This window comes from Blastopirellula marina DSM 3645, assembly GCF_000153105.1.
Taxonomy (GTDB): domain Bacteria; phylum Planctomycetota; class Planctomycetia; order Pirellulales; family Pirellulaceae; genus Blastopirellula; species Blastopirellula marina.
The window spans coordinates 1614906-1730248 of the sequence record NZ_CH672377.1; the positions used below are offsets into that span (position 1 = coordinate 1614906).

Below are 115343 nucleotides of genomic sequence, written 5' to 3' on the forward strand. Positions count from 1 at the left end.
AGCGGAACGTATAGTGCGAGCGCTCTGGAATATAAGCGACGTTCGGCGTTTGACCTTGCCACATGTCCCAGTTGAGATTCTTCGGGACCGGCTGCTTGGCGAAGGGTCCGCCGGTTTTGTTCTTACCAAGGACGATATCAACACGTTGCAGATCGCCGACCCATCCTTGCCGCACCATTTCGACCGCGGTGCGAAAGCGGCTATCGCTGCGTTGCCAAGATCCAACTTGAACGACGCGGCCCGTTTCGCGAACGACGTCACGAATTTTCTTGCCTTCGTCAATCGTGAGGGTCAGCGGCTTTTCGCAATAGACGTCTTTGCCGGCGCGACAAGCGTCGATCACCATCTTCGAGTGCCAATGGTCCGGCGTACCGATCATCACCACATCGACGTCGTCGCGGGAGAGTAAATCGCGATAGTCTTCTAGCAGGGCCGATTTGCCGCCAAAGTCGGCGTTCGCTTTTTCGAGGATTTCACGATCGACGTCGGCCAACGCGACGATGTCGCCATGGGCGGCCGACTTTTCGGTGATGACCGAACCTTGATACCGCAACCCAATGGCGCCGATGCCGATACGCGAGTTGGCGTCGCGCGGCTTTTCGTCAGCCGACGCCGAGGAGAGACCGCCAAAGACCAGCGCGGAAGAAGCGGCGGCGGAAACTTGCGTGATCCAGTCACGACGATGGATGTTGGGAGAAGTCATATTTTACTCCAAGAGTGGTGGGTAAAGGTGCGGGGAACTTTTGTCTAGCGACGGCCAGCGGTGGTAGGAACGACGATATCTCGCGAGCGGTCGTCATCGGCGACTTCGATCAAAGTGACATATTCGTCAAACAGCGGATGGCCTAAGAATTCAACTCCCGGCGCATCGGCCGGATCAATTTCAAAAGGTTGGGGCGCTGCGCCGTCATAGCCGGCGATCCGTACGTTGTACTGACCCGGCGCTGGCCCGGCGTCGGCGGGCAACTGGTAGCCGCCGTTTTCAATTTTTGCGCTCACAACGGCGACATGCATGGTGGAACTGCTTGGTTCAAACGAGATTCGCCCTTTAGGAATCGGTTGACCGTCGTAGGTGACCAATCCTTTCACCGCGACACCCGGGGATGCAGGACCGCAACCCGTCAGAAAGATCCCCGCCGCCAAGGCGAGTGAAAGGAAAATTTTGCATTGCATGAGAGGTTCTCTCCAAGGAGATGAATGATCCGAAGAAGACTGCTTATGGCTCGACGACGATGCGATTAGGGAAACGCAACCGCTTGTCCATCTTGACGATCGCCAAGTAGGCGAAAGATGTCGACATTCAACGTTTCGGCGACAAAACGAACCGAGCCATCGGCCAAAGCGACCTGAGCGCCCCCTGGATGACCGCTAAACAGCGTGCGATGCATATAGGCGAGATTCGAAGAGCAGCATTTCGTGTTGATCGAATCGACCGCGGCCAGCAAGATGCCGCCGCTGCCAAAACCATCGCTGCCGCGCGGACCAGAAGACCAACTGTAGGCTGGCGAGACTTCCCAATTTTCGCCAAGCAACAGAGTGTTCGAAGAACCGTCGGAGATGGCTCCAAAAGAAAGCTTTCCATTAACAATAAGCACGCCGTTCGTATAGATCAGACGTTCGTCACTGATGTACTTACATTTGGCGTTGGCGACGACTCCGCCGCCCATGACCCCGGCGTAACTTGTCGAGAAGTCGACTTGCGAGCTATTCGGATTCGAGGGGCACTGAAACGCTTTATTTTGCGTAGTGGACATCGCCAGATTTTTCGGATCGATGGGCCAACCGCGGGACGAAAGCTGGCAAGTCGTACAGCCGATAAGATGGTTGAAGCTGCCGCCAAAATTGAAGAGATCATGCGAGTTCGACTGTTCAAGAAACGGCAAAATCAACACCGACCACGGCGCCCGCGCCGTTCCATACGTGTTGCTGCCGGTAATGCAGGTCTCGGGCATGGAACTGATCTGCACTGCGCCGCAGGGAAAGACAAGATGCGTATCGTGATAGTTGTGGACCGCCAGCGCCATCTGCTTCATTTTGTTGCTGCAATCCATTCGCCGAGCCGCTTCGCGAGCTTGTTGCACAGCCGGCAACAACAGCGCGATTAAGACCCCGATAATGGCGATAACAACCAATAGTTCGACCAGTGTGAACGCGCGATTGGAAAAATAATTACGTTGCATGAGAAGAGCCTATGAGGAGAAGAGATAGGTGCATCAAGCAGAATTTATCCTGCTTCTCAATGATTATTTCCTATCCTCTTCGAGCAGGCCCCCCGCAACAATCCGCAAATACGTAGAATCACTCCGTTATATTGTCAACGACTGCGGGAGAGCTTACGCTTTTCGCCGTTCTCGGCGGTATTGGCCCGGAGGAGTTCTGAAGAGCTCGCGAAATGTTTCGGCCAGATGTTGCGTCCGGCGAAAGCCGCACTTCTCGGCGATGGCCGCAAGGGTGAGGTCGGTATGCGTTAGCAGTTCTTCGGCGCGATTCAGTTTCAGGCGGAGCAGTTCCTGGTTGGGAGAGCGTCCCAGCAGCTTGCGCAGCCCGCGTTCGAGCGAACTACGTGAGATTGCGACGGCGCGCAACACGTCCGAAACCGAAATTCCATCGCAGGCATGTTCGCGCATGAACAGGAGCGCCGCGGCGAGTTCCGGTTCGTCCACCGCTACCACGTCGGACGAAAGCCGGGTCACCACGCCCAGCGGTTCAATCAAGATCGGTTTTTTGGGCGGTTTGCCTCCGCGCATGAGATGCTCCAGAAGTTCGGCGGCGCGATAGCCAATCGCGACTCCGTTCAGCTCGATGCTCGACAGCGGCGTGCTGGCCATGTTGCAGAGCGATGCGTCATTCTCGACGCCGACGACGGCGACTTCTTCCGGCACAATTGCTCCGCACCGCCGGCATGCATCCAAGAGCCAAAAGCCAAGCTGATCGGTGCAGGCCATCACGCCGACCGGCTTCGGAAGTTGATCGACCCAGTCGGCCAGTTCCTGTTGTGCTTGTTCCCATTCGGTCGGTTGCTCACGACGATTGCGGGGATGATAGCGCGACGCTTCATAGCCGTTGTCGGCGACGGTCTGGACAAAGTTTTCGCAGCGCTGTTGAAAATACTCTTCGGCGCCGAGCTGATAGACGGCAAAGTGTCGAAACCCCCGGCTGAGAAAGTGCTCGGCGACCGATTTTCCTAGCGACCGATTGTCGACGCCGACAAACGGAAAGGAGTGCTGGAGTCGTGTCGAACGCAGCTCAACCGTCGGCAACTTGGCGCGACTGACTGCGTCGGCCATCGCTTGCGAACCGCTACGGGTCAGAATGCCGTTCCCTTTCCAGGCTGGCAGCCACGGAGGGGGCGGCGACTCCAGCGAACGGGATTCGACCAACAGCGACCAGGGGCCATGTTCGGCGACGTACTTGCGGACTCCATGCAACAACTCACGCCCGTAGGTGCGCGACGTTTCAATCAACAGCGCGACATGCGGAGAGGAAGCCTTGGACGGCATAAGTCATTGGGGAAAGAAGCGCAGAGAGATGGGTAAGCCCTTGATTCTAGTTTCGCGCTGCGAGAATTGAAATCAGGAAACGCAACGCCTTTACTACGTCCGCTTGGCGAGATCGCCGGACGCAAGGTGAGCCGCATGATAGTGGCTCTCGATCTGCGAGATCAGGTGAACGCGCTGGATCGGCTTGGAAGCGAAGTCATCGCAACCTGCTTCTAAGCACTTGGCCCGTTCTCCCGCCATCGCATGCGCGGTGAGCGCTACGATTCGACCGGTATAGCCGGCGGCCCGCAGGCGGGCGGTCGCTTCGTAACCGTCGACTACCGGCATCTGGATGTCGGTCAGGATAACGTGAAATGGCTCGTTCTGCCGGAGCGCCTCCAACGCGGCGTCGATCGCTAGTTGACCATTTTCGACCATGGTCACGGCGGCGCCTGCTTTTTCGAGGAAATAGCGAATCAGCCGTTGATTGTCAGGACCATCTTCGGCAACCAAAATGCGACAGCCTTGCAAACAATTGGGGGCGTTTGCTTTCGCCGTCGAGACGACGCTGCCGTTGGACTCATCGCAAGCGTCTTGCGGATGGACCATCGCAGGACTCTCCAGCGATCCGACGCCAACGCGAAATCGGAAAGTGCTGCCTGTTCCCGGCGTCGACTGAACAAGCGACACGTCGCCGCCGAGCAAACCGGCTAAACGGAGACTGATCGCCAGCCCCAAGCCGCTCCCCCCAAACCGACGCGACATCGACGAGTCGGCCTGCGAGAAGGGTTGAAATAGATTCTGTTGATGCTCGAGCGTCATGCCGATACCGGTATCGATCACGTCAAACTCCAACATCGGCCATTCAGGCGATTCGATAAATCGAACCGCGAGCGTTACGCTTCCTTCTTCTGTAAACTTGATCGCATTGCCGATCAGATTCATCAAGATCTGTCGCAAGCGCGTCGGGTCGGAAAGGATCTCTTGCGGAGTTTCAGTTTCGTAGCGCAGTTTCAACTCGACCTGACTCTGCTCTGCGCGTACTTGCATCAACGAGAGCACTTCTTTGATGATCGCAGCGGGCCGACATTGGACTTGCTCGACCGCGAGTTTGCCCGCTTCGATTTTGGATACGTCCAGGATGTCATTGATCAGGCCAAGTAGATGGATTCCGTTTCTTTGAATGGTGCGGATCACATCAATGCGACTCTTCGGCGCTTTCTGGATATCGCCATCTTCCAACAGGACGTCGGCGAAACCGAGCATCGCGGTCATCGGCGTCCGGATTTCGTGGCTCATGTTCGCAAGAAACTCGCTTTTCGCCAGATTGCTCGCTTCAGCGCGGCGACGCGATTCTTCCAGTTCATGATTCTTGACTTCCAGTTCCGCGGCGTACTCTTGTACGCGACTGCGCTGTTCGACCAATTCGTCCAGCGTGTCCCACAAACGCTCTTCAGTCGCGAGTCGCGAACGTTCGTTCTTCATTGCTACAATCAATTGAGCAACGGTGGTCAACAGCGGGCGCAGCTCGTCGATCAACGTGTCATCATATCCGCGCGACCGATTGGCGATGCCGATCATACCCACGACCAATTCGCCGCTAATCAACGGCAACCCCAAAAATGAAGACAGCGGCGGATGCCCCGGCGGAAGCTCTCCCAAACGCGAATCGGTCGCCGGCGAATTGGAGGTGATGAATTCGCGACGATGAATCGCCGCGCCGAATAGGTTATTCAATGAATCGGAATCAAAATCCTTTTTCATTTGCGATTCCCGCAGAAGCCGAGTCTCCGAACTCCAGGCCATGTTGATGATGCTGTCGACTCGCAAGTGCGGAAGGCCCGCATCGGTCGGCACGACTTCTCCGACAAAGCCAAATTTGCTTTCGGTGAAGTCCAGGACGAACTGGAGCAGTTGATCAGACAGTTGCAGCGGATTGTCGCCAGAGATATAGGACTTTTGCAGTTGAGCGACGAAGGTCAACAAGACCGATTTTCGTTGACTCTGGCGTTTCGCTGAATTCACCGCTTCGGTCGTCTTGCGCAACGCCGCGATATGCTCTTTTCGACGCTTGCGATCACGTCGTTGCCGTCGCTGCAAGACCGCTAATCGTAACGGGGAAGCGATCGACCAGCGACCTCGATAGGCGATTCCCAGAAGCAGCGAGAGCGCAGCGACTAGCGCAACGAACAGGCATATCAAGTGGAGCGTACTGATTGTGAACGTCATGCTGCGCAACCTTGTCGTGCCGCAGCGCAAGATCGAAGTGATCCGTCGCCGGCAATTCGGTGCAAACGTGCTCGAGTTTCAAGGCCATCGAGAAATTGATTGCGCTGAAGCATAGATTGCGGAATTGCGCGAAAATGCAATCGCACGTAATCCAGTCGAATCGTTCGCGCCAACTGCGCGGTTTCTAACGGTGTTAACGACTGAAAGCTTCGCTGGAAACCGAATTGGGCGGCGCTGACGCAACGAAAAAAGCCGCCCAGAATCTACTCAAGGCGGCTTTGGCGATTGGTCGCTAGGGCTATTTGCTCGTGAGCTGTTTGTCGGCGAAGTCGAGGTAGGCTTCCCAGTCACTCAACGTAACATCGTGTTTGCCGGGACGGATCCGGTAGCCGATACGGCTGTTGACCAACTGGTCAAGCGGCGGCATTTCTTCGACCGCCAGGCCGTCGGTTCCCAGCAAGCGATAAACCGGATCGGCGTAAAGGCCCGCCAGAAATTCACCATGCGGATCGGCCCAACGATCTTCCTCGGCGCTGCAGATCAAAACGGGACGAGGCGCAATCAGTGCGATCAACTCGTGCTGATCGACCGGGCAAGCGTCTTCGTTGTCGTCGTACTTCACGAAGTTGTCGCAGAACCAATGCGGAAACGACTTGTTAATGCGGCGGACCGATTCTCCAAATCGTCGGCGGCTGAGCGCTGCGCCTCCACAGCCGGAGTTGTTCGAGATCACCAACGCAAAACGTTCGTCAGTCGCACCTGCCCATAGCGAAGTCTTGCCGAGACGCGAATGTCCCATGACGATCATGCGATCGTGATCAATTGCGTCTTGTTGCTCGAGGTAGTCGACAATCCGCGACAAGCCAAACGCCCAAGCGGCGATACTGCCCCACTCGTCAGCGGCCGGTTTCGTTTGTCCTTCGGCATAGAACGCAGCATGAACGCCGTTTTGAAATTGGTCGTCAAAGTCGGGATCGATATCGCCGTAGTAGGCGGTCGCCACGGCGTAACCGCGATCGACGATCCGCTCGATCGGCCAACGTGACTTTGCAGCGCCTCGCGACTTTTCTGTCGCGGTATGGTTTTTGATTCCATCGGCGTCGTTGGCTCGCATCCATGACTTGGGCAACAAGATCTCTGGATCATCGCTCGTCGAATGGTTTCCTTTGAAGTTGAGAGCCGCGACAACCGGAACCGGAGAACCGCTTTTGGGCAGATAAAGCAGCAGGTCGGTATGCGGGCCAGCTTCTTCGCCGGTCAAAAAGATCCGGACCTGGCGACGCGTCGCTTTGCCGCCAAACGCATCTCCTTCACTTAAAACGCGACTGCTAATTTTTTGCGGACTTGGCGACTTTCCGTAGACTTCGGCCTCAAACATGGCGAGCAGCTCGGGACGGCGAATTTTTCGCCAGGCTTCGGCCGATGTGATCTTGGTTCCATCGGCGGCGACAAGCGGATCGGGGAGCGTGAACTGGGGGAGTTCGGCCTCGTCATACAAAACTTTGATCTCTTGGCCGAACAAGGGCATGGCGAGCACCAGCGCAAAAAATAGCGAAGTTAGTTGTCGCATCGGTGAGTCTCTGGAAGCTAGGCGGGAAATAATAAGAGCTGCGTGGGAGCGAGAAGATCGCCCCACGCAGCTTCAAGATAGTCGAACGTCGATCCCCAAGCCACCTAACGGGGCCGGAATTTCCCTTGAAAAGTCGACCTACGGTTAGGCGTTTACAGGAGTTCGCTCGCCAGATCGGCAAGATCCGAGCGTTCCCCTTTTTCTAGGCTAATATGCGCGTAAAGAGGTTGCCCAACCATGCGGTTGATCAAATAAGACAGGCCGTTGGAGAGCGAATCCAGGTAAGGATGATCAATCTGTTGAATGTCGCCGGTCAATATGACCTTCGTTCCTTCGCCGGCGCGGGTGATAATCGTTTTCACTTCGTGCGGAGTCAGGTTTTGCGCTTCGTCAACGATCATGTACATCCGTTGCAAACTTCGGCCGCGAATATAGGCCAGCGGCGTGATGACCAGCTTTTCCATTTCGAGCATGCGGTTGATCTTTTGCGCTTGCTTATCATTCTCGCCAAACTGATGTCGAATGACCGAGAGATTGTCGAACAACGGTTGCATGTAAGGATCAAGCTTGGCCGAAATGTCGCCGGGTAAATAACCAAGATCTTTGTTCGACAGCGGCACGACCGGACGAGCCAAAAGTATCTGTCGATAGTTAGAAGAACATTCGAGCGCGGAAGCGAGCGCCAGCAAGGTTTTGCCGGTGCCGGCTTTGCCGGCCAACGTGACCAGTTTTATGTCGTCATCAAGCAGCGCCTTGATTGCGAACAACTGTTCGGCGTTGCGCGGCTTGATCCCGTAGGGGGAGTATTTTTCGACGCGTTGCAAGAGTTGATTGTCGGCGTTAAACGTTGCCAGCACCGATTTGGAGCCGTTGCGGAGCACGAAATTCTCATTGGCGGTCGGTTGTTGCACCTCCGGGAAATCGACGGCGTTGACAACGCCGCCATTTTGGAAGAAGCGATCGATCTGTTCCGTCGAGATGTTTTCGACGATGCGTCGCCCTGTGTAGAGCTTGTCGAAACTCTCTATCTTGTCGTTGATATAGTCTTGAGCTTGCAACCCAAGACTCTTCGCCTTCATGCGAAGGTTGGTGTCCTTCGAGATCAAGATCACGCGCCGCTCGGGCGCGGTGCGCTGCAAAAAGAGGCCGGTGTTAAGAATGCGGTTGTCGGGGGAATCCGAAATAAAGACGCGGTTCAAGCGAGCGTCTTGTTCATGGCAAAAAACGACGCGTAACTTGCCGTGGTCATCGCCGAGCGATGCGCCCGCTTCTGAGAGAATGTCGCCTGTCAGTACGTCGATTTGGCGGAGAAACTCGCGAGCTTGGAAATGAATGTCTTCATTTCCTTTTTTGAATCGGTCCAGCTCTTCTAAGACCGTGATTGGAATGACAACGTCGTTGTCTTCAAAATTGCGGAAACTTTTGGCGTCGTGAAGAAGGACATTGGTGTCCAGCACAAACAGCTTGGGAAGCTGTTGGCCCACGTGATCAATCATGCGGTTTTGATCCTGAGCGAAACTAGATTGACAAATCTCAGACGGTCAAAACTCGGTTTCACCCGGATAATCGAAGGATCGCCATTTCGCCTCCCTTCATCGTCCAAAGACGACGCTACGTCCATGCGGGTCGCCTGTCCAAAGACAGGCCTAATCAGGCGGCTCGGTAAAGCGCCAGCAAAGTCGCAAGCGAACGACGGAAAGCCGTATCCCTTGATGACTTCGGCTGCATGCCTTTGTTCTAAATCGATGCGGCGGCAATTGTCCATACGAACCGTGAAAATTCTTTGTATCTTTTTTAACCATGCTCGTCGTCGGAATCGTCGTATTCGGAACGCAATCTTCCTGAATCTGCCGCTCCACGCCGTTTTTGGCTCATGCAAAAGGTTGCCGCTTGCTTCGACTTGTAACTACAATCACGGTGAACGCTTTGCTCGCGAAACGATTGCAGAATTCTCCTCGGATCAGGTAGGGGCGCTTCGATGGATTACTCCTCGATTCTTTCACGTTATATCGGCAGAGAAGTCTGCGTTTCGACTTTCGGTCACATCAAACTGCGAGGAGAGGTCGCGGCGATCTATGAAGATTGCGTTCGACTGATCAACGCCAGCTCGCAGGGGGACGCCGAAGAAGCCGCCTGGAACATCGATCCCGAGCATCACGGTCAGGAAGCGCTTGTTCATTTTCACCATATTGTCGCGATCAGCTGCGGCGACGAAGATTTACTCGATATTCCAGTCGTCGCCGACCATGGCAAGTCGCCGTGGTACGCCGAGCCAGAAGAGAAAGTCGAAGCGAGCCTGCCCGATTCAACCGAACCATGGCGCTCCTATTTAGCCATGGATCGACTCTCGCTGGAGGTGGGGCAATCGCTGATCTCGATCGTCGCGCCGGAGTCGAAAGACTTTTTCGATCGGATGACGGCCGTGCGTTGTCAGCTGGCCGATTCGCTGGGGATTGTCGTGCCGAACATCCGCATGCGCGACAATCGACAACTGAGCGACAACGAATATCGCATCCTGATCGATGAGAACGAACTTGCCCGCGCTCGCTTTGGCCCCGGCAAATATATCGCGCTCGATATGGGTACCGCGACCGAAACCTTGGACGGTTCGCCAGGCGTCGACCCGACTTTTGGCGGACCTGGAATCTGGATTCGGGCCGATCAACAACACGAAGCCGAAAAAGCAGGGTACCTGGTGATCGAGCCGAGCATGTTGCTGGTCACCCATTTGCAAGAAACCTTGCGTCGCCACTCGCACGAGATGCTGACGTTGGACGACGTGCGTCGATTGATCGAGATGCAGCGCGATGATCAAGCGGCCGAAGTCGAAGAACTGCGGGCCAGCCCGTTGTCGTTGTCGACCATCCACGCCGTGCTCGTGCGTCTGCTGGAAGAAGGGGTCTCGATCAAGAACTTTTCCCGCGTCCTGGAAACGCTCGTGCGACATGGCGCTCGGACCGGCGATGTAGAACTGCTGGTTGCGGCGGTGCGCGTCCGCTTGGGACGCCAAATCTGTCAGCGTTATCTGGATCGCGATGGTCGCGTCCATGCAATTGGTCTAGAGCCTGATCTGGAAGACCGTTTGCTGGAACTCAACGACGCCGGAGCCGGTCGCAAGGCTCGCCCTTGGGTCGAGCGTCTGATCGACAACCTGGCCGACAGTTTTCAGCAACTCGAAGAACAGCAACAGCCAACCGCACTGGTGACGTCGATCGATTTGCGCTGCAACTTGTGGCGGATGATCACGGCGCAGTTGCCGCGGGTTGCGGTGCTGAGCTTTGCCGAAGTCCCGCGCAATACCGAGATTTACTGGGAGATGCGAGTAGCGTCTGACGATATCGGGCTTCCCGAAGGGGGGGCGCGAACCGGCGCCGGCGCCAAGCCGTATACCAAAACAGCTCACTTGATTGAGAAGTTGGGGGAGAAAATGCCGCGTCAGCCTCGCTAATTGCGGCGGCGGAGTATTCTGGATTGCCCTCGAGCAGGTGAATGCGTAGGATTGGATTGTCACGTTTTTCTCGTTTCTATATGTCTGGATCTTGATGATTCGTTTCGCCGCCACTTTGCTGACGATGTTGGGGCTCGCTTTGGGCTCAACAACCAGCGTGGTTTTTTCCGCTCCGCTCTGTGCGGCGCCGGGCGAAACGACTTGTAGCTGTGCGAAAGCGGCGACTTCTCTGGACGGGACGACACAGTCCTGCTGCAGCGTGGCCCAACCTGCATGTTGCGGCGGTTCGCAAGGGAATTGCTGTCAGCAATCCTCCAGCGAGACGAGGATTACGGCTCCTTCCTGCGACGGTTGCTCTTGTTGCATCGAGCCAAGCGAGACGCCGCTTATTCCGGCAACGTCTAGCGAAACGCACACGCCGGTTGATTTGCTCACGTGGTCCGCTCCCCTCGCTCCCGAATATGCTTCTCCCCCGTTGTCTGCGTGTGATCGAGAAGATCTGCGTGCGGCGCGGACGGTTTCTTTGCAAGTTCTCCATTGTCGTTGGCTGAATTAAATCGAACGCTGCTGATATTACTTCGATTTCAATTCAGTTTTTACGATTTCTATTGGAGATTCATCCATGAAAAGTTTATTGGTTTTGGCTGCGCTCTTTTCGTTTTCGCTGGGCATGATTACCTGGGCGTCGGCCGAATCGGCGCCGGTTGACAAGACCGCAGCGAAGACGTGCGAGTGCGTCAACTGCGCTTGCCCTGATTGCGACGGCGAAACGTGCTCGTGCGAAGTTTGCGAGTGCGAGAAGTGCGGTTGCAGCGAGAAAGCCGCCGCGGCCACGGCTTGTGCGGCCGGCACGGCGTCGGAAACCGCTTGTGCATGCGACGCGGGATGTGAGTGCGAAGCTGGGTGCAAATGCTGCACCGGCGACGTTTGCACGTGCCAAGCATGTGAGTGCACCGCTTGCGACTGCGTTCTCTAATTCGCGTGTTGCGATAGCGCAACGATGAATCGACTTTGGCGCCCTTCTCTGCGGACGAGGGCGCCTTTTTTTATGTCGCAGATTCGTCAGTCGACGGCGGAAGCGGATCTTCGAGAAACCGGACGTAAGAGCAGCCGAACAAAATGATCCAGATCGCATAGTAAAGCCAGAGCATGCTGGCGATCAAAAAACCGATCATCCCAAACGTCGACATCTTACCGGTGACCACAAATATGTCGATCGGAATGCGGCAGATCTCCCACATGACGGTGCAAAGGAGCGCTCCGCGGAGGGCATGCCAGAAACTGACATTGGTGCGGGGAACCTGCCAAAAGACGAGCGTGATTAGAAGCCAGTTAAACATCAGACTGGCCGCATATTGGGTCGGCAGAAAAATCGAGAGTCCCCAAGCCGATCCATTGCGGATGAGAAACTGCTTCCAAGCAAAGAGAAAAGCCAACGCGGCGACGCCGACAAAGCCGAGCGCCATCACAAAGACGTAGGCTCTGAGACGGTAGAAGACGATTCGCCAGAGCAGTTGCCGCCAGGTCTCGCTGCTTGGGTACTCGAGATCGAAGATTCGGGAAAAGGCCCTTTCGAGCCAAGCGAAAGCAGTCGCTCCGACCAGCAACAGTCCCAGCAAGCCAAAACCGATGACCGCCGTGTCGCTTTGGGCGCCTTCACGCACAAAATTCATAAAAGCGGCGGCGGTCTCATCCGAACTTTCCGAAGCGATCCAGTTGCGAAGTTCGAGCCGTAAATCTTGTTCCGTAATGGATTCGCGCACTAACGATCTGGCCGTCGCAAAGAAGACGATCCCGGCGAGCAACATCCACATATAAACGTAAAACGCAATGCAGGCAGCAAATACGTCGGCGTCGCGGGTAGTCGAATGCTGGACGGCGTTCCAAAAACGTACTCCCCAGCGAGTAGCAAAACGATGAATCACAAATCACCCGCGTTGCGCGAAGACCTAGTTTGGACGGCTCGCATTATACGTGACGCGGCAAACAGCGTCGTTGTGGGTAAATTTCCAAAAACATGGCGTAACTTCGACAAAAGTGGTGGGTTTAACTAAATCGTCGCGGCCAGCGGTGCGTTCCGGCGTTCACTTGCAGCGCGATCTTTCTGATCAAAATGATCGGCGGTCGCAGTTCACGCGGGCGCCACCCTCCCTTTTCCCTTGCTCTCGATTATTTAGGAACCGAACATGAACGTGTGGAAAAATCAATGGTTGGCCGGTCTGGCCGCGGTTTGCTTGATTGCGGCGATGGCCCAAATCAGCGTTGCTCAAGGTCCCGGCGGACGGGGCGGTCGCGGTGCTGGCGGCTTTGGCGGCGCGAATAGCTCGATGCTGCTGGGGACCGAGCAAGTCCAGACTTTGCTGAAGCTGACGGACGAACAAAAAGCAGAGATCAAGACGATCACGGACGAATCCCGCTCGGCGATGCGTGAAATGTTTCAAGGCGGCGGCGACGATACCGACCGCGCCGCGATGCGTGAGAAAATGACCAAAATGGCCGCCGAAACTTCGGAAAAGGTCGGCGGCGTTTTGACCGCTGCGCAAAAATCGCAGTTGGTCGGAATCCTGCTGAAGACCGATCTCGGTTCCGCGCTCAACGACTCGATGGTCAAATCCGAACTAGGCGTTACCGAAGAGCAATCGAAGAAGATCGCCGCCGCTCGTGAAACGGCCAACGCCGAATTGCGTGGATCGTTCCAGGGGATGCGTGACGCTTCGCCCGAAGAACGCCGCGAAATGATGGCCAAGATGACCGAAGCTCGCACCGCCGCCGCAGGCAAAGTCAAAGAAGAACTGACCGCGGAGCAAATCGCCAAAATCGAAAAGCTGACGGCGATCGACTTCGAACTGGATCGCTCGCAGATGCGCGGCGGACAACGGGGCCAGCAAGGTCAACGCGGTCAGCGTGGACAAGGCGGCCAACGTGGACAGCGCGGGAATAACAATAGCGCCGAAAACGATGACGACGCGATCTAGTCTTCGCTCGCTCGGCTGAAAAAAAGAGAAGAGCCCCTGCTGTCGAATGACGCGGGGGCTTTTTTCGTATTCTAGGGACGCCGAGTTGGGTTAATCTTCTTTGCGAGCTTCGACCACATAAGAATCGAGGATCTCCGTATCAGGAGCCGGCGAAGGGGGCGAATCCGTTGTGAACCCATCGACCGTCGCAGAGGTCGTAAGATGAAAGTGTTTTTTCCCCCACTCGATTAGCCAAGCTTTGATCGGCTTGCGTAAGAAGGGAATCAGCAATGCAAACCCGGTGAGATCGGTCAGAATGCCCGGCGTGATTAACAGCACGCCGGCCAGCGAGATCAAAATCGCGTCAAACAGCGAATCGGTCGGCATCCGGCCTTGGGCGAATTCGCTCTGAATTCGGCGGTAGGTCGCAAATCCTTGATTTCGTGCTAGCATCGATCCGATCACGCCGGTGACCACGACCAGCGCTAACGTAAACAGCGGATCGGTTGCGCCAGCCAGAAACAGCAGCAGCGCCAACTCGGTCGTGGGGATCAAGATAAAAAGTAACAGTAGGATTCCCAGCACTCGTTTTCTCTCAAAAAATTGGAAACGTCGTTTCCGTCCAGTTTTGTCTGACTACTTCTAAGTTTAGAACGTTGTCGGTAAAGGGGAATTTGCGGCAGCGAGTTCACTCTCGCGCCGCGGCCCCCTAGAATGAATTCGCTGCTGACGGCCTGATCTTACGCCCACACCGACGCGACTATCGGATGAATTTGGAACGGACCGAACTGCAAACTGACGGCGACTTAAAAGCATCGGAGGAACTGAGCCTCCGTCGCACGCGCCCTCCCAAGGAAATCCCGGGTTACTCGATCGAACGTTTTCTGGGCGCCGGCGCCTATGGTGAGGTCTGGTATGCCGTCGCCTCCAACACTGGTCGACGCGTTGCGATCAAATTCTACAATCATCGGGCTTCGCTAGAGGACAGTTTGATCGCCCGAGAGGTCGAAAAGCTCGTTTTTCTTTCGGCGGACCGTTATGTGGTGCAACTACTGGACGTTGGTTGGGACTCGGATCCCCCCTACTATGTGATGGAGTACGTCGAGAGCGGGTCGTTAGAAGACCTGCTGAAAGTGAGCGGTCCCCTGCCGGTGGATCGCGCCGTTGAGATCTTCCACGATATCGTTGTCGGCCTGCTGCATGCCCATGCGAAGGGGATTTTGCACTGTGACTTGAAACCGGCGAACATTTTGCTGGATCAAGATGGCAAAGCCCGACTCGCCGATTTTGGACAGTCACGACTTTCGCACGAACAGAAACCAGCGCTCGGGACTTTGTTTTACATGGCGCCCGAACAGGCCGAACTGAGCGCTGTGCCGGACGTCAGTTGGGATGTCTACGCGCTCGGTTCCATATTGTACACGATGCTAACGGGAGATCCCCCGTTTCGCAGCGCCGGTGCGATCGGCGAGATCGACTCTGCGGCAGGACTTACTTCGCGTCTGGATCGTTATCGCCAGATTATCCAACACGCGGATCTACCAGTCGCTCATCGCGACGTGCCGGGCGTCGATCGCGAACTGGTCGACATTATCGATCGGCAATTAGCAGTCAATCCGCGGCGACGCTATCCGAACGTCCAGGCCGTGCTTGATGCGCTGGGCGTTCGCCAGCGAAATCGAGAACGTCGCCCTTTGGTTTGGCTAGGCATGATCGCTCCTGCCGTCTTGTTGGCGATCATGCTGGCGTTTGGTTTTTGGGGCTATTCGGCGGCAGTCAGCGACTCGGCCAAAGCGCTCTCGTCAAAAAGCTGGATCAGCAATCAGTTCGCCGCCGAATTAGCAGCGACCAACGTCGCGCACGATATCGAATCGCTGTTTGATGACGCCGAACGTTTTGCGAAACGCCCTGACGTGCTTGCGACGCTGCAATCGACGCTGGATACACCCGAACTAAAAGAGTTGTTATCGCGGCTGCACGACCCCAATTTAGGCATGAGCGAGCGTGCCCAACTGGTTCGCGAGTTTCAGGATCATGCGGCTCGGGAACCGCTGCAAGACCTTGTCACCGAGCGCTGGGCGGCCGGCGCTGGACGCTACGCCAGCTGGTTTCTGCTCGACAAATATGGCTTCCATATTGCATCGTCGGCCGGCAAATCGGTCGACTCGCCAGTGGGCGGTTACTATGGTTACCGTTCCTACTTTCATGGGGGAGAAGAGGATTTTGCGCACCCGGCGATCGATCCTCGCTTTCATGCTTCGGTTCCGCCGCAGGGAGGAATCTATCCGACTGCTACCGATAAGACGCATCTCTCGGCGGTCTTTTTAAGTACGGCCAGCAATACGTGGAAGTGCGCTATCTCAGCGCCGATACAGGTCGATGGCGAAACGATCGCCGTCGCTTCGCTCACCATTAACGTAGGCAATTTTCCTCGCTTCGAAGGTTCGCCGGAGCAGTTCGCCGTGTTGATCGATGAACGGCCGGGTCCGAATAGCGGGATGATTTTGCAGCATCCGCTTTTTGACGAACTGCTGCAAAACGAGTCTCGGCTGCCGGATCAATTTTGCGAAGACCCGGAACTTCGCGTCGGCGTTGAATCGATCGGCAACCGGGAAATGTATGACTACATCGATCCATTGTCGCATGACCCGGCCGGCGCGGCTTTGGCGGGGCCTTGGATCGCCGCAAGCCAGTCCGTGCGGATTACTCCCGGGGACGAAACCGCTTCGCGATCGACAGGTCTGGTCGTCCTGGTGCAAGAGAAGCAAGCGTCGGCCGTGGGACCGATTCATTCGCTCGGCAAGAAACTGGCGACCGCTGGCGTCACCGCGATGGCGATTATTACCGCGCTCGCCGGAGCGATGTGGGGATTTGTGTTGCGGAGCGGCTCACGCAGTTCCCGCGGCAGTTTTCTCGGCAGCGGGGCCAGCGCAACGCCGATTCATGACCAGGCGACGGTCGTTTTACCCAAAAAGCATTGACAACCGGCAATAGCTTGTCCAGGTTGACATGAATACGGGTTTCTCGTAGTTTGAGCAGTTCTCTACTTGGCTCCCGGGGACTTCCTACTCGCGGAAGACGCATCAACCGGATTGCAGCCGGGCCCCGCCGGCAATTCTTCACCGTCGAAATTGTTTGGAAGGAAAAGTCATGCCACGCGGCAAGTCTTATGACGATGCTTGCTCCGCCATCGGTGATACGCCGATGATCAAGATCAATCGCTTGGTTCCTGAGGGGCACGCGACCGTCTTTGCGAAATGCGAGTTTTTCAATCCGCTCAACAGCGTCAAAGATCGCATTGGTTACGCCATGATTGCAGACGCCGAGAAAAGCGGCAAAATCAACCAATACACGCATATTATTGAGCCGACCAGCGGCAACACCGGCATCGCGCTGGCGTTTGTCTGCGCCGCCAAGGGTTACAAGCTGACGCTGACGATGCCCGAGTCGATGTCGCTCGAACGTCGCGCGCTGCTTCGCGTGATGGGCGCCAATCTGGTGCTCACGCCTGCGGCCGAAGGGATGAAAGGCGCGATCAACACCGCTCACGAAATGGTCGAGAAAGAGTCTGGCGCCTGGCTCGCGGGGCAGTTTGACAACCCGGCCAATCCGGCGATTCACGAAGCGACGACCGGTCCCGAAATCTGGGAAGACTCGGGCGAGAATATCGACGCTATCGTCGCAGGCGTCGGCACCGGCGGCACGATCACCGGCGTCGCACGGTACATCAAATCCAAGAACCCCGATTTCAAAGCAGTCGCGGTCGAACCGACGAGCTCGCCGGTCATCAGCGGCGGAGCGCCGGGCAAGCATCGCATCCAGGGAATCGGCGCCGGGTTCGTGCCCAAGAATCTCGACACGTCGGTCTTGGACGAAGTGATCAAAGTAGATGACGAGGACGCGTTTGAATGGGGACGCCAACTTGCCAAGCAAGAAGGTATCGTCGCCGGCATCAGTAGCGGCGCCACCATGTGGGCAGCCGCCCAATTGGCCGCACGTCCCGAAATGAAAGGGAAACGGATCGCCGTGATTATGGCGAGCCTGGGCGAACGCTATATCTCGACTCCGCTGTTCGGCGGTCTCGACGGCTAATCGCTTTCTCTTCACGCAAGCAGCATCCCAAAAAGAGTCGCGAGTCCACTCGCGGCTCTTTTTTTGTCTTGATCGCTGCGAATGTTGGCCGCGCATAGGTCCCGCTGCGCGGATTCGAACCAGCCCCGGAAGTCGCCGCTATCGCTTTTCTGGCCGGCGGCAGTCTTCTGTAAGCCCTTTCTGTTAAACGTCTTGTGATCAAAGTTGCCGAAATCTGAAATCTCGGCATGCCGACTGCGTTACAGCCCTAACAGGAAAATGAGTGAACGTCGCAGGGAGGCAAATCATGTTTCATTTATGGATGCTGATCGCGTTGGGATTGACGCTGTTGGGCGTGATACCCGGAACGGCGAGTTGGCGAATTCCATCAGGCGTCTTTGGGCTATTGGTTGTCCTGATGGTCGTCATGATTCTTTTGTTTTAACCAGGCGGCTTGTCATGCCCGCAGATCCAAACCAGCCAGTGAAGCCACCGTCGTCGCGGATGCAACGCATGCGACGATTTGTTGACATCATGGAGAATGCGGTTCGCATACCCGGCACGCGATACCGCATTGGCCTCGACGCGTTGTTGGGGCTCGTCCCAGGTGTCGGCGATTTTGTCACCGCGACGGCGGCTTTTGTATTACTGTGGGAGGCGCGACGCCTAGGGATCCCGTTTGGCAAACGGGCCAAAATGGTGGGCTATATCTTCTTTGATATGCTGATCGGCATCGTGCCGTTGGTAGGAGATCTGTTTGATGTCGCCTACAAGTCGAATACGCGGATCCTGAAAATGATCGAAGAGCATATCGCTCAGCATGGCGACGCGACGGTGAATCCGGCGAGCCGAATCAATGTGCCGAAATTCTTACAGCGGCCCCATGCCGCTAAACCGCGACGAGCCGATTAGAAGTCTCGTGCCTGGGGAGCGAGTCGCTCGCATTTTTAGCGAGCGGACAAACCTGTTGCGGTTACGATCAAAGCGCCTTCCGATTGGTGATTTTGACCCGGATCAATCCATCGATTACGATCGGGGGGCGGGACATTGCAGCCAGCAGTCCCGGCGTCGCTTCTCTAACCACTTCCAGGGGCAATGGCAGTGCGCGGCTTTCTCCTAGCTCTACTCGTGCTTGGCTTCGCCGCACCGATTGCGGCTCACGAATGGCATGCTCGCACCGGGGGCTTTTCGGTCAAAGCCCAATTGGTCGAGCTGCGCGGCGGCGCAGTCGTCTTGAAACGAGACGACAACGGTCAGGAGATATCGGTTCCGCTCGACAAGCTGAGTCTCGATGACATCCGCTTTGTGCATGCCGAATTGGCCCGTCGGAACGAGACGATCAACAACGGCGGCCCAGCCAAAATGCCGGCGACGGCGCCAGAGTCGAAGCCAACATCGTCGTTTGCGCCTCCTCGTCGCCCCACGACGCGACCATCTGCGGATCCGTCCGTCTCAACGACCGCGCAGGCTTCCACCGCTCGCCTGGACAGCAACGGCTATCCCATAACGCCGGCCAGCAACGCCGCAGCGCCTCGTGTCGCGATTGCTTCGCAGCAAGGATGGCAAGTTTCCGCCGATCCCAGCCCATTCGAATATGAAATGCCGAAAGACATGCAGGTGCAAGTAACCCTGCCGCAAGATCTCCGTAGCGCTGCACCGGTATACTCCGAACATCTGGGCCATTTCATTTTTTTTAGCGAGTCGTCCAACGCTTACCATGCGTTTCACCTCCCTACGAATAAGTTCACCGGAACGATTCAGTTTGGTACCTATGGACCGCAACAGATCGCTTATAGCGCCGATGGTCGTTATCTGGCGGTTGTGATTCGCAACGATCCGACGGCTGTTCTGACTGCGGAGATTTGGTCCTTTGCGACAGGGCAGTTGGTACGCAGTTTCCCGATGGACGACAATCTGGCGACGATCTCGGCAATTCGTTTCGCGGGCCCAGATCACATCGTCATCGTCAAGAAGCAAATCGATCTGCTGGAATGCTATGACATCGCCACCGGTCGCCTGATCAGCGAAAGCACCGTTCCGGACTTCTACAATAATACTTCAATGGCCGTCAGCCCCAGCGGCGCCTATGCGGCGATCTACGAATCAAAATCGAAGATGGTGCATTTGATTGATTTGCGTTCGGGGGTCGAAGCAGGCGTTGTCGGCGGTGAAGATCAGATCCCGAAAAATGCATCGCTTGTTCGCCTCTGTTTCTCACCAGATGGCGAAGAACTGCTCTTTTATTCGTCCGATCGATTCCGCCGACACCTGATCACTTGGGATATGCGCAGCGGCGAACCATTGGTGGATCTGAATTTTGAGGAAGATCCAAGCAAAAGGGGCATCCGAACCTATTCCTATGGAGGCCGTCCGATCGAATGGCGACCCGATCGAAGCGGTTGGCTGATTGCTGGTCGAGTGCTTGTCGAACGCAATCGGCCAGAAGTCGTTTGGGCTGACGAATCGCCCCATGGCAATTTCGATCTTCGCTCGTCCCGACGTTTCATCGACAACGACCGGCTACTGGTTCATTTCCAGAAAACCTATACCGAGACGACTTTGTCCCTGATGAAACTTCCGATTGAGGAGATCGAAGCGACTCGGTCTCTCATCGCCAAAGGGGGTTCGGCAGTCGACCTTGGCTTGCCGCCGTTGACGCAAATCTTTGTCGGCCAGGCGCGAGAAATTGCCCCCAGTACGCAATGGAGCTATCAGCCCGACGTAGCGCCGCAGGTCGCCACAGCCGACCTGAAGAGCAGCATTGACGTGCAAGCGACCTACCGCCGGTTGAAGAGTCTGAACATCTGCCGTGCGTCCAATCGCGCCGTCGTCGGTTTGGGTGAATTGGACGCCAAACAACGGAAGCAGGGTTTCAATTCAAGCGACGCGCAGTATTTGGAACTGATCGATTTGGCGGAGGGAAAATCGATTCATCGCATGACGCTTCCGTTCGCTGCGCGCTTGATGGCGGTTGCCGGAACCGGCGACTGGGCTGCATTTGCGTCGTCCGGCAAGCGAGATCGCGTCGACCTGTTTGATCTGACGAGCGGCGACTCGGTTGTCGCATTTCGTCCCTTTGGAAACGGCGATGGCCAAATCAAACAAATGGCCTTTGGGTCTGATCGTGCGCTGCTGTGGATCTTGACCGACGAAGGCGAATTGACGCAGTGGCGCTTGCCTGAATGCCGGGCCGTAGCGCGGCGCGATTATGGCAAAGGAGCCAGCATTCAGGCGTCTCCCAGCGGCCGCACTTTGTGCGTCGCTGCGTCAAAATCGTACGAGCTGATTGACGCCGATACCGGAAAAATGCTCGGCACCCTCGCTAGTCCGGATCGCTCGTTTCACCATCATGCAGGTTATGTCGCATTCTCTGAAGATGGTCGCAAATTAGCGATTGCCCGCAAGTCGGGACGCCAACCGCAAGAGGTGATTCTGTGGAATCTGATGACGAACGCCGCTGCGCATAAGTTCAATCTGCCGTACACGCCGTATGGACTTTCGTGGGGTTCCGACCTTGTGTTGCTGATTGACGTCGTTACGCCGATGGACGAAGAGCAGGAACCGCGTCATCTAATAGCGGTCGATCTGCTGTCCAACCGCGTCGCATGGCACTACCGGCTGCTCATGGAAGGACAACATGGTTTTCGTGGATCGGACGGGCGCCATTGGTATATCGCCGGCGATCAGAGGCGTCGAGACTCGGTGTTGCACGCCGTTCAATTGCCGCAGCGGGACGAGCTGGCGAGATTTGGCGGTTTGCAGCCGCTTGCGGCGCTGTTGGGCCCAGGCGATGCGATCAACGTTCGGATCGCTGCGTCAATTCCTTCCGTCGATCCGAAGCGGCCGAATGTGAAGCAGGAACTACTCGAATCGTTGCAAGAGAGAGCGGTCGCACTGGGCTATCGACTTGATCCAGCGGCCGAATATTCATTTGTTCTGGAAGCGAGAGAGTCGGGGACTTCCCAATCGGTGAAAGTACAAGAGGTGGGAAAACGATCCGCCGTGCAGACAATTCCCATCTCCGAGGTGAATGTGTCGGCCAAGATCGTCAATCGCAGCGGCGCCACCGTTTGGACAGAGAAAAGCAGCTTCAAAACCAATGTCGGCTACTTCGCCGCCGTCCCTCAAGGGACGAGTCCGGCCGCCTACTTTCGAAACCAGCAGTGGGAATCGGTGATCGGCTGGATGTTCGGCGCGCCGTTTCCCGGCGTCATTTTGAGCCCGGCCGCGTCGACCGGCGCCGGCGTCTCCTCTCTGTCGGCGTTGGGGGCGCGAATCGAGAGCGTTGCGCCACAATCAAACTAGGGCAGGTGCGACGCGCCCCCTCTTTTGACCCGGCGAGATCGATGGGTTACGATCGGTCACGGGACAACGCCGCCAGCGGTACCCACTTTTCTTAACTTCTCGTTTTAGGGCTTCAGCTGTGCGAACGTTCTTATGTTCTCTGCTTGTTGTTCTTTTCGCCGCGCCGGCGCCGGCTCGCGAATGGCATGCTCGCCAAGGCGGATTCTCGGTCAAAGCGGAGCTTGTCGATTTACGCGATGGATCGGTGTTTTTAAAACGAGACGATAACGGTCAGGAGGTTGTAGTTCCACTCGACAAACTGAGTCTCGAGGATGTCCGGTTTGTCCATGCCGAACTGGCCCGATTGACCAACGCGATCAAAGGAAGCAGTCCCGTCGAGATGAATCGTACCGAGGCGGCGACGCGCTCACCCTTTAAACCGCCGCGTACGCCGACGAAGTCTGCGCCACCCAGTTCTGCTTCGTCCGTTGTCGCCGCACCCGAAAAGGATCTAGACAACTATCCCAGCATGCCGGCCAGCGGCGCTAAAGCGCCCCCGTTGCCGGTCGCAGGGCAACTAAATTGGCAGGCGGCGCCAGATCCGAGCCCTTATGACTATCGCCTGGTCGAGTCCGTTCAGGTCAACGCGGCTGCTCCGAACGAGAGCTATTCGCTGCATCCGAAATTCGCTGAGCATCCCAGCCACTTTGTGTTTTTTGAGGAAAGCTCGAAGAACTTCTCCGCATTTCATCTCCCTACGCAAAGACTCGTCGGCGAACTCAAATTCGATGAATATGGACTTCGAAACGTAGAGTACAGCCCTGACGGCCGCTACCTGGCGGTTTCTGCGCGGAACAAAGACACCCACCAGATGGAAGTGCAGGTCTGGTCGTTCGTCACCGGCAAGCTCGTGCATTCGTTCGCCCCAGACGGCACGACCAGATTGATTACGGCGGTTCGCTTCGCCGGCTCGGATCGCATTGTGATCGCGTGTTCGGGGGATCGATTGATCTCCTGTTTTGATATTGCCACCGGTCGCAAAATCAGTGAAGCGAGCCTGCCTCTATTCACAAACGACGAGTCCTTGGCCATCAGCCCCGGCGGTTCTTACGCGGCGATATTTTCTTCCCTCGACAAGAATGCCCGGCTGATCGATTTGCGCAACGGCGTCGAAGCAGGAGTCGTCGGCGGCAAGAGCGAGTTGCCGGCGTCATCCAGCTTGAAACAAATCAGCTTCTCGCCCGACGGTGAAGAACTGTTGGTCTATTCGACCGCGGGAGGAGGCCGGCATTTGGCGACCTGGGATATGAGCAGCGGGAAGCGACTGCTCGATCTAAATTTCCAAGAAGACCCCAGCAAAAGTCTCTCGCAGAGCTCTTCGTACCGGGATCGGCCGTTGGAATGGCGTCACGATCGTAGCGGCTGGCTCATCACGGGGGGCGCGTTGGTCGAACGCGGTTCCGCCGATATTGTGTGGATTGATCGTTCGCAAGGGGGCCCAGGCTTTTCGCACGAATCCCGCCGATTTGTCGACAATGATCGATTGCTGGTTTTTTCGAATGCGAACGATCGCCGCATGCGGATGTCGCTGCTGACGATATCGGCGGAGGATATCGCAGCGAACAGGGCGCTGCTCGCTAAGGGAGCGACCGCCGCGGACCATGGCTTACCACCGCTCACGCCGATCGCTGACGCAGAAGTGGAAGAAATCGAGACCAGCATCCAGTGGAATTATCAGCCCGACGTCGCGCCGCAGGTCGCCGCTAAATCCATGACATCAAAACTGAGGATCTCGGCGCCTTTGCTGCAACTTGGGCACGTGTATCAATGCCGCTCGTCGAATCGCGTCTTGATCGGATTGCGCGAGCCAGAGGAGAGCCGGCGATTGCACGGGCTCTCCACGATCGAGGAACAATATTTTGATTTGATGGATCTCGCAACAGGCAAACCGATGCAACGGACTTCGATTCCGTTCCCCACTCTGTTGAAGGCCGTGGCGCCAACCGGAGATTGGGCCGCATTTGTGACGAAGGAGAGCAAAGACCGCGTCGATCTTTTTGATCTGACGACCGGCAAGCCGGCGGTAGCGTTTCGCCCTTTTGCCAGCGGCGGCGACAAGATTGGAGCGCTGGCGTTTGGCTCTGATCGGACGATGTTGTGGGTCTTGTCGGAAGCAGGCGAACTAACGCAGTGGAAGCTGCCGGAATGCCGCGCTTTGGCGAGACGAAATTATGGAAGGTCGACCCGGCTTCAGTCGTCTCCCAGCGGCAGCACCTTGTGCGTGATAGCGCCAAGTCAGACCGAATTGCTGGACGCCGATTCGGGCAAAATGCTAGGTACGCTCGCCAGTCCGACCGACGAGCAGGTCAGCGGATACGGCCATGTTGCCTTCTCGGACGATGGGCGGCAATTGGCTTCTTGCCGCTTTTCGACCAGCGGGCCGCAACATGTGGTTCTTTGGAACCTGACGGATAATCGCGTGGAAAAGACGTTTGAGATCCCGTTCAAACCCTCTTTTGTGGCGTGGGGATCCGCTGACGTGCTGTTGATCCGCGTTATGCACGACGGCAAAAGTAAAGTGGTTATCGCCGACCATCTAGCAGCGGTCCACTTGCCGTCGGAGCGCGTCGTCTGGAATTATTTAATGCCCCATGGAGCCTTTGGCTCTCTCGGATCGGACGGGCGACAATGGTACGCAGCCAGCGCTTTGACACGTGCCGATTCGACCCTCGTCGCCGCCGAGATGCCCAGTCAGGCAGAGCAAGAGAGTTTCCGTGATTTGCGCCCCGTCGCTCCGCTGTTGACCCGTGGCGACGCGATCGCAATCAAGGTGGACGCCGAGGTCCCCTCGCTCGATTTGCAACGTAAAGACCTGTCCAAAGATTTGCAGGAAGGATATGTCGCCAAAGCGCTGTTGTCCGGCTATCAGCCGGATCCCGATGCGGAGTATGTTTTGTCCGTGGAAGTGAGCGAAAAGCTGACGCCAGATACGCTCCGCCTGCGCGTGTTGGGGCAACTCTATATTGAGTCCGTTCAAGTCACGGAAGTGACCGGTCGGTTGCGACTAGCCGATCGCAATGGGAATGTTGTCTGGCTCGAGGAGATCCGCGAAAAAACGAACGCCAACTCGGCTCGGCGAGGCTTGCCGCGAGGAATGAAGGCCGCGGACTTCCTGCGTCTGCAGCAGTGGCACAGCGTGGTTGAATGGCTCTTCAAAACTCCGATTCCGGCGACTTTCTTCGAACCTAGTTCTGCCGACGCCGCCGGCATCTCGGTGCTTACGCCTGAGGGGATTGATGTCCGCAAGCCGATGACGAAATCGAACGATAAGCCGGCCGATCAAGCCATCTAGATCGACGGCCTTCGGACCTTTCAGCGGTTGCCGAATCGCAGCGTGATTTCGGAAAGCTCTTCGCTCAGAAACCAGCGGCGGAAACGTGACGACAGAACCCAACGCCGAAACGACGGAACAGCCCAATAAATCGTCGTCAGATCAATCGATATGGCGACGAGTGTGGTCGTATTGCTTCACGCTTGGGCAACATCTGCTGATCTTCTTCCTTGTCTTCACAGTATTGCTGCAAGCGGCGCCCCCTTTTCTCGATTTCTTCGACGACAACGAGGTAGATCTTCCTCCATCGACAATGCTTGTATGGACGATCAGCCGGAGTTGGGCGAACTATTCGCTTTACTACGTTATTATTGGCTTGGGACTGGACGCCAGTTTGTTGGCGATTTTGACCTTCGCTTTGCCGCCGCGGCTTCAACTCAGCTCTTTCTACGCCCAGGGGTGCCTCTGGATGACGATCTTGATGCTAGTTTTTGTGATCCTGTCCCTTTCGCTTCCGTTCCGTTAAAAAACCTCCGCCAACGGCCTCAACTCGGAGATGCCCCCTGCCTCACGGTCGCGTCTGACCTAAACTGTTAGAGATTCCATATCTCTCCGGTTTTCGCTTGTCCTCCACCATGATTCAACTTTCCGCGGTCACTAAATCGTTTGCCGAACAGCAGGTGATCGCCGCTACCGACCTGACGATCGAGCGCGGAGAGTTCGTCTCGCTCGTCGGCCCTTCGGGCTGCGGCAAGTCGACCCTTTTACGGCTGATCGCCGGACTTGAGACCGCCACCAGCGGCGAGGTCACCATCAACCAGCATGTCCCCGCCAACGCCGAAACCGCGTTTGTCTTTCAAGATCCGACGCTACTGCCGTGGCGCACCACATACGACAATATTCGCTTGCCGTTGGAACTGTTGGGCCGAACCGGCGCAGAACCGCTCGCCAAAATTCCGGCGGCGATCGATTTAGTGGGGCTGCGGCACGAAGACGCGCGCAAACTGCCGCGAATGCTTTCTGGCGGAATGCGAATGCGGGTCTCGCTGGCCCGGGCGCTGGTGACCGATCCGCAAGTCTTGCTGTTAGACGAACCATTCGCCGCACTCGATGACATCTTGCGGCAGCAATTGAACGAAGAGCTGTTGGCGATATGGGGCCAACGAAAATGGACCGGCGTCTTTATCACGCACAACGTCGCCGAAGCGGTTTTCCTGAGCCAGCGCGTGTTGGTCATGTCGGCTCGACCGGGCCAAATTGTGGCTGATGTGCCGATCCAGTTCGATCTGCCGCGCGGCGCCGAACTACGCGCTTCTGGCGCGTTCGCCGCTCAATGCGGCGTGGTCTCGCACCACTTGCGTCAAGGAGCCGCCTAATGCGTGAGACCTTGCAGCGCGTTTTGTTGCCAACGGCGACGCTGTTGATCGCACTGGCGATCTGGCAGACTTGCGTGACAAAGGGGAAGATCCCTCCCTATTTGCTCCCGAGCCCGGCGGCGGTCGGTGCGGCGTTTTACCGTAACGGCGCCGATTTGTGGAGCGGGACGCTGCTGACAGGCGTCGCAGCGCTTGCGGGATTTGCAGCGGCGGTCGTGTTGGGCACCCTGGTCGCGCTCCTCTTCTCGCAGTCGCGACTGATTCGACTCAGCGGATATCCCTATGCGATCTTCTTTCAAACCGTGCCGATCGTTGCGATCGCTCCTTGGATCGTCACCCTGACCGGATATGGTTTGCCGAGCGTGATTGTGGTCGCGACAATTATCAGCCTCTTTCCGATCATCACCAGCGCCACCACGGGAATGCTGTCGGTCGATCACAGTTTGGTCGAATTGTTTCGATTGCATCGGGCCTCCCGCTGGCAGACGCTATGGAAGCTGCAGTTTCCGACAGCGATTCGCTACCTGGTGACCGGAATGAAATCGAGTAGCGGGCTGGCGGTGGTCGGAGCGATTGTCGGCGAGTTTTTTGTCGGCTATAGCGGCGCTCAGCATGGGCTGGGATATTACATCCGCAGTTCTAGCGACAACTTAAAAACGGACGAACTGTTCGCAGCGATGATTTGCTGCACGTTGCTGGGGGTGGTCGTCTTCGCCGCGATCAATTTGCTGGAACGGTTTGCGCTGCGACGGTGGACCGAATCGTAGGGGGGGGGAGGGGAACGCCGCCCCATAATCTCCTTCGTTGACAGCCGCCGCTACGAGAACTAAGGTTACAAAGTCGTCTCCGATCAGCGTTTTCGTCGCTTTTCCGCCAAGCACTATGATTCGCATCGTCCACATCACGCTTGTCTGTCTGCTGCTGCTCTCGATGCAGACGCAGCTGCCGTGGGCGCATCGTCATGAATCGCTTGCGCCGCTGGAATTGGCGGCCCATCTACAGCAATTTCATGCAGGGACACCGGCGACGAATATCCCCCATGGTTGGCACGTTCATCGTGCATCGGCAATGCTAGTCGATCCCGCGCTTGAGCGAACCGAGGATTTCGCGGGGCTGGACGCCGGTGCAAACTGCGGCGGCCTCGCCGCATGGCGGCGCCAAATCAGTTCTAGCGCCGATCAGTTGGGTCGAAACGCGGCCCAACAGACGTTCTGTAGGCAATCGACGCCGCTCCCTCTTTTTCAGGTCTATCAGTCGCTACTGATTTAGACGCGCGAACTTCTTGACTGGATGGTTATGGCGCTGGCTGCTGCGCTGGCGCCAATGATTTTTGCTTTTTCTGCTAGGAGAATTCTGCGATGAAATTTCGAATGCACTTGCTGAGCTACGCCGCACTTTCGGTTGTTTTATCCCTGGTGAGCGGCGCTACCGCCGCCGAACCGAAACCGGTGGAAGAGGACATGCACGAGTTTATGGAATATGTCTTTCAACCAACTTACAAACGGTTAAAGCCGGCGATGGCGAGCCAGCCGAAAGACAATGGAGTCTGGAAAGAGATCAAGTCGACGTCGTTGATTATGGCCGAGGGGGGCAACTTGCTTTTGATTCGTGCTCCCGAAAAAGACGTGTCCGCATGGAACGAATACTCGGTCGCTGTGCGCGATCTGGGGGGCGATCTCTATCGCGCCGCCCAGAAAAAAGATTACGCCGCCGCGACGACGCACTACAAAGCGATGCTGACCAAGTGCAATAGCTGTCACGACAAGTTCGCGCATGGTGAACATCAACTCTCGCCGTAACTTTTTTTGCGCCGACCAATCAAGGCCGACGGATGCGAGAAAACCGCTCCGCCGGCCTTTTCTTTTGGCGTGCGCTACGCCACGATAGACGAGCCCCCAATGCGATTCGCAGCCCGGCAGCGCAAGCGAGGAAAGTGTGGCGGACCGAATGCCGAAACTACTTCGCGATAAATCTTTCGCGCTTCGACATTCGTCATTTGCTTGCGGCCGCATTTCCCTTGCTGGCGCAACGGGCTACGAAGAGAAAAATCTCTCGCGCTCGCGCAACATCCCAGGTTACTTGCAAATTGAATAGCTCCTCCGCTTCCTCTCCTGCACATCTTTACCGCAGCGCGACTCGCGCCGCTTGGTTAGGGTTGTTCGTGAACTTGACGCTGGGAATTGTGAAGCTTGCCGGAGGCGTTTTAGGGGGTTCGTTTGCGCTCATCTCTGACGCTATTAATTCTCTCGGCGATTCGTTAACTTCGATCGTCGTTATATTTGGACTCTGGTATGCGCAACGCCCGGCCGATGAAGAGCATCCCTATGGCCATACCCGGGCCGAAGCCGTCGCCGCGTCGAACGTCTCGATGTTGATTATGATATCGGCGGTTTTTGTCGGCTGGGAAGCGATCCGCCGCTTGGGAACCGTGCACGCGACGCCGCCGGTTTGGACGATGTGGATCGCGGCGATCAACATGGTGATTAAAGAATCTCTCTTCTGGTACAAGCTGACGATTAGTCGCCAGACAAAATCGCTGTCGATCGCCGCTAGCGCATGGGATCATCGCAGCGATGCGCTCTGCTCATTAGCGGTGCTGCTGGGTCTGGCGATCGTCCGTTGGGGCGGCCCTTCGTACATGTGGGCCGATGAGACCGCAGCGATCGTCGTCGTGCTGGCGATTTTGATCAACACCAGCCGAATGTTTCGCCAAAGCACCAGTGAGCTGTTGGATCCGCAAGCGGACGAAGAACTGATTCAACAGATTCGCGCCGCCGCTGAGTCCGTTCCCGGCGTCTGCGCCGTTGAGAAACTCTGGGTCCGCAAAACCGGCATCGAGTTTCTGGCCGACATCCATATCGAAGTCGACGCCCAACTCACCGTCGAAGCAGGACATCGGATCGGACATCGCGTCAAAGACAAGCTGATCGAGCAGTTCGCCCAACTACGCGACGTGCTGGTCCACCTAGAACCTTATCCGCACGAACCACCTCCCTCGCCGTAGTCGGCAGGGCGTCTCGAATTTGCTCTATTTCCTTGGTTGGCCGCGATAGCGGAACTATCTGGGCCAACCAGACGCGGTTCGGCAAAATGACGAACGTCGATTGAAGCACGACGATCGCAACGTCATTCCGTCTGCGCCCGCGCATCTGGGTGACAATAGCAACTAGCGACCGGCTTGACGTCGGCTCGCGCCCAGGCGGCTTGAACCTGCTCGTTCATTGCATCGGCTTCTTCGATTCTGCCTTGGCGACCGATCGCTTGTTGCAGGCCCAGCAGCGACCAGGCGTTGTTGGGATGATCTGCGAGATCGGCCTGATAAACCGCTTCCGCTTCCGCCGCTTGCCCATCGGCCAAAAGGAGCGCACCTAACGCATGTCGAACCGGCTGCATCCAGCCAGGCGGTTCGTCGTAGGTCAGGTTTTCTTCCAGTTCGACGGCGGCGCGAAGCTCGGCGAAGGCCTCGTCGGTGCGGCCCTCGCGAAAAGCGAGTTCGCCGACCGCCATTTTCCGCGCGATCGCCAGCACGTCCTTTGCCGGGTTGTTCCCCATGACCCACTCGTCTCCCAGCTTGCTGACGACCTGATCCAGCTGATCAATCTCCTGCTGGGCTTTGTCGGTTCGCCCCAGTGCTGAATAAGCAACCGAGCGGGCGAAGTGTCGTTCAGCGCAGCTGAACATCCGCCAATCTTCGGGCGCCGGCTCGGCGAGAATTTCTTTCCACTTGCCAAACCGAATCATGACATGCAGCGTGGTCGGCATGAACCCGTCCGCCATCGCGACGTAGTTTTTCAAAAACTCCGGCGGGATGACCGCTTCAATTTTCCGCGCGGCGTCGATGGCCGTTTGATAACGGCCATCCATCATCGCCGCGTAGGCGAGAAAGTGCACGTTGTGCATGAAGTACAAGCTGTAGAAATCAGGCTTCGGCGCTTTGGCGAAATAGGCTTCGTCGGCGGCGATCGCTCCAGCGTTAGCGTCGGTCGCTTCGGCGTACATTCCGGTCCGGATGTAGATATGCGACGGCATGTGAACCAGGTGACCCGAGCCTGGGACGAGTTGGCTAAGCCGCTTGGCGGCGTCCAGTCCTTTTTCGGGCCAGGGCGAAGCTTCGATCGCGTGAATGTAAAAGTGATTGGCGCCGGGATGCTGCGGCGCTTTGGAGAGCGTATCTTCGAGGACCGCTAGAATCTCAAAGACGCGTCCTTTGGGCGCCGCATCGGCCGTCCATAGGTCCCACGGTTGCAAGTTCATCAGCGACTCGGCGTAAAGGGCGCCAACGTCAGCGTCGTCGGGAAATTGTCGCCAAACCTTGTTCATCGCTTGCGCGTATGCTTCGTCCAACGGTTTGCGATCTTCCGGGACCGGCATTGCATAGCGCGTACGAACGGCGCGAACCAACGCCTGTTCGACCGGCGATTCTTGATCGAGCGCGGCGATCGCCTTAGCGGCCGCCGCGTCGGCCAGTTTGCTTTGCTCAACTTCCATTTGCGGATTGTTGATATGCAAACCGCGAGCATAGGCTGAGCCCCACCAGGCCATCGCGCACGAAGGGTCCAACTCCGCCGCTTTTTCGAACGATCGAATCGCTTCGTCGTGATTGAAACCGTACAGCAGTTGAATCCCTTGGTTGAACCACTGTTGCGCCTCGGCCGAATCGGTCGTGACGTCGCGCTGGTAACCTTGAAAGCCGTCGTAGAGCTGGAGCGGCGGAACCTGATCTGGCTGCGGTTCGGCTGCCGCGACAAAAGAAAGTGCAGGGGCGAGACTGAACGATAGAACCAACACGAAAATGGAACGGGTCACTTGCGTCTCCAAATTTTCAATTGTCGTCGGCGACCGAGATCGGACAAAAAAGGGCTTGCCCTCAGTATGCGGCGCGAGACAGCGGAGCGTAAAGCGCCTAGCCGATCTTCACCCAAAAATTACCGACTTCAACGCGCGGATTGGTAAGACGAGAGCGAAGTGCGCGCTGCAAGGTTCGCAAATTTTCTTAAATTGTGGAACGACGCGTTATTCAGAGCGTTGTTGCTGCAGACGCAAAAAGTTTGCTGCCAAAGAATCGTTCGCGTATGCCGATTGAAGTGGCGCTATCTCGCAACCCGTCGCCACACTAGTGTCCTGTCATGCGACAAGTATCGGTCGCCAACCCAGTCGCTCGCTAGCGCAGCGGGCTAGTGCGGCGATGTTCGACTTGATTCCAACCGTGCTTTGCCGCTCTTCATCCGCGGCTAGGCCGCGTTCTATTTCTTCGCTTCTTCAAAAAGCGGACGGGCTACGAAGAAGACGCTGGGGTCAACTGCGCCGCTTCGCTGAAGATGCGTTCAAATCGGCGTCGTGTTTCACGGGCCAGTTTGCGACACTCGCGCAGCAACTGGGCGCCGTTCATGTCGCCCAACAGATAGGCGAGTTTCGCGACTTCCAGCCGTTCCTTCGGCAAGTCGTGCCGTGCGGTCGTGTTCATTAAGCGAAGCCGAGCTTCGACGATCCGCAGGAAGATATAGGATTCGTGAAAATGAGCAAAGTCATCGTCCGCCAATCGACCGGTTTCATGCAGTACGTGCAATGCATCGATCGTGTTGGGGACTAATGTTTCTGGATGCTCAGCAACGGTCGACATTTGCAGCATTTGCACGACAAATTCAATGTCGACGGTTCCGCCTGGACCGCGTTTCAAGTTGGCGTTGGTCGCAGTTTCTTCCATGCGCCGGCGCATGTCGCGAATTTCGAGCGCGTACTCAGGCCGCCATGGCTTCGCCAAAATCACGGTGCGGATTAACTGCTCGACGTTCTGACAGGATTCGGTCGTACCGCTGATCGGGCGCGCTTTGCACAGCGATTGCCGTTCCCACAGCTGCCCCATCCCTTCGACATGGTAGCGATAAAACTCGTCATACGAGACGGCCAACGGGCCATGCTTCCCTGTGGGACGTAGTCGAGCATCCGTTTCGTACAGTCGTCCATAGGGGCCCAGTTCGCTGACCGATTTCAAAATCCGCTGCGCCAGCTGACCAAAGAAATGTTGATTGCTGGTGCCGCTGCCGGGACGCCCTTTGCCATTGGCTGGTTGCGTTTGCCCTTCGGCTTCATAAAGAAAGATCAGGTCGAGATCACTGTGATAGTTGGGCTCACGACCGCCTAGCTTGCCAAGGCCGACGATTGTCATATCGCAGCGACGACCGTCCGACAACCAAGGTTCGCCAAAGCGTTGGCTCAGATGATCGTATTCTCGTTCAACGATTCGCTTCAGGCAGATTTCGGCGATGTCGGACAAGGTTTCCAGCCGTGCCTGCAGGTCCTTTTTTCCCAACACGTCGAGCACGCCGACGCGCAGATGCATCAGGTTTTTGAAGCTGTGCAAGATCGGGGTGATGTCTTCGGCGCCGCGACAGAGCTCGGTCAAGATCTCGTCGAGCGTATCCCGCGTCGGCAGTTTGTCGAGCATGAGCGAGTCCATCAACTCGTCGATCATACCGGGATGGCTGATCAGGATGCCCGAGAGATAGGGACTGCCCGCACAAAGCCGGACGTACAGATTGAGCGTCGCCGGATTGACGCTGAACAGTTCCCACAAGATTCCTTTGCCGCCGAGCGAGTCGCTTACTTGCGCCAAATTGATCAGCGTCGAGTCAGGGTCCGGCGTCGTCGAAATCGCTTCTAGCAACTGCGAGCTAATCGCCGCCAAGAAATGACGACAGCGGCGTGTGGAAAGAAAGCGAACCTTTTCGGTCGTCAGCGCCATCAGGTTGTCGTAGGCGTTTTTCGGGTGATGGAATCCGTAGGCGGTTAGCACTTCGTCGATCGTCTCGTCGCCTGGTTCGGGATCAAGCACCAAGTCGACTGTCGGCGCCATGTCGTCGTCCCCCGGGAACGCGTCATGCAGCAGATGGTCGAGGATCTTACGATTGAGGGCCGTTTTTTCAGCGTATTCCTGTTGGAAAGCGGCGAGCGCCGATTGCTCAACGCCATGTTCATACCCCATCCGCAGCGCGACTTTCGTCAGTTCTTTTTCATCACTGGGCATCGTGTGCGTCTGCAAATCAAACATGATTTGCAGGCGATGCTCCAGCTTGCGCAAGAAGGCGTAATTTTCTTCCAGGATCGTACGCTCTTGCTGCGTCAAGCAGCCGGCGCCTTCAAGCGCGGCGATCGCTTCCAACGTGTTGCCGGTGCGAATGCCTGGCAAGTCGCCGCCGTTCAGCAGTTGTAAAAACTGGATGACAAATTCGATATCACGAATACCGCCGCGCCCAGTTTTTACGTTGGTGTCGTCGGTCGTTTCCCGCTCGGCCCGCGTTTCGATCCGCCGCTTCAGCGCCTTGATGCCGGTGATGTCGGCGCGGCTGAGATAGCGACGATAGACCCACGGCTCCAGCTGCGTCAGCAATTCTTCTCCCAGGTCATGATTGCCGGCGACGCTGCGAGCTTTGACAAACGCCTGGCGTTCCCAGGTTCGCCCCATGACGTCATAATAGTGCAGCGCCGACTCAAGACTGACGACCAACGGACCGCGACCTCCCTCGGGACGTAGTCGCATATCGACGCGATACGGCGCGCCCAGCTCGGTCGACTCGGCTAATAGTTTTAAGACCCGCTGCGAGAGACGGTCGAAGAACTCGCCGTTAGTGATTTTTTTCTCGCCATCGGTTTGGCCATTTTCGTCATAGATGAAAATGAGATCGACGTCGCTGGAATAGTTGAGCTCGACGCCGCCCAGTTTGCCCAACGCCAACACCACAAAGCGCGCCGGACGACGACCGCCGGGACCGGTGGCTTTGACCGTGGGTTGACCATAGCGGGGGCGCATCAGGCGAAACGCGGCGGCGACCGCCGCTTCGAGCAGCGCATCGGCCAGATACGAGATCTGCCGCGTGACCACGCTGATCGTTTGTTCGCGGATCACGTCGCCATACGCGATGCGCAGCGTCTCGCGGCGTTTAAAACGGCGCAGCGCCGTCATGATCGCTTTCTCGTCTTGCAGCGCTTTGACTTCGTAGACGACGTCATCGACCAACATTTGCCGCGCAATCGGCTGACCGTCCGTAATCCGCAGCAGCTCAAAACTTTCGGGGTCGTTGATCAGTTGATCGGCCAGCGCCTGGCTCGTCGCGAAGATTCGCAGCAACGTTTCCAGCGAGCGCAGGTCGCGCTCAAACAGCGCGGCCAACGATAACGGACTGCGGCTGGTTTGGAAGAGACGTTCGAGATTGTTGAGCGCCATGTCAGGATCGCTCGAGATCGGCAGCAAACGCTCCAGCTGGGTCAGCAGAAACGTGAGCAGATCCGGCGCAATCGCGTGGCGCGAGAGACTCCGAATATTTTCGCGACCACGCGGAACGTCAGCAACGCGCAGTTGTTGGAGCCAAGATGCCGCGACGGCGTCTTTCTCGAGCAAGTCGGAAAGTTGATCGATTTCCATAGAGTCAGGCGACGACGGCAATTGGAGGCGCAAAACTCTATTCTAGGTGAGAGCCGCCCAGCGTGGTAGTCGCGACGTAAATCTCTATTTAGAAGCGGGTTCCGTCTCTGTGGGGGGCTGTTCCGGGGCCAATTTGGCCTCATCTTTGGGAGAATCGTCACGAGCGTAAAACATCATATGCTGCCACGGCAGATCGTCGAACTGCCGGGCCAGGCGAAATCCATTGGCGGTCAGCTCTTTATTGACCTGGTCTTTGCTCATTTTGTGCAGCGGCTTGATCGGCACATTTTCGTCCTCAGCCCGAAATTCGACCAACACCAAGCGGCCTGTCGGTTTCAGTGACTCGCGCATCGCGGCTAGCATCTGGACGGGATGCGAAAACTCGTGATAGACGTCAATGCACAAGATCAGGTCGACTTGGCCTGCGGGCAGTTTCGGGTCGTGGACATCCCCTAAGATGCGATCGACGTTTTTGATTTCCGCTTCTTCGGCTCGGGCCTGCAACAAGCGAAGCATCTCGGGCTGAATGTCGACCGCGAGCACTCTTCCCTCAGCGCCGACCACTTCGGCCATCTTGAGCGTGTAAAAGCCGTTACCGCACCCCATATCGCAGGCGATCATCCCCGGCTTCAGACCGAGTTGCTTGACCATCGTCGTGCAATCTTCTTCCCGTTCGCGCGATTCGCGAATCAGCCAAGGAGCGCCCTGATAGTGCATCGTTTGGGCGATGGTCCGTCCTTGGTACTCTTTGAGCGCGGGCGGAATCTCTTCGGCCGATAGCGGAGAAATCAAGAGAGCGAAACAGCAGAGCGAAGCGAGTTTGCGATGCGGCATGATAGAGGCTCGGCGGGAAGTGAATGCGATGAGAGCTATTTGCCAAGATAACTCAATCAATCCGTAGAGTCGACAAAACGCTCGAATCTGGCACTCTTGAAATTAAGTGACCAATCACGCAAATCAGCCTTGGAGACGCTAGTTTAGCGGCTTAGAATGGCAGCAATCGAATGCTACAGCAGGATTTTACCACAAATTCCCTTTATTACCATTCAGAGGTCATCCATGACAAAATCAACACGTCATAGTGGTTTTACATTGGTCGAGCTATTAGTCGTGATTGCGATCATCGGCGTCTTAATCGCTTTGCTCTTACCTGCGGTACAGCAAGCCCGAGAAGCGGCGCGGCGGATGTCGTGCTCGAATAAGTTAAAGCAGATCGGTTTAGCGATCCACAACTACCACGATACGCACTTGGCGTTTCCGCCCGGCGTCTCACATTACGCCGGTATGAGCGGTGGTAAAAACCCGATTATCTGGAGCGTCTCGATCTTGCCGTTCCTTGAACAGGATGCGCTATACCAAGAGTTGAAAACGGATACGAGCGGTTTTACCACCGAAGTTCCGACCGGCGCGGCCGGTGAAACGGGCGCAAGAGCGGTGAACGCCTATCTGTGCCCTTCCGATATCTTGGGCTCAGTCAATACCTTTCGAGAGAATCTAGGGACATCCAACTACATGGCTTGCGGCGGCTCGATGGAATACGCCAATACCGGCAACTTCACGCCAGACGCCAATTTCGACACTAAGAACTATAACGGCGTCTTTTGCCATAATGAAGGTCGAAGTTTTCGCGACATGATCGATGGAACGAGCAACACGCTAATGGTAGGCGAACGTGACGGCGGCGATATCGCCAATACGGGCTCGACAGTTGTGCGCCGTGCCGGGACGTGGGCCTGTACCGACTATGTTAATTATCACGATCGCGTTTTTCCCGGAGCAAGCTCCAGCTACCCGATCAACGCAACCTCGAACAGCTTGTACCCGCACCGCTCGTTCGGCAGCTTCCATCCCGGTGGAGCGATGTTCGTCTTTACCGACGCGCATGTCAGTTTTTTGCCAGAAACGATCGATGGCGCCATCTATTCCTCGTTGGCGACCCGAGCTGGTGGTGAGGTGATCGGCGAATACTAGTCGCCACGTTTCACTTAGCGAGCCGACTTGACGTCTTTTGAATCGCCCGTTAGTTGGAGGAATTGATGATTGCCTATTTGTCTCGTGCGACGATCTGCGCGGTCTTGCTCTGTTCACTTGGTTGTTCGGCAGGACATGGTTTGCCGCTGGAAGAAGTCAGCGGCGTCGTGACTCGTGGTGGCGCGCCGATCGAGGGCGTCTCGCTCGAGTTTCGGCCTACTACAGGCCGTGCTTCGTTTGGACGAACCGATATCGACGGAAAGTACGCGTTGCAATACACCGATCAAATCTCCGGTGCGTTGATCGGCGAGCATGCCGTGCAGTTGCGTGTCCCAACGAAAACGCCTGCCGAAATCCCCGGCTTTGCTGATATGGACAAGGAAGCGCGAATGATGGTGATCCAGTACGACGCAATCGCCTATCCCAAGCCGATTAATGTGGTCGAAGGAGAAGCCGCCATTCTAAACTTTGAGCTAAACGATCTAAAGAAATAATTGCAGACGTTGAACTGAGAAGGGACCGCTGCGGCGGTCCCTTTTTGGTTCGAACTTACTCATCCATCGCACGGAGCGTTTCTGTCGAGCCGATCAGATCTAGATAGGCCCCGTCGCATAGATCCGCGGGCCGAATCTCGAATCGCTTCATTAATTCGGCCGCGATTTTCTCCCCTTCTGTTACGGACTGATCGTCGCGCAGGACGACTTCCAATTCCATGAAATCCCCCAAGTCGACAACTTCGTCCAAATGAATCCGCGTCTGTCCAACTAGATAGAGCGTGCGGCGTTTACGGACTTCTCCCAACTCTCCCAGCACGGCTGACAAGACGAAACGGAGACCGCTGGGATCCGCCGTCGGAGTCCGCACATAGGTTGAGGTCTTGGGTCCTGTTTGATCGGCGCGATGGTAGTAAATCAACTCCGACTCTTCGTCATTGATCGTCCGCAGTTTTAGTCGGCCGCTGGCGGTATGAAAAAAGACATCGACCTGATGAAGCGTCCAAGGACCCTCGTTGGCGATCTCCGCCGCCAGATGTCGTAACCGCGACATGTCATTGACGCGGGCCTTGATTTCTACGTTGCGCGCCATGAGATCGTCCTGGGCGGAATTGACTAATTGCTAATCACCAATGCCTGAGAACGAATGCCGAAAAGTCTCGGGCACTAGCCCGTTGCGCGAGCGAGGGAATAGGTGAGGAAGCGTCGAAAACGAAACCCTCCGCGGCAAATCGGAACGAGAAAACTCAGCGCGGTTAAAGTTTGCAGACGGCATTCTCTCGCTGGCGCAACGGGCGAGTGTCCGGGGCGGTCGAACTTCCTTAGACACTTGTCATTACCGCGCAGCGGACTTACCCATTGGCTTTCAGTTCGGCCAGATGAAACGCCGTGCCGACCAGTCGATCCCAATGCTCGTGGATGTATTCGGGCGGACCGCCGATTTGCGAGACCACTTCGTGGCACTTTTCGGTCGGCACCATTTCGATCGCGTCCCACGGACAGACGGTCAGCTCGTAGGGGTTCGTTTTCTTCTGCGGGATGTGGACGCAGACTTCGCACCCAACGCAGCGATCCAGATCGATCTCGCACCAACTTTGCAGTCCGCCCATGGTTGGATATTGCTCGATCTTGACGATGCAGTCGACCGGGCAGACTTCCAGGCATGACTCGCAGCCGGTGCAGTTGTCGGCGTTGATAATCGCGACTTCCTTTGGAAGTTTTTTGCGGGGAGCTTTCTTCGCCACTGGTGACCTCGCTTCGCCGATCAGGACCGTGTCTGCGCTGGAACTTTAGCGTTGTGACATTATACGGTATGATCGTCCGCGTTAAACCGAAATATTGAGCTTTGTCTCCCCCGCAGCCGACAGGTTGCCATTTGCCGCTGGGGCGAGTGAAATAGAGCAACCGCAGGAGCTCTGTTTTTTATTTCTTGAGACTTGGCCGAATGACCCGCAAACGACTGTTAGACCGTTTTCTCCGCTACGTTCAAGTTGATACCACGGCTGGAGTTCCGGGGGCAGAATACCCTAGTTCGAAGGGGCAATTGGCGCTCGGTAAACTGCTGGCGGACGAGATGCGAGCCTTTGGGATCGCCAACGCCGAACAGGACGAATACGGCATCATCTACGCTGAGATTCCCGGCAATGTGGCGGACGCGCCCTCTGTCGCCTTTTGCGCGCATCTAGACACCTCGCCGGAGACAACCGGCGCCGGCGTGAAACCGCAGGTCATCCAGAATTACGAGGGCGGTGATATCGTATTGCCGGGCGACCCCAGCCAGGTAATCCGCGAAAGCGAAAATCCAGAGCTGGCCGACCTGCATGGCTGCACGCTGATCACCACCGACGGCACGACGCTGCTCGGAGGCGATGACAAAGCCGGAATCGCCGTCATTCTGGAATTGGCCGAAAGATTGCTGGCCGATCCGCAGATGCCGCATGGTCCGGTCAAGATCTTGTTGACCTGCGACGAGGAAATCGGGCATGGAGTCGACCACGTCGATCTAAAGCGACTCGCGGCCGATGTTTGCTACACGTTGGACGGGGGAGGCGCGGACGAAATCAACGCCGAGACTTTCTCGGCCGATATGGCGGTCGTCTCGGTCCACGGCGTCAACATCCATCCGTCGATCGCCAAAGGGCGAATGGTGAATGCGCTGAAAGCGGCCGGGATGTTTCTCGATCGCTTGCCGCGCGACATGATGTCGCCAGAGACGACCTCGGGCCGCGATGGTTTCGTCCACCCGGTTCAAGTGAAAGGGGGCGTCGCCGAAGTCGAAATCCAGTTCATCCTCCGTTCGTTCGATATGGCGGAACTCGCAACGCAGGCTGATTTGTTACGCTCGACGGCGCGCAGCGTCGAAGTCGATTTTCCTGGTTGCAAGCTAGCAGTCGTCACCTCGCCGCAGTACCGCAACATGCGCGAAGGCTTGGAAAAAGAACCGCGTGCGCTCGCTTATGCGATCGAGGCCCACCAGCGGCTTTCTCGAACCCCCAAACAGGAAGTCATTCGCGGCGGAACCGATGGTTCGATCCTGACCGAACAGGGATTGCCGTCCCCGAATCTCTCGACGGGTCAGCACAATCCCCACTCGCCGCTGGAATGGGCCTGTCTGGATGAAATGGAGAAAGCAGTGGAACTTTTAATCTCACTTTTAGGGGTTTGGGCCGAGAAGAAGTGATGGCGCCGCTAGCTTGACGCTTCCCGATTCTGGCGCCTCCTGCGTTTTTAGGGGAAACAGGTAAACTCGTGAGCCCTTCGGTTCCGAAGATTCATCACGTAAGCATGCCGGCAATGCTTATGGTCACCCCTGATATGCGGCGCCAGGCGTCGAAGCCGGAAGGAAAGAAAATCTGTGCGACTCTCGATCATCATCCCGGCGCTGCATGACGCGGCGCTGCTTGAAGAGACGATGCTGTCGGTGCTAGAAAATCGCCCCGCCTACGCCGATGTTGTTGTCGTTCACACCGGTTTTTATACCGATCCGTACGAGCTGGCCGGCGAAGTCAAATTCGTCGAAGCCCGCAGTGCCGTCACCGATGCTCAGTGCTGGATGATTGGCGCCGCTGCTTCCAGCGGCGAGATCATTCACCTGCTTGCGTCTGGCGTTGTCGCCACGGCGGGCTGGGCTGACAGCATACGGTCAATGTTCGCCGATCCGGCAGTTGCCGCTGTTTCGCCTGCGCTCCGCTGTGACGACGCGATTGCGTCGATCGGCGTCGCGGCCGACTCGCTCGGCTATCGGCGATTTCTGCGGCTGGAAGAGGGGAAATCGCTGGTCGGGCCAAGTCGCCTGGCGGCGTTTTATCGCCGTAGTTGGCTAGAGCCGCTACTTCCAGCCGCTGCGTCGCTTGGTGATCAAGCCGCCGATCTGGACATCGCCTACTCACTGAAGGCGCAAGGTCTGCTCAGCCGGCCGACCACCGCGTCGCAGTTGATGGTGAAACCTGCCGCACTGCAACAAGATCGCGATTTCGCCGCGGCCGCAGCCGCCGAGCGCCTGCGAGCACGGCATCCGCAACAGTTGGATACGACCAGCTACTGGAACCAGGTGATCGCCCAAACATTGAAGGCGCTGCCTAGCCCCAAAGCGATCGGCGTCTTGCTGGGGCACCTCGGCGGCGCTCGCGGAGAACGTCCGGTCGCGCTGGAACCAGCCGAGATTGACCAGCACGACGCTCCGGCGACGATCCGCATGCCGCAGCGACCAACATCGCAATCCAACACCGACCGCGCCGCCGCCTAACGCGGCCAACCACCCGAGCAATCCTTCGAGACCCACCTGCGACCGCACGCAGGTTTTTTTATGCGCCCAGGGAAGAGCGGCTTGGGTCGCCCGACCAGCCTGTTCCTGACTGGTCGGGTCGCCCAGCAATCCGTTGACTACACGGTCCAGTCGCGCGTTCCCCGCGAACGGAGCAAATTGGCCTCGTCGTCGCCGACAAATTCTTCCTTCACCGGATCCAACGTCAGCTTGCGCTGCAAAATCCAGGCAATCGCCGCGGCATGGCTCGCGATGTGCGAACGTCGCATCACGTCCTGATTGGCGGCGGTCATTTCACGCGTTCGCATGCAGTCGAAGAAGTTGCGAGCGTGGGTCGAAACGTCGAGACCATTTACCCGTTTTTTCGCCTCCGGCAACTGCTTGCGCAGCGACTCCGGCTCGATGGCAATCTCGCCGCTATCGCCGGTTTCGACCCAACCCTGATCACCAATAAAGCGGACCGGACAAGTGCCAAGCCGCGTAATATAGTGCGGTTCGCGTTTGCCGAACGGCTGCGGCAGAAAGTCGAGCACCAGTTTCACGCCGTTGGCGTAATGACACACGATGTTCTCTTGGCTCGGCACATATTCAATCGGCATCGTGTCATCGGACTGATTCGCCCATTGGCACAAGTCGACCGTATGGGCGCCCCAGTCCAACAGCCGCGCACCGGAATCAAAATCCCATTGTCCGCGCCAACCGCCGCCGACATATTTTTTGTTGTAAGGACGCCAAGCGGCCGGGCCAAGCCACATATTCCAATCGCAGACATCTTTGGCCGGCTCCGCTTCAGCTGGCAGCCAACTGTTCTCTAGCACTGGATTGTAGACCGAAGCATGCAACGTATGCAGCTTGCCAAGTTTACCCGAGTGCGCGATTTCGACCGCCTTTTTAAAGTTCGCAACGCTTCGGCGCTGCGTGCCTGCTTGGAAGACGCGCTGCTCGCGGTGCATCGTGTCAGCGAGCTTTTGGCAATCGGCGATCGTGATGCCGCACGGCTTTTCGCTATAAACATCTTTTCCAGCTTCGGCGGCCAGAATCGACGCGGCCGAGTGCCAACGATCGCCGGTCGCGATCAGGACCGCGTCGATGTCTTTACGAGCGAGCAGTTCGCGAAAGTCTTGATACAGCACGCAATCGGCGTTGCCATAGTGCGAGTCAACCAAGGTTTTGCCGGCGTCGCGGCGACTTGCCTGCACGTCAGCGATCGCGACGCATTGCACATCTTGGAACGGCAACATCGCTTTCAGATCGTACGTGCAGCGGGGACCAATTCCGATGACGCCGAGGGTGATCTTATCGTTGGGAGCAACTTGGCCATCGGCGCCATATACGGTCGACGGTACGATGGTCGCCAGCGAAGCGGCCGTGACCGCCGCGGTCGAAGCGACGAGAAAATCTCGTCGCGATGATTGATCAGAAGCAGTCATGAGGCGTTTTCCTTTGCAAAGGGGTGGGTAACTTTGAAGTCGCATCCGTAAGCGTGAAATCGTGGATCAATTCGGTCCGTGGGGGAGCGTTTCTCCGGGATGCTCGAAAAGGTAGCGAATCGCTACCTCGTCTAACGCGCGCCCATAAAGCTGGACGTCATCGAGCTCTCCCCCCAGGAATTGCTCTGCTTGGGCATGATTGGAAGGAACGCGCCCCAAGTAGGCGGATGTAGGGTTCTGTAATTGAATGGGAGCAATTGCCCGCGTGTTGATGACTCCCCCCATTCTTTTGGGTTCGATCAGCGCTCGACCATCCCGGTAAAGAGTGACGCTGCCGCCGCTGACCGAGACGGCGACTTGGTGCCAGCGATCAGGCTGCCAAGGAGCTACGCTCGCCGAAATCCGATCAAACCGATCTCCCTGCTGCCAACCATAGTAGAGCCAATTCTCTTCCAGCTCAAATTGAATACGTTGTTGGGCCGTGCCGTCTGAAACGGAGAAGACGATATCGTCCGCGTTTCGCACCCATGCGGTGAGCGTAAAAGCGCTGGCGCCGGTCAGCGCCGACAAATGCTCGCTAAAGTCGACAAAGCCATCGGCGCCCAGTTCCAAGGCCTGGCCCGCTTTCCCTGGTCGCGAACGCCGGCTGGTCGACATGTTCAACTTGCCATCGAATTGATGAGGGGAACTGTCGACAACGTTGGTGCTGTCGGCGCTGTCGTCCAATCGCCAGTGCGCCAGTAGGCGGGGATCGGCGGCGCCTCCTTGAATCGACGTGATCTCGCCTGACGAATCAATCGCGGCCGATTCTCCGGCGCTCAGCGACTGGATACGATTGGCTCGACCGGCGCTTGACAAATACAAATCGACCAGCCCGTCGACAACGTTGATCTCGGCGGCGCCAGACTGCTGACTGACCGACAAGTCAAACTCGGTCCCTAAGTCAACAACTTCCATCGACGCGGTGCCGACGGCAAAATCACGAGCGCTTTCAGGAGCATGCACTCGCACGGCGCCATAGTTCAAAAATCCCCGCAGCGGCGAGTCAATTGCGAACGACGCGGGGCCATCAATGTTTACCGTCGCGCCGCTGCTAAAGGTCAATTCGATCGTGCCAGCGTCAAGATTGATCCAACCTTTCTCGAGCGCAGCGCCAATCTTTAGGGCGCGACCAAAAGGGTCGCTCCATTTCGTACCGGGGCCGATCGACGTCAAAGTTGCGATGGCGACATCTTGCGTCGAATCGCTTTGGACGCCGAGCCCAAGCGGAAAACCGATGAACAGCCCGACCAACAAAGCGGCGATCGCCAACAGCCAGCCATGCCGCTGGAGAGAACTGGCTCGGCTTGATTTCGGATCGAGCGCGGGAGTTTTATTTTCAGCGGCAGCAATTGCGGCAAGCGGATCGTCTATGCCGGGAGTCGCCGCAAAACGCCAAGCCAAGTGCGCATCGATCGCCTGATGACGGACGAATAGGTCGAGCGCCTCAGCATCGTTTTGCAGCAACGCGTTGAGCTGAGCCTTCTCTGCGGCGGAAAGTTCGGCCTGATCCATTCGCTTCAGCAACTGCGCTAGTTCGTCATTCGGCTGACGCTCACTCATGGTCTCGCTTCCGTCGCTAGTTTACGTTCAATGCAACTCGCCAAACGCAGACGAAGCCGATACAGCAGATCGGCCACCGAGCCGGCTGTCTTCTCGAACTCGTCGGCGATCTGTGCGACCGAAAGTCCATCGGTATAACGACGCCGAAGAATATGAACGCGACTCTCCTCCAGTTCGCCCAAACAACTCTCGAGCGCTCCTAGCGAATCATGACCGGCGCGGGCCGCCGTTTCGGACCTGGCTGCGACCAAACTGACCACCTCGTCGGTCAGCACCAGGCGATCCCGTTGCTGGCGCTTCCGAAACGCCAAAACTTGCAGCCGCGCGAAGCGGCACGCCCAAGGCCAGAAGTCGAGCGTCGAATCGTATTCGCTCCGCTTTTTCCAGAGCGCCAAATTGGTTTCGGATAGGATATCGCGCGCATCCGCCGCATGGGGCGCCAACGTCAGGACAAACGCAAATAGGCCCGGCTGCGCCGCCGTCATCCGCGCGACGAATTGCTCGTTTTGTGCTTCGGTGGGGTCGGGCATGCGGGGATTGGCGAGTAATCGAAAACGTGAACGCGACGACAAGCGGATGTCTCAAATGAGAATTAGTCTTGCTGGGCCGATCCATCAGACGAAAAATCTTGGATCGCAGTGAAATATCGCAGAATTTCGATTTCTCCCCACTTTTTCGCCAGATTAAAGCCCAATGCGGCGCGACTAAGTCAACAATCTGGCTTCCACACGGCAACCAAACAGCTTCGCCAGGTCGACGGCCAGCGGTTGCTCTTCGCTCCAGCGACGAGGGCGACCTTCGTGAAAAAATTCGCCATAGTGAAATTCGATCATCGCCCAGGGATGCCCGACCTTGGCGTCGTAGGTGCGCTCGATCAGCTCGATCGGCTGTGAGAAGAGATGGATATCGAGCGTCGGCGCAACCATTTCATGAGGATCGAGCGACTCGGGAAGTTCACCATCGGGCCAGACATCTTCGTTGGTGACCGGCTGCAACAAGCCTTCGATATCGCGCCGCAAGCAGCGTGGCTCAAAGGCCCAATGCAGCCACTGAAGATTCGGGTCGGCCCAAACGCGCTGATCGCCGCTGTCGGTAAACAACGTCTGCGTCGCGTGCGTCTCTTCCGGAGAATGGATCGGCGGAGCCAGCGGGTGGTGCAGATAACCATGCTCTACAAACGCATCCACGATTTTGTCGGCCGTGGCCGTCAGATCGAGCGTCTCATCAGGTCGCGGCGGACGCGGACGAGGAGTCGCTCCGAACAAGTTGCGCGAGAGCCAACCTGGCTCGTACGGTTCTTCCGTGATAATGACAAAGCTGCCCATGCGGTTGTTCCGAATGAGATGGAAACCAGAAGTTGCAAAACAAGGAGTTCCATCTTATCGCAAATCGCGGTCAGCGCAAAAACAAGGCGAACCCCGCATGGGAGGTTCGCCGATGGAAGGGTGAGAATACTTCGATCGATCCGGTATTACTTCGCCAGGTGAAAATCAAGATCGTCACGATCGGCGTTGACGGTAATCTTCATTGCCGACTTGTCGTTGAACTTTTTGGACAAAAACGACTCGATCTCTTCGACAGGTTCGCCCGGATTTGGTTCGACGATCCTTCCTGTTTTCCGGTAGCCTTTAATCTGTACGAGCTTTTCCCCAGGCGAAGTTTTCAGATCGTATCTGCCGTCCGTAACTACCGAGTGAAAACTGGCGCCGACGCCGTCGGCGTCTTGGAGCAACAGTTCGCCATTTTGCAAGGGAACGCCGTTGTACGAGATCTCCCCTTGCAGGTGATACATGGGCGCCTGGCTGGGACCGCAAGCTGCGCAGGCCAGCAAGATCAAACCGATTGGCAATAATAATTTCATCACAATTCTCCAACGTGGAAGGATCGTAGTGAGAGGACGCGACGCTACTCCGAGATCACCTCGGAACCAGCGCGCGTGCTGAGCGCCTTCCATGTTTGCAGCGAAATCGTATTGCTGAAGAACGCCACCGCGCCGTCAGCCGTGGTCGCCATCACGCCGCCGGGATGATAACTGCGAGCGAAATTTTCCTTTTCATCGGTGGTGCTGATGGAGACGCAAGGCGCGTGCTCAAACGTCGTGGTTTTGCATTCATAGATTCGATCCGGCACGGTGGTATTAGGACCTTGCGCGGTTGTAAAACCGTACGACCCGGTCGGCGCGCCTCCCCAATAGCCTCCGGCGCCGCCCCAGCCGTTGACGCCGGGTCGACAGATTGATTCGCTAAAAACGAGCGTGTTGGAGGTTCCGTCAAGCAGTGACGACATTTTGGTTTTCGATTGGTGATAAAAGGCGCCCTGCATCAATGTCGAGCTGGTGCTGGTAGCGGCGTATTGATAAAGCATGTAGCCGTCGCCGGTGCAGGCGATGTAATTGCCCTGGAATCCCCCGTCGACTTTCGAACCGGCCCCTCCCATCGCATCTTGCTCAGCTTCGGAAGGACAACGAAACGCGGGCAGCTGCTCCGTCTTAAAGCTGCCCGTCATGTTGTGAACATACTGATTCGTGTCGGCTTTATACTGATCGGCCAGGTTGTTCAGTTCCAAAAATGGCAATAGCTGCTGCATCCAGGTATCGCGCCGATGGTACGTGCCGACGTCAAAGTATCCATGCGGAAAGATTTGAAACGTGTCGTGATAGTTGTGCAGCGCCAAGCCAAGCTGTTTTTGCTTGTTGCTGCAGCTCATGCGACGAGCGGCCTCGCGGGCCTGCTGCACCGCCGGAAGTAACAATGCAATCAATACGCCAATGATGGCGATGACCACTAACAATTCGACGAGCGTAAAACCACGATGATTGCGTAGACGCATGCCGATCCCTTTCCGGGGCATGGAGAATAGGAAGAATCGCAATGACTGATGAAACAGCCGATGGCGCCAGCATCGCAAACCGCGACGAACATCAAGAGCCGCTTTTAATGTCACGTAATATCACCCATTATAGAATGACGCGCGCAGGGGGAGCTGCGCATTTGTTATCCACGACTACCCAATTCTGCGCAACTGCCGAGGAAACTTCAATCAATCCTGTGGCAAATTAGCGGCGCCCTGTCGGGAAGAACCGGTCGCTCCCAGTGGGGCCCCTGCTGTCTGCAGCATCTCGCTTTCACGGCAGTGATTGTGGCCAATTCAAATGTTTGTTCAAGAACGCGAACGTTCCCTGGCTATGGATCTCGTGCCCGCCGATGAACCATTCGATCTCGGCACGATCGGTTAGGTGCAGCTTCGCCTGGTAGAGGTTGCGTACTTTGGCGAACTCGTAGGCGATCCACTCGTCGTCGCCGCAGCCGTCGAAGTGCCCGCGTTCGACCATGAATGGTCGCGGGCAAATTAGCGCCGCCATCTCGGCGTAGTTGAATGTGCCCCCCAGATCAAACTCGTAGATCTCGTACTCGCCGGCCCAGACATAACTGAACTTGTGCTGCGTGGTCGCCGTCTTCAGCACCCAGTCGTTGAAATCGCCCGAGCAAATCGAAAGGCAATAGTCGGGCACCAGCGCCGGAATTCGCATCGCGGATTTGCCGCCGTAGCTAAGCCCGTAGAAGGCGATCCGCTGGGGATCGACATTGGGTTGCGCCTTTAGCCAATTGACGATCTGCTGATGCTGCGGCACGATCGTCGAGAACAACGTTTTTCCTAGCGCATTGGACTTGCGCTGCAACGTGCGAAACTGATCCTGGTGGATGTACGGATTTTGCGGAGCAAAGACGATATATCCTTGCTCGCAAAGGGTCGCTGCAAAATTGTCGTACGCAGCTTTCTTTCCATCGAAGAGGTCGGTAGGGCGTCCCTCTAGGCCGTGCTGACAAACGATCACCGGCCGCTGCTCGCCTGGTTGCAAATCCTTCGGCAACATCAGTACGCCATAGGCGAAGACATCGGGAAAGACGTCCAGCGTCACTTCATAGCCGATCCATTTGGCTTCTTCCCAGGTCTTGCGCGACTGCGAGTTGAAAGGGAGCAGAGGCCGATCGAAGCGACCGATCACGTCGTCGTAGAAGATCTCACGGTACTTCTCGACGCTCTCTTCATACGCGTCGACCGACGAGGTTTTCAGATCCTTCAAGAAGTCTTTCCGGCGAAAGTCGTTGGCGCGAATCAGCGTCTGGTCATACGCGTCCATCTCTTCCATTTGCCGCTGCTGGCGAGCGGCGGCGTCAATCATTCGCACTACTTTGACGGCAGAGTCGACGGTGACCAGCTTTGCGCCGGCGGGCAAAAACGAGGCCAGCATTTGGCCGCAGGGATGATTGACTTGATCGCCGTCGACGGGACCCACGATCAGATGATCCGTGCAGGCGGCTCGGGCAATTTCTCGGCGGACCTCTTCGTCGGTGGGAGTCGTAATCTGGCCAGGTGCGCCCCCTTCGCCAGGCAACGTGACGGTCGGATGGGCTGACTGTTCGATCACGCAGGGGCGCGGCCAGATCATGCTCAGCAGTTCGGCGTCCCCATATCGTTCGAGTCGCCCAAAGACGTTGCGCGAAATTGGTTCTTGCCAGATTCGTTCACGCGGCGCAACGTACCCGCTGATGCAAACCCGCTCGATGCGATTGTCGAGCGCCCCGCTATAGAGCGCCAGCATCCCACCTTCGCCATATCCAATGACCCCGATTTCTGCGTCATCCTGCCCTCTGGCGAACCAATCAACGCAGGCCAACACCTTTTGAATTTCGTAGCCGATCACGTGTCGTCCTTGGACGAACGACGAGCGATAGACGTACTCGCGATTCGAGAGATTCGCACGACCGCCGCGCCGCGCCATGTCGCGACTGACCAACGTCGGAATAATCACGCGGCATCCGCTCTCGGCGAGCCGCCGCGCGAACTGCGACTCGGCAGGCAACCCGTCGGCCAGTCCCGCGATCTGCTCCGGCGTCTGATCGGCGTCAGGGAGCGCGATGATGTCCGCGACAATTTTTCGATCGACCGGAACTAACAACAAACCTTCGCCATGCATGCTTTTTAAGACCGGCCAGCGAACGGCGAAGACGTCGTACCCAGCTCCTTGGGCGACCAAGGCCGAAGTCTCGGTTGTCGCCAGCAGGCTAGGAGCGTCAAACGGAATGCGCGGCTCACGCACGCCCAATCGATGGGCCAACCGAGCTTGATTTGCGGCGATCGCTTGCTGATGCAGCTCGGGCGAGGAGAAATCCCACTCCCAATGTTTTGCGCGTTCCAAGATCGAAGCTTCGATCTCGCCTAGCAAAAATCGATCGATCCCGGCGACCATCTGCGCAGCGATGTCGCCGTTCCTGGTCAGCGGCTGCGTCCCGGGAAGCGTTTCGGCGACGACACGCAAATTCGAGCCGATCGCCAGCGTCATGAATACTCCAACTGCAATGCACTTGGTCCACATTTTGACGCCTCTTCTTATAGATTAGTGTCTAGAATCAATGGCCTGTCGACACGCGACCGCCTGAGCATCCGCCGAGAGATTCCTTCACCAACGTGAAAGACCGCGGAAATACCTCGTGATATCTTCGTTATTTTAGTCCACTTTAGACAGCAGGAACTTCGCGTTTTATCCCTCGAATGCGGCAGTTCTGTGCGCTTTATGTTTTGCCGCATTGCAAAGCAGGAGCGATTTGTTCGCTGTTGATCCCTCTCTTTATCGATCTCGCGTCATTGGACCCAGAGTTGAGAGCCATGCTGCGCGATTCCCCGAAAAGCCTTAATTTTCGGCGTCAGGGCCGAAAGTTTTCTCTCCGTCGTAGCCAGCGGCGGGAAACAGCGGGTACCATTCTTGCTAAGTCTTCGCTCCTACCCCGACAGATAGAGTGCGCATGCCCAGTGATGACGATTCGCAATCGCCGCCCCCCGAGCCTTCCAAGGTGGGATCGGCGCTGCACAATCGCAATTTTCGTCTATTCGCCAGCGGACAAGCGATCTCGCAGACCGGCACATGGATGCAATACACCGCAATGGCCTGGCTCACCTACGAGCTAGGCCATTCGACGTTTGTACTGGGCTTGGTCGCGTTTGCCGGGCAGATCCCGACCTTCTTTCTAGCACCGGTCGCAGGCGTGCTGTCGGACCGTTTCAATCGTCGTAGCGCCTTATTGGCTTTGCAATATCTCGCGCTGCTGCAAGCCGCGATGCTTTCGGCGCTAGTGTGGACTCGACAAATCAATCAGTGGGAAATCATCGCGTTCAGCCTGGTGCTGGGGATCATCAACGCATTTGAGGTCCCGCTGCGACATGCTTTTTTGGTCGACATGATCGACGATCGAAAAGAGTTGCCCAGCGCAATTGCCATCAACTCGTCGGTCGTGAATGGGTCTCGGTTGATCGGGCCGTTCGTCGGAGGTCTGCTGCTCGCGACCCTGGGCGAGGCGTTTTGCTTTCTGGTCAACGCGTTTACCTATGTGCCGGTGATCATCGGCCTCTTCATGATGCGCAACTTGGCGAGTCCTGCCCCGACGGCGAACATCGAAATGCGTGATGGGATCCGTGATGGATTTCGATATGTCTGCGGATTTCCACCGATCTACGCGCTGTTGTTGTTTATGTGCCTGGTCAGCGTGATGGGCATGCAGGGCTCGGTCGTCTTGCCGGCGGTGGTCGAAGATCTCGTGCACGCCGGCCCCGATCTCTACGGAGCAATGACCGGCGCGACCGGCGTCGGCGCGATCTTGGCAGGTGTTTATTTGGCCTACCGAAGCTCGATCGCCGGTTTGGGATCGCGGATCGTGCTAGCAGGCGTCGTCTACGGCGGCGGGATGTTGTTGTTTACGTGGGCGACCGCCGCTTGGGGAATGCTGGCGATCTTGGCGGTAACCGGGTTCTCGCTGATGCTAATCAAGGCCGGCGGAAATATCGTGCTGCAAACGATTGTCGACGAAGAAATGCGCGGTCGCGTGATGAGCTTCTACACGATGGCCGTTCTCGGCACCGCGCCTGCCGGCAGTTTGATCGCCGGCACGATCGCCCAGTATTACGGACCAATGGCGTCGATCACGGTCAGCGGCATCTGTTGCTTGGTCGGGAGCGTCGCGTTTGCCTGGATGCTGCCCAACTTGCAAAAGCTTGCTGCTCCGAAGCTCGAACAGAACGGGATGATGCCGCCGCTCGGCGATCCTCTCGAAAGTTTGACCGAACAGCCGTTGCCGCAACGCGAAAAGCAGTAGGGCGAGCTTCCCTTGATAGAGCGTGAGCTCGATGGTAGATGAATGAAAGTTCATCTAGCTGCTCTTGCCTTTAACCCTTTGTACGCGAATTATTTAAGGAATACGCTGCACCGTTAGATCTTTGGGACTCCGCCGCACGCAATGGCTCACAACTTCACCCCGTCGCAGAGCGCCGCTTCAGGACCTGCGGGGATTGTGCGCGCGTTGGCCCATCGCAACTATCGCTTGTTTCTGTTGGGGCAAAGCGTCTCACTGATCGGCACGTGGATGCAGCAAACGGCGCTGGCCTGGTTGGTCTATGAAATGACCAATTCTCCGCTGCTACTGGGAGTTGTCGCATTCGCAGGTCAGATACCGACGTTCTTTCTGGCGCCGGTCGCCGGCGCGTTATCCGATCAGTTCAGTCGACGCCGAACGCTGCTGCTGACTCAAACGATCGCGATGACGCAAGCGGCGACGTTGGCGGTCTTGATGTGGACCGGACATATTCAAGTTTGGCAGATCATCGTGCTCAATTTGATCCTGGGCGTCACCAACGCGTTTGACATGCCGACGCGCCAGGCCTTTCTGGTCGACATGGTTCCGCAGCGCAGTGACTTGCCGAATGCGATCGCTTTGAATTCTTCGATTGTCACTGGATCGCGCCTCGTCGGACCGTTCGCAGCAGGCCTGCTGCTAGCCGCGTTTGGCGCCGTCCCCTGCTTTATGTTCAACGCCGTCAGTTACGTCGCGGTGATCGGCGCCTATCTGTCGATGCGAGATTTACCCCAACTGCACCGTGCGGCTGGGTCGAAATTAGGAGCTGGAATTGCTGAAGGCTTTCGTTACGCGTTTGGGTTCCCGCCGATTTGTGCGCTGCTGTTGTTAATGGCGTTGGTCAGCATGATGGGGATGCCGATGTCCGTCTTGCTGCCGGCGGTCGCCAGCGACGTCTTGCATGGCGGACCTGATCTATTTGGCCTATTGACCGGCGCAACCGGCTTCGGAGCGTTTGGCGCTGCGATCTATCTCGCTTCGCGCCGGACCGTGCTGGGACTCGGAAAACGAATGGCCTTCGCCGGAATGGTCTACGGCGTGGCGATGATCGTCTTCGCGTTTTCGCGGAGCGTGCCGTTATCGCTGGGCTTGTTGATGATCACAGGATTTGCATTGATGATGCAAATGGCCGGCGGCAATACGCTGCTGCAAACGATTGTCGACGAAGACAAACGGGGCCGCGTGATGAGTCTCTACACGATGGCGATTATGGGCACAGCGCCGATCGGCAGTTTGATCGCCGGCGCCATTGCAAGTCGCTACGGCACGTCGACCGCGATCCTGATCAGCGGCGTCTGCTGTTTAGCCGGAAGCATCGGTTTCGCTTTCATCTTGCCGCGACTGCGCAAACATGTTGCGCCAATCTTCCGGCGCATCGGCGTCTTGCCGGCAGTGGCCGATGGTCTGGAGACCACCGCCGATCTGCAATTGCCGCCGGAGCAAGCGGCGTAGCTGAAAGCGCCTTGGGTCTAACGCTTCTTCTATGCGACCACTTGGTTTCCGGCAGGCACGTGGACGCAATCACGGATCTTTCCTACCGCGATCACTCTCTTATCGCAGCGAGCGTCGATCTCAACGTCGCAACGAGTGGTTGCGATCTCATCATCTCCACCAAACAGCCCATCAGGGGTGGCAGCGAAATTATTGTCGGTCGAGTTGTGAAACCGACATTTTCTGATGATTTGTTGCTAATTATTTGTCAAACATATCAACTCTTGGCATAGAAACCCACATACAGCGAGTTAATATCACCAAGAGAAGCAAGAGTTTTTATTTATTCCTTTCTCTTCTTTTTTGGAGACAGACATGATTCAGTACCGGTTGGGCTCAGAGCGACGACGTGGCTTCACCCTCGTCGAGCTGCTAGTGGTTATCGCAATTATCGGTGTCCTGATTGCGCTGCTTTTGCCGGCGGTCCAGCAAGCTCGCGAAGCGGCTCGTCGCATCACTTGCCGCAACAACATGAAGCAACTCGTCCTGGCGCTTCACAACTATCACGACACGTTTCTGGCTTTCCCATCCGGTAATATGAGCCGTACCGGGGTCACCACCGATTGCACGCCTGACGGCGATCAATGCCAAGATGGTCGCGCATCATGGACCGTGCTGGTGCTACCCTTCATTGAGCAGCAAAACCTCCATGATCAATTCGATTTCAGCTTGCCGCTGTATTGGGGCTTCAACGATGACTACACCGGCACGAATCCCAACTGCGGAACCAACAATGCGAACTTTATTCCGCAAACGACTCCGGTAACGGCGTTCCATTGCCCGTCGGATCCGTTGGCCAGCAACATCAGCCTGACCAACAACTACATGGGCGTGATGGGAGGCGACACCTATCCAAGCAATAACAACGGCTCGGCCTACAACTGCCGGATGAACGGCTCGCGGCTGAACTACAACAACGGCATGCTGTATTTGAATTCCCGAACCGGATTTCAAAGCGCGACCGATGGATCCTCGAACGTCTACCTGGTTGGCGAGAGCAAATATCTGTTCCAGCCCAACTTTTGCTGCGAAACGGCCGCATGGAGTTCGTCGGCGCGCATCAACAACGATGACTCGTTGCTGGTGAACATCGCCGCCGCAACTTTCCAGATCAACTCAGGAGATGATCCGCTCGCGAATGAAGTCCACATGTGGGACGAAATGTCAGGCACCTTCGGCAGCCACCATCCAGGCGGATGTCATATGGCGATGGGGGACGGTTCGATCCACTTCATTAGCGAAAACATCAATATCGACATTCATCGCCAACTCAGCAAACGGAGTGACGGACTGCCGACCGGCGGCTTTAGCACTCCCTAGGCGACCGTGTCCTATTTGCAATGTTTTTAAAATTAGCGAGAAGGGTCTTCTCTATGAAATATGTACCTGCTTTGCTGGCGATCATCGCCGCACTCACGACAATCGGCTGCGGGTCGGCCGAGTCATCCGGCCCCCAGCGCTACTCCCTGACGGGAACGGTCACTTATCAGGGCGCGCCGTTGCCGGCTGGCAAGATCTTCTTTGAGCCCGATTCTTCGCAAGGAAATTCGGGCCCCATGACCATGGCTGAAATCAAAGATGGCAAATATGCGACGCCGAAAGGAAAAGGAACTGTCGGCGGGCCGCATCGCATTCGGATCGAAGGCTTTGACGGCAACGTCACGGACGAACACTATCCGCAAGGTGCGACGATCTTCTCCAACTATTTGCTCGAAGAAGATCTGCCCAAGAGCGAATCCGTCGTTGATTTCACCGTGGAAAAGAAAAAGTAGGCGCCCGAAAACGTCTGCGAACGCCCAACAGAAGGGACGAGCCTGCGAAGGCTAGTCCCTTTTCTTTTGGAGCGCACTTCGCGCGGCTCGCTTCGTGCCAATTTTCACAGCCACAACGGTGCGTCGATCGCGTAAAATGGAGCAAGGAGGCCCCCATGATTGTACGCGACGCGTTTGACAAAGCCGGAAAGCCGGTGTATCAACTCATCTTTCAGACGGCGCATGCGCACGTCTCTGGACGACTGGCCGAAGCTTGGGGCGCCGGCCCCTTTATCGAGCTTCCTTGTCGACATAACACGCTGCCGGCGATCTATCATCATGATGACGGCTGGGATCAATGGGATCCGCTGCCGCGCGTCGATCGCCAAACCGGCCGTCCGATGTCGTTTCTCGATATGCCGCACGCCGAGGCCGAATCGATCTGGCGGCATTCGATCGAAGCGGTCGCGCCCTGGGGACCGCTGGCGCAATACATGGTCGCTCGGCATTTTTCGATTCTCCGAGCCGAAAGCGAATCGGCCCGCACGCCGGGCGGAATTATCTTCCTGCGGCATTACGAGCAGAAGTGCGAGTTCTGGCTCGCCCAGTGGATGGTCAGTGATCGTGATCGCACGAAAGAGCGCGCCCAACGCGCGCTGGCCGAACTCCGCTTCTTCGACTGGATCAGCCTTTGGTTCTGCATGGCCGAGCGGACCGAGCCGTACGAGATGGCGACGCCTGACAAAACGCCGCTCCAGATCACGCCGCAGGGGGAAGGGCGATTCCAAATCTCTCCCTGGCCCTGGAAAGTGAACGAAATCGACCTCTCGATCATGGCCCGCGAGATTCCCGCCAAAAAGTACGCCAGCGACGAACAACTGCAGGCCGAACAGGGGCGAATCACCACGCTGCGTTGGGAACTGACGCCCTAGCAGAGAGCTCAACGCAGAAACGAGCGCCGGAAAGACGACCTGTCGACGAAACCGCCCTACTTTCCTTATAATCAGCCCTTTTGCTGGGCGTCTGTGATCAAAGCGGGCGCGATCTTCGCCGTCAGTCTTTCACCGGAAGCAGCTGTTATGCCTTTGCTCGTCGTCGGTTCTATCGCTCTGGATAGCGTTCATACTCCTACCGAAGCCCGCGAAGACGTGCTCGGCGGTTCGGCCGTTTACTTCTCCTATGCGGCCAGCTATTTCACCGGCGTCAAACTGGTCGGCGTGGTCGGCGAAGATTGGCCGAGCGAACATACCGCGATGCTGAAGAGCCGCAACGTCGACACGGCCGGACTCGAAATCGTCAAAGGGGGCGAGACCTTCCGCTGGACCGGCAAGTATCAATCGAACATGAACGACCGCGACACGTTGGAAGTTCATCTGAATGTGCTGGAAGACTTCAGCCCGACCTTGCCTGCAGATTTCACCCGCACGCCGTTTCTGTTTCTGGCCAATGGCGCTCCTTCGACCCAGATAAAAGTGCTGGAGCAAATGACCGGCCCCAAGCTGGTTGTCGCCGATACGATGGACCTCTGGATCGAGATCGCTCGCGATGATCTCGAAGCGATGCTGAAGAAGGTCGACGGGCTAGTCCTCAACGACAGCGAAGCGAAGAAGCTGACCGAAGAAGAGAACCTGGTCAAAGCGGGCCGCAAAGTGTTGGAGATGGGGCCCAAGTTCGTCGTCCTTAAGAAGGGCGAACATGGCGCGATGTTCTTCTCCGAGCATGAAACCTACGTCATGCCCGCCTATCCGACCGAACACGTGATCGATCCGACCGGCGCCGGAGACAGCTTCGCAGGCGGAATGATGGGTTACCTGGCCGAGAAGAACGACTTCTCGCCGGCCACGCTGAAAGAAGCGATGGCCTACGGCACGGTCGTCGCCAGCTTCAACGTCGAAGACTTCAGCCTCGAAAAGATGAAGAAGATCGAGCGCGCCGAAGTCGACGCTCGGTTCAAAGAATATCGCCAGATGCTGAGTTTCTAACGAAGCTCACTTGAGGAGCAGCCGAGAGAACCACTATGAACGTAACGCGCTGCTTTATCGCAATGGCCGTCACCGACGAAGTGAAACGCCGCGCCCAAAATCTGATTGATAAGTTGGCCGCGAGCAACGCCGACGTCAAATGGGTGGAGCCTGATAATATGCATATCACGCTCAGCTTCCTCGGAGACATCACGCCGGAAGAAACGATCGACGTCAGCCGCGCGGCGATGCGCGGCGCCGAGTCGGTCTCGTCGTTCGACTTTATGATCGGCGGCGTCGGCGCTTTTCCCGACATCACGCGTCCTCGCACCATCTGGCTAGGCATGACGCAAGGCCACGACGCGTTTTGCCAGATGCAACACGCAATCGCCGAAGAGTTGGCCACGATCGGCTATCCCGAAACAGCCCGCAAGTATCATCCGCATCTCTCGATCGGCCGCATCAAACGACTTTCGTCGCAGGTAGAGCGACTGACCGAACTGCTGGAAGAACATGCGGAGTTTGAAGCAGGGGTCTCACCCGCGATGGAGGCGAACATCTATGCGAGCCAGCTAGAACGCCGCGGGCCGAAGTACACGCTGATTGGGAGAGCGGAATTGGGGTGATCTCTTCATCGCATCATGTCGAAGGACTCGGTCGATAGTTTGCCCCAATTTGGGCGCATTTCGCTTGGCGATTGTCTATAATATCGCCAGCTTTCGCTCTGCAAGAAATCCCACCCCGCCGATCGAGACCACCCCCATGCCAGCTTCTCGCCTGCTGCTATGCGCACTAATCACGCTCACTTCGTTATCCTACGCCTGTGCCGCAGACAAAGACTTCGCATCGATGACGCCAGAGGAAACGCGCGCGTTCGAAATCAAAGTGTTGGAGAAAGTCGCCGATCTTGCGATGATTCCGCCGACGCTCAATACCAAGCCGCTCCCCAAGTATGGTCTCGATAAGCTCGACTATGGAATGACGATCGGCATCGAGCGGACTCCCAACGGGCGACTCTGGGCTTGTTGGGTTGCCGGCGGCGATAGTCCCAAGGCCTACTTCGTGTTGGCCAGCAGTGACGATGACGGAGAGACGTGGTCGCCGCCGCGGTTGGTGGTTGATGCCCATTCGCCCAACCTGCCGCTCGATCGCAGCGTGTTGGTCGGCAATCTCTGGACCGATCCGCTAGGGCGGCTCTGGCTGATTTTCGATCAGTCGATGGATATGTTCGACGGCAGAGCAGGGGTCTGGGCGACTGTTTGTGAGAACCCCGATGCGGACGAGCCTGCCTGGTCAGCGCCGCGTCGCATCTGGCACGGCGTGACCCTCAACAAGCCGACCGTCCTATCGACCGGCGAGTGGATGTTGCCGATCTCGCTCGATCAGCGCCCCGGTTTCCGACAATTCAAAGGTTGCTTTACCGAGCTGGATCCGCTGCGTGGCGCCAACGTCTTTGTCTCCAGCGATCAAGGGAAGTCATGGGAGCGCCGCGGCGCCGCGACTTTCCCCAATCCTGATTGGCACGAGCATATGATTGTCGAGCGGGAAGATGGCTCGCTCTGGATGTTGGCCCGCACCACCAAAGGGCTTATGCAATCGATCTCAACCGACGGCGGAGAAACCTGGGCCAAGCCGAGCGAACCGGCCGGAATCCAACAACCCAACGCACGGTTCCATGTGCGACGATTGGCCTCGGGCAAGATCTTGCTGATCAAACATGGCGACAAGATCGACTCGCATCATGGACGCGTTCAGTTGTCGGCTTGGCTCTCGGACGACGAAGGCAAGACCTGGACCGGTGGGCTCGTCCTCGATGAGCGAAAAGGAGTCTCCTACCCCGACGGCTTTCAGGCGCCTGACGGTCGCATCTATATCTCCTACGATCGCAACCGCGCGACCGACGGCGAGATCCTGTTGGCCAAATTCACCGAAGCCGATATCGAAGCTGGCAAACTGGTCGACGACGGGTCAAAGCTAAAAATGCTGATCAGCAAACCGCTGGGGACGAAGTCCACCACGAAAAAATGAGCGAGTGAAGCGTAGCGTAAGCCGCGTATCCCAAGGAGCTCCGCTATCAGCGCGGCGCAGCCGCAAGATGCATTGGCGCTAGGCTGGCAGTTCGTAAAGCTTTCGCGAGATCAAACGGTGAAAAGATCGCCGCTTACCAGCTGATCTCGGCCTGATGCTTCTTGGCGACTTCGTCGGCCCCGACAGCGGAGCCATCGCGGCCAACCATTCCATCGCAAACAATTCTGAAATTGTAGGCTACGAAGAAAGCTCCTCTTCCTCCACTTTCGGCTTTCCGCTTTCTGCTTTTCCCTCGTCTCGCTTCTGCGCCTGATAGATGCTCGAACTGCCGCTGAGGAAATACGACAAGAAGCAAGCGATCGCCGCATAGACCACAAACCCAGAGCTCAGCAGCTCTCCATTGCCGGGCCCGAATAGCTCGATCGCCATGATGGTGCAAGCCAGCGGCGTGTTGGTCGCTCCGGCGAAGACCGCGACAAAGCCGAGGCCCGCCATCAAGTCGACCGGAGCGCCCAGCATGACGCCGGTCACGTTGCCGAGCGCCGCGCCGATAAAGAACAACGGGGTCACTTCGCCCCCTTTAAATCCGCTGCCGACGGTGACCGCGGTAAACAGCAGCTTCCACCACCAACTCATCCAATCGGCGCCGCCGGGCTGAAAACAAGACTCGATGCAGATCATGCCGGAATCCGGCGGATGCGGCGTGACGCCCAGCCCCAGATAGTCACGTGTCCCCAATAACCACACGAGCGCGATCACCACGCAACCGCCCACCGCCGGGCGCAGCCAAGGAATCGCGATGAACCTTTTGGCGGTTCCACTGATCGCATGCGTCAGCTCGGCGAACAGCACGCTCGCCAGGCCGAAGAAGATCGCCGCAATCGCCACTTTGCCGGTCAGCGCCCAGTCGAGCGAAACGGCGCTTAGGCTGCTGCTGATCTCAGCCGCAAACCCAATGTGATAATGCGTATGGCCGATTCCCCACGCCGTGTTGACCTGATCGCCGATCACGCTGGCGAGCAGACAGGGAATCAGCGCCTTGTAGCTCATCTTGCCGATCGCGATCACTTCGACTGCAAAGATCGCGCCGGTGAGCGGCGTGCCGAACACAGCGCCAAAGCCCGCCGCGACGCCGGCCGAAAGTAAGATCCGCGTTTCGTCCGGCGTCAGTTTCAACAAGCGACCAAGAACGCCAGCGAGACTTCCCCCCATTTGCACGGCCGTTCCTTCACGACCGGCCGATCCGCCAAACAGATGCGTGATCAACGTTCCGATCAATACCAACGGCGCCATCCGCAGCGGCACGCCGCCGCCGGGCTGATGGATTTGCTCCATGATCAGATTGTTGCCGGCTTCCGCTTCGCGCCCTAAATAGTGGTACATCAGTCCGGACGCGATCCCGGCCAACGGCAATAGATAGAGCAGCCAGGAGTTGTCCCATTGCAGCAGCGTCACCACATGCAACGCCCATAGGAAGATTGCGACCGATGAGCCGACGACAATCCCCAGCGGAAGGCAAATCGCCAACCACTTCAGCACAAACCACGCGAGCGCTGCGTGTTGCTTATAGTCCCAACGAAACGGCATGAAGCGGAATCTCCTGCAGGAATACGCCGCCAGCGAGCAGGCAGCGTTGGATGCAAGAGTAATAGAGCCGCCGACATCCGACAAGGCGAAGCAGCCAGAGATCGGCTACCGCTTCGATTCCACTTTCTCGCGCAGCTGATTAAAATCGGCCTCCAACTTCGATTCGATCGCGCCGCCGATTAACGGCGCCGTGATCCGCGCCCAGCCGAGAAACTTCGCTTCCATATCGATCGAGACGTCCGTTTCGCCGCCGTTGGACTTCAATTGATAGTCGTTGACCAGATCAAACATGTTGTTCTGCAGCCGCACTTTCAACTCTTTGTTGGGCACGGTCTTCAGCACTTCGCTTTCCATTTCAAAGCGATCGCCATTTCGCTCCATCACCGCAACCGCTTTGGCGCCTTCTTGGTGTCCCTGGTCGGTCAGCGGTTTGATTTCGACGACCCCTTCCATCCACTGCATTAGTAGGTCAGGTTCGGTCAGGTAGGGGAAGATTTTCTCAGGCGCCGCGAGAATGCGAACATGCGCCCGATAATGAACCGGCTGTCCTCCGACAATCCACAGCACGCCGACTGCAACGACCAGCAAGATCAACGAGATGACGATCGTTTTCAACCAGCGACCTGCGGCAGTCGATGCGGCGGGAAGATCAACCGGGGCTGCAGTCTCATTCATGATGGCCTCCCAATAAAATGGCAGAGATGGGCGACTTCATCATACACCCAGATCAGCGCTGCGATGTAGCAAATTATCGCAGCGCCGCTGGATCCGCTCGCTGCTAACCAACGTGCGAGTGATTGTCGACGTAACTCTTGACAAACTCGATCAATTCCGGCTTGTCACATTCGAAGCCAAGCTCTTCCGCTTGCTTCAACGTCTCTTCTCCAGACATCCCTTGTTCGCAAGCTAAGTGCATCATCACCATGGCGCCGGCTCGCTTGCCGCTGGCGCAATGAGCGAAGATCGGCTTGGGCAGATACTGGTACTTATCGCGAAACTCATCGACGATCTGCGGTGACATCGTCATCATTGACACCGGCAGATGAAGATATTCCATTTCGGCCGCGACGACCCAGTCTTTCTCGTGCGACGGCGTGATCGGCTGGTCGTCTTCGCCATCTTCGCGAAAATTGACGATCGTCCGAAAGCCCTCTAATTTCAGCTGCCCGATTTCCGCTTCATTCGGTTGCGGCCCCACAGTGATATCGTCGTTGATTTGTATTTCATTTTTCATGATGGTTCTCCTTGAACGATCTTGGCGCAGGTTGGTGGGAGCGCGATCGCAAAAAGCGACGCCACTCACCGCAAAGGCAAGATTGCCGATGCGTATGCCTTAGAATGCAAATCGAATGCCGGAGAACTGAGGCCGACCGGTTTTCGCTGGCTGGACGCGATCGCTACCTGCAGTTCAGCGCCAGCGTTCCCGCTGTAGAAGCGTGCGATCGTTTTGTCGGACCAAAACGAATCCTTTATTCTCCAAAGCTACGTAGCACCAAACGCCGTTCCAGCGGCTGTAACCCGCGAGCATGCTGTTGCGAGCAACGTTTGAACGCGCGGGTTTCGTCGGGATGCACAACCGCTTCGTCCTTCATGACGAACCAACTGACATCTTCCGAATAGGGATAGCTCGTCAGCGACCCCTCGTAGTAATACCAACTGTCGAAGTCGGGCTCGCTGGAACCGCACACTCGCGGAAAGAAGCGAGCCGGCGTCACGCTATGGGTTGGTTTGCCGTCCCCCTTTTCCGTACCGCAGCCTTCCTCGTCTCCGAGGGAAGCGATGATCGCCTCGTCGCCGCAAAGTCGTTCGGCTTCTTCACTTTCTCGATAGAGAACGCCGAGCACCACCTTGGGATCCGAGCCTTCGCCATGCACCGGGATATGCACAAAGTGAACTTCAAATTGACTCGGCGAATCTCCACCCACGACATGCTCGGACAGCTCATGAATATGAATCTTGACCAGCTTGTACTTGCGACCACGAAAGACGATTTTCGGCTTGGTTCCGCCCAATTCAAAATTGCCGTGAGACGACTCCACTCCATCAAACTTGCCGACAAAGCTTTGCGTGGCAGGGTAACGAATCGTCAGCAGATCCTGCGGATTGGCGATTTGCAGCGCGGACTCGGGTTTTAACTTGATCGGCGATTGGCTCGACATAGATATAACTTTCGACGGGGCATTGCTCATGAGGGCGAAGTACTGATCCAAGACTACCCCGCTATCGAGGCATAATCAACTCGCGTTTTTAGCAACGCGAGTAAGTCGGCCAATCTTTTCTTTCACCTCCTGTTGTTGCATACGATAGTAGGCGCCGCTCGATCTTTTCCTTGACCGTCGCGTTGACGAAGAAGACAGCCGGCGTACGCTTCCAACTCAATCGGCGGAATCCGATGGTTGCAGCGCTTCGCGAATCGCTTGTTCGATTCCCATCGGCCGCAGCGCAAATGCCTGCAGCGCGTCGGGATTGCGAACCACGGTTGGATTGCGAAGTCCTTCGATCAGATGCCGTCCCACCTCGGCGCTGGCAGGCGTCACCAGGCCTAGCCACAGACTCGAAAGCCGCGGCGTCAGAATCGGAACCGAGATCAGCCAACGGCGTAATCCGCGTTGCCGAGCGTACTCTTGGATCAAGTTGCCGTAAGTGACAATCTCACTTCCCCCTACCTCAAAGATGCGGCTCTCGCTTGACGGCAAGTCGAGCGCCGCCGTCAGATATCGCAGCATGTCTTCGATCGCGATCGGCTGTGTTGGGGTCGCCAACCAACGAGGACAAATCATCACCGGCAGTCGATTGGTCAAAGATTGAATGAGATCAAACGAAAGACTGCCGCTGCCTACGACGACGGAAGCGCGAAATTCGATCACTTCGACGCCAGACCGCCGAAATATATCTCCCACCTCGTGACGACTGCGCAGATGCGGCGAGAGAGTCGGGTCATCGTCGTCGCCTAGTCCTCCTAGATAGATGATTCGTCGTAGCCCTGCTGCCTTTGCTGCGGCCGCAAAATTCTCCGCCGCTTCTCGATCTTGCTGCTCAAATTGTGGAGACGAGGCCATTAAATGGACCAAATAGTAGGCGGTTTCGACGCCGTCGAGCGCTGCGACGAGCGAAGCTCGATTCAGCACGTCTCCTTGGACTACCTCCGTCGGCTCGTTGTATTTCCCCTGCAATTTGGCGGGATCGCGCACCAGACATCGAATGGACAAGCCGCAGGCTTCCAGCCGAGAAAGCAAGCGACTGCCGACGTACCCAGTCGCCCCCGTCAGGAGGACTCGAGAAGGAGCGTAGCCTTGCGGGGTTATGCTATTATTTTTCATGCATTCGCATTTCACTTGTTTTCAGAACGCTGCGGTTTGCGGTTGATAGGACGTCGCAGCGTTGATTCTCGCCCGGTTCTCTAACACTCTCAACCGAAATGCTGCGGATCCGTCAACCCAAATCAGAAACCGTGCGACAATTCCTGCAAACCCAGGCGTCACGCGACTTCAGCTATCCCATGGTTGGCGCAACGTTAGCGACCCCGCCGTCCGAGTATCAGGTCGATCATACGCGAGTCCGCTTGGGACATGGAGAGGAGTCGCTGGCCCAAGGTCGCATAGCGCTGCAAAAGTGGACGCAGTTTCAACTTGGCTGGGTAACCACCTTCCCACCGGCACTGCCGATTCAAGCCGGCGAGATGGTCGCGATCGTTGCGCGAGCAGGCGGCTTCTGGTGGCTGAACGCCTGCCGAATTGTATGCACGATTGAAGAGCCCAAGCAATTCGGTTTCGCCTACGGCACGTTGCCGGCGCATGCCGAGTCTGGGGAAGAGCGGTTTCTGATTGAAATGGATGACGCCGGCGACGTCTGGTACGACATCCTCGCTTTCTCGCGGCCGAACCGCGTATCGGCGAAGCTGGCCTATCCCTATATGCGGCATTTGCAAAAGCGGTTTGCCCGCGAATCGGCGGCGGCGATGCGGCAAGCGATACGGCCGTAGGCGTGCTTCGCACTAATTCGCCGTACTGGGTCTCATATTGTCGCACACGACCGCCATCTGGATCGGCAACGGATCATCCAGCGACTCAGGCTGAACGGATAGAGGATAGTCTCCCCACCACTCGCCGGCCGCCCAATAGCCGATCGCGCAATTCGCATCACGGATCAGGCGGCAGCCTGACGCCAATAGCTCGTGCCAGCGAGATTCTGATTTCGGCACGCCCACTTCGCCGACATAACCATGCACGCCGTTTCGCCGACACCAACTCAGAAACGGCGTTAAGACCTGCTGCGGACGTTGAGAAAGTTGCGGATCGCGAGCCGCTTCCTGGTCGAATGTCAGTTCGTATTTCCCACTCCGATCCGCATCGAAATAGGCGTGCGCTTCGTAAATCGTTTTGTTAGACGGATCGCGTATCCACGGTTCCGGTCCATTCACCTCTTCAAAGTTTTGCGCTGTCGCCCATTCGTTGCCACAGACGGTGATCCAACGGTCAGGATCCAGCTCACGTATCGCGGCGACGGCTCGATTCGACGCTCGTTTCCAAACGTGCGCCGCGATGTGGTGCGGCTCATTCATCAGGCCGTAGGCGATGACGGTCGGATTGTCCGAAAGCCGTTCCGCGAGTTTGCGCCAAACATCGGCAAGATCGTCTTCTGACAGCAGCAGTGCGCCGTCCGTCGTCTCTCCCAAGACCGCTTCGATCGGGCGACCGCTACGGTAAACGCGGTAGCGACCATAATTATGAAGATCAAGAATTGCCGTTCCTTTCGCTTCTGCGATCCAAGAGAGCAACAACTGAAGATTGCCGCAGTAGTCAGCTTGCAATGGGCCGCGCAATTCAGGCTGCAGGCGTTCCCAACTGATCGGGATGCGAAAAGCGGTCACCCCCCGCTCGCAAAAGTAGCGAACCGTCGCTCGACTATTAAACGTATAGTCTCGATGCAAATCGCCAAGATTATATTGAGAAAAATCTTGAATATTGGTTCCAAACTCGGCTCCAGCCAAATTCAACGTTGTACGAAACGGCAATAGTGAGTCTTGCGAATCATGATTTGTAGAACACCCCCAGCTCACCATTCCCATGGCTGCAATGTTCATTTTCAGAAAATATCGCCGATCCGGTTTCACTCAAACGTTCTCCCAAGTCACCCCCCGATTTCTCTACAGGGGACAAATCGATAGCAAAAGCATGATCTAAGAAATGAAAGCTCTCGTTGCTTCATTCTAGCTCTCCACAGAGCCGGGTCGAACGGACTTTTGCTCCTCCTCCACACGCAACATAAGCCACCTCCATCCTGGGCGGCGAGCATTTCTTGACCTAAAATGCCGGCTTTCGAACAAAAAATGTGCATGCGTTGCTTATTTGCTGCGCTAAAGCGCACGATCACTACATGCTCCCCGGAACCTTTCCCCCCAAACCGAACAGAATAGCGATGACCGCTATGGTTGTTGATCGCGTTATTCCTGGTCAATAAGGGGCTGGTTACGGGGTTTGTAGCGGATACGAACAACTCCACCAAAAGAGTTAGTTCTTGGCCCATCGTTTGCTTTACGCATCTTCTGTTGCGGAAAAGATACCTACTGGAACATTTGAGAGGGCGAAACCATGTCTCGGGCCGGATCTAGGAAACACTCATCGAATCGTATAAGGCAAATAGCGATTGCCTTCGCAGCAATCGCGGCGATTACGTATGTCTTGTACAGAACAACCTTTTCCATAAATATGGAAAGTTATTACTCACTCTCCGCTTCACTTCTACTATTAGGCGCCGAGTGCTGGGGCATTCTCTTAATGTTCCTCTACTTCTTTCAAATTTGGGATTCCTCGGATCCGGATCCCGTCCCCCCGCTGAAGAACCGCACCGTGGACGTCTTTCTGCCGACGTATAACGAAGACGTGCAGTTGCTGCGTGGTTCGATTAACGCGCTCAATCAGCTCGACTATCCCCACACGACGTACGTTCTGGACGATGGCCGCCGCGCAGAAGTGGCGGAATTGTGCCGGGAAATGGGGGTCGAATACATTTCGCGCGAAAACAATATGCACGCCAAAGCGGGCAATTTGAATAACGCGTTGGATCGCACAAGCGGCGAGTTTGTCGTCATTTTCGACGCCGACCATGTTACACGTCCCAACTTCATTTCGCGAACGCTCGGCTATTTTGCGGACGAGAAGCTCGCGTTCGTACAGACGCCCCACGCGTTCTACAACTTCGATAGCTTTCAATCGCATATCGATTACAAACGCGGCATTTATTGGGAAGAAGGCCAGCTCTTCTACAACGTTATCCAGCCTGGCAAGAACAACTGGAACGCCAACGTCTTTTGCGGCAGCGCCGCGATCTTTCGTCGTTCGGCGTTGCAAGACGTGGGACTGATCGCGACCGAGACAATCACCGAAGACATGCACACCGGTCTGCGAATTCACGCCAAGGGCTGGAAATCGCTCTTCGTGAATGAGCGCATGATCTCGGCTCAGGCCGCGCCAGATATCACGACGTTCACTTCGCAGCGACTTCGTTGGGGCGAGGGAAATCTGAGCATTTTCGCCTACGATAATCCGCTAACGATGAAAGGTCTGACGCTCGGCCAACGCTTGAACTACCTGGGTTCGATGCTCGGCTGGACGACGGGCCCCGCCAAAGCGGTGTTGTACGCGACTCCGATCTTGATGCTGTTTACCGGCGTTTCTCCGGTCGGGCAGTTTAGCATCGCGCTTGGTTTGATCACGCTTTTCTATATGCTGACAACCTTGTGCGCGGTCAAAATCGCCAGTGATGGTTATGGCCGACTCTGGGATATTGAAGTTCAGGCCATGACCAACTTTTGGATTCAATGCCGCTGTTTGACGCGCGCTTTGTGGCAACGTGGTCGCGGCAAGTTTGTGGTCACCAGCAAACGGGGTCGCCAAAGCGCCAACATCACCGCGTTGATCGCGCCCCATATTGTCTTGATCGCACTAGGAGTCAGCGCGATCGCTTGGGCGACGGCGAAGATCTTTCTCGGCGTCAGTTCGGACTATTTTGGTCTGATCGTGGGGGGAGCCCTGATTGCGATTCAATCGATGATGGCCTTTCAGGTCATTCGGAAATCGCTGCGCCCGGCCGACAAACGCTTCTCATGGCGCCATCCTACGAATGAAGTCCACGTCCGTTACCAGGCCGATGCCCTTGCGGGACAAGCGGTTAGCCTGGACGTCAACGAAACCGGTCTGGGCGTCGTCGTCTATCAAGCGCTCCCCGTCGGCTCGCACGTCGACCTGACGCTGTCGACCACGCAGCGCACCCTGCGCTGCCAAGGGGAAGTCCGCAGTTGCCAGCAATTCAACGGCGGGCGAACCGGGCTCCAAGCGTATCGGATCGGCTTTAAATTCGTTGATCTGACCGGTCAGGCAATGAGTGACCTTTGGTCGATTTCGGCGGAAACCGCCGTGGAGAGACAATACCAGCGATTGGACGCACGGTTCTCACAACCGCTCGATCCGAAGACTTGCCGTTTGCCGCTGGAACTCGCCTGCGACGCGGCTTCGCCGGTGGTAGCGACCGCCGTGTCGAGCACCGTAGAAGACAACTCGCTCCTATTCGAATCGAAGAGCTTGCTACCGCTGAACGAAGAGCAATATTTCCGGATTGACTCGCCGGCTGGACAACTGACCGGCCGAGGCAAACTGGAGCAGACGCCGAAGCTGCACGAATATCGACTCTTTTTTAACAAGTTCGATGGTCAATCGCGCAGTATTCTGAAAAGCATTCTGACCCTGGGAAGCGAATCAAACGTCGCGAAAGTGGTCAATCCTATCGCTACCAGCACGCGGAGCCCGCTGCTCCGACCGGCGATTGAATCGGGTTGGCTGGCGCTTGCCGCTTCGGTGCTTTGCATCGCTTCGGCCTGGTATCTCTGGAACGACAACTACTTCCTCTCCTATATCGCGCAGAGCGAAACGCTCACAATCGAGGATCAACGACGAGCCGATACCATTCTGACCAAGCTGCTTACTTCCCAAGACACGCTCCACAATCCAACCGTCCTATTCGACGCCCGAGCGGTGTTAGAAATGATGGGCGACTCGGATCGCTTGGCGAAGTTGGAGGAGTTAATCCTGGCGGATTATCCGCGCAATACCGGCTTGAAGCTGGCACGCGCCAACCGTTTGCTAAAGACCAAGCAGACGTCCGCAGCGCTGGCCGAGTTCAAAGCGATTGAAACCGATCTGAACTCCGGCATCTTGTCAGGCACGCCCGAGGAACAGATCAACACTTTCCTAGGAACGGCTCGCAGCGCCAGCGATTTGAACGACATTCCCCTCGCGATCGCCGCCTACCAACAGGCGCTCGATCGGCGGCGCGACCCACAAGCAGCCCTGGAGTTAGCCAATCTGCTTGTCGATCAGGAAGCGTATGACGACGTGCGACGCCTGCTGTCGATTCTTCCGGGTGGATATGAGTCGCGCCTGATTCAGGCTCGTCTCGATTTTGCCGATGGAAATATCGATCAGGCGTTAACTTCCCTGGAGACTTTAACGAATGAGCATCCTACCGACCACCTGACGCGTCGGCTCTATGCCGAATCGTTGGCGCAGACTGGACAGTCCGATCTGGCGATCATTCAGTTCCAAACGCTGGTCCAATCCGACTACGAAACGCAGGCGATTCAAAAACGTGTCGCCGATCTCATGATCGCCGACGGACGTTTCGCAGAAGCGGCGCCGATCCTTGACCAACTGGCGATCGACGCCGTACAGGATGACCAGTTTTGGGCGACCTATGTAACCGCCGTACGTCGGCTGAAAAGGTTAACGCCGACGACCCAAACGACGATCGACGAGATCTATCAACAATTGGTGACGATCGAAGGATCCTCGCTAGATCTGAAAGCGGAGCTTGCCGAATACTTTGCGAACGCCGGCGCCGGCGACAAAGCTTCACGCTTACTAGCGCTCTGCGTAAAGCAGGTTCCAGAGAACTTGGCGATGCGAAAGCGCTACGCCGAAGTGCTGCATGACGCAGGGCAGTTCGTCGCGGCCGATGAGCAATATCAATTGTTGCTCGACGCCTCGAAGGGGGGTCTGCCGGAGCTCAAGCCGGTGAACGGCGAAAAGGTTTCAACTCCGCCGAAACGTCGCCCAGTGATCTCCTTGGCTCACGGCCTGTTGCGATAGTCGCCGCGGGTGAGCTTAGATAACCAACGCAAAGGGTCTCCCTGAAACAGGGAGACCCTTTTTTATTAGGGAAACCACAAAATGAGATAGGCGTAAGCGATGTCATTGTTGTAGACGCCTGATCGAGTCAGGTGCGCCTCGGCGCCAGCCCCCAGACAGCCATAGATATCGCAGTACCCCTTCACGCGGCCGATGTTGTAGAACTGGCCTTGCGAGTCCCACTGGGCGCGATATTCGATCGACGCCCAGCGCTGCGGCGCTCCGTCAAAGTAAAAACGACTGAAGTGATGCTTCCACTCAAACCCTAGGCTGACTTGCGAAAAGCCGGACGGAGCAAAATAAGGATGGACGGTGCCAAAAATGCCTGGCCCGGGACCAAAGATCGAATCTTCGTCAAACGACAGGAAGTCATAGTCGGCCATCATGTTCAATTCGTTCGGCGCTTCGTGCAAACGAATCTTGTTATGAACGAAGAAGTCATGACGGAAGTTGTGATCCGAATAGCCGATGAAGCGGTACTGGGATTCGACATCCCACCGCGAAAGCGGTTTGACGTGACCCGACAAGCGACCGCCGCCCATGTAGATGTCTTGGCGAATCGATTCGCTATTTTCGGCGACGTTCTCTAAAAATCCGCCGATCCCAACCTGAGCGTCGCAGCAGATATCCCAGTTGACGCCGACGTCGAACACCGGCCGCGATTTGAAGCCTTCGTCAAAGGTTTGCACGTCCATTTCGGCGAAGTAGGTGAAATCTTCCAAAAACCGGTCATAGATGCCGGCGCCAAAAGAGTTGCCTAAAACAGTTCCGGTCGTTTTCGGATCATAGACCAGGTGAGAGTACTCAAACCGGAGGTACTCGTCTTCGTCGCCAAACGGGATCTCGGCGCCCCATTCAAAGTTCAAACGATTGATATTGGCCAAACCGTTACGTCCGCTCTGCCCGAAGTAGAGGAAGTCAAAAGTCCCCCGCGGCTCCAACTTGCGTGAAGTCCCTTCCATCGCGATGCCCGCCGCGTAATGGCAAGGATTTACATCTAGCAACTGCGAATAGGCGCCCATCGCCGCACGGGTGCGATTTTTGGTCGAGTATTGCTGTCCCAAGTCAAAGTAGGCGTCTTGATTAGAAGGTTCGATCGAAATCAGACTTTGATATTCGCCGATCGCTTTGGTAGGGCGCCAATCTTTCCAGGCCTTCGCTTGGCGTTCTACCGAAATTGCGCCGGTCAAGTCATGCGACTCGTAACGGCTCGGATCAATTGAAAGCGACGGTCCGATCATCGGCGGGCTATGCGGAATCGGCGAGTGTCGCGGCGCTTGCTCTAGGAGTACGGCGTAAGCGCCGTCCCCTTGGACGCGTCCTTCGGTCGCATACATCAAGCGCGCCGCTTCCCGCTGAGCGGTGACAAAATTCGGCATGTCCCGGCTCAGATTGAAGTAGACCTCTTGCGAGTCGTGATACCGTCCCATTTGGTTGAGCACGCGTCCCAGCCCGATTCGCGCCCTCGCGTTGGTTGGCGACATGGTCAGCACGCTTCGATAAAGATCCGCCGCTAGAACGAACATCTCTTCGTTGTTGGTCGAGACGTAGGCGTCGGCCAGGCGAACGATAAACGCCAGCTGATCGCCGCTCATCGCCCGCGCTTGCTCGAGAATCTCCACGGCCAACTGCGGCATGCAATCCGACAAGGCCTCGTCCGCAACACGGACCGCCGTTCCCAGCGATTCGCTGCAGAGCACCATCAACTTGACCTTGGCGCCTTCGGCGACCATCGTATCGCCAGCGACGCAAGCGGCCTGGTACATCACAAAATAGCCGCGCGGCAATTGCAGTTTCGACGCTGGCTCAAAGTTCCGCAGCAACTCCATCGCTTCGATCGACTGTCCCTTTTTGACCAGCAAGTAGGCATGTTCAATTCGGAGCTGCGACATCAGCAAACTCTCGAAAGGCCGGGTCGCACGCAGTTGATCGATCAGCGCGACGGCTTCGTTGTATCGATGCTGCTTGATCAACATGCGGAGATACGCTTCGTAGCCAAAAAACCACGCCGGGGTTCTTGTTCAGGATCTCGCGATAGAGCGATTCGGCCCGTCCAAATTCTCGTCGATCGACGTGCAATTGCGCCAAGCGAAACTTGGTCCCGAGTTTGTCAGGATAAGCCATCAAGTACGAAGCGAGCACGCTTTCGGCAAAGTCGTATTGCCCTAGCTCTTGGAGAGCGCGGGCTTTGCCATAGACGGCGCGGGCGTTTTCGGAGTCGATCATCAGCGTTTGTTCGAAGTCCGACAACGCTTCCAGATAGTTGCCAGAGCGATACATGATCTCGCCCATCAGCAGCGTACGCTCCCATTCCGGAATGACGCCGCAAAACTCTTCCATCGCCTGCAACGCCACCGGCAGCTGAAACTCGCCCACGCGAGCGCGAATCAGCAGCGTCAAGATCTGGGCTTCTGGTTCGATAAAGCGGGCCGCTTCTTCAAGCAAACACAGGGCCGCTTGAAAACGTTCTTCATCCAACAGCTCTTCGCCCAACTCTAAAATCGTCGGAACGTTCTGCGGATCGAGCTGCACATAGTGGTTCACCATGTTCCGCATCGATTCAAAACCGCCAACTGTCGCATAGCAGCGAAGCGCCAGCTTCAGACCGTCATGCCCCAACACGTCCGTTTCCATTAGCGGAATGAGCAGCTGAATCGCGCCGGCCGGATCATTCAAATCGTATAGTATCGTTGCAGCGGAAACGCGGTTCGCATTCCCGAGATTGGCCGAACGCACATACTCGTTGAAAGTTTCCATCGCCAAAACGCGGTTGCCGGTTTGCAGATAGATGGACGACAATCGCAACGCCGTCGAAATGTCGCTGGGATTTTGCTTGAGCTGTTGCTGCAGCAATTCGGACGCTTCCTCCAACTGATCTTTACCGACCAACAAATCGGCCAGCGCCGAGATCGCTTCGATATTGCCGGGATCGAGTTGACCCACGCGGCGATAGTTGGTGACCGCTTGATCCGTTCGTCCCAAACGGGCCAAGATGCCGGCATACTCCAAGCGACCTTCCACGTCGTTAGGAAAGACCTCCAACAAGGCCTCGAAACGCTCTACCGCTTGCGGAAGATCTCCCAAAGCGACCGAGTTGCGGGCCGACTGAATCAATATCTGACGTTGCGTATCGTCTCCCTCGGGAGCGCGCGGCGTATCGATGCCTTCCATCGGCCGGGGCGGGGGAATCTCGTTGGCAGGCGGATCGACCTGGGCGGCGACCTGGTGCTGTTTGATCAATCCAGGCGCCGACTGGCGCAAGTCCAATTTCAAAGGACGGATTGTCGGACCCGTCGCCTCCGGATCCGATACGCTCTCTCGCTTCTCTTGTTGCGGCGCAACCAGTTCAAATTGCACCGGCTTAACTGGGCGAGATTGTTGAGTCGCGTCCCCGTCCGCATTTTCCTTGTTTAGTTTTCGCAGCGGATTGACCGGTGCATTCGCGGCGGTAGGCCGCGGCAGATTCGTCGCGGCCGCTTTTGACTTGGGGGCGACGTATTGGTAGAGGCCAGTTGATTGGGCCGCATCCCGGGGCGGCGCAGCGACGACAGTCTTCGCTGACCAGAGCGCCCCCAAGCTGACGACGGTCAAGAAACAGCAACCGGCGAAGAGGAATCGGACGCCACGGTTCTCACCGGATCTTTTCGCACAAAGAGTCTGCTCGTGCCGAACTTGTCGATGTGAAGAATCGAAGTTCATTCGTTCACCCCAAAAACCAGTGAGAAAGATGGTTGCGCATTTCAAGTAAAATGACCTCGCTTACCAGCGAAGGGAAATGTGATTTCCACCGGTTGAACGTGATCAATCCAAATAACAGATAGCCACTTGGCGTTCATTCAAGCCCGTCCCAAAACGGGCACAATGCAATTTCCAAGACCATCAGTCTCAGACGATGCAATTCGGACCAAACGCAAAACCGAGCTATCCGTCCTTTGTTTCGACTGTCAATTACCACCAAATAAGGGTTTTTGGGGCGAGATATCAGAGTTCCCTGATTTTTTGGAGATCCGCCGATTGAGGGGATTTTGCGCCCTTTAGGAGGCGATGTACGTGTACTGTTCTTACCGTAGAGGCCTGGCAGAATAATCGGAACGACCAGCCCAGGCTTTTTTATCCACCCATCTCAACACCGATGCTTGCAACCACACCCCGCCAATGCGGCAATCCGCAATACCCACACAGGGGTTTTCGCAGGCGTAAAACCAAAGCGGTGACTCCAGCAAAAACGCGTGGTTAAGAGGAACGCGAAGCCGATGTCTGGGGTCACAAGACGAGGAGCTAGGCGTTGCAGAGCGACTCAGAGAATCGCTAAATCTAGTGACCTATCGGAGCGCGTGAACGGTCGCCGCAAAAGGCAGGGAGAACAGCCTGGGAGGCTTGCGGAGCCCCTTGCACTTAGCTTCGTCGCGCCCACATTTTCCGCAGCAGCCAGATCTCTCCTTTGTGCGACGCTTCGTCCTGAAAGCCATGCAGGATCATATGCCGCGCGGTTCGGTCGGGGCGCTGCGGCAGCGGTTGCGATAGATCCTCTTCACTCAGCTCGGCCAACATGCCGCGGAGCCGCGCATGTTGCGACTGCAATTGTGCAACGACTTCGGCCAACGGGGGAAACGCGTCGGCTGGCGTTTCACCAGGACGGCTGTCCCAGCCAAACAGTTCGATCCAGTCTGGCGGCGCAATCGGCTCGCGGCCAAGCGGCTCCATCGTGAGTCGTTCAACGACGACATAGCAATGTCCGGCATGCCACAAAATCGAGTTCGCCAAAGTTGGTGCGTGCCAGTGCGATTCGGCGTCGGTAACCCCTTCCAATTGTCGCAGCGTCGAGCCGCGCACTTCGTCCAGCATAAGCAGCAGCGACATATCGGACATTTGCCTAGGATCCTTTCGACCGAGAGAACGTTTCCGCCTTCGCTTTGGCCTGACAGCCGGCCAAGCTAGCGGATGTCGACGGCTGCGTTTCTACTGGCCTATACAATCGGCGCCAACTTCGAAACTTTTCCGCAAAGCGCATAAAAAAAGGCCGTCTGCGAATGATCGCAAACGGCCTTGAAGTGGAGGATACAGGGATCGAACCTGCGACCTCTTGCATGCCATGCAAGCGCTCTCCCAGCTGAGCTAATCCCCCGGCTATATTTGTGCTAAGCTCTTTGACCTGAATCATTGGAAGCAACGATTCAGAGCAGCGACTTCGGAAAGTACCTCACGTCGTCCGCAAGTCCAGCGACAAAGAACTAAAATTATCAACCGATCCGGCCAGTGTCAAGGACGCAGTGCGATCCTCATGACCGTCGGCAAATTTGTTTAACTCGTTACGTGGACAGACTTTCCTTGAAGAAGACCCTTCTGACGCTGCTGAAGTTCGCGATTCCGGCAGGAATTTTGACCTATTTGATCCGTGATCTGGTGGTCAACCACGGCGACGAATTGCTGCAGATCCGCGATTCACCCAAAAATTGGGGGTTGCTGACGCTGGCGTTTGCGCTGGCGATGACGGCGCTCATTTGCACGTTTCTACGGTGGCGCATGCTGGTCATCACGCTGCAAATGCCGTTTCGGGTGACCGACGCGTTGCGACTCGGGTTCCTCGGCTTCCTGTTCAACTTTGTCGGCGCCGGCAGTGTGGGGGGAGATTTGTTCAAGGCGATCTTTATTGCCCGCGAGTATCCGCAAAATCGGGCCGCCGCCTTCGCCACGGTAATCGTCGATCGCATGATCGGGCTCTACGCACTGCTGGTCGTAACGTCACTGGCCACGCTCGCAATCGATCGCACCGTCGCTGACACGGCGATGCTGACCGTATTGAACATTATCTATGGCCTAACGATCGTCGGCGGTCTCGGCGTCGGCATGATCTTACTGCCGGGCTTCACGCGGGGGAGCGTTTCCGAGCTGCTCCGCAACCTGCCAAAGGTCGGTTCTAAAATTGGCGAGCTGATCGACGCAGTCCGTCTCTATCGCCGTCAACCGCTGGTCCTCACGGTGATCGCCGTGATGAGTCTGTCGATTCACGTCCTGTTTGCGATGTCGGTCTATTGCATCGCTCACGGCCTGTTTACCGAGGCTCCGACTCTAATAGAGCATCTGGTGATCGTCCCGTTGTCGATGGTCTTCGCCGCGTTACCAATCGCTCCCGGCGGGATGGGAACGTTTGAACTGGCGATGAACTACTTGTACCAACATGTGCCGACTCCGCCGGCCGCCGAAGGAATCGGCACGATCGTGGCCCTCGGCTATCGCGTGATCACCATTTTGATGGCGCTGGTCGGAGTCGTCTACTATTGGTTCTACCGCAAAGAAGTCGGCGTGCTGATGCACGAAGCGGAAGAAGAACAAGAGCACGAGCATGAGCGCGAAGCGTACGTCGATATCTCCACCGAAAGCACGCCGGCCGAGTGACGCGGCGAAACTTCGTCCCCTATTTCGTCGTCACGTCCAAGTGTGACAACACTTTTTCGAGATAGTTGACCGGCATATACGTTTCGATCTCTTCTTCGGCAGACGCCTGCTGCACTTCGGCGGCCGGTTGCGGCTGGTACGGTTTTCCGTCCACTTCCACTTTTCCCCCTTCGCGTTGAATAGAGGGCGCCGTATTGTCGAGCAAGTCGCTTTGCTTGATCGAAACCTGGCAATAGCCTTCGCTCCGCAATTGCGCGACGCCGTTGTTGCCCAGCAGCGCCCCCGTCACGTCAACCCGTGATGCGCCCCCGATCGAGACGCCGCTGCGTCCGTTGCCGCGAGCCGTGATCCGCTTCAAACCGACCTCAAACGCATTGTCGTGCGCGTTGATGCCGTCCAGCTGAAAGCCTTGCACGATCAGGTCGCGAATTTCCAGATACCGGACGTCGTACAGCGTGATGCCGACGGTCAGGCCGGTATAGGTCAGACGATACCCGCCGAGCCCTAGATTCTTCTCGCTCTTGAAATAAATATGGTCGTCAAACAGCGCCCACTCCAACGGCTGCATCGCGGCGAGATCTTCTTTCGTCCGGATCGCAGCTTTCTCAAGCGGCTTGTCATCCATAAACAAAATGTTGAACGCTTTCCGCCAAGGGCTAAAGCGATATAAGTCGTCCCCGACCACTTCCCAAGCGTCAACCGGCACCAGAGCGGCACCGTCCAGCGTCGCGCCGTTCCCTTCCAGCACAAAAGGGCTGCCGGGAAATCCGCTATGATGGGCCGCTTGGAAGGTGATTGATTCGCGATAAGCGACGCCGGTGTTCTTCAGCACGATATGATCCCCTTTTCGCGCCACGCGCAGCGCTTTGGCGATTGAGCGAACCGGGCCGTCGGCGTTGACGCCTAGCTCCGGCATCGTTCCGATGTGATGATCATCACCGCGAATGTTGTCGACATAGATATCACGGGCCGCTGCGACGCTAGCAAGCAGCGCAATTCCCAAGATGGTCAGGCAAAATCGCATATCGACGTTTCTCGTTTCCTGCTGGCGAATCTAGTTCGGATCATCTTTCTCATCGGCAGAAATTTCGCTTCGACCCAATTAAGTCTTAAAATAGACTCAATCAAACCGACCAGCGCAGGAGAAGTTTAATGGAGCGAAGATGGGGAAACCAGCGGATTGAGCTGGCAATCGGCGACATTACCGACCAAAACGTCGACATTGTCGTCAACGCGGCCAATAGTCGGCTCGCCGGCGGCGGGGGTGTTGATGGCGCGATCCACGCAGCCGGGGGGCCAGCGATCATGGAAGAAACGCGGCGGCGATACCCTGACGGATGCCCCACCGGCGAGGCAGTGATCAGTTCGGCCGGCAAGCTTTCGGCGCGCTACGTAATCCATGCGGTCGGCCCCATCTGGCAAGGAGGCGGCGCCGGCGAAGAGAAACAGCTAGAAGCCGCCTACACGCGATGTCTGGAACTTGCCGCCGCGCATGACGCAACCAGTATTGTTTTTCCTGCGCTCAGTTGCGGCGCGTACGGCTATCCGCTCGATTTGGCGGCCCGCATCGCGCTGAAGACGGCGATCCGCTGGATCCCCTATCACTCGCAACCGCGACTGATCCGCTTTGTCCTCTTCAGCGAAGGGCCCTACAGCGTCTTTGCCGCAGCGCTGGAAGAATTGACTGGGGAAAGCGGAAAACCTCGCTGCAACGAAGACGCCTTGTAACGGCGTCGCGCGATTTATTTTGCCGCGGGAATACGCTTTGACCCTGCCGTTCTAGGCGGCTAGGATGAGGGAAACCGGCGCCTGCTCGCTGGTTCCCGCCTCTTCCTGGTGCTCCTTCCTCCCGCCCGACGAGTCGCCGCATGTCGCGTCGAAATATTGCCTTGCTGCTGGTCATGTTGGCCGCGTCGTTGACAACGCGAAGCCAGGCCGCCGATCAACCGCAAGAGTTCCCCCCAGCCGACGTCGAGTTCTTTGAAAAAGAAGTCCGTCCGATCCTGGTGCGGCACTGCTATGAATGTCACAGCGCCGAAGCGGAGGAGCCCGCCGGCAATCTGCGTCTCGACTCGCGCGCTGCGATTTTGGGGGGCGGCGATAGCGGCGCTGCGATCGAAGTTGGACAGCCGGACGAAAGCTTATTGGTCGACGCGATCAACTGGGGCGATCTCTACGAGATGCCGCCAAAGTCCAAGATGTCGGACGCCGAGATCGCGACGCTGACGCGGTGGGTCCAGATCGGCGCTCCCTGGCCTCAAGAAGCAGGTCCCGCGTTTGTCAGAAAAGTATTCGATATCGACGCACGCAAATCACAACACTGGGCCTGGCGCCCGCTCGCTCATCCGCTTCCCCCCAAAGTGTCGCATGCTGATTGGCCGCAGGACAACATCGATCGCTTTGTGTTGGCGAAGCTCGAGCAACACAAGATCACGCCCAACGAGCCGGCCGATCCCCGAACCTGGCTGCGCCGCGTTTACTTTGACCTGATCGGCCTGCCGCCGGCTCCGGCGCAGATCGACGCTTTTCTGGCCGATCCATCTCGAGATGCGAAAACGCAGGTCGTCGATCGTCTGCTCGCTTCGCCCCAGTTTGGCGAGAAATGGGCGCGCCATTGGCTCGACCTAATGCGCTACGGCGAATCGCGCGGCCATGAGTTTGACTATGATATTCCCAACGTCCACGAGTATCGCGACTATGTCATCCGCGCCCTAAACAACGACCTGCCGTACGACCAGTTTGTGATCGAACATCTTGCCGGCGATCTGCTAGAACAGCCGCGTCTGCATCCCGACGAACGATTCAACGAATCGATCCTGGGAACCGGCTTTTGGCATCTGGGCGAATGGGTCCACTCGCCGGTCGACATTCGCAAGGACGAAGCCGATCGCTTTGACAACATGGTCGACGTGATGGGCAAGTCGTTCATGGCGCTGACGATCGCTTGTGCGCGCTGCCATGATCACAAGTTCGACGCGATCTCCCAGGCCGACTACTACCGCCAATTCGGGTTCCTGCAAAGTTCCGAGTATCGCCAGGTCCGTTTTGAAACGATGGAGCACAACGGCCAGGTCGCCGCGCAATTAGCACAACTGGACGAACAAACACGCGCCGCGCTGACCAAAGTGCTCGATGAATCGGCCAGCGCCCGTCAGACGAAGTGGAAGTCGCTTTACTTGGCTGCTCGCACCGTCATCCAAACGCCAAACGCGGATCGCACCGCGATCGCCGAGAAGCACGGCGTCTCGGTCGAGCAGCTTTCCGGCTTGGTTCGTCAACTGCAACAAGCGGCTGGCGAATCACAGCATCCGCTGCATCCGTTCGGAAAATTGGCCGCCATGGCCGACGATCAGCGAACCGAAACGCTGCGTTCGTTCGCAGAAGAGCCCAAGGCGCCAGCGCCAGTGCTCTTTGATTTCGCTCATGCCGACGAAAAACAATGGCGCACCAACGGCTATGCGTTTGGCCTGGCGCCGCAGCGGATCGGCCAGTTGCAACTGTCGACCGATGGCATGCCGATCGGCGTTCGCACCGCTGGCGCCGCCGTGCGTGACGTGCGATGGAACAAGCTCGGTCGCGCCAAAGACGTCCAGCACGAACAAGGCAAAATCGCCAACTGGGATCAGGCCGGCCGCACCGTCCGGACGCCCACGTTCGAGCTGACCGATGGCCGCGTCTATTATCTGGTCCGCGGCAGCGGTCGCGCCTTCGCCGTGATCGACTCCCATCGCATGATCAACGGTCCGCTGCATGGCGCGTCGCTCCATACTTGGAAACAGGACGCCGCCGCTGGCCCGCAGTGGATCACCCATGACCTGCGCGACTACCAAGGACATCGCATCCACTTAGAGTTCTCGCCCGAGGGGGACGAGCCGCTCGAGATCTTGCAAGTCGCCGAAGGCGCTGCGGCGCCGCGCTATGACGCGCCCACGACGGTTCCCCTGGCCGGAATCGTCCTCGATCCAAACGACGACTCTCAACAGCCGAGCGACGCACGCCTGGCGAACGCTTTCGCCGATTTCCTCAACCGCGCCGCCGCATCGATCGGCGATTCCGCCCAGCCGGCCGCAGCGCTGCTGGCCGATTGGCTTGTCAAAAACCGCAGCCTGATTTTCGACCATGATCGTGACCTCGATATCCAACTGCGTCAGATCGCCGAGAATCACAAGACCCAAGAAGCCGAGCTGGTCCAACAAATTCGCTTTCGCTCGCGTTTGGCGCCGGCCATGTGGGATGGTTCTGGCGAAAACGAACGCGTGATGATTCGCGGCGCGACGAAGAACCTGGGTGACGAAGCGCAGCGCGGGCTGCCGGTCGCGCTGGGCGGCAGTCACGAGTTTGACGCGTTGGGAAGCGGCCGCTTGCAGATGGCCCACGAGATGATGTCGCCCGACAATCCATTCGCATCGCGCGTGATCGTCAATCGACTCTGGCATCACCTGCTGGGTCGCGGCATCGTCGCGTCGGTCGACAACTTCGGCGTCCTCGGCGAAGAGCCGACCCATCCCGAACTGCTCGATTATCTCGCCACCGAATTTATCGCCGACGACTGGTCGCTGAAGCGGATGATTCGCCGCATCGTGCTGACGCAAACCTACGCGATGTCGAGCGAACCAGGCGGCGCCGAAGAGACGCTCGATCCCCAAAACAAGCTGCTGCATCGGATGCGGATTCGGCGCTTGACCGGCGAAGCGATTCGGGACGAAGTCCTTGCGATCAGCGGCCGCATCGATCCGCAAATGTACGGCCCGAGCGTGCCGACTTACCTGACCGAGTTCATGCAAGGTCGCGGTCGTCCGGCCAGCGGCCCGATCGACGGCGCCGGCCGCCGCAGCGTTTACCTCTCGATCCGCCGCAACTTCCTCTCCCCCACGATGCTGGCCTTCGACGTGCCGCAACCGGCGTCGACCGTCGGCCGCCGCAACCAATCGAACGTCCCGGCCCAAGCGCTGATCTTGCTGAACGATCCGATGATGTACGCCGAAGCGCAGCGCTGGGGCGCCCAAGTCGCGCAAGACCAAGCGCCGCGCACCGAGCGGATCGCCGCGATGTTTGTCACCGCGCTCGGTCGTCCTCCTTATGACGAAGAAGCGGCCGCCGCAGACGCTTACTTTGCCGAGCGAGCCGAGCAATTGCAGCTTTCCGCCGCAGCGGCCGACAATAACGCCGAGATCTGGGGGGATCTGGCCCATGCGCTGTTCAACGTTAAAGACTTCATTTACATCCGCTAAGCCGGGCTCACCATGTCGCATTGTCATCGTTATCGTCCGCAACCGCTGTCGCGCCGCGATCTGCTAAAGTCGGCGTCGTGCGGGTTCGCTGCGGTCGCACTGCAGGCGCTGCTGGGGGATAACTCATTCGCCGCGTCCGACGCTTCGTCAGCGCCGCACCATGCGGCCAAAGCGAAGAACGTCATCTTCCTCTACATGGATGGAGGCCCTTCGCAGGTCGATACCTTCGACCCGAAGCCGGCGCTGGCCAAGTACGACGGCCAGCCGTTCCCAACGAAGACCGAGCCGACGCAGTTCAACAACAACGGCGCAACGCTGGCGAGCCTCTGGAAGTTCAAACAGTATGGCGAGAGCGGGCTGCCGGTCAGCGAGCTCTTTCCGCACATCGGCTCGCAAGCCGACAAGCTGGCCATGATTCACTCGATGACCTCCGAGTTTCCAGAGCACACCAGCGCCAACTACTTTTTGCATACCGGCAGCGGCTTGCAAGGCCGCCCTAGCATGGGCGCGTGGACGACGTACGGTCTCGGCAGCGAGAATCAAGACTTGCCAGGCTTCGTCGTGCTGAACGGTGGGCTGATCCCGCCCGGCGGGATCGACAACTTCAACAGCGGCTTTCTGCCGGCCGCCTATCAAGGCTCGATCTTCAACCCCGGCGATCCCCCGGTCGCCAACATTCGCCCCGCCGATCGAACCGCCGCACTGCAAAAGCGGAAGCTCGGCCTGATCGAACGTCTGGATCGCGCCGCGCAAGCCAACGCCGGCGGCGATGATCAGCTGGAGTCGGCGATCAAAAACTACGAGCTCGCCTATCGCATGCAGACCGCCGTGCCAGAGCTGATGGACATCCGCGACGAGACGCCGGCGACGCTCGAAATGTATGGCCTGAACGATAAGTTCAACAACACGAAGGTCTACGGCCGACAATGCTTGACCGCGCGGCGGCTGATCGAACGCGGCGTCCGCTTCGTCGAGCTGACCTGCCCCGGCGGCAACGGCGATCGCTGGGATCAGCACAGCAATCTCAAGGAGGGTCATGAGAAGAACGCGCAAACCGTCGACAAACCGATCGCCGGCCTGCTCGCCGATCTGCAGCAACGCGGGCTACTCGATTCGACGCTGGTCGTCTTCGCCGGCGAATTCGGCCGCACGCCGTTCGCCCAAGGCGCCAACGGCCGCGACCATAACCCGTTCGCGTTCACCATCTGGATGGCCGGCGGCGGCGTCCAAGGAGGCGTCCGCTATGGTCAATCGGACGAGTTCGGCTACAAAACGATCGAGAACCGCCTGATGATCCACGACCTGCACGCGACGATGCTGCACCTATTGGGGGTCAATCACGAGCAACTCACCTTCCGCTTCAGCGGCCGCGACATGCGCCTAACCGACGTCCACGGCGAAGTCGTCCACGACATCCTCGCGTAGCTCCAAGCCTAGCGCCATGCTCTTTCTGCGTCTTCGCGAGCAGAGCATGTCCTCCCAAGGCCCCAATTCCGAGTCGCTCCCCACAACTATTTCCCAAATTCGTAAACCGAGCGAACCAAAGTTCCCGCTACTTTCTCTATCCAGCTACCCAGCGGACAGGTTAGCCCCCTTGACGGTCCGCCCAAATTCGCGAAAACTGGCATGTTTCCCACCCGAGGTTGTAGCTCAGTTGGTAGAGCAACGGACTTTTAATCCGTAGGTCCTGGGTTCGAGCCCCAGCAACCTCACTGCAGTAAGCCGTAGTCCTAACAAGACTTACGGCTTTTTTTATGCGCCCGCCCCAGCCATTTCCTGCAGCTTCTTCGTCGCCCGACGCGCGAGGTTTGAAGTGCCCTTTTTCGAACCAAGCAAACACAATCCGGGCCGGAAGCAGCCAGCACCCAAACTTCTTAGGCCCAGCGGACCGTCCCAACCTAGCCTGGGGCAAAGTCGCGAAAGCGACGCAGGCCCAGGTCCGCACCCATAACAGCGACGAGGACGTTGGAGGGAATTCCCGTTCGTAGGCGCCATTTCGCGATCGTTGAAATGACTGGAATCCAATGGGAGACTCACGCACCATCATGGGCACGCGAAGACGCGGTAAGAGCTTGGCGCCGGGCGCCTAGTTTGGTTGTGCCAGCGCGGTAAAGATTGTCTCTCGACATAGCGCACGGAAGTGTGGTCGATTGCGCTCAGCGCGCGGGAACTTTGCGCGGCGCTGCTGGTTGGGTCAAGCTGCGAAATCGGCCGGGGCTTTCGTTTGCGCAGATTAACCCACTGGCGAAATGGCGATTCCAACGTCCCGGGAATGCAGCGGTCCGGTCCAACGGTCCAACCCTCAAAAAAAACGTGGCGTGCGAGTCCACTCGAGCGCCAAAAAAAAAACGCGCTGCGGTCCAGTCCACATTGTGAAACGAATCACAAAGGCGGAAACCCGAGGGTGGAAGGAAGCGCGAATGAACGGGACGGAGGTCCTGTCCACTCGAACGCTGGAAAAAAAACGTGCTGCGGTCCAGTCCAATCCGCTCGCAAAAAAAACGCGGCGGTCCGGTCCAACCCTCTGAGATCGGCTGCCAACCTACGCAGATTCACTCGCAGGCAAGCTGGGAAGTTTCGCGATCAATTTTTGCAGCGGTCCGGTCCGGTCCACACTTCGCTGGGGAAGTATGGCGATACGGAACTGCAACGGTAGTGGCGAGTCGATTCCCTTGGCTTGCGCCGCGGCGGGCTCGTGTGGCGTCGATCGGCGATGCTGCAGGAACGCCACGCGCAACATCTTCTCCATTTCCCCGTTTCCGCTTTTCTTCCTACTTCCCACCGATCGGTTCGGCGCGGCCGGTCGAGTCAGCTTCGATCACTTCGACTTTGACCGGAGCGGTTCGCGCGGCACGATCGATTTCGAGCGTGATCCGCTTTTCGCCGGCGGGCCAATCGAAGGTCATTTGCTTTTCGAGCGGGGTCGGGCTTTCGCCGTCCCACAGCTTCAGACCGGTGATGTCGCCGAAGTCGAGCGTGATCTTGCCGGCTTTGGCGACATTCAGCTGGAAACGGACAAACGAGAGGGGAGGGCTAATCTTGTGAGGTTGAATCTGCGGCAGTTCTTCCAGCGGCAAAGCGCCGTCGACCTTGCTATAACGCGAAGTCCAGGTCAACGCGGCGTCGTCGGTCGATGCGGTGTCGCTGCTGGTGCGATTCAGACGGCTATGCCCTTCTTCGGTCCACTCCAACGCTTCCCAGCGGCGGACGATCGGCGCGGGGCTAATCGCATAGGGGCCGACTTTGCCGAGCTGCGCGAGAAACGCGGCGAGATCGACGATCTCTTCGGTGGTCAGCGCGTCCACAGCGCCGGCCGGCATGAGAGACTGACCATCCTTCTGCTCTTCGATCGCTTCCAGCGGCACGGCGATTTCTTTATCTTCCGCGTCACGCAAGATCAGCTCTTCGGACGTGCGACGAACCGGGATGCCGCTGACGACGCGGCCGTCGTCCAACAGCAAGATCAGCGAGTTGTAGTTTTCCTTCAGCTTGGCGCTGGGCCGCAGCAGCGACTCGACCACGTAATCAGGCTGAGCGCTGGCGCCGAGACTGATCAAGTTGGGGCCGACCAAACCGCCGGCCGGGCCGATCGAGTGACACTTCATACAACTCAGTTCGGTGCGGCGGAAGATCTCTTCGCCGTGCGCCGGATCGCCGCCGGCAAGCGCCTTGGTGATCGCGGCCAGCTCTTCGTCGGTCCAAACCTTGGCTTCTCCTTGGCCGACTCCTCCCGATTTGCCGAGGGCCGAGATCAACGCTTGCTCTGGTTGGGGACTGGATCGCACGGCGCGAATCGCCATCTTTGCGACGTCAGCATTCAGCTTGGCTTCGTTGAGCGCGGCGGCCAGTTTGGCCTGACCACCCTTGCGCATCAGATAAGGCGCGACCAGGCCAGCGGCGGCGGGCGATTTGGCGGCCGTCAACAGGGCGACGGTTCGCTTCGCCGCTTCGTTGGGGGCGACGCCGACCAGCGCGGCGGTCGCCGCTTGGCGCAGCTGCATCCCTTCGGCCTTGTCGGCCAAAGAGATCAGATCGTCCATCGCTTTCAATTGGGCCAGCGATTGGAGCGCGGCCGTTTGCACCGCAGGCGAGTCGGTGGTCGCCAGCGCCGCGAGTTCGTCACGCAGGTCGGCGACTTGCCACTCGCCAACCGCTTTGGCGGCGGCGATCGCGACGGCGTCGCTATGCGCGTCAAGCAACTCGCCCACTTGGGTCAGGTCGCCAGAGGGTTTCACTTTCCGTTTTTCAAATGCGGAAGAGAGGGTGGTCAACAGCTCGGCGCGACGAGCCGCATTGGCATTGGCCGTATCATTCAGCACGATATCAAGCAGCCGACGCAGCTGATCGGGATTGCCGCGCTGTGCGGCAAGGTCCAGCGATTGACGCCGCGCGGCGTCGGTCAGCTCCGGCGCGTTGAGCAGCGAGAGCGCCGGTGCGACCACGTCGCCCGATTCGACCGCCGAGAAAGCGTAGAGCCATTTCTCGGGCGATTTGTCGAGTGCTATCTCGCCTTTGACGGCCTTCGGCAGCCAAGCGGGCGAAAGCTCGTTGAGCGTGCTCCACAGCGCGAAGTCCAGGAAACGATCCATCGGCTGATCGAGCGCCAGCAACGCGATCTCGGTCGCGGTCAGACTGTTGAGTTTCGCCAGAGCGCAGACCGCTTCCAACCGAACCCGCGGGTGTTGGTCGGTGACGGCGACTTCCAACAGCAACAGCGGTTCGGCGATGCGGTCGGCCCATTGCGAGAGCACGCGAACGGCGGCGGCGCGAATGTTGTGGTCATCGCAGACCAACAGTTCGGCCAACAGCCGCTCGTTTGGCAGATTCAGGTTTTGATAGATCCAGAGGACTTCCAGCTTCTTTTGCAGATAGAGGGGATCGTTCCCGTCGAGATTCGCTTCCCACGGCTCCAACTCGGGCAGCACGACTTCGGCGCCGCGAGCTTTGAGCGTCAGCTTCGCCCACAGACGGACCCATTCTTCCTGGGCGGTGAGCAGTTCGAACAGTTCCGGCTCCGATGCGCCGGCGATCTCTTGTCTCTGGAGCGGCGTCATGTCTTTGCGCGTGACGCGCCAAATGCGGCCGTGCGTTTGATCGCGGCGATCGTCGCGGAAGTCGACTTCGCCATGTTGGATGATCGGGTTGTACCAGTCGGCGATATAGATCGCGCCGTCGGGGCCCATTTTGACATCGACCGGACGAAACGCGACGTGCGACGTTTTGATCAGCTCTTCGCCTTGACGGCTCGAGTAGCCAGAGCCTTCTTCGTCCAAGATGAAACGGCAAACGCGATGAGCGCGAAAGTCGTTGGTGATGCAGTTCCCTTGCCAATCATCCGGCAGTGCGCCGCCGCTGAGAATCTCGAGCCCGCAATGCTTGGGGCTGCCGGGGTTCAAACCTTTGACCAACCGTCGCGCATTGGGAGAAGACACGAAGACCGAATCGGGGAAGACGTAGTTGATCCCTTCCATGTAGGCGCCATCAGTCGCAAAGTCGGCGCCGTAGCGATTGAAGTGATGTCCCCAAGTGTTGACAAAGCCTTTGCAGAGGACATCGAGCTCCATCGTCTCGGGACGGAAGCGCCAGATGCCGCCGCCGTCGAGCCGCCGCACGCCGTAGGGGGTTTCGACATGACTATGGATGTAGATCGATTGGTTGAAGTACATGTTGCCGTCATGGCCCCACCGCAGCGTATGCAGAATGTGATGCGTATCCTCGGTGCCAAAGCCGGAAAGGACGACCCGTTTTTGATCGGCTTTACCATCGCCGTCGGTATCGCGCAGGTGGAGCAACTCGGTGCTGTTGGCGACATACACGCCGCCGTCACCGGGCAACACGCCGGTCGGGATCAACAGCCCATCGGCGAAGACAGTGCTGGTTTCGGCGACGCCGTCATGGTCCTTATCTTGCAAGACGATGATCTTGTCATCGGCGACCTGACCCGGCTCGATCTGCGGGTAGATGCTGCTCGATGCGACCCACAAGCGGCCTTCAGCGTCAAAGTTCATCTGAATCGGCTTGGCGATTGCGGGATCCGACGCGTACAAGTTGACCTCGAAACCGTCGGCCACCAGAAAGGTCTCCAGCTCTTTGGCTGGATCGGAGTCGGGGATGTCTTTCAAATCGCGTTGGGCGAAGGCGGGAGCGGTCAGCAGCAGGGCCGACAACAGCGTAACAAGCGGGGCAAACGGTTTCATAGGATTCGCGTCTCAAGTCGACGTGGGCGGGTAGGGGAAAAACGGAGGCGAGCGTTACTTTTGCGGCGTCAACTGAATGTCGAGCGACACAGGCTGACGCAGCTGCGCGATCTCGCGCTCTTTGGCCTCGATCAGGGGATCGAATTGGGGGATTTCGGCCGCGTTGTTCCCTTGCTCATGCTTGCGAAAGAGAAAGAGATAGGTTTCATTTTGGGGACGATAGCGATGAAAGAAGAGTTCGTTCTTGGCGACGATCGTGCGGCGCAATTTCTCGGCTGCGTCGGCCAGCTTCGGCACGTTCACGCCGACGCCGTCTTGCAGTTGCTCTGCGGAGAAGCTCCCCATCTTTTCGCCATCGATGATCAACTCGAACATCCCGTTCTGAGTCGTGCGTTTCATCACTTTGAAGTCGAAAGTCACATCTTCTACTTCGCCGTCATAGCTGACGCAGTTACTTGGGGACGGAACTGCGGCGGACAAAGGCGCCCGAAGGGGCAACCGCGATTCTTTCAGAGGAAGAATCGGCGTGATCGTGCCCAACGATTTGCGAATCGCCCGGGCCGCTTCCCAATACCCATACTCCGTCAGATGAACGCCGTTGCTGGTCAGCGTCGCTTTCCCTTCGACGCCGGACTTAAACGTGTCGCCCAGCGCGTCATAGACGTCGACAAAGTCATAGCCGCGCTGATAGGCGATCTCTTTGATCGCGTCGCGGTATTTCGCCAAGCGAGCGTTTTGGTCTTTTGGATCAGGAAGCGGTCGGCCCAGATCTTCCTGCGGCGGCGGCGAGAGGAGCATGATCTTTTTGGTGTGTCGCTCGACGGCGTCCAGCAAACGGTTGTAACCAGTGCGGAACTGGTCGAGGCCAGCATCTCCGGCGAACGCGGCGTTCGATCCATAGCAAACGATCGCGGCGGTCGGCTTGACCAGATCGAGCGAATTGTTGAGATGGTTCCAACCTTCGGCGGCGTTGCCAAAACGAGCTCGCGAGCGGCCAAAGACATCGTCGCCGCTCCAACCGAGATTGCGGAACGTGATGTTGCGGTCGTGATACTGGGCGGTCAACGCCGTTTCGATATAACCTTCGTGCTGTTCACGCTCGATGAAGGTATTCCCCAAAAAGACGACGCGATCACCGTCGACCAGGCCATCTTTCCAGAGCGGGGGCGTTTCGGCCTGGGTGCTGGATGCGGCAAACAGCGTCACAACAGCCCAGGCAAGCGCCAAGGCGAAACGGCGGGGACAGGTCACAGAGGTATCCTCGAAATTCTCAGGGCGGGGGAACGAGATCGCGGTGGGGTGCTGATTTTCTATTTTCTAGTTTACCTCCCGAAAACCGGGTTTGCCACGCGCTGCGGGCGAACTAGCGGGGCGGTTGTCGGATCGACAGCAGATGAGGTAGGTTATCGGTTTCGCTTTTTCCGCCCGTTTCCCCCTGTATTAACTGCAAAACGATGAGCGATCCGTACTTTCAGCAGCTGTTCGCCGACCGCATCGGCGGGGCCAACTATGGCAAAGGGACCGAGATTTATAAGTTCGAGAAGATCAAACGGGCCAAACGCAAAGCCCTGGCCGATCATCCCGAACGGAAGCTCATCGATTTTGGCATCGGCGAAAACGACGAGATGGCGCCAGAGTCGGTTCGCCAGGTGATGGCCGCCGAGATCAACAAGACCGAAAACCGCGGCTACGCCGACAATGGTATCGCCGCGTTCAAAGAAGCGGTCGCTCGCTTTATGCAGCGGATGTTTGGCGTCAGCCTGGACGCGACGACCGAGATCAATCATTGCATCGGATCGAAGACCGCGCTGGCGATGATCCCAGCTTGCTTTATCAACCCCGGCGACGTCACGCTGATGACCGTCCCCGGCTATCCGGTCGCTGGTACGCATACGCGTTATTACGGCGGCGAAGTTTTCCGTTTGCCGCTGCTGGCGGAGAATGACTTTCTGCCGGACCTGGCCGCGATCCCAGAAGATATCCTTCGCCGCACCAAGTTGCTGGTGCTGAACTACCCGAACAGTCCGACCGGCAAAGTCGCGACCAAAGAGTTCTACGCCGAGGTCGTCGAGTTCGCGAAGAAGCACAACATCGTCGTCATTCAAGACGCGGCGCACACCGTGCTGACCTTTGACGGAGAGCCGCTCAGCTTCTTGTCGGTTCCCGGCGCGAAAGATGTGGGAGTCGAGATCCACTCGCTCTCGAAAGGGTTCGACATGATCGGCTGGCGGATCGGTTGGGTCTGCGGCAATCCCTTGCTAGTGCAGGCCTTCTCCGACGTCAAAGACAACTGCGACTCAGGACAGTTTATCGCCGTGCAAAAAGCGGCCGCCGCGGCCCTCGACGACGAGTCGATCCCCGGTCGCACGCGAGAGAAGTACCAGCGTCGTCTGACCAAGTTGGTCAGCATGCTGAAACGGTGCGGCTTTGAATGCGAAATGCCCGGCGGCACCTACTTCCTGTACACGAAGAGCCCCAAGGGCGTGGTCGGCGGGCCGACGTTTGATTCCGGCGAAGCGGCGTCGCAATACTTGATCACCGAGCATTCGATTTGCACCGTGCCATGGGATGACGCCGGCGCGTTCCTGCGGTTCTCGGTCACCTATGTCGCCGCCGACGAAGCGGCCGAAGACGCGCTGATGGCCGAGACCGAATCGCGGTTGAAAGAGATTCAGCTGCAGTTTTAAGGAAACGCGCGACTATCGAACCAAGTCGCTCAAGAACTGGAATGTCGCAGACAAGCGGCCAGGCACGTTTTGAAAGTCGGCCGGCCGCTGAAAACACCCCCACCTTCGCGGACCGCTAGCGAGAAGGTAAGCTGGGGGGATTGCTGATCGGCCCGTCATCTACGCTGCCCACCCAGAACTACCATGAACAAAAAACTCCTCCTGCTTCCCGGCGACGGGATTGGTCCTGAAATCATCACCGAGGTCCGCAAGTTGATCTCTTGGATCAACGATCATACCGACCTGACGATCGAGACCGAGGAAGATTATTTCGGCGGCGCCGCGATCGACGCCTATGGCGTGCCGCTGCGTGACGAGACGTTGGCGGCGGCTCGTAAGTCGGACGCCATTTTGATGGGTGCGGTCGGCGGTCCGAAATGGGATAACGTCGCCTACGATATTCGGCCCGAAGCGGGATTGCTCAAGATCCGCAAGCAATTGGACCTGTTCGCCAACCTGCGCCCGGCGATCGTGTTCGACGCGCTGATCGACGCTTCGTCGCTGAAGCCGGAGATCGTGAAGGGGCTCGATATCCTGATTGTCCGCGAACTGACCGGCGGCGTTTACTTCGGTGAACCGCGGGGGATCGAAGACCTAGGCGACGGCGAGCGCCGCGGCGTCAACACGCAGGTTTACACGACCTCCGAAATCCGTCGCGTCGGCAAGGTCGCCTTCGAGATCGCGCGGAAGCGTCAAGGGAAGGTCACCTCGTGCGAGAAGGCGAACGTCATGGAGTCCGGCAAGCTCTGGCGAGAAGAGATCACTCGTCTGCATGCCGAAAGCTATTCCGACGTGACGCTGGAGCATATGTACGCCGATAACGCGGCAATGCAGCTTTGCCGACGTCCGTCGCAGTTTGATGTGATCGTCACCGACAACCTGTTCGGCGACATCTTGTCGGACGAAGCGGCTATGCTGACCGGATCGCTCGGGATGCTCCCTTCGGCGGCTCTCGGCGCGCCCGACTCGCCGGGCTTATACGAACCGGTTCATGGTTCGGCGCCTGACATCGCCGGCCAGGGAATCGCCAACCCGCTGGCGACGATCTTGAGCTTCGCGATGCTCCTGAAGTACTCGTTCAATTCGGTCGCACTGGGCGAACAGATCGAAGCGGCGGTGCAAGCGGTTCTGGCCCAGGGACTGCGAACGGCCGACATCATGACCGAGGGTTGCCAGAAAGTGACGACCGTCGAAATGGGAGATGCGGTCATTAAGGAACTAGCTGCGTAGTCGCGCAGCGCGGTTGAAATAGATTCAACTGCAGCTCTTGAAGTTCGCTGACAGCAACCATTCCCAGAGCGGTCGAATCTCAATCGACCGCTTTACTAGAGAGGATGGCCACGACTACGGTCAATCGCGCCGGCTTCCAGCCTGGCGGCGATGACGCGTTGGTCGCATTTCTCTCTGACGCCGACAAGGCGCTCGGCTGCACCAATGATTGGGGCCGCACGTTCACGGGATACGATGGAATCTTCATGTTGAAACATGGCCATCGGACGGGCATTTGTTTGCACGCCCGCAAATCGGGTGATATACCACTAGTAGTCTTCCGATCACGCTCATCGGCGAATTGGCGTTGATGAAAACAGAGAACGGACCTGGGCGGGCCTCTTGGGTAACATTTTCGATCTGCTGTTTGCAGTTTGTGGCTCGGACACTCGTTTGACACGGCGTGTCCGGCGCGTTTTTTCCAGCCCACTTCCTCGACCAACTGGCGACTAAGGAATGCTCATCATGCGAATGCACCATGATTTAATTTTGACAGGGCTCCTATTCGTCACCATCGCCGGCAGTGCGTTGGCTCAGTCGGCCACGCCGATGGATCCGTTGCCCTCCTGGAACGAGGGGAAGTCCAAGGCTGCAATCGTCGAGTTTGTGGAGCGAGTCACCGACCAGAGCTCGCCCGACTTTGTACCGGTCGCTGAGCGGATCGCAACGTTTGACAACGATGGCACGCTTTGGAGTGAGCAGCCCCTCTACTTTCAAGGGCTGTACGCGCTTGATCGAGTCCGCAAACTGGCGCCCGATCAGCCAGAGTGGAGCAACACCGAACCGTTTCAAAGCGTGTTGAAAGGAGACCTCAAAGGAGTCATGGCGACCGGCATGCCGGCGATTGAAAAGTTGATCTTCGCTACCCATGCGGACATCAGCGGCGAAGAGTTCCAGACTTCGGTCCGCGATTGGCTCGCAACGGCCAAACATCCGCAAACCGGCCTCCCTTTCACCAAAATGATCTTCCAGCCGATGCTCGAACTCATGGCTTACCTGCGAGCGAATGACTTTAAGGTTTATATCGTGACCGGCGGCGGCATCGATTTTGTACGGGTCTTTTCCGAAGGAACGTACGAGGTTCCGCCCGAGCAGGTAGTCGGCTCTTCGCTTGACGCTAAGTTTGAGATGACCAACGGCATTCCGACGATCCTCAAGACCGGCAAGCTCGACTTCATTGATGACAAAGCAGGCAAGCCGGTCGGCATCTATCGCCACATTGGGCGGCGTCCGATCTTTGCGGCCGGCAATTCCGACGGCGACCTGCAAATGCTGCAGTACACGACGATCCCGAGCGATGCAAAAGATAACAAGCCTGGCTTCGGATTGCTCGTTCACCATACCGACGCCAGGCGGGAATGGGCCTACGATCGCGATTCGCACATCGGCAAACTTGAGAAGGCGCTCGACGATGCGCCGCAGCAGGGCTGGCTGATCGTCGACATGAAAGATGACTGGTCTAAGATCTATCCCTAGGCAAACGAGACGCCAGCGGCTCCTCTTTTCGGTCAAGCTCGATCAATTTCTCCGGAAGCTGTGCCCGTCTTGTCTTGCGATGCAACTTTCATAAAAATAGTTACCTCTCAGGAAATGGAATCCTGTCGCTGACGGCGCACAGGGCGCCTTGCAGCAAATCGAGCGACATCGTCAGTCAGGCGCGATATGAAACGAAAAAGCTTTCAGGACATGGGATGTCCGATTGCGCGCAGCCTAGAGCAAGTCGGCGAATGGTGGAGCATTTTGATCATCCGCGATGCGCTGGCTGGTCTCTCCAAATTCGACGAGTTTCAGAAGAATCTCGAAATTGCCCCCAACATGTTGACGCGTCGCTTGAATTCGCTGATCGAAGCAGGCCTTTTGGAGCGGCGCCAATATAACGACCATCCGCCGCGGTTTGAGTACATTCCGACCGAGAGGGCCGAGTCATTTCGCATCGTCCTCTTGTCGCTGCTGACCTGGGGCAATCAGCACTGCGCACCGGAAGGAGCGAGCGTCCGCATCGCCAACGTGAAAACCGGCGAAATCGCCGATCCGATTCTGGTCGATCGCAAGACGAAGAAGCCGATTCTCTCTGACGAATTTGAAATCATTAGCGGACCGCCCGCCGAAGCCGCAGTGCGAGATCGCGTCGATCTGATCCGCCGCAATCGAAACAAAAAAAGAAACGCGGGTCGCAGTGCGTCGATCGCAGACAAAGCGACAGACAAGCAGCCCCGCAAAAAACGAACATCGGCCCGCCGCTAAGGCGATCAGGCCCTGCATTCAACAAAATCAATTGCCTGAACAAGGATAACGACGTGCGACGAGCAGTGATCACCGGCCTGGGGACGGTCAATCCCCTGGCGAACAATGTTGCGGATACCTGGACGGGACTTTGCAACGGCCAGTCTGGCGTCAATCAGATAACGCAATTTGACGCGAGTCCTTTTCGAACGCAAATCGCGGGGGAACTAAAAAACTTTGAACCTGACCAACTGTTTGGTTCGAAACAGGCGCGGCGACTCGATCGCTATTCGCAGTTCGCGTTGGCCGCCGCGATGGAAGCGATCGACGATTCGAACCTGGAGCTTGAGTCGGAAGACCCCTTTCGAGTCGGCGTCATTCTGGGCACCGGCATCGGCGGCATGCGCACCTTTGAGGAGGAATGCGAAAAGTATCAGCAAAAAGGCCCCGATCGAATCAGCCCGTTTCTGATTCCCCGCATGATGCCCAACGGCGCGACGGCCGCGATCTCTATCCACTTCGGCCTGCGCGGACCAACTTTCAGCGTCTCTTCGGCCTGTGCGTCGGCTGCCGACGCGATCGCGATGGCTCGCGATATTATTCTGGCCGGCCGCGGAGACGCGATTATCACCGGCGGCGCCGAAGCGGCGATTACTCCACTTGGACTGGGAGGCTTCTGCGCCGCGCGGTCGCTGTCAGAACGCAATGACGCGCCGCAAATCGCGAGTCGCCCGTTTGATCAAAATCGTGATGGGTTTGTTTTGGGGGAAGGGGCCGGAGTCATCGTCGTCGAAGAATACGAACACGCGCGCCGCCGCGGCGCCAACATCTATTGCGAAATCACCGGCTGCGGCCAGGCATCCGACGCGCATCACATTACGGCCCCTGACCCGCATGGCGCCGGTGCGATAAACGCGATGCGGCTGGCCATCGCCGACGCAGGCCGCAATGTCGACGAGATCGACTATATCAACGCGCATGCGACCAGTACGCACTTAGGAGACCTAGCCGAAGCCAATGCGATCTGCCAGGTCTTTGGCTCGCACATCGACAAACTTGCGGTCAGCTGCACCAAAAGCATGATCGGACATCTATGCGGCGGAAGCGGCGGAGTCGCGACGATCGCCGCGGCTCTCTCGATCCGTCACGGCACAATCCATCCGACGATCAACTGCGACGACCTCGATCCCGAAGTCAAGCTCGACATTACGCCCAACACGGCGCGTGAAATCGGCGTCAGAAACGCCATGCTGAACAACTTCGGCTTCGGCGGCCACAACTCGTCGCTCGTACTCTCGAAGATCTAGCGTTTGCAACTTCGGCTTTGATTTTCCGATCGGCTACCAAAGTCCTCGCAAACAAGAAATCCTTGGTCGAGATTCGGAATGCCATCACTCGAAAATGAAATATCGCGATGGCGAAGCGGTGATTCAAGTCGTGCAAAGTAATGACGGAGACGATCAGGGCTTGGGAGATCTGATGCGGCAAACAAACCGAGACGAATTCGAATAGGCCCGGCACCTAACGAGGCATCCATGGAGTTCTGAAGTATCTCTCGAACCAAAGCATCGGTTCCAGCATATTCGCCCTCTTCCGCCTGTTCAGTTTTGAAAAGCTGATTTTCGTTTGGGTTCCGAAGGTGCGAATTGCAATGCCTTCGGGGCGACCCTTCCAAATCCGATACACCGACCCGACCAATAATCGGGAAGTGCGGATCTCGGTTGGAAGTCGAGATATCGAGGAAGCGGAACGGTTGAAGGTAGAGACCGAAGCTCGGCTAGTGCTGGGGATCAACGTCCAGTCAACTGGCCAACTGGCCGCTGGGCCGGAAATGGATTGGGATAGTTTTCGCGAACAATATCGCGTGCTCCATCTAGCGACGGTTCGTGACAAGACAGCGATGGCGGCAGAAAGCCGACTGGACATCGCGGAACGAATCCTGAAGCCAAAGTGCCTGGGCGATATAGCCGATTCCTCAGCGTTGCAAAACCTCCAAGTTCGCCTACTAGCGGGCGATTGCAGTGCCCGAAAAAGGCCTCGCTCTCCCCATACTGTCAAAGGCTACATGGCGGCAATCCTGGCAACTCTCAACTGGGCACATCTTCAAGGCTGGCTGCCTAACGCTCCGAAAATCCGCCTGATCAAAACTTCCAAGAACACTTCGATGAAAGGACGCCCGATTACCGAAACGGAATACAAGGCGATGCTGAAGGCGACTCCCAAGGTTGTTGGAGATGAAGCGGCCGAATCTTGGCTCTATGTTTTGCGTGCACTGTGGGAATCAGCATTGCGACTGGAGGAATTGATGCATGTCTCCTGGAATAAACCTGGCACAATTCGGCCGGTCTGGGAGACTGGAAAACATCCCATTCTGGACATCCCCGCATCGATGCAAAAGAACGACACGGATCAAACGATCCCACTTCTCCCAGGCTTTGAAGCATTGCTGCTGAAAACGCCTGAAGCGAATCGAACTGGTTGGGCGTTTAATCCAGAATCACTTCAGCTGCGACTCGGCCGAAAGGTGAAGCACCAACGTCCCGACGCCGAATGGGTTGGAAAAGTTATCAGCCGCATCGGGAAAGAAGCCAACATCATTGTGGCGGATGCTGACAAGAAGACTGGTCGACCGGTGAAATACGCCTCGGCTCATGATCTGCGACGCAGTTGCGGTAACCGCTTGAGAAACGCCGGAGTTCCACCCCTGGTTATTTCTCGCGTGATGCGGCATGCATCCTGGGAAACGACGCGGAAGCATTATGCACCTGGGGATGTGCAGAAGGATGCCGAAATACTCAGAAACGGAAAACACCTCGACGATAGTCTACCCAAATAATCACCGTTGGCCTGAAGGGGGCACCAACGGCTCAAGACATGAAACGCGGAGGGCGGCATCCAAAGCAACAGCCTTGATTCCAAATTGAATTTCCAATTGCAAGAGGACCGGAATTTCGCGGCTCTCTACTTGAGGTAAATCGTCCGAGCTCTCGACTTCCTGAAGCAGCACTTGGCACTCCTCTAAGAAGCGATCTATCACCGAAATCTTGATTGCTGGATCGCGAGGTTTTAGCAATTCGTATGTGGCTGCCAGGTCCAAGACAAGAATGTCCTTTTCCAGTTCACGAAACCCAAATACTGGCGTTCCATCGACAGTGGTAAGATAGCCGTGGCCTTTTTGACTCGGCTCAAACTCATCGTGAAAATTGCCGCTTTCGGACAACAAGTCTGCCCACCGCAGTTCGAATGGGATGAAAACGGCAGATGGCGTTTTCCCCCGCTGGCGAAGCTCCTTCAAAGCTCTCTGAACAACCGGTCGCAATTCTTCCTCGGATTGACAACTCTCGAACGTTTCAAGTCCATCGAAAATCAGCTCAAGTAAAAAAACATTTCCCTCGGCACGGATCGGTTGAATAATTCCTTCAACGAAATTAAACGCTTGCTGACCGCCAGATATAAATCTCTCCCTCGGACATTTGAACTCCACAAGCCGATTTACCGTTTCACCATCCTGTTCATTTCTCACTTCACTTTGCTTCAAAATATCAATGCCCCAGTGCTGTCCCAGCCATGAATCATTGAGCTCTCTCTCAAGTTCATCAACAATTTGCTCTCCTGGAATAAACCTGGCACAATTCGGCCGATCTGGGAGACTGGAAAACATCCCATTCTGGACATCCCCGCATCGATGCAAAAGAACGACACGGATCAAACGATCCCACTTCTCCCAGGCTTTGAAGCATTGCTGCTGAAAACGCCTGAAGCGAATCGAACTGGCTGGGCGTTCAACCCAGAATCACTTCAGCTCCGGCTCGGCCGAAAGGTGAAGCACCAACGTCCCGACGCCGAATGGGTTGGAAAAGTTATCAGCCGCATTGGGAAAGAAGCCAAGATCATTGTCGCAGATGCTGACAAGAAGACTGGTCGACCGGTGAAATACGCTTCGGCACATGATCTACGACGCAGCTGTGGTAACCGACTTAGAAACGCTGGAGTTCCACCCCTGGTCATCTCTCGCGTCATGCGGCATGCATCCTGGGAGACGACGCGGAAGCACTATGCACCTGGGGATGTGCAGAAGGACGCTCAAAAGCTAATTGATCACTTGTTGCAGTGAGTCGCAAAGATAGGCCAAACGCTTTTGCTTGCACGATGAACTCTGACTAACTAGTCGCTTCGGAGTCATCAGTCATACCGTCACGAATCCGCTGAGTGACGGACCTGTTGATGATCGCCAAGATTGTTTCATTTGCACCTACGATTTTGAATCGCCTCTCAAATTCTTGCGAGCTACAAATCAAGATCAGCTTTCCGACCAATTCGTCGGCAAACGATGACGCGATAACCGAAAGGCCGCTAAAGTCAATCTGGATCAAGGAGTTTGATTCGTTTTTGATATTGAGCAACTCATTTCGCAACAAAACGCCGGATTTTCTTGTGCCGCTACCAGATGGCTGGTCAGACACTCGGTAAATAATGTTGTTGAAATCGTCTTCCAAGTTTTCAATTCTTTGATTTATCGGTTGGTAGCCGCCAAGTGCGTCAACTATTGAAACTTCCTTATCGAAGTCAATTTGAAAATCGACTGTAGTGCAATTGTTTGAATAGCTTGGAAATGGCACTTGGAGCGATGTGTTCAACTCTGTATTTCGCCTGCCAACGAAACCAGGCCCACTTGTGATGTTTAGAAACCCTGAATTCGACATGACGATATTCTGAAGCCCCCACATCCCATTCCCCTGTCCGATGTTCTTGTCGCGAGTGACCCCTTCTTGGACAGCGAGTTTTATGGCTTCGACAGCATTTGACGGTTGATGCACCGTAGCCTTTAGTGAGTTGTAGAGTCCTCGTCCATGGTCAAAAATGCACAACGCTATATGCTGGGAACTCGGGTGTATCTGTCCCATCGCATATCCATGGGTCGCAAGTGAATGCTGAAGGATGTTGTCCATCACTTCGTTGAGGCACCATTCCAAGCCCTGGAGCACACCGATTTTGCATTCCACTGCCCTCGCAACGTCAGTGATATAGGCATTTACCAGCTGATTGATTTCGTTGGGTGTGGCAAATTTCCAAACGACATTCATGGGGGTCAGCGAATCGCCTAAATCCAATCCTGCAATAGCTGGATTAAATATGCACGTTCGACCCAAGAAATCAGGAGAATCTAGAATCTCAAACGATAGTTGCTCCTCGGAACGGTACATTTCAAGCAGGCCGGCGACTGGAGCCACAACATTGGGATACGCACCTTGGATCGCAGCAAAATCCAGCAAGAAATGTGTAATTCCCGATTGACGACCATGGAAAATTGCTCGAATAAAATTCGCTACGACGAATGGCGAACTTAACGACTGGAAACGCAAGACATTTTCATCTCGAACAACTCTATAGTCTGCTTCGTTGGGCATATTGACTCTCTGGGCGTAAATGAGAGAGCGGCAGTGCCGTCATTATCGCAATTATTCAAAGACTCATTATGGAGATCGAGCCATGTACCTGGGTACACCTCCCAGGCCAAATCGACGTAAGTCTAATGCCCCCGGGTGGAATCGAACCACCGACACGCGGTTTAGGAAACCGCTGCTCTATCCACTGAGCTACGAGGACGTGTGCAAAAAAGCCTTGTTTTTCGGTGTTTTCGAACTAGCTTTAGGTGGTCACTTTAGCGACTACACCCGAAATGCCAAAATCTACACCCAAAAAGATAGCATCCATCCAGAAACCACGGAAGCCGCATCCCGACTTCCCGCTCTGGGCTCATCCGTCTGGTCAGTGGTGTAAGAAGGTGAACGGCAAGTTCCACTACTTCGGCACCTGGATCGACCCACAAGCGGCCCTAGATCGCTGGCTTGACCAGAAGGATGACATCTTAGCAGGGCGTGAGGTTCGACAGGGGGCTGGGCTGAAGGTCCGGGACTTGGTCAACGCATTTCTCAACAGCAAAACCCGGCTAGTCGAATCCGAGGAGCTGGCGAAGCGGACCTGGGAATCCTACGACCGACGCATGGGAACCGTGCTGGAGTCGCTCGGAAAGGGACGACACGTTGAGACGCTGCGCCCGATCGACTTCGAGAAGTTGAGGGCCATCTTCGCCAAGGACCATGGGCCGGTCACGTTGACGGGTGATATCACCATCGTGCGGTCGCTTTTCAAGTATGCCTACGAATCGGATTTGATTGCAAAGCCGATCAAGTTTGGCCCCAACTTCAAGCCGCCATCTCGCGCGACGTTGCGTAAGAACCGACAGGAGAGAGGCAAGAAGCTATTCGATGCCCCACAGATTCGAGCCATGATCGCCGGAGCCGGCTCGCAGCTCAGAGCAATGATTTACCTGGGTATCAATTGCGGCTTCGGGAACAACGACTGCTGCAAGCTCCCATTAGCCGCTGTGCAGCTTGACAAGGGTTGGCTTGAATTCGGACGCCCGAAGACAGGGATAGAGCGACGTTGCCCGCTATGGCCCGAAACGGTGGAAGCGCTGCGGGCTGTTCTGGCCAAACGACCAGAGCACGAAACCGACAGGGTGTTTATCACGAAGTACGGCAACACCTGGGAGCCGAAGTCGACGACCGATAACCCGATCTCAAACGAAGCATCCAAGCTGCTGAAGACGTTGAAAATCCATCGCAAGGGGCTGGGCTTCTACCCTCAAGCAACTAAAGGGATTGAAGGAACCCGTTAAGGTCAAAAACGCTGGCGAGAACGGATCAAAGATCCGTGATGCTCTGAAGAAGCTCGGCCTGAAGGATGTCAGCGGGAAAAACCAAATGCCTGGGGCAGAATTCAAGTTGAAAGTGACTGAGGACACAATCGAAAAGCTTGAGAAGCTAAAAGGTAAAACCTTTAGTGTGGATGGCGAAGGTAAAGTGAAGCTCAAGTAACTGCCGATCATTGTTGGCCAAACTAATAGCTCCAGGTTTTCCTGGGGCTATTTTCGCTTCTTGATCTGGATACAGTTTGAGCCGCTGAGAGATATATTTAAATCAGATGCGTCAGATTCAATGCCGTGGTAAGTCTTCAGAATCAGGATCACGAAGACTGAGGTAGTCAAAGTCCCAGCGTTTCAGCAACCTCAAGTCTGAAAGGGTGATTTCCGCCTCTGGTTTTAGGCAGGCAATCTCGACCGTGACCCCTTCGCAACCACTTAAACGCGACTCTACTTGGTCAACAAGCAATTGAGCTGCCTTACGACTGCTTGACGACGCATATTCATCATCATGCATCACGGCATAAACGATAATTTTATATGTTTCGTCTTCCTCAAGCTCATCATCCACAACGACCATGTAAATGCCTTCTATTAAATGGCCGCTCTTCTTGAAAGACTGGCGAAGCCTTATCGCTGCGTCTCTTGTTCGATCGTTAAATGCATCGGGAAAGGCGGCACGAACATATCGCTTTGACAGCCAGTGTGAAATTGCCCGAAGAAATCTCTCACTTGGCTGTCTTGAATCATCAGGTAAGCAATCAAGAAGAATTTGCCTTGAGAGAACGAGCCGGTCGTGGACGCATATGTCAAAGAACGTCTGCTCGCCACCGTCAATTTTCACATCAAACTGAAATTCTCGGGGACTTTTTCCCCAATGCTTGTTGCCATCACTCCCAGACATTCGCCGAGCTGGAACAATCTCAACATTTGGCTCGACTGAAAAGCGAGGATTCGTTACATCACAATCGTGACTCACCACTATCCAAAGTTCACAATCAGCTAGTCTCTCTGGAACGCAATTGCCATTGCGCAGACTTTCCACGAGCGAGTGTGGTAGCACACTTCCCTGCCGCCAGCCGTTGGCTTTTATAGGGCCTGCGTCATCCCTTACGGACGCCATGACAAGCTACTCCATTGTGGATCGTTTTCCCGTCAGTGCATCAATGCTCGCCGACTGGTCTTTGACATTGTTCACGTCAATTCCCCGAGCCTCCGCCAACTCTCTCAAGCTCTTCGGTTTCTCGCGATCACGAGAGTTTACTCGGGTCGCAATTGATTGCAGCAAAGCATCGATTGCGATCTCATTCATAGAATCTCGCCTCATATAATCGATAACGGAATTACCTTCATCGTCCACAAATTCCCTTAATGCTGCTCCGGCAGGAAGACGTGAAATCTTGCGCCACGCTTGTGAAATGCGATAGACTTGCATCAAGCGATCATGATTGCTTTTGTGAGGGGTGGCATTGTCTTTGATCCATCCATAGACTGTTGGCCTCTCGACACCAACAACTTCGGCAAGTTCCTTAACCTGCAAGGCAAGGTTTGCCCTAATTTCTGAGATGATTTCCGGTATGCTGCTACTGCGTTCGGTATCTTGCCGTTGCGTGCATCCCATCGTTAAAGGTGAATTGCGACCAGACATCACTAGCGACACAATGCTTGTGCTAAAGCTTGTCCCGCTTGACTCTGTTCCGGGTACAAACCATCCCCTAAGTCGCTCATACTCGCTACTAACAGCATCCGTCTCCACCAATGCATCTTGCGCCCAAAAGTAATTGCCGCAACAAACAATAGCCCCGGTAGGCGACAAATGCTCAGGCTCAGGGCTAGTGATCCCCGTGCCAGACGCCTCACGAAGGAGTTGTAAATACTTGTCGAAGATGTCATTTTCCGTTGCCGGCACTAGGCACCTCCTTTCCAATGATTCAATGCTTCACGCGAAACGGAATGCTCGAATGCCGTTTCAAGAATATCGTGGAGCTTCCACAATTTACCGATGAGTATTTCATTATTTAGTTCGCACTCGCATTTTTCGATATGGTCAAAATCAAGCACACGAAAAAGCTCACCCTCTCCAGGCTTATTGTCGAAATCGAGGTGGGTTACTCCGATCTCAGGTGGAATAAATTTCTTGCCGTCGTGCTCGTAGGATTTTACCAGCAAGTGACCACATTCCGTTTCTGCGCGAATCAGAAACTCAAACCGACTTTTTGTGACGCCCAACTCTTCTGCCGACAGCCCTCGAATTGAAGTCTGCAAGCAATCATTCGCGAGAATTTCTTCTGTAGGGCGAATTACATTTACGTATCGAAGCCCAATCTGAACGGCCTCAGTGATATTTGCATAATTGGCAATCACATCAAGTGCCGCCGAAAATCTAGCTACAAACTCCTCGAAGTTCGTATAGCTCGAAACTTCATAGGTCACAAAATCCTTGGTTAAAATGATCGCCTCGCGACGCTTCCGACCGCCAAATATCCAACGAACATCGCTCTCGGCGATTGGCATTACCCCCAGCGTCAACTGCTGCATTTGTTCTTCGACGTATTTCGTGAACCCCATCCCTCGAAGCGTCTCTTGGATGTCCGGAACGTATTTAGACATCCTAAGAACAGGCGAAAAGCGGAGCTGGACGAGGGCGAGTGCAAGCGGGGCCTTGGCCAATTTAAGTTGCTCTCGTTTTCCCATTGTGGGTAGTCCTTTATTGAGAAGGTTGGCTATGCAGTCATGCCCGTGTGAGATAGCCAATCCACAAAACTTTACACTAAACATTACGCTCCATCGACGGCGGTTGTGCGAAAAATTTACACAAAATCTTACACGAAGCCCAATCTGTCCTGCTTAGGCGCATATGGAAAACAGGGCAGTCTGTGAGCTTCTTCGCCAATTTCGCCGGGTGTAGCTACACCCGCAAGCAAGGCTTTCCACTGCTGAGTAGGGCGAAGCTCGATTAGCCGGAATCGACGTAACCGCTTAGAAATAGAGATCTTGCGGCCACTCCTCGCAGCCTTCGCAGCCCCCTCAACTTCGATTAGGAAACCGCTGCTCTATCCATTGAGCTACGAGGACCAAGAATTATCTTGCCAGACCCGCAGGGCGCTGTGCGACAGGCGGATCTAGTATGGGTTCTATCGTAATGTTAGGGGGTAGTTCTAAAAAGAGGGAGCCAGGTTCGCGCGGGCCGGGTGTTGGGCCCGCGTGAATTGGTGGCTCGTGGGCCGCTTATTCCAAAATCAGGCAGCCGCGGTCGTCGAATTTCCACATCGCGCCGTGGGCGACTTCCCAGTGATAGCCGTCGGGGTCGGTGAAATAACCGCTATAGCCGCCCCAGTCGGTTTCGTGCGGCTGCTTGACGATCGTGCCGCCGCATTGCTGGGCGAGGGCCATGACCTGGTCGACTTCGGCTTTCTCGCGGGTGTTGTGGGCCAGCGAGATGCCGCCGAAGCCGGGCTGGGGAACAGGGACGTGGGGGCCGATGTCGGCGGCGAGCTGATCGAGCGGAAAAATCGATAGCACTACGCCTCCGGCCGAGAAAAAGGCGATCGGATCGGTTGACTGGGCCGTCGTTTTGAACCCAAGATCGCTATAAAACTGGTAGGATCGGGCAAAGTCGCGAACGCCCAAGCAGACAATACTCATGCGGGGCTGCATCGGAAAACTCCATTGGGCCGAGGGAAAATGGCGGGAACTCCGCCTGACGTAAGCCTTGGCCCGGATTATCCTTAGAATCAAAAGCGAACGCCAGCCGTCGGCGCTCGGTTGCCGATCTAGACTCGGCGGCGAATGATAAAGTCGACCCAATCCGCGAGATACCTACCCCTCAATGCTCTCCGGCATTTCCATCTTCTGCTTTACCGCCAGCTACGGCGTCGCACTCTTGCTTGAGATCGTGCGGCTCTTTTTCCGCGCGCAAGTCCGGGCCATTTTGTCGGTCGGATTCATGGCCGCCGGCCTGATCGCGCATACGATTTATCTGGTGGGAGAGCAAAACGGCCTGGTCGAAGCAGGGCCGATTTCGTCTTGGCATCACTGGTGCCTGATCGTGGCCTGGGTATTGGCGGCGACCTATCTGGCGATGTCGCTGACCCATCCGAAAACGGCGCTCGGGCTCTTCATGATTCCGCCGGTGCTGCTGCTGTTGGGGATGGCCTATTGGATGGATCAGGTCGCGCCATTTGACCCCAGCAATCGGGTGCGGCCGCTGCAGATCATTCACGGCGTGCTGCTGTTGGCAGGCACAGCGGCTGTCTTTCTGGGGTTTGCGACCGGCGTGATGTATTTGATTCAATCATATCGGCTAAAGCACAAGATGCTGCAGCGCGAAGGGTTCCGCCTACCGAGTCTCGAATGGCTGCAAAACTTCAACCGCCGCACGTTGATCGTTTCGACCTGCCTGCTCGCCGGCGGACTGCTGGCAGGAGTGCTGCTGAAAATCGATCGCCAAACCAATAGCTTCCCGTGGAGCGATCCGGTCGTCTGGAGTTCCGGGATTCTCTTCCTGTGGCTGGTCGCGGCGACGCTGTTTGAACTGATCTATAAACCGGCGCGACAAGGGCAAAAGATCGCCTACCTGACGTTGGCCAACTTTATGTTTCTCGGCCTAGTGCTCGCGATGATCTTGTTCGGGCCGACACAGCATGCGCGCTCGCCGAAAGAACAGGCGACGCATTTTTACTCGCTGACTCCCACGATCGCTCAAAGCGAGAAGGGGGCGCGATGAAGTTGCAGATGATCGGCCTCAGTCATCACAATGCGTCGGTCGAGATCCGCGAACGCTTGGCGTTTAGTCCGGACCAGGCGCAAGAAGCGCTAAAGACGTTTCGCAGCCGCTTTCCCGATATCGAGTCGGTGCTGCTTTCGACCTGCAACCGAACCGAAATCTACACGGCGGCGCTCGACGGCAACCTCTGCCCAACGCATCACGACATGGTGCAGTTCTGGGCCGAGTTCCATCAGTTGGAAGCGAAAGATGTTTTTGACAACGTTCTAGAGCGTACCGGCGAAGATGTCGTGCGGCACTTGTTTACCGTCGCGGCGAGTCTCGACAGCATGGTGGTAGGCGAAGCGCAGATCTTGTCGCAGGTGAAACAAGCCTATGAACTGTCGACTCAGATTGACAGCGCCGGCACGTTGACCCATAGCTGCTTTCAAGCGGCGATCCGCGTCGCCAAACGCGTCAGCAACGAGACGACGATCCACAAGAAGCGGGTCAGCATACCGAGCGTCGCGGTCAGTGATTTCGCCAGCAATGTCTTTGATCGGTTTGACGACAAAAACGTGTTGATCATCGGCGCCGGCGAAATGGCGGAAGAGACCTCTCGGTATTTGCTGGACGTCGGAGCCAAAGAGTTTACGGTCGTCAATCGCAGCTTAGAACGGGCCGAGCGTCTGGCGGCGACGTTCGCCGGCAAGGCGCTGCACTGGGACCAACTGCACGAAGCGGTTATTGCGGCCGACCTGATCGTTTCGACCACCGGTGCGACCGAGCCGATTATTCGCTTGGAAGAATACAAACAGTTAGAAGCGGCCCGGTTCCAGCGGACCTTGTTTGTCTTGGACCTGGCGATTCCGCGCGACTTTGATCCGCGAATCGCCGAACGGGTGGGGGTTTATCTCTTTTCGATCGACGACTTGCGCCAGACGTGCGATAAAAACCGGGCGGCGCGCGAACGGGAATGGCCCAAGGCTGAGCGGATTATCGAAGACGAAACCGCCAAGTTTATGGCCGACCTTAACCATCGCGCGACGGCGCCGACCATTCGCCGGTTGAAACAGCGATCGGACGAACTGAAGGACGAGGAACTAAAGCGGCTGCTCAACAAGCTGGGCGATATTGATCCGCGCATCGCCGACGAGATCATCCGCTCGTTTGATCGCCTGGTGAACAAGCTGCTCCATCCGCCGCTAGAATCGCTGCGCGACGAAGCGGGAAGCGCCTCGTCCGATAGTCTGCTGGACGCACTCAAACGACTCTTTCGCTTGTACGATTAGTGAGCGTTGGATTCTTCATTGAATCTTCTTCTTCGTTCTTTTTCGTCGATTCGCCTACCGTGCACGATTGATCCCGCGCGGTCATTGGTGCACAATTCGGGCATTCCTTCTTCCCTCGGTGACGACGACAACGATGACGGCGTTCAAGATCGTACTGGGTTTAGCGGCGGCGTTTCAAATCGTTTCCGTCGTATTGGCGTTGCGGCTTAACGCGATCTATCGACGCCGTTTTGCTTGGCTATTTATCAGCGGCGCCGCCGTATTGATGGCCGTTGGCATGTTTGCGTCGATGTGGCGTATCTGGGACATGGCGATCAATGTCGAACATCATCCGGCGCTCTGGGCCGAATCGCTAGCGACGCTAATGATGGCGGTTCTCTTTTTCGCGGGGATCGCCACGATCGAGCCGATCTTTAAAGAGAACGAACTGGCCCGCAAGCTCGCCGAGAAAGAGAACGAACGCTTGAATGCGGCCGTTCAGCATACGTTGGAAGAAATGATGTTGGCGAAGCAGATTCAGCAGAACTTTCTCCCCAAAACTCCGCCTACTGCGGACGGCTACGATGTTGCGGCAATCAGTCTGCCGGCCGAATGGACCAGCGGCGATTACTTTGATTTTCATCGGACCAGTGATGGCAAGCTGGTCGCCGTGATCGCGGATGTCGCCGGACATGGAGTCGGCCCGGCGCTGCTGATGTCTTCGGCTCGTTCTTACTTTCGCGAAATCGTGCAGCACTACATCGATCCCGGCGAAATCCTGGGACGCTGGAATCGAGTCATCTCGAGCGAGATCGAGTTCGGCGACTTTATTACGGCCTGGGTCGCGGTGATCGATCTGCAGCGCCGCACGATGACCTACGCCGGAGCAGGGCACAACGCCTGGCTCGTCAGTCGCGACGGCAGCGTGCAAGACCTGGAAGGGGAGGGCCCGCCGCTGGGAGTCATCGGAGACTTCGCATTTCACGGTTCGGCCGAAGTGACGCTCGAAGAAGGGCAAATCTTGCTGATGGCGACCGACGGCATTCCCGAGACCGAAAATCTCGCCGGCCAACAGTGGGGCAATGATCGTATGCTGTCGATCATCCACGCTCGGCGCGGACAACCGGCCGAGCGAATCGTCGCCGACATGGTCGACGCCGTCTCTGGCTTCGCCCCCGACACGCCGCGCCGCGATGATGTAACGGCGATCGTGGTGAAGGTCGCGTAGGTCGTCTTTGCTTCGTAGCCCGAGGCGCGTTTTTGAAGTTGCGCTTTTCCCCCGTGTTCGATTCAATCGGCAAATAGCGCGACTTCAAAAATCCCGTAGCCTCCTAAGGCGAGGTCGCCTTCTTCAGCGACTCTGCGATTACCTGAAAGTTCTCAGCATAATTAGTCTCGATTCCGGCGACGGCGTCGTTGATTCGTTTTTGCGCGGCGGGGAAGTCAGCGGCGATCTCTGCCGTGGCCGCCGCGACGTCGTCGCCTGACGTTTCTTCGATGGGAAAATACCACGCGTTCAGGCCGACATCGCGCCACATGTTCCCTTTGATTCCATCTTCCGGCTGATGCAGGTACATGCAGGGAGTTCCGACCGCCGCGGCGATGATCGGCGAATGGCACTCGCAACTGATCACGGCCGCCGCATCGGCGTACAACGTCGCCGCATCGTCGGTGATCCAATACTTTTCGTGCAGGACGACGTTCTTCTTCACGTCTTCGGGCAGCGGATCAAACAATAGCGGCCGCATGATTTCGACCTGGTAGGTCATCTCGGGGCACAGCACCGCTTTGCCGCCGGTCTGGCGAACCCACGCAATGATCGCCGCGCGCAGCTTGGCGTGATCCTCTTCGGCGTGCGCCTCGTTCACCGCTTCGCGGCGAGCGATCTCTTTCGAATCCAGCCCGGTCTTGCGAATCTTGTGATACGGCGTGTAGCGGAGTCGGGGCACGCAAACGATAAACTTGCGCGGCTCCAGATCGTTTTCTGCGATGAACGCTTGCGTCGCTTCCGACTCTTTCAACTTCAAATGAAACGTACCGTCCGGCGCGAAGCCCAAGTAGGGCCCGGCGACTCCGACTTCTTTGACATTTTGCAGCGATCTCTTTTCTCGCGTGAAAACGAAATCGGCTCCTTCGAGCAAGCTTTGCAATTGCGGCGATAGTTTGCGACTGGCCGCTTCGCCTTGGGCGGTGATCGTGACGCCGAGAATGCCGTACGGCTTGCCTGTTACTTTGCGCCAAGAGTCGATATCTCTGGCGGCGACGACGCTGGGCCCCGACCCATGCAGCAGGAAGTCGGCCTGGTCAAACGCCTGCTGCAGTTCTTCGTTCGAGAACTTTCCGGCGGCGCTAACGTTGCCGCTGACAATTTTCAATTGCGGATAGTTGGCCAGCAGCATTTCACGCACGCCGCGATCGAGCGCATTCGACCACAGGATGACCTCGACGTTGGGAAGATAGTCCTGCATCAACTGCAGCACGCCCGGCGTATGGGCGATGTCGCCGATGTTCACCGTTTGCCAACCGCTACGCAGCAGAACGGTGCTGCGGACGTCCGAAACCGCTTCGGCGGCGAAAGCGGAAGAGATCAGCGGCAAGCTGGTAACGGCGGCTAGTTGCGCCAAACAGGCGCGGCGGGAGATATTTTGCATGGGGACCAAGGCGGTAGAGGAAGGATTTTCAAGCGACTGGAGCCCCTTTATTTTGCCTGCTGCGAGGGCCGTTGTAAATTCGGCGGCCGGTGGGGCGAGAAGTTCTCGCCGGCTCCACCTTCACGCCGGCCTTGAATTGCCGATAATTGAGCGTGAACGCGATTTGATTTTTCCATCGTCTTGGTAGATTTCGGCATGTCTGACGACCCGCAAGCTCATCTCCGTCGCGCCTTGCTGCAGCAAATGCGTGACTGGCAATCGGCCGGCGTCGAGATTGCGCCCCTCGGCCGCAGCTTGGATGTGGCGGAAGAATTGCTACGTGCCGCGGCGCCAGCCGCAGCCGCGCCGACGGTTGAACCAACAGCGACTCCCCCCGCTCCACCGCAACCCAGAGCTCCGGTGGCGGCTCCTACTCCTCCGCCGACAGTCCATCGCGCCGCTCCGCCGGTGCTCAATACAGACCACGGCGGGCGACAACAACAGTTGGACGTGCTGGCCGCCGAAGTCGCGAAGTGCGTCTTGTGCGAAGAGCTGGCCTGCACTCGAACGCAAACCGTCTTTGGGGTCGGCAATCCGAATGCACGCATCTGTTTTTTCGGCGAGGCCCCCGGCGCCGACGAAGACAAGCAAGGAGAGCCGTTCGTCGGTCGCGCCGGCAAGTTGCTGACGCAGATCATCGAGGCCTGTACGTTTCAGCGAGAAGATGTCTACATCTTGAATACGCTGAAGTGCCGCCCCCCAGGAAATCGAAATCCGACGCCGGAAGAGAACGCCAACTGCATGCCCTACTTCGAGCAGCAATTGGCGATCATTCAGCCTGACTATATCGTTTGTCTGGGCAAGTTCGCCGCGCAAAACCTGCTGAAGACCGAGACCGCAATCGGCAAATTACGCGGTCAATTTCATGACTACGGCGGCGCTAAAGTCATCGCGACGTACCATCCTGCTTATCTGCTTCGCAACCCGGCCGCCAAACGCGAAGTATGGGAAGACATGAAGATGATGTTGCGAGACATGGGCGTCCAGCTTCCCCAGGGCAAATAGGCCGACGGCAATTACGCCTTGTCACGACGGGCCTACGAGCTAGGATGACTCGTTCTGAAAAAGTGCTGCTTGGCAATCTGCCCCGGACGAGACGCGCCGTACCCGGTTATGTAAAGACGACGCCCTTACCCCAAGGAGCGTCTCATGGCGTGGATTATTTTGATCGTGGCTGGCCTGCTCGAAATCGGTTGGGCGATCGGGCTGAAATATACCGAGGGCTTCACCAAACCGCTCCCCAGCGTGCTGACCGCCGCCGCGATTGTCACCAGCATGTTTCTCTTGTCCGTTTCGGCGCGAACCATTCCGATCGGCTCGGCCTATGCAATTTGGGTGGGCATTGGGGCGAGCGGCGCCGCGCTGCTGGGCGTTTGGCTGTTTGGCGAAAGCTTGTCGCCCGCGCGGGGATTTTTCCTGCTGCTGTTGGTGGGGTCGATCATCGGGTTAAAATTGACCTCGGGCCATTAATCCTCTCTAGGCGGAGAGCCACCATGCAAGAAGATGCAAGCTACGTCTGTGACGCCTGCGGCGAAGAGATTGTCGTGCCGATCGATCTGTCGGAAGGCCATACGCAAACCTATGTCGAAGATTGTCCCGTCTGCTGCCGGCCCAGCGTGATCCATGTTGAGGTGGATGAAGATGGCAACGCCCAAGTTTGGGCCGAGCCGGAACAAGATTACGACTGAGCGAACTGGTTAGAACGAATTCGGTAACGTGGGGTTGCAACGTGTTTTTAGCTCTCCTCGCCCATTGGCGATTTGCGCCCATCTACGTGATCTTGCTTTCCACAACCGATTGCGGCGCAACGCACTGGGTGCGGGGAACGACCGATCATTATAAAGAGGGACTTTTCTTCCTCTCCCTCTTTCCTTTGATTGGTTGCTTCTTTTGGATCGTGATTTGGGGAAGCCTGCTGCTGCCGCGCGTTGGCGATGAAGACGAAACGGAAGAAGACGAAACGGAAGTGGCTGCAACGGACGTGGACGCAACGGAAGAAGAGGACGAAGAAGAAGAAAACGCTGATCTTAGTCAACCAATCAAAATCAGCCTTATCATCCTTGCGATGGTTTCGGTTCCGACGATCGCCAGCCTGTGCTTCTCTCGCGCAGAAGTGAATCAACAGCATTATCGCCTTGTCTTTCAAACCACCGAAGCGAATGGGGTGGAGATCCGCTATGACGAGATTAGTGAGATCCGGCTCATCACTCGCGGGGACCGGGCTTATTTGATTTGCACTCGTCACGATGGCGAGGAAGTAGAATTTCGGTACTACAACTTCGCCAAGGAATCGGGGGATAAGTTCCTGGAATATGCGCGGGAAAAGGAAATCCCAATCATCGACAATCGACAGCAACAGAACTGACCGGCAGCTTCGCAATTCTGAACGGAATTATCTCGACCATTTTGCGATCAGAAATCTGCTGGAACGCCCCATGCGAGGGATGTACAATCAGCCCTAATGTACGGTCCGGCGGCCTCTCCCTGGTCGCGGTGACGCCCTCTTTCTCTTTTCCCTTAAAACTCTCGGGAGATCGCGATGGTCGGTTCTTCGAAATGGTTTTCACTGCTCTTGGGCGCCGCGTTGTTGACGGCCTTTGTCGGCTGCGGGGTGAACGAACACCTTTCCGACGAAGGCGTTTTGTCGGCGTCGAAAAGCCCATTGGAAGCGATCGGCTATTTTTTTGGAGGCATCGCCCTCGCGGCAGGCGGCTGGTTTATGACGCAGGTCTGGGCTCGGATCGGAATCGCGATGATCGTGCTGGGGTGTCTGGGGACGCTTTACATGGCGCCGGCCGCACTGTTTGAAAAGGCGATCGCCGATTCGGAACACTTTGTTTCGTCCCAAGGTTTCCTGGGAATGACGCATCACGAAGTCATGATGAAAGATCTGGATCACATCCAGTTCGTGACCGAAACACGCCGCTCACGTCGCGGCGGCACAAGTTACGACCATTACATGGTCTGCCACTGCAAAGGGGGCGAGCAGAAAAAAATCCAGGTCGATAGCGATGTCCAGCAACCGGCCGCATTCCATTTTCTGCAATTAGCGGACGAAAATGGGATACGCATCGAAGGGCTCGACTAGGCGCGCTGGCCAACGGTTCGCAAAGCGGGGGCGTTTTTCTTAAAATGAATCGCGGTTGTTGACGAATATCTAGCAACCACCGCCGGCAAGGAGGATTTGCCCGGATTTCGCGCCCCGTGCTTTGAGAACGATCATGACCGATCCGCAACGCGACACCCAATTTTCGGAGTCAATGCCGCTCAAGCCTGACGTTGACTACGTGATGCTTTCGCGCTGGCCGCAAGATGGGGACGATTGGATCCATCCCGACGATCGCGCTTTGGCCGCCGGCATGATTCCAAGCGACCGGATCTTTCGCCGCGAGTTGCAACCGGATGGATATTACGAACTCGCCTATGGTCCCCGCAAAATCCGCATTCGTCCTGTGCTGGCCGAAGTAGCGCCGCAGCCTGAGTTTGAGATCGGCCAGGTCGTCAAGCTGAAGCTGGCGTTCGAGGGGGATCACAGCGACATCGGCCGCATCTATTCGATTCGCTATAGCCAATACTACGACGCACCGCAGTATTACTTGATTCGCGGCGACATGAAAAGTCGCACGCCGTATCTGGGCGAGGCGCTGGAGCTGTTTGTCAAAGACGGACAGCTGCGCGAGCCTGACGAGTTCCCCCAGTGGAACCCGCCCGAGCCAGACGCCGCAAACCGAGAAGAGGACAACCGGTACGGCGAAGGGATCTAATTCGCCGCTTACCGCTTCAGCTTGCGATAACGAGCGATCAGCGCGTTGGTCGAGCTGTCATGCTCGAGCGCCGGTTCGGACTTGGAGGTCAGCTCTGGCACAATCCGATTGGCCAACACTTTCCCTAGCTCGACGCCCCATTGGTCAAACGAGTTGACGCGCCAGATCGTTCCCAAGGTGAAAACCTTGTGCTCGTAAAGCGCGATCAACTTGCCCAGCGCCGCTGGAGTCAGCTTGTCGATCAACAGCGAGTTGGTCGGACGATTGCCGGGGAACGTACGGTGCGATATCTGGAAGTCAGCGACTCCATCCGCTTTCACTTCGGCCGCCGTCTTGCCAAACGCAAGCGCCTCAGGCTGGGCGAAGAAGTTGGCCATCAACTTGTCGTGATGATCTCCTAGCGGATTCAGCGATTGGCAAAAACCGATAAAGTCGCAGGGGATCAGCTTCGTCCCTTGATGGATCAATTGGTAATAGGCGTGCTGCCCGTTGGTTCCCGGCGTTCCCCAGACGATCGGTCCGGTCTGATAGTCGACCGGCGAACCATCCAAGGTGACGCGCTTGCCGTTGCTCTCCATGTCCAACTGCTGTAGGTACATGCTGAACTTGCCGAGATAGTGATCGTACGGCAGCACGGCTTGCGTTTGGGCGCCAAAGAAATTGTTGTACCAAAGGTTGAGCAGCGCCATGAGGACCGGAATATTTTGATCCAACGGCGCCGTGCGGAAGTGCTCGTCCATTTCGTGAAACCCGGCGAGCATCTCGCGGAAGTGATCGCCGCCGACGGCGATCATCAGCGATAAGCCGATCGCCGAATCGAACGAGTAGCGCCCGCCGACCCAATCCCAAAACTCAAACATATTGGCCGTGTCGATGCCGAACTTGGCGACCTCTTTCTCATTGGTCGAAAGCGCGACAAAGTGCTTGGCGATCGCGGCTTCGTCTTTCAACGTTTCGAGACACCAGAGTCGCGCGGTATGCGCGTTGGTCAGCGTCTCTTGCGTGGTGAACGTCTTCGACGCGATGATGAACAGCGTTTCGGCCGGATCGAGGTCATGGATCGCCTCGGCCATGTCGGCGCCGTCGATGTTCGAGACGAACCGGAACGTCAGATTGCGATCGCTGTAGTGCTTGAGCGCGTCATAGGCCATCGCTGGTCCCAAGTCAGACCCGCCGATGCCGACGTTGATGATGTTTTTGATCGGCTTGCCGGTCTGCCCGCGCCAATCGCCGCCGCGAATCTTGGCGGCGAAAGCTGCCATTTTGTCGAGGACCGCATGGACCGCCGGCACAACGTTCTCACCATCCACGTCGATCGTCGCGCCTTGCGGAGCTCGCAGCGCCGTATGCAATACGGCCCGATCCTCGGTGACGTTGATCTTGTCGCCGCGGAACATCGCGTCGATCCGCTGGCGCAGACCAGAGGCTTCGGCCAATGCGATCAGCAGCGAGACGGTTTCGGCGGTTATCCGATTCTTGGAATAGTCGAGATAAATACCGACCGCGTCGAGTGAGAACTTTTCGCCCCGGTCCGCCTCGTTGGCGAATAGATCGCGCAGCTGGACGTCGGCCAGCTGATCGTAGTGCGATTGGAGAGCCTGCCAGGCGGCGGTTTGAGTCAACGATGGTGCGGCCGTCATGGTACGAATCTCCCGAAGGTGGCGAGCGAACTCGATATTTTTCCTAACAAGCCGAGAGCCCAAACGGCCCGACTCGGCAGATTTGTAGTTTAACGGTCTAGTCCTCGTGGACGTAGCGGGCAAGCAGAAAAAGCTCGCGGCGAACGACTTCTTCCCAAGCGAGCGGCGGCGAGCCTAGTCGCGATTCTTCATCTTTCCGTTCTTCTCTATGATATTTCGATGTATCATAAAGAATCTTCCGCGTAGACGGAGGGCAGCGCCCCATTTTTCAGCCATTCCCCCCCGCTTTCTTCATGAGTTCGTCACATGACTGTGAGCGCCGCTAATGTCACACGCCGCGATTTTCTCACGCTGACCGCCGCCGGCGGTTTGCTGGCCAATGCGCGGCGATCGCAGGCCGAACCGGTTACTGGAGCCGAGTCAGTCACCCCATCGTGGGTCGACGCTAACGTCTATTTGTCACGCTGGCCATTTCGCCGTATGCGATACGACACGCCAGACGCTTTGGCATCGATGCTACGCAGCAAAGGGATCACCCAGGCTTGGACCGGCAGCTTGGACGGCGTCTTTCATAAAGATATCGGCGCCGTCAATCGGCGATTGTCGGAAGCGTGCGCCCAACAGGACGATGGACTGCTGGTCCCGTTCGGTTCGATCAATCCGCTGTTGCCCCAGTGGCGTGACGAATTGCGTCTTTGCGCCGAGCGATACCGGATGCCGGGGATTCGGCTGCACCCCAGCTATCACGGGTATGACCTGAAAGAACCGCGGTTGGCGGAGTTGCTGCAAAGAGCGGCGGAACTGAACCTGATCGTGCAGCTTTGCGCCTGGCTCGAAGACGCGCGAACCCAACATCCCCAGATGCGCGTGCCGGACGTTGACCTGGCGCCGCTCGGCGATCTGGCCGCGTCGACTTCTGG

The 115343-nt window shown here is 56.9% G+C and carries 96 protein-coding genes, 3 tRNA genes and 1 riboswitch (2 of these 100 cut by a window edge); of the genes, 54 read left to right on the forward strand and 45 right to left on the reverse strand.

Annotated elements, in window-relative coordinates; translation table 11 throughout:
• The 7 genes from DSM3645_RS25740 to DSM3645_RS25770 all read right to left on the reverse strand — a co-directional run.
• Positions 1 to 703, reverse strand: partial view of a Gfo/Idh/MocA family protein gene (locus tag DSM3645_RS25740; protein ID WP_002655578.1) — the 5' portion only. Its footprint begins 593 nt before the window's first position; 703 of the gene's 1296 nt are visible here — the first part of the coding sequence; the start codon lies at positions 701 to 703; the stop codon falls past the left edge of the window.
• A gap of 44 nt (positions 704 to 747) precedes the next feature.
• Entirely contained in the window at positions 748 to 1173 is a 426-nt protein-coding gene (locus DSM3645_RS25745) for a hypothetical protein (RefSeq protein ID WP_002655579.1), read from the reverse strand.
• A gap of 65 nt (positions 1174 to 1238) precedes the next feature.
• Positions 1239 to 2180 carry a DUF1559 domain-containing protein gene (locus tag DSM3645_RS25750; RefSeq protein ID WP_002655580.1) on the reverse strand — a complete coding sequence of 314 codons (942 nt, stop codon included), beginning with the start codon at positions 2178 to 2180 and terminating at the stop codon, positions 1239 to 1241.
• Positions 2181 to 2333: 153 nt separating this feature from the next.
• On the reverse strand, positions 2334 to 3500 hold the full coding sequence (locus tag DSM3645_RS25755) for an AraC family transcriptional regulator (protein WP_002655581.1): 1167 nt from the start codon (positions 3498 to 3500) through the stop codon (positions 2334 to 2336).
• A gap of 93 nt (positions 3501 to 3593) precedes the next feature.
• A complete protein-coding gene (locus tag DSM3645_RS29030; RefSeq protein ID WP_002655582.1) occupies positions 3594 to 5708 on the reverse strand; it encodes an ATP-binding protein in 2115 nt (704 codons plus the stop codon).
• Between the two features lie 298 nt (positions 5709 to 6006).
• Positions 6007 to 7278, reverse strand: coding sequence for an alpha/beta hydrolase family protein (locus DSM3645_RS25765; protein WP_002655584.1), 1272 nt, complete (start codon positions 7276 to 7278; stop codon positions 6007 to 6009).
• 152 nt (positions 7279 to 7430) lie between these two features.
• Positions 7431 to 8774 (reverse strand): PhoH family protein, encoded by a 1344-nt coding sequence (locus DSM3645_RS25770; RefSeq protein WP_002655585.1) that lies wholly within the window; start codon positions 8772 to 8774, stop codon positions 7431 to 7433.
• Positions 8775 to 9256: 482 nt separating this feature from the next.
• On the opposite strand from DSM3645_RS25770, the gene DSM3645_RS25780 reads away from it, so the two are divergent.
• Positions 9257 to 10726 carry an FHIPEP family type III secretion protein gene (locus DSM3645_RS25780; protein WP_002655586.1) on the forward strand — a complete coding sequence of 490 codons (1470 nt, stop codon included), beginning with the start codon at positions 9257 to 9259 and terminating at the stop codon, positions 10724 to 10726.
• Positions 10727 to 11029: 303 nt separating this feature from the next.
• Here the strand turns inward: DSM3645_RS25780 and DSM3645_RS31675 are convergent, their stop codons facing one another.
• The 3 genes from DSM3645_RS31675 to DSM3645_RS25790 form a co-directional block, all read right to left on the reverse strand.
• Positions 11030 to 11161: a hypothetical protein gene (locus DSM3645_RS31675; RefSeq protein ID WP_261339881.1), complete on the reverse strand. Its 132-nt coding sequence runs from the start codon at positions 11159 to 11161 to the stop codon at positions 11030 to 11032.
• Between the two features lie 138 nt (positions 11162 to 11299).
• Positions 11300 to 11680 carry a hypothetical protein gene (locus tag DSM3645_RS25785; RefSeq protein WP_131282835.1) on the reverse strand — a complete coding sequence of 127 codons (381 nt, stop codon included), beginning with the start codon at positions 11678 to 11680 and terminating at the stop codon, positions 11300 to 11302.
• A 92-nt stretch (positions 11681 to 11772) separates the two neighbouring features.
• Positions 11773 to 12651 (reverse strand): YihY/virulence factor BrkB family protein, encoded by an 879-nt coding sequence (locus DSM3645_RS25790; RefSeq protein ID WP_040353023.1) that lies wholly within the window; start codon positions 12649 to 12651, stop codon positions 11773 to 11775.
• A 261-nt stretch (positions 12652 to 12912) separates the two neighbouring features.
• On the opposite strand from DSM3645_RS25790, the gene DSM3645_RS25795 reads away from it, so the two are divergent.
• Positions 12913 to 13701 (forward strand): Spy/CpxP family protein refolding chaperone, encoded by a 789-nt coding sequence (locus DSM3645_RS25795; RefSeq protein ID WP_002655589.1) that lies wholly within the window; start codon positions 12913 to 12915, stop codon positions 13699 to 13701.
• Between the two features lie 90 nt (positions 13702 to 13791).
• Here DSM3645_RS25795 and DSM3645_RS25800 read toward each other — a convergent pair whose 3' ends face one another.
• Entirely contained in the window at positions 13792 to 14265 is a 474-nt protein-coding gene (locus DSM3645_RS25800; protein ID WP_002655590.1) for an FxsA family protein, read from the reverse strand.
• A 182-nt stretch (positions 14266 to 14447) separates the two neighbouring features.
• Between DSM3645_RS25800 and DSM3645_RS25805 the strand changes: the two genes are divergently transcribed.
• The 12 genes from DSM3645_RS25805 (at position 14448) to DSM3645_RS25855 (ending at position 29746) form a co-directional block, all read left to right on the forward strand.
• Complete coding sequence (locus DSM3645_RS25805) at positions 14448 to 16661, forward strand: serine/threonine-protein kinase (protein WP_002655591.1); 2214 nt, start codon at positions 14448 to 14450, stop codon at positions 16659 to 16661.
• A gap of 169 nt (positions 16662 to 16830) precedes the next feature.
• The gene (cysK, locus tag DSM3645_RS25810; protein WP_040353024.1) at positions 16831 to 17772 is read left to right on the forward strand and encodes a cysteine synthase A; all 942 of its coding nucleotides are present in this window, start codon (positions 16831 to 16833) and stop codon (positions 17770 to 17772) included.
• A 286-nt stretch (positions 17773 to 18058) separates the two neighbouring features.
• Positions 18059 to 18196 (forward strand): hypothetical protein, encoded by a 138-nt coding sequence (locus DSM3645_RS30745; protein ID WP_161603420.1) that lies wholly within the window; start codon positions 18059 to 18061, stop codon positions 18194 to 18196.
• Between the two features lie 68 nt (positions 18197 to 18264).
• Positions 18265 to 18663: a DUF4112 domain-containing protein gene (locus tag DSM3645_RS30750; RefSeq protein ID WP_050769506.1), complete on the forward strand. Its 399-nt coding sequence runs from the start codon at positions 18265 to 18267 to the stop codon at positions 18661 to 18663.
• Between the two features lie 216 nt (positions 18664 to 18879).
• Positions 18880 to 22056 (forward strand): SHD1 domain-containing protein, encoded by a 3177-nt coding sequence (locus tag DSM3645_RS25820; protein WP_237564936.1) that lies wholly within the window; start codon positions 18880 to 18882, stop codon positions 22054 to 22056.
• 118 nt (positions 22057 to 22174) lie between these two features.
• Positions 22175 to 25387, forward strand: coding sequence for an SHD1 domain-containing protein (locus tag DSM3645_RS25825; RefSeq protein WP_002655596.1), 3213 nt, complete (start codon positions 22175 to 22177; stop codon positions 25385 to 25387).
• An 85-nt stretch (positions 25388 to 25472) separates the two neighbouring features.
• Positions 25473 to 25892, forward strand: a complete 420-nt coding sequence (locus DSM3645_RS25830) for a hypothetical protein (protein ID WP_002655597.1) — start codon at positions 25473 to 25475, stop codon at positions 25890 to 25892.
• Positions 25893 to 26001: 109 nt separating this feature from the next.
• The gene (locus DSM3645_RS25835) at positions 26002 to 26742 is read left to right on the forward strand and encodes an ABC transporter ATP-binding protein (protein ID WP_002655598.1); all 741 of its coding nucleotides are present in this window, start codon (positions 26002 to 26004) and stop codon (positions 26740 to 26742) included.
• Positions 26742 to 27509, forward strand: coding sequence for an ABC transporter permease (locus DSM3645_RS25840; RefSeq protein WP_002655599.1), 768 nt, complete (start codon positions 26742 to 26744; stop codon positions 27507 to 27509). The genes DSM3645_RS25835 and DSM3645_RS25840 overlap by 1 nt, the downstream gene beginning before the upstream one ends.
• A gap of 115 nt (positions 27510 to 27624) precedes the next feature.
• The gene (locus DSM3645_RS25845) at positions 27625 to 28011 is read left to right on the forward strand and encodes a hypothetical protein (protein WP_002655600.1); all 387 of its coding nucleotides are present in this window, start codon (positions 27625 to 27627) and stop codon (positions 28009 to 28011) included.
• A gap of 89 nt (positions 28012 to 28100) precedes the next feature.
• Positions 28101 to 28541 carry a cytochrome c gene (locus DSM3645_RS25850; RefSeq protein WP_002655601.1) on the forward strand — a complete coding sequence of 147 codons (441 nt, stop codon included), beginning with the start codon at positions 28101 to 28103 and terminating at the stop codon, positions 28539 to 28541.
• A 287-nt stretch (positions 28542 to 28828) separates the two neighbouring features.
• Positions 28829 to 29746 carry a cation diffusion facilitator family transporter gene (locus tag DSM3645_RS25855; RefSeq protein WP_040353391.1) on the forward strand — a complete coding sequence of 306 codons (918 nt, stop codon included), beginning with the start codon at positions 28829 to 28831 and terminating at the stop codon, positions 29744 to 29746.
• A gap of 122 nt (positions 29747 to 29868) precedes the next feature.
• Here the strand turns inward: DSM3645_RS25855 and DSM3645_RS25860 are convergent, their stop codons facing one another.
• The 3 genes from DSM3645_RS25860 to DSM3645_RS25870 all read right to left on the reverse strand — a co-directional run bounded on the left by DSM3645_RS25860 (position 29869) and on the right by DSM3645_RS25870 (position 35995).
• Complete coding sequence (locus DSM3645_RS25860) at positions 29869 to 31548, reverse strand: tetratricopeptide repeat protein (protein WP_161603421.1); 1680 nt, start codon at positions 31546 to 31548, stop codon at positions 29869 to 29871.
• Positions 31549 to 32017: 469 nt separating this feature from the next.
• On the reverse strand, positions 32018 to 35161 hold the full coding sequence (gene glnE, locus DSM3645_RS25865; protein WP_002655605.1) for a bifunctional [glutamate--ammonia ligase]-adenylyl-L-tyrosine phosphorylase/[glutamate--ammonia-ligase] adenylyltransferase: 3144 nt from the start codon (positions 35159 to 35161) through the stop codon (positions 32018 to 32020).
• Positions 35162 to 35245: 84 nt separating this feature from the next.
• Positions 35246 to 35995 (reverse strand): class I SAM-dependent methyltransferase, encoded by a 750-nt coding sequence (locus tag DSM3645_RS25870; RefSeq protein ID WP_002655606.1) that lies wholly within the window; start codon positions 35993 to 35995, stop codon positions 35246 to 35248.
• 225 nt (positions 35996 to 36220) lie between these two features.
• Between DSM3645_RS25870 and DSM3645_RS25875 the strand changes: the two genes are divergently transcribed.
• Entirely contained in the window at positions 36221 to 37132 is a 912-nt protein-coding gene (locus tag DSM3645_RS25875; protein ID WP_040353027.1) for a DUF1559 domain-containing protein, read from the forward strand.
• Between the two features lie 65 nt (positions 37133 to 37197).
• Positions 37198 to 37626: a hypothetical protein gene (locus tag DSM3645_RS25880; protein ID WP_040353028.1), complete on the forward strand. Its 429-nt coding sequence runs from the start codon at positions 37198 to 37200 to the stop codon at positions 37624 to 37626.
• A 55-nt stretch (positions 37627 to 37681) separates the two neighbouring features.
• On the opposite strand, the gene DSM3645_RS25885 is transcribed toward DSM3645_RS25880, so the two are convergent.
• Both DSM3645_RS25885 and DSM3645_RS25890 read right to left on the reverse strand, forming a co-directional pair.
• Entirely contained in the window at positions 37682 to 38218 is a 537-nt protein-coding gene (locus DSM3645_RS25885; RefSeq protein ID WP_002655609.1) for a class IV adenylate cyclase, read from the reverse strand.
• A gap of 259 nt (positions 38219 to 38477) precedes the next feature.
• Positions 38478 to 38870: a 4Fe-4S binding protein gene (locus DSM3645_RS25890; protein ID WP_002655610.1), complete on the reverse strand. Its 393-nt coding sequence runs from the start codon at positions 38868 to 38870 to the stop codon at positions 38478 to 38480.
• Between the two features lie 200 nt (positions 38871 to 39070).
• Here DSM3645_RS25890 and pepT point away from each other — a divergent pair, with 200 nt between their 5' ends.
• Positions 39071 to 40306 carry a peptidase T gene (gene pepT / locus DSM3645_RS25895; protein WP_002655611.1) on the forward strand — a complete coding sequence of 412 codons (1236 nt, stop codon included), beginning with the start codon at positions 39071 to 39073 and terminating at the stop codon, positions 40304 to 40306.
• 174 nt (positions 40307 to 40480) lie between these two features.
• Positions 40481 to 41371 (forward strand): glycosyltransferase family 2 protein, encoded by an 891-nt coding sequence (locus DSM3645_RS25900; protein ID WP_002655612.1) that lies wholly within the window; start codon positions 40481 to 40483, stop codon positions 41369 to 41371.
• 137 nt (positions 41372 to 41508) lie between these two features.
• On the opposite strand, the gene DSM3645_RS25905 is transcribed toward DSM3645_RS25900, so the two are convergent.
• The 6 genes from DSM3645_RS25905 to DSM3645_RS25930 form a co-directional block, all read right to left on the reverse strand.
• The gene (locus DSM3645_RS25905) at positions 41509 to 42819 is read right to left on the reverse strand and encodes a Gfo/Idh/MocA family protein (protein WP_002655613.1); all 1311 of its coding nucleotides are present in this window, start codon (positions 42817 to 42819) and stop codon (positions 41509 to 41511) included.
• Between the two features lie 66 nt (positions 42820 to 42885).
• Positions 42886 to 44421 carry a LamG-like jellyroll fold domain-containing protein gene (locus tag DSM3645_RS25910; RefSeq protein ID WP_002655614.1) on the reverse strand — a complete coding sequence of 512 codons (1536 nt, stop codon included), beginning with the start codon at positions 44419 to 44421 and terminating at the stop codon, positions 42886 to 42888.
• A complete protein-coding gene (locus tag DSM3645_RS25915; protein WP_002655615.1) occupies positions 44418 to 44951 on the reverse strand; it encodes a sigma-70 family RNA polymerase sigma factor in 534 nt (177 codons plus the stop codon). Before DSM3645_RS25915 ends, DSM3645_RS25910 begins: the two co-directional genes overlap by 4 nt.
• Before the next feature lie 174 nt (positions 44952 to 45125).
• A complete protein-coding gene (locus DSM3645_RS25920; RefSeq protein ID WP_002655617.1) occupies positions 45126 to 45746 on the reverse strand; it encodes a hypothetical protein in 621 nt (206 codons plus the stop codon).
• Positions 45747 to 45892: 146 nt separating this feature from the next.
• On the reverse strand, positions 45893 to 46282 hold the full coding sequence (locus tag DSM3645_RS25925) for a hypothetical protein (protein ID WP_002655618.1): 390 nt from the start codon (positions 46280 to 46282) through the stop codon (positions 45893 to 45895).
• 44 nt (positions 46283 to 46326) lie between these two features.
• Positions 46327 to 47250: a DUF1559 domain-containing protein gene (locus DSM3645_RS25930; protein ID WP_116344575.1), complete on the reverse strand. Its 924-nt coding sequence runs from the start codon at positions 47248 to 47250 to the stop codon at positions 46327 to 46329.
• 41 nt (positions 47251 to 47291) lie between these two features.
• Between DSM3645_RS25930 and DSM3645_RS30330 the strand changes: the two genes are divergently transcribed.
• Positions 47292 to 47480: a hypothetical protein gene (locus tag DSM3645_RS30330; RefSeq protein WP_131282837.1), complete on the forward strand. Its 189-nt coding sequence runs from the start codon at positions 47292 to 47294 to the stop codon at positions 47478 to 47480.
• A gap of 65 nt (positions 47481 to 47545) precedes the next feature.
• Here DSM3645_RS30330 and DSM3645_RS25935 read toward each other — a convergent pair whose 3' ends face one another.
• Positions 47546 to 49765 carry an alpha/beta hydrolase family protein gene (locus DSM3645_RS25935; RefSeq protein WP_161603422.1) on the reverse strand — a complete coding sequence of 740 codons (2220 nt, stop codon included), beginning with the start codon at positions 49763 to 49765 and terminating at the stop codon, positions 47546 to 47548.
• Between the two features lie 460 nt (positions 49766 to 50225).
• On the opposite strand from DSM3645_RS25935, the gene DSM3645_RS25940 reads away from it, so the two are divergent.
• From DSM3645_RS25940 to DSM3645_RS25975, 8 genes are all read left to right on the forward strand, one after another.
• The gene (locus DSM3645_RS25940) at positions 50226 to 51569 is read left to right on the forward strand and encodes an MFS transporter (protein WP_002655621.1); all 1344 of its coding nucleotides are present in this window, start codon (positions 50226 to 50228) and stop codon (positions 51567 to 51569) included.
• Positions 51570 to 51710: 141 nt separating this feature from the next.
• A complete protein-coding gene (locus tag DSM3645_RS25945) occupies positions 51711 to 53057 on the forward strand; it encodes an MFS transporter (protein ID WP_002655622.1) in 1347 nt (448 codons plus the stop codon).
• Between the two features lie 354 nt (positions 53058 to 53411).
• Positions 53412 to 54416: a DUF1559 domain-containing protein gene (locus DSM3645_RS25950; protein ID WP_002655623.1), complete on the forward strand. Its 1005-nt coding sequence runs from the start codon at positions 53412 to 53414 to the stop codon at positions 54414 to 54416.
• Positions 54417 to 54469: 53 nt separating this feature from the next.
• Positions 54470 to 54868 carry a hypothetical protein gene (locus tag DSM3645_RS25955; RefSeq protein ID WP_002655624.1) on the forward strand — a complete coding sequence of 133 codons (399 nt, stop codon included), beginning with the start codon at positions 54470 to 54472 and terminating at the stop codon, positions 54866 to 54868.
• Between the two features lie 155 nt (positions 54869 to 55023).
• Entirely contained in the window at positions 55024 to 55779 is a 756-nt protein-coding gene (locus DSM3645_RS25960; protein ID WP_002655625.1) for a DUF3891 family protein, read from the forward strand.
• Positions 55780 to 55926: 147 nt separating this feature from the next.
• Positions 55927 to 56829: a PfkB family carbohydrate kinase gene (locus DSM3645_RS25965; RefSeq protein ID WP_040353029.1), complete on the forward strand. Its 903-nt coding sequence runs from the start codon at positions 55927 to 55929 to the stop codon at positions 56827 to 56829.
• Positions 56830 to 56864: 35 nt separating this feature from the next.
• Entirely contained in the window at positions 56865 to 57434 is a 570-nt protein-coding gene (gene thpR, locus DSM3645_RS25970; RefSeq protein ID WP_002655627.1) for an RNA 2',3'-cyclic phosphodiesterase, read from the forward strand.
• Between the two features lie 136 nt (positions 57435 to 57570).
• On the forward strand, positions 57571 to 58836 hold the full coding sequence (locus DSM3645_RS25975) for a sialidase family protein (protein WP_002655628.1): 1266 nt from the start codon (positions 57571 to 57573) through the stop codon (positions 58834 to 58836).
• A 237-nt stretch (positions 58837 to 59073) separates the two neighbouring features.
• Here DSM3645_RS25975 and DSM3645_RS25980 read toward each other — a convergent pair whose 3' ends face one another.
• The 5 genes from DSM3645_RS25980 to DSM3645_RS26000 all read right to left on the reverse strand — a co-directional run bounded on the left by DSM3645_RS25980 (position 59074) and on the right by DSM3645_RS26000 (position 63743).
• Positions 59074 to 60423, reverse strand: coding sequence for a voltage-gated chloride channel family protein (locus DSM3645_RS25980; RefSeq protein WP_002655630.1), 1350 nt, complete (start codon positions 60421 to 60423; stop codon positions 59074 to 59076).
• A gap of 105 nt (positions 60424 to 60528) precedes the next feature.
• A complete protein-coding gene (locus DSM3645_RS25985; protein ID WP_002655631.1) occupies positions 60529 to 61098 on the reverse strand; it encodes an SRPBCC family protein in 570 nt (189 codons plus the stop codon).
• A 103-nt stretch (positions 61099 to 61201) separates the two neighbouring features.
• Positions 61202 to 61657, reverse strand: a complete 456-nt coding sequence (locus tag DSM3645_RS25990; protein WP_002655632.1) for a beta-lactamase hydrolase domain-containing protein — start codon at positions 61655 to 61657, stop codon at positions 61202 to 61204.
• A gap of 235 nt (positions 61658 to 61892) precedes the next feature.
• On the reverse strand, positions 61893 to 62582 hold the full coding sequence (locus tag DSM3645_RS25995; protein WP_002655634.1) for a carbonic anhydrase family protein: 690 nt from the start codon (positions 62580 to 62582) through the stop codon (positions 61893 to 61895).
• A 216-nt stretch (positions 62583 to 62798) separates the two neighbouring features.
• Positions 62799 to 63743 carry an NAD(P)H-binding protein gene (locus DSM3645_RS26000; RefSeq protein ID WP_050769511.1) on the reverse strand — a complete coding sequence of 315 codons (945 nt, stop codon included), beginning with the start codon at positions 63741 to 63743 and terminating at the stop codon, positions 62799 to 62801.
• A gap of 131 nt (positions 63744 to 63874) precedes the next feature.
• Here DSM3645_RS26000 and DSM3645_RS26005 point away from each other — a divergent pair, with 131 nt between their 5' ends.
• On the forward strand, positions 63875 to 64405 hold the full coding sequence (locus DSM3645_RS26005; protein WP_202595010.1) for a DUF1990 family protein: 531 nt from the start codon (positions 63875 to 63877) through the stop codon (positions 64403 to 64405).
• Positions 64406 to 64417: 12 nt separating this feature from the next.
• On the opposite strand, the gene DSM3645_RS26010 is transcribed toward DSM3645_RS26005, so the two are convergent.
• Positions 64418 to 65506, reverse strand: a complete 1089-nt coding sequence (locus DSM3645_RS26010; protein WP_237564937.1) for a glycoside hydrolase family 5 protein — start codon at positions 65504 to 65506, stop codon at positions 64418 to 64420.
• Between the two features lie 625 nt (positions 65507 to 66131).
• On the opposite strand from DSM3645_RS26010, the gene DSM3645_RS29035 reads away from it, so the two are divergent.
• Positions 66132 to 69566, forward strand: coding sequence for a tetratricopeptide repeat-containing glycosyltransferase (locus DSM3645_RS29035; protein WP_237564938.1), 3435 nt, complete (start codon positions 66132 to 66134; stop codon positions 69564 to 69566).
• Positions 69567 to 69631: 65 nt separating this feature from the next.
• On the opposite strand, the gene DSM3645_RS26020 is transcribed toward DSM3645_RS29035, so the two are convergent.
• The 4 genes from DSM3645_RS26020 to DSM3645_RS26035 form a co-directional block, all read right to left on the reverse strand.
• Complete coding sequence (locus tag DSM3645_RS26020) at positions 69632 to 71581, reverse strand: tetratricopeptide repeat protein (protein WP_002655640.1); 1950 nt, start codon at positions 71579 to 71581, stop codon at positions 69632 to 69634.
• On the reverse strand, positions 71478 to 73196 hold the full coding sequence (locus DSM3645_RS26025) for a tetratricopeptide repeat protein (RefSeq protein ID WP_040353031.1): 1719 nt from the start codon (positions 73194 to 73196) through the stop codon (positions 71478 to 71480). Before DSM3645_RS26025 ends, DSM3645_RS26020 begins: the two co-directional genes overlap by 104 nt.
• Before the next feature lie 804 nt (positions 73197 to 74000).
• On the reverse strand, positions 74001 to 74474 hold the full coding sequence (locus tag DSM3645_RS26030) for a DinB family protein (RefSeq protein WP_002655642.1): 474 nt from the start codon (positions 74472 to 74474) through the stop codon (positions 74001 to 74003).
• A 183-nt stretch (positions 74475 to 74657) separates the two neighbouring features.
• Positions 74658 to 74730, reverse strand: a tRNA-Ala gene (locus DSM3645_RS26035).
• 203 nt (positions 74731 to 74933) lie between these two features.
• Between DSM3645_RS26035 and DSM3645_RS26040 the strand changes: the two genes are divergently transcribed.
• Positions 74934 to 76001, forward strand: coding sequence for a lysylphosphatidylglycerol synthase transmembrane domain-containing protein (locus DSM3645_RS26040; protein WP_002655644.1), 1068 nt, complete (start codon positions 74934 to 74936; stop codon positions 75999 to 76001).
• A 19-nt stretch (positions 76002 to 76020) separates the two neighbouring features.
• Here DSM3645_RS26040 and DSM3645_RS26045 read toward each other — a convergent pair whose 3' ends face one another.
• A complete protein-coding gene (locus DSM3645_RS26045; RefSeq protein ID WP_002655645.1) occupies positions 76021 to 77025 on the reverse strand; it encodes a hypothetical protein in 1005 nt (334 codons plus the stop codon).
• Between the two features lie 128 nt (positions 77026 to 77153).
• Here DSM3645_RS26045 and DSM3645_RS26050 point away from each other — a divergent pair, with 128 nt between their 5' ends.
• The 4 genes from DSM3645_RS26050 to DSM3645_RS26065 all read left to right on the forward strand — a co-directional run bounded on the left by DSM3645_RS26050 (position 77154) and on the right by DSM3645_RS26065 (position 82944).
• The gene (locus DSM3645_RS26050; protein WP_002655646.1) at positions 77154 to 77729 is read left to right on the forward strand and encodes a macro domain-containing protein; all 576 of its coding nucleotides are present in this window, start codon (positions 77154 to 77156) and stop codon (positions 77727 to 77729) included.
• A 140-nt stretch (positions 77730 to 77869) separates the two neighbouring features.
• Positions 77870 to 81232, forward strand: coding sequence for a PSD1 and planctomycete cytochrome C domain-containing protein (locus DSM3645_RS30100; protein WP_002655647.1), 3363 nt, complete (start codon positions 77870 to 77872; stop codon positions 81230 to 81232).
• Between the two features lie 12 nt (positions 81233 to 81244).
• On the forward strand, positions 81245 to 82657 hold the full coding sequence (locus DSM3645_RS26060) for a DUF1501 domain-containing protein (RefSeq protein ID WP_002655648.1): 1413 nt from the start codon (positions 81245 to 81247) through the stop codon (positions 82655 to 82657).
• A gap of 214 nt (positions 82658 to 82871) precedes the next feature.
• A tRNA-Lys gene (locus DSM3645_RS26065) sits at positions 82872 to 82944 on the forward strand.
• 1059 nt (positions 82945 to 84003) lie between these two features.
• On the opposite strand, the gene DSM3645_RS26075 is transcribed toward DSM3645_RS26065, so the two are convergent.
• Both DSM3645_RS26075 and DSM3645_RS26080 read right to left on the reverse strand, forming a co-directional pair.
• Positions 84004 to 87429 (reverse strand): PVC-type heme-binding CxxCH protein, encoded by a 3426-nt coding sequence (locus tag DSM3645_RS26075; protein ID WP_002655649.1) that lies wholly within the window; start codon positions 87427 to 87429, stop codon positions 84004 to 84006.
• Between the two features lie 54 nt (positions 87430 to 87483).
• On the reverse strand, positions 87484 to 88680 hold the full coding sequence (locus tag DSM3645_RS26080) for an SGNH/GDSL hydrolase family protein (RefSeq protein ID WP_040353033.1): 1197 nt from the start codon (positions 88678 to 88680) through the stop codon (positions 87484 to 87486).
• Positions 88681 to 88883: 203 nt separating this feature from the next.
• Here DSM3645_RS26080 and DSM3645_RS26085 point away from each other — a divergent pair, with 203 nt between their 5' ends.
• From DSM3645_RS26085 to DSM3645_RS26115, 7 genes are all read left to right on the forward strand, one after another.
• Positions 88884 to 90116 (forward strand): LL-diaminopimelate aminotransferase, encoded by a 1233-nt coding sequence (locus DSM3645_RS26085; RefSeq protein ID WP_002655651.1) that lies wholly within the window; start codon positions 88884 to 88886, stop codon positions 90114 to 90116.
• 183 nt (positions 90117 to 90299) lie between these two features.
• The gene (gene leuB, locus DSM3645_RS26090) at positions 90300 to 91385 is read left to right on the forward strand and encodes a 3-isopropylmalate dehydrogenase (RefSeq protein ID WP_002655652.1); all 1086 of its coding nucleotides are present in this window, start codon (positions 90300 to 90302) and stop codon (positions 91383 to 91385) included.
• Between the two features lie 104 nt (positions 91386 to 91489).
• A complete protein-coding gene (locus DSM3645_RS31550) occupies positions 91490 to 91735 on the forward strand; it encodes a hypothetical protein (protein ID WP_002655654.1) in 246 nt (81 codons plus the stop codon).
• Between the two features lie 154 nt (positions 91736 to 91889).
• Positions 91890 to 92900, forward strand: a complete 1011-nt coding sequence (locus DSM3645_RS26100) for an HAD family hydrolase (RefSeq protein WP_040353399.1) — start codon at positions 91890 to 91892, stop codon at positions 92898 to 92900.
• A 186-nt stretch (positions 92901 to 93086) separates the two neighbouring features.
• Complete coding sequence (locus DSM3645_RS26105; RefSeq protein ID WP_002655656.1) at positions 93087 to 93668, forward strand: winged helix-turn-helix transcriptional regulator; 582 nt, start codon at positions 93087 to 93089, stop codon at positions 93666 to 93668.
• Positions 93669 to 93721: 53 nt separating this feature from the next.
• Entirely contained in the window at positions 93722 to 94954 is a 1233-nt protein-coding gene (gene fabF / locus DSM3645_RS26110; RefSeq protein WP_116344578.1) for a beta-ketoacyl-ACP synthase II, read from the forward strand.
• 446 nt (positions 94955 to 95400) lie between these two features.
• Positions 95401 to 96483 carry a tyrosine-type recombinase/integrase gene (locus DSM3645_RS26115; RefSeq protein ID WP_161603423.1) on the forward strand — a complete coding sequence of 361 codons (1083 nt, stop codon included), beginning with the start codon at positions 95401 to 95403 and terminating at the stop codon, positions 96481 to 96483.
• Here DSM3645_RS26115 and DSM3645_RS26120 read toward each other — a convergent pair whose 3' ends face one another.
• The gene (locus tag DSM3645_RS26120; protein WP_002655660.1) at positions 96484 to 97308 is read right to left on the reverse strand and encodes a hypothetical protein; all 825 of its coding nucleotides are present in this window, start codon (positions 97306 to 97308) and stop codon (positions 96484 to 96486) included. It lies immediately after the preceding gene.
• A gap of 24 nt (positions 97309 to 97332) precedes the next feature.
• Here DSM3645_RS26120 and DSM3645_RS26125 point away from each other — a divergent pair, with 24 nt between their 5' ends.
• Positions 97333 to 97761 (forward strand): tyrosine-type recombinase/integrase, encoded by a 429-nt coding sequence (locus DSM3645_RS26125; protein WP_002655661.1) that lies wholly within the window; start codon positions 97333 to 97335, stop codon positions 97759 to 97761.
• A gap of 46 nt (positions 97762 to 97807) precedes the next feature.
• On the opposite strand, the gene DSM3645_RS26130 is transcribed toward DSM3645_RS26125, so the two are convergent.
• Together DSM3645_RS26130 and DSM3645_RS26135 are read right to left on the reverse strand one after the other, a co-directional pair.
• A complete protein-coding gene (locus DSM3645_RS26130) occupies positions 97808 to 99055 on the reverse strand; it encodes an STAS-like domain-containing protein (RefSeq protein WP_040353034.1) in 1248 nt (415 codons plus the stop codon).
• A 126-nt stretch (positions 99056 to 99181) separates the two neighbouring features.
• Positions 99182 to 99254: transfer RNA gene (locus DSM3645_RS26135), tRNA-Arg, on the reverse strand.
• A 178-nt stretch (positions 99255 to 99432) separates the two neighbouring features.
• Here DSM3645_RS26135 and DSM3645_RS26140 point away from each other — a divergent pair.
• Together DSM3645_RS26140 and DSM3645_RS26145 are read left to right on the forward strand one after the other, a co-directional pair.
• Positions 99433 to 100329, forward strand: a complete 897-nt coding sequence (locus DSM3645_RS26140; RefSeq protein WP_131282840.1) for a tyrosine-type recombinase/integrase — start codon at positions 99433 to 99435, stop codon at positions 100327 to 100329.
• Entirely contained in the window at positions 100313 to 100528 is a 216-nt protein-coding gene (locus DSM3645_RS26145; protein WP_002655665.1) for a hypothetical protein, read from the forward strand. Before DSM3645_RS26140 ends, DSM3645_RS26145 begins: the two co-directional genes overlap by 17 nt.
• A 117-nt stretch (positions 100529 to 100645) precedes the next feature.
• Here the strand turns inward: DSM3645_RS26145 and DSM3645_RS26150 are convergent, their stop codons facing one another.
• From DSM3645_RS26150 to DSM3645_RS26165, 4 genes are all read right to left on the reverse strand, one after another.
• The gene (locus DSM3645_RS26150; RefSeq protein WP_237564939.1) at positions 100646 to 101476 is read right to left on the reverse strand and encodes a hypothetical protein; all 831 of its coding nucleotides are present in this window, start codon (positions 101474 to 101476) and stop codon (positions 100646 to 100648) included.
• A gap of 6 nt (positions 101477 to 101482) precedes the next feature.
• Positions 101483 to 102262, reverse strand: coding sequence for a hypothetical protein (locus DSM3645_RS26155; RefSeq protein WP_002655669.1), 780 nt, complete (start codon positions 102260 to 102262; stop codon positions 101483 to 101485).
• On the reverse strand, positions 102262 to 103047 hold the full coding sequence (locus DSM3645_RS26160; protein WP_161603424.1) for a TIGR04255 family protein: 786 nt from the start codon (positions 103045 to 103047) through the stop codon (positions 102262 to 102264). Before DSM3645_RS26160 ends, DSM3645_RS26155 begins: the two co-directional genes overlap by 1 nt.
• Positions 103048 to 103581: 534 nt before the next feature.
• On the reverse strand, positions 103582 to 103998 hold the full coding sequence (locus DSM3645_RS26165; RefSeq protein ID WP_002655671.1) for a VOC family protein: 417 nt from the start codon (positions 103996 to 103998) through the stop codon (positions 103582 to 103584).
• 184 nt (positions 103999 to 104182) lie between these two features.
• Between DSM3645_RS26165 and ccsA the strand changes: the two genes are divergently transcribed.
• The 3 genes from ccsA (at position 104183) to DSM3645_RS26180 (ending at position 107557) form a co-directional block, all read left to right on the forward strand.
• Entirely contained in the window at positions 104183 to 105079 is an 897-nt protein-coding gene (ccsA, locus tag DSM3645_RS26170; protein WP_002655672.1) for a cytochrome c biogenesis protein CcsA, read from the forward strand.
• The gene (hemA, locus tag DSM3645_RS26175; RefSeq protein WP_002655673.1) at positions 105076 to 106350 is read left to right on the forward strand and encodes a glutamyl-tRNA reductase; all 1275 of its coding nucleotides are present in this window, start codon (positions 105076 to 105078) and stop codon (positions 106348 to 106350) included. The genes ccsA and hemA overlap by 4 nt, the downstream gene beginning before the upstream one ends.
• A 133-nt stretch (positions 106351 to 106483) precedes the next feature.
• Positions 106484 to 107557, forward strand: coding sequence for a PP2C family protein-serine/threonine phosphatase (locus tag DSM3645_RS26180; RefSeq protein WP_002655674.1), 1074 nt, complete (start codon positions 106484 to 106486; stop codon positions 107555 to 107557).
• Between the two features lie 103 nt (positions 107558 to 107660).
• Here the strand turns inward: DSM3645_RS26180 and DSM3645_RS26185 are convergent, their stop codons facing one another.
• Entirely contained in the window at positions 107661 to 108980 is a 1320-nt protein-coding gene (locus tag DSM3645_RS26185) for a polysaccharide pyruvyl transferase family protein (RefSeq protein ID WP_002655675.1), read from the reverse strand.
• Between the two features lie 195 nt (positions 108981 to 109175).
• Between DSM3645_RS26185 and DSM3645_RS26190 the strand changes: the two genes are divergently transcribed.
• The 6 genes from DSM3645_RS26190 (at position 109176) to DSM3645_RS29040 (ending at position 112783) form a co-directional block, all read left to right on the forward strand.
• Positions 109176 to 110024 (forward strand): uracil-DNA glycosylase, encoded by an 849-nt coding sequence (locus DSM3645_RS26190; protein ID WP_002655676.1) that lies wholly within the window; start codon positions 109176 to 109178, stop codon positions 110022 to 110024.
• Positions 110025 to 110090: 66 nt separating this feature from the next.
• Positions 110091 to 110150: riboswitch (guanidine-III (ykkC-III) riboswitch) on the forward strand.
• Positions 110151 to 110168: 18 nt separating this feature from the next.
• A complete protein-coding gene (locus DSM3645_RS26195) occupies positions 110169 to 110489 on the forward strand; it encodes a DMT family transporter (protein WP_002655677.1) in 321 nt (106 codons plus the stop codon).
• Between the two features lie 23 nt (positions 110490 to 110512).
• Entirely contained in the window at positions 110513 to 110707 is a 195-nt protein-coding gene (locus DSM3645_RS26200; protein WP_002655678.1) for a CPXCG motif-containing cysteine-rich protein, read from the forward strand.
• An 86-nt stretch (positions 110708 to 110793) separates the two neighbouring features.
• Positions 110794 to 111384 carry a hypothetical protein gene (locus tag DSM3645_RS26205; protein WP_131282844.1) on the forward strand — a complete coding sequence of 197 codons (591 nt, stop codon included), beginning with the start codon at positions 110794 to 110796 and terminating at the stop codon, positions 111382 to 111384.
• 174 nt (positions 111385 to 111558) lie between these two features.
• The gene (locus DSM3645_RS26210; protein ID WP_002655680.1) at positions 111559 to 112107 is read left to right on the forward strand and encodes a hypothetical protein; all 549 of its coding nucleotides are present in this window, start codon (positions 111559 to 111561) and stop codon (positions 112105 to 112107) included.
• A 133-nt stretch (positions 112108 to 112240) separates the two neighbouring features.
• Positions 112241 to 112783, forward strand: a complete 543-nt coding sequence (locus tag DSM3645_RS29040) for a hypothetical protein (protein WP_002655681.1) — start codon at positions 112241 to 112243, stop codon at positions 112781 to 112783.
• An 8-nt stretch (positions 112784 to 112791) separates the two neighbouring features.
• Here DSM3645_RS29040 and pgi read toward each other — a convergent pair whose 3' ends face one another.
• Complete coding sequence (gene pgi, locus DSM3645_RS26220; protein ID WP_002655683.1) at positions 112792 to 114423, reverse strand: glucose-6-phosphate isomerase; 1632 nt, start codon at positions 114421 to 114423, stop codon at positions 112792 to 112794.
• Positions 114424 to 114729: 306 nt separating this feature from the next.
• Between pgi and DSM3645_RS26225 the strand changes: the two genes are divergently transcribed.
• A protein-coding gene (locus DSM3645_RS26225) for an amidohydrolase family protein (RefSeq protein ID WP_002655684.1) crosses the window boundary here: on the forward strand, positions 114730 to 115343 show its 5' portion. Its footprint extends 283 nt past the window's final position; 614 of the gene's 897 nt are visible here — the first part of the coding sequence; it begins with the start codon at positions 114730 to 114732; its stop codon lies beyond the right edge, outside the window.

Bases quoted from the DNA above. Each gene is read 5' to 3' on its own strand.
- DSM3645_RS25745 (WP_002655579.1), bottom strand. From the start codon at position 1,173: ATGCAATGCAAAATTTTCCTTTCACTCGCCTTGGCGGCGGGGATCTTT.
- DSM3645_RS25750 (WP_002655580.1), bottom strand. From the start codon at position 2,180: ATGCAACGTAATTATTTTTCCAATCGCGCGTTCACACTGGTCGAACTA.
- DSM3645_RS25755 (WP_002655581.1), bottom strand. From the start codon at position 3,500: ATGCCGTCCAAGGCTTCCTCTCCGCATGTCGCGCTGTTGATTGAAACG.
- DSM3645_RS29030 (WP_002655582.1), bottom strand. From the start codon at position 5,708: ATGACGTTCACAATCAGTACGCTCCACTTGATATGCCTGTTCGTTGCG.
- DSM3645_RS25765 (WP_002655584.1), bottom strand. From the start codon at position 7,278: ATGCGACAACTAACTTCGCTATTTTTTGCGCTGGTGCTCGCCATGCCC.
- DSM3645_RS25770 (WP_002655585.1), bottom strand. From the start codon at position 8,774: ATGATTGATCACGTGGGCCAACAGCTTCCCAAGCTGTTTGTGCTGGAC.
- DSM3645_RS25780 (WP_002655586.1), top strand. From the start codon at position 9,257: ATGGATTACTCCTCGATTCTTTCACGTTATATCGGCAGAGAAGTCTGC.
- DSM3645_RS25795 (WP_002655589.1), top strand. From the start codon at position 12,913: ATGAACGTGTGGAAAAATCAATGGTTGGCCGGTCTGGCCGCGGTTTGC.
- DSM3645_RS25805 (WP_002655591.1), top strand. From the start codon at position 14,448: ATGAATTTGGAACGGACCGAACTGCAAACTGACGGCGACTTAAAAGCA.
- cysK (WP_040353024.1), top strand. From the start codon at position 16,831: ATGCCACGCGGCAAGTCTTATGACGATGCTTGCTCCGCCATCGGTGAT.
- DSM3645_RS30745 (WP_161603420.1), top strand. From the start codon at position 18,059: ATGTTTCATTTATGGATGCTGATCGCGTTGGGATTGACGCTGTTGGGC.
- DSM3645_RS30750 (WP_050769506.1), top strand. From the start codon at position 18,265: ATGCGACGATTTGTTGACATCATGGAGAATGCGGTTCGCATACCCGGC.
- DSM3645_RS25835 (WP_002655598.1), top strand. From the start codon at position 26,002: ATGATTCAACTTTCCGCGGTCACTAAATCGTTTGCCGAACAGCAGGTG.
- DSM3645_RS25840 (WP_002655599.1), top strand. From the start codon at position 26,742: ATGCGTGAGACCTTGCAGCGCGTTTTGTTGCCAACGGCGACGCTGTTG.
- DSM3645_RS25845 (WP_002655600.1), top strand. From the start codon at position 27,625: ATGATTCGCATCGTCCACATCACGCTTGTCTGTCTGCTGCTGCTCTCG.
- DSM3645_RS25850 (WP_002655601.1), top strand. From the start codon at position 28,101: ATGAAATTTCGAATGCACTTGCTGAGCTACGCCGCACTTTCGGTTGTT.
- glnE (WP_002655605.1), bottom strand. From the start codon at position 35,161: ATGGAAATCGATCAACTTTCCGACTTGCTCGAGAAAGACGCCGTCGCG.
- DSM3645_RS25870 (WP_002655606.1), bottom strand. From the start codon at position 35,995: ATGCCGCATCGCAAACTCGCTTCGCTCTGCTGTTTCGCTCTCTTGATT.
- DSM3645_RS25875 (WP_040353027.1), top strand. From the start codon at position 36,221: ATGACAAAATCAACACGTCATAGTGGTTTTACATTGGTCGAGCTATTA.
- DSM3645_RS25880 (WP_040353028.1), top strand. From the start codon at position 37,198: ATGATTGCCTATTTGTCTCGTGCGACGATCTGCGCGGTCTTGCTCTGT.
- DSM3645_RS25885 (WP_002655609.1), bottom strand. From the start codon at position 38,218: ATGGCGCGCAACGTAGAAATCAAGGCCCGCGTCAATGACATGTCGCGG.
- pepT (WP_002655611.1), top strand. From the start codon at position 39,071: ATGACCCGCAAACGACTGTTAGACCGTTTTCTCCGCTACGTTCAAGTT.
- DSM3645_RS25905 (WP_002655613.1), bottom strand. From the start codon at position 42,819: ATGACTGCTTCTGATCAATCATCGCGACGAGATTTTCTCGTCGCTTCG.
- DSM3645_RS25910 (WP_002655614.1), bottom strand. From the start codon at position 44,421: ATGAGTGAGCGTCAGCCGAATGACGAACTAGCGCAGTTGCTGAAGCGA.
- DSM3645_RS25915 (WP_002655615.1), bottom strand. From the start codon at position 44,951: ATGCCCGACCCCACCGAAGCACAAAACGAGCAATTCGTCGCGCGGATG.
- DSM3645_RS25920 (WP_002655617.1), bottom strand. From the start codon at position 45,746: ATGGGCAGCTTTGTCATTATCACGGAAGAACCGTACGAGCCAGGTTGG.
- DSM3645_RS25925 (WP_002655618.1), bottom strand. From the start codon at position 46,282: ATGAAATTATTATTGCCAATCGGTTTGATCTTGCTGGCCTGCGCAGCT.
- DSM3645_RS25930 (WP_116344575.1), bottom strand. From the start codon at position 47,250: ATGCGTCTACGCAATCATCGTGGTTTTACGCTCGTCGAATTGTTAGTG.
- DSM3645_RS30330 (WP_131282837.1), top strand. From the start codon at position 47,292: ATGACTGATGAAACAGCCGATGGCGCCAGCATCGCAAACCGCGACGAA.
- DSM3645_RS25935 (WP_161603422.1), bottom strand. From the start codon at position 49,765: ATGACGCTGGCGATCGGCTCGAATTTGCGTGTCGTCGCCGAAACGCTT.
- DSM3645_RS25940 (WP_002655621.1), top strand. From the start codon at position 50,226: ATGCCCAGTGATGACGATTCGCAATCGCCGCCCCCCGAGCCTTCCAAG.
- DSM3645_RS25945 (WP_002655622.1), top strand. From the start codon at position 51,711: ATGGCTCACAACTTCACCCCGTCGCAGAGCGCCGCTTCAGGACCTGCG.
- DSM3645_RS25950 (WP_002655623.1), top strand. From the start codon at position 53,412: ATGATTCAGTACCGGTTGGGCTCAGAGCGACGACGTGGCTTCACCCTC.
- DSM3645_RS25955 (WP_002655624.1), top strand. From the start codon at position 54,470: ATGAAATATGTACCTGCTTTGCTGGCGATCATCGCCGCACTCACGACA.
- DSM3645_RS25960 (WP_002655625.1), top strand. From the start codon at position 55,024: ATGATTGTACGCGACGCGTTTGACAAAGCCGGAAAGCCGGTGTATCAA.
- DSM3645_RS25965 (WP_040353029.1), top strand. From the start codon at position 55,927: ATGCCTTTGCTCGTCGTCGGTTCTATCGCTCTGGATAGCGTTCATACT.
- thpR (WP_002655627.1), top strand. From the start codon at position 56,865: ATGAACGTAACGCGCTGCTTTATCGCAATGGCCGTCACCGACGAAGTG.
- DSM3645_RS25975 (WP_002655628.1), top strand. From the start codon at position 57,571: ATGCCAGCTTCTCGCCTGCTGCTATGCGCACTAATCACGCTCACTTCG.
- DSM3645_RS25980 (WP_002655630.1), bottom strand. From the start codon at position 60,423: ATGCCGTTTCGTTGGGACTATAAGCAACACGCAGCGCTCGCGTGGTTT.
- DSM3645_RS25985 (WP_002655631.1), bottom strand. From the start codon at position 61,098: ATGAATGAGACTGCAGCCCCGGTTGATCTTCCCGCCGCATCGACTGCC.
- DSM3645_RS25990 (WP_002655632.1), bottom strand. From the start codon at position 61,657: ATGAAAAATGAAATACAAATCAACGACGATATCACTGTGGGGCCGCAA.
- DSM3645_RS25995 (WP_002655634.1), bottom strand. From the start codon at position 62,582: ATGTCGAGCCAATCGCCGATCAAGTTAAAACCCGAGTCCGCGCTGCAA.
- DSM3645_RS26000 (WP_050769511.1), bottom strand. From the start codon at position 63,743: ATGAAAAATAATAGCATAACCCCGCAAGGCTACGCTCCTTCTCGAGTC.
- DSM3645_RS26010 (WP_237564937.1), bottom strand. From the start codon at position 65,506: ATGAACATTGCAGCCATGGGAATGGTGAGCTGGGGGTGTTCTACAAAT.
- DSM3645_RS29035 (WP_237564938.1), top strand. From the start codon at position 66,132: ATGGAAAGTTATTACTCACTCTCCGCTTCACTTCTACTATTAGGCGCC.
- DSM3645_RS26020 (WP_002655640.1), bottom strand. From the start codon at position 71,581: ATGTTGATCAAGCAGCATCGATACAACGAAGCCGTCGCGCTGATCGAT.
- DSM3645_RS26030 (WP_002655642.1), bottom strand. From the start codon at position 74,474: ATGTCCGATATGTCGCTGCTGCTTATGCTGGACGAAGTGCGCGGCTCG.
- DSM3645_RS26045 (WP_002655645.1), bottom strand. From the start codon at position 77,025: ATGCGATTTTGCCTGACCATCTTGGGAATTGCGCTGCTTGCTAGCGTC.
- DSM3645_RS26050 (WP_002655646.1), top strand. From the start codon at position 77,154: ATGGAGCGAAGATGGGGAAACCAGCGGATTGAGCTGGCAATCGGCGAC.
- DSM3645_RS30100 (WP_002655647.1), top strand. From the start codon at position 77,870: ATGTCGCGTCGAAATATTGCCTTGCTGCTGGTCATGTTGGCCGCGTCG.
- DSM3645_RS26060 (WP_002655648.1), top strand. From the start codon at position 81,245: ATGTCGCATTGTCATCGTTATCGTCCGCAACCGCTGTCGCGCCGCGAT.
- DSM3645_RS26075 (WP_002655649.1), bottom strand. From the start codon at position 87,429: ATGAAACCGTTTGCCCCGCTTGTTACGCTGTTGTCGGCCCTGCTGCTG.
- DSM3645_RS26085 (WP_002655651.1), top strand. From the start codon at position 88,884: ATGAGCGATCCGTACTTTCAGCAGCTGTTCGCCGACCGCATCGGCGGG.
- leuB (WP_002655652.1), top strand. From the start codon at position 90,300: ATGAACAAAAAACTCCTCCTGCTTCCCGGCGACGGGATTGGTCCTGAA.
- DSM3645_RS31550 (WP_002655654.1), top strand. From the start codon at position 91,490: ATGGCCACGACTACGGTCAATCGCGCCGGCTTCCAGCCTGGCGGCGAT.
- DSM3645_RS26100 (WP_040353399.1), top strand. From the start codon at position 91,890: ATGCGAATGCACCATGATTTAATTTTGACAGGGCTCCTATTCGTCACC.
- DSM3645_RS26105 (WP_002655656.1), top strand. From the start codon at position 93,087: ATGAAACGAAAAAGCTTTCAGGACATGGGATGTCCGATTGCGCGCAGC.
- DSM3645_RS26120 (WP_002655660.1), bottom strand. From the start codon at position 97,308: ATGTTTTCCAGTCTCCCAGATCGGCCGAATTGTGCCAGGTTTATTCCA.
- DSM3645_RS26125 (WP_002655661.1), top strand. From the start codon at position 97,333: ATGCAAAAGAACGACACGGATCAAACGATCCCACTTCTCCCAGGCTTT.
- DSM3645_RS26130 (WP_040353034.1), bottom strand. From the start codon at position 99,055: ATGCCCAACGAAGCAGACTATAGAGTTGTTCGAGATGAAAATGTCTTG.
- DSM3645_RS26150 (WP_237564939.1), bottom strand. From the start codon at position 101,476: ATGGCGTCCGTAAGGGATGACGCAGGCCCTATAAAAGCCAACGGCTGG.
- DSM3645_RS26160 (WP_161603424.1), bottom strand. From the start codon at position 103,047: ATGGGAAAACGAGAGCAACTTAAATTGGCCAAGGCCCCGCTTGCACTC.
- DSM3645_RS26165 (WP_002655671.1), bottom strand. From the start codon at position 103,998: ATGAGTATTGTCTGCTTGGGCGTTCGCGACTTTGCCCGATCCTACCAG.
- ccsA (WP_002655672.1), top strand. From the start codon at position 104,183: ATGCTCTCCGGCATTTCCATCTTCTGCTTTACCGCCAGCTACGGCGTC.
- hemA (WP_002655673.1), top strand. From the start codon at position 105,076: ATGAAGTTGCAGATGATCGGCCTCAGTCATCACAATGCGTCGGTCGAG.
- DSM3645_RS26180 (WP_002655674.1), top strand. From the start codon at position 106,484: ATGACGGCGTTCAAGATCGTACTGGGTTTAGCGGCGGCGTTTCAAATC.
- DSM3645_RS26185 (WP_002655675.1), bottom strand. From the start codon at position 108,980: ATGCAAAATATCTCCCGCCGCGCCTGTTTGGCGCAACTAGCCGCCGTT.
- DSM3645_RS26190 (WP_002655676.1), top strand. From the start codon at position 109,176: ATGTCTGACGACCCGCAAGCTCATCTCCGTCGCGCCTTGCTGCAGCAA.
- DSM3645_RS26195 (WP_002655677.1), top strand. From the start codon at position 110,169: ATGGCGTGGATTATTTTGATCGTGGCTGGCCTGCTCGAAATCGGTTGG.
- DSM3645_RS26200 (WP_002655678.1), top strand. From the start codon at position 110,513: ATGCAAGAAGATGCAAGCTACGTCTGTGACGCCTGCGGCGAAGAGATT.
- DSM3645_RS26210 (WP_002655680.1), top strand. From the start codon at position 111,559: ATGGTCGGTTCTTCGAAATGGTTTTCACTGCTCTTGGGCGCCGCGTTG.
- DSM3645_RS29040 (WP_002655681.1), top strand. From the start codon at position 112,241: ATGACCGATCCGCAACGCGACACCCAATTTTCGGAGTCAATGCCGCTC.
- pgi (WP_002655683.1), bottom strand. From the start codon at position 114,423: ATGACGGCCGCACCATCGTTGACTCAAACCGCCGCCTGGCAGGCTCTC.